Origin of the sequence: Flavobacterium suaedae, assembly GCF_014642915.1 — a bacterium.
Taxonomy (GTDB): domain Bacteria; phylum Bacteroidota; class Bacteroidia; order Flavobacteriales; family Flavobacteriaceae; genus Flavobacterium; species Flavobacterium suaedae.
Genome location: NZ_BMJE01000001.1, coordinates 229728 through 345070 on the forward strand (window position 1 = coordinate 229728; position 115343 = coordinate 345070).

Below are 115343 nucleotides of genomic sequence, written 5' to 3' on the forward strand. Positions count from 1 at the left end.
GAACTATATTTCTTATATGGCTGTATAACGGTCGGCTATATAGCGTTACCAGTTGCCTAAAAGCCTTCTCTCGGGTTTCAGGAGCCAGTAATTTTGCTATAAATTCTTTCTCGTTATCCAATTTCAGTTAACCTATTATATTTAGTATGACTAAAGTTAATGCAAAAGGTTTAATTAAATAGCTAACATTTTATGAGAGTATAAAGAAATGTTTAACAGCCCCTTATAGGTAAAAGCTTTTTTCTAATAGTAATTTTATAGTATACAAACTAAAAAAAGACTTATTATGGAAAATCAAACTATGATTGAAACTTGTTTAGAATGTTTTAGAGCATGCCACAACTGCGCTGCAGAATGCACTAAAATGGCAAATGATGATCACTTACGTTGTATATCATTATGTAATGACTGCTCCGAAATATGCCTGGAATGTATTAAGTTTGAACAGAGAGGTTCTGAGTTTAGTGAACAAATTATGAAATTATGCGCTGATATATGTAATGCTTGTGCTGATGAATGTGAAAAATTCAGTGATGAGCACGACCATTGCCGTGAATGTGCAGAGGCATGCAGACGATGCGCAGAAGCTTGCATGGCATACTAATGTAACATTAACGGCAACTTAATGCTATATTCCTTTTGGTGTATAGGGCTAAATTGTATTTTTGCGCCCTATACACACAACTATGATTAAAACAGTAATATTTGATATGGACGGGGTCATTGTAGATACTGAGCCCGTTCATTATTTTGCATACCATAAACATTTTGACCATTTGGGGATTGATGTTACTGATGAAATGTATGCTACCCTTACGGGTAACTCTACCAAAAACGTTTACCAAAAACTTAAAGAAACTTTCGGTTTAACTGAAGAAGTTGAAGCTTTAGTACAGCGAAAGAGAAACTTTTTCAACGATGCTTTTGATGAAAAAGAAGACCTTGACCTTTTGGAAGGGGTACGTAAACTTATTGTAGACCTTTATGATAACGGGATACAGTTAATACTGGCATCCTCTGCCTCAAAGGTTACTATAAACAGAGTATTTAACCGTTTTAAATTACACCAGTATTTTACGCATATTGTTAGTGGGGAAGACTTCCCGAAGTCTAAACCGGACCCTGCTATTTTTATAAAAGCTGCCGAACTTTCAGGTCATGCTAAAAATGAATGTATTATTATAGAAGATAGTACTAATGGCGTAAAGGCAGCAAAAGGTGCAGGAATATATTGTGTAGGGTATACAAGCATACACTCACAGGGGCAGCATTTGGAAGAGGCCGATGTTATTATTAACCATTTTGATGAGTTAAACTCAGATAAAATAAAACAGATAACACTGTGATAAACTGTGTGATTTTTGACATGGATGGGGTAGTGGTTAACACTGAACCTATTGGCTATATAGCTAACCAAGAGTTTTACAAAAAACTGGGAATAACTGTACCTGATGATGTTTATGCAACTTTTACAGGGAATTCAGATAAAAATATAATTCAGAAACTTAAAGAGTTATATAACCTTGAAGCGTCTGTTGAAGATTTACTGGAGGAAAGCTATAAATATTACTTTGAGGCTTTTAATCAAACAAAAGACTTAGAGTTAATGCCGGGTGTAAAAGACCTTATAATGGATTTACATAAACACGGTATTAAATTACTATTAGCATCATCAGCTACACATGCTAAAATCAATCAGGTTTTTGACAGGTTTGGACTAAACCCATACTTTGAAGATAAAATAAGCGGGGAAGATTTCGAATTCTCTAAGCCTAACCCTGCTATTTTTAACGAAGCGAACAAACGTTCAGGCTTCCTGAAAGAGGAGTGTATTATTTTTGAAGACAGTACTAACGGTATAAAAGCAGCAAAGGCAGCAGGAATATTTTGTATTGGTTACGAGAACGGTAACTCCATGATGCAGGAAACATCACTGGCTGATATGGTTATTGATGATTTCAATAATTTAAATGCTGAAAAAATAAAACATATTACAGAAAAGAAGGCTGTTTAAATTATAAGAGCATTTCATATTATATAAAAATAAATCCCCATTAATGGGGATTTATTTTTATAAGCTCTTTTAATATAATTGTACTTTATTAAAAAATCAATCTCTCAGATTAAATTTTTAATAATGAGATTTACGATTTAACAAAGATGGTTTAGTATGAATAAGTTTTTGATCTTAGTTCTATTGTTATTGGCTAATGCAGTATTTTCCCAAGAGGTAATTAAAAAATCATATCAAATAATAGAGCCTAGAAGTATATATTTAAATGGAGGAATGCGTTCTGAATTTGGTGGAAAATCTAGAACTTATATAAAAATAGATTTACCGCCTAATACTGTAGAATGGTATTATAGCTTTTCAACCTCTACGGGTAAAAGTGGCATTAAAAATCTAAATCTAGCTCTACAACTTTCAAGTTTACTTTTTGATTATAGCGGAATAACATCAAAAATAGCATCAAAAGTTAAAGTGCCAGAAGGCTCTAGTTCATTAGACGTTTATTTGTGTGATATTGAAAATATAGACTTATTTTATAAGAAAGTAGACAATAATGGTGGTATTTACAGATATATAAGAGAAGGAACAGTTGAAAATACTAAGCAAGCTGTTGTTCAAATTAATGATGTTACTACTAACACATGGTATTTGGGGTTGAAAAATCCTAGTTCTTTTGATGGAGTTAATGTTTCTATTGAAGTAGTTGCAATTACAGCAGAAATACATAAAACTCCTGAACAAGAAAGAGCAGAGCTATATGGGGGGATTGGTTGGACTCAATTTGAAAATGGAGATTACCTAAAGTGTATTGAGTATAGTGATAAGGCTAATGCTGAGTATGAATTAGGTTGGGTAACAGCAAATAAAGGACTTGCTCAATTGATGCTTGGAAAAGAATCAATAGCAATGGATACGTATGTAAATGCAATAACCCTAATTAAAAAACAACCTTATTCAGAATATGTTTTTAAAGAAGTTATAAAAGATATTGATAACGTTTTAATACGCTATCCTAATATAAAAGGAGCAAGAGAAATTAAAAAAATTATAGAGTTGCAACAACAATATTAACGTTAAGAAACAGCCTCTTTGTATACTTTTAATGCCCGTTCGCGGGCTTCTTTATGGTCTACTATAGGGGAGTAATCAGGTTCTTCAAATTCAGGAACCCATTTTTTTATGTATTGTAAGTCTTTATCAAACTTTTTAACCTGTTCTGTAGGGTTAAAAATCCTGAAATAAGGCGCAGCATCTACACCGCTACCTGCAGCCCACTGCCAATTCCCGACATTACTGGATTGTTCGTAGTCAAACAACTTTTCAGCGAAATAGGCTTCGCCCCAGCGCCAGTCTATTAATAAATGTTTGCATAAAAAGCTGGCAACTACCATACGTACACGGTTATGCATATACCCTGTTTGGTTAAGCTCGCGCATACCGGCATCTACCATTGGGTAGCCTGTTTTACCATTACACCACGCTTCAAACTCTTTTTTATTGTTACGCCACTTAATATTATCATACTTTTCACGGAAACTTTTAGTAACCGTATCGGGAAAATGCCATAATATCTGCATAAAGAACTCCCGCCATATCAACTCAGTTAAAAAAGTATCGTTTTTGCTTTCCAAGGCTTTTTTTACCATTTCACGCACGCTTACAGCACCAAAACGCAAATACGGGCTAAGGTGAGAAGTTCCGTTTTCCTTGGCAGGGAAATTACGGGTATCTTCATAATCATCAATAAGTGTCGGAGTAACTTTATAATCTATAGGCTTAAGTTCCGCCTCTTTAAAACCAATATCATCCAAACTTAAGAAAGGGTAGGAGTGTGTTGCCAGTTCAATAAGTTTATTTTCAGGATTATGTTGCCTAATGTCGCTGTCTGTAAGTTTTTCTCTCCACTTTTTCATGTAGGGAGTATATACTACATAGGGCTTGCCATCATCTTTAACTACTTCATCTTTTTCAAAAATAACCTGGTCTTTATAGGTGTGGAAATAAATACCTTCATCTTCAAGTAACTCTTTTATTTTAGTATCTCTCTTTTTGGCGTAAGGTTCATAGTCATGGTTTATAAAAACCGCTTTTACATCGTGTTCCTTGATTAGTTTTTTAAAAACCTTTTCCGGTTCATCGTAAAAAACAGCTAAGGAACGCTTATGCTTTTTAAGTTCTGTATTTATATCATTTAAAAGACTATGTATAAATGTTATCCTATGGTCGTTTTTAGGTAAATCTTCCAGTATATTTTTGTCGAAAATAAATATAGGCAGTACTTCTTCTTCCGAAGTAAGAGCATTGTATAGTCCTGTATTATCTTCTATTCTTAAATCACGCCTAAACCAAAATATATTCATAGTAGTTATTCCATTTTACCGAATAAAGACTCCAGCTTTTGTTGTCTGTATTCAAATATCTCTTCTAATTTTGGTTTTACCAATAACGGATGAAATAAATCGCCTAATATTCCCATAGGTAGTTTATAGTGTACAATATCTTCCATTTCTATACCTCCCGGTATTTCTTTAACAAAATGTTTATGATGCCAGAATTTATAAGGACCAAAGCGTTGTTCATCAACAAAGAATTCTAAATCTTTAACATGAGTAATCTCTGTAACCCATTGCATTTTTAACCCCATTAAAGGTGTTATATGATAATGGATAACCTGACCTGCAAACATTTTCCTGTCATCACCCGAAAGTGTTTTAAACCCCATAGAATCAGGAGTTATTACAGCCAGATTTTTAGGGTTTGATATAAAATTCCAAGCTTCTTCTAAGGAAATTGGGAGATTTTGCTTTTTATGAATAGTGTACAGTTTCATTTAAAAATAAAAAGTTATTGTGTGAAATTAAAAAAATGGCAGAAATTTTGTAGGTTAAAGTGTAATATTTTTTGATACATTTAACAATCGTAAGGGGTTTAATTTTTAATTTAGCGCCATACATTTATTACACTTATAACAAAGCAAAATTTATGAAAAAATCACTTATTGCGTTAGTAATGCTAACGGTATCTGCAATTGGTTTCGCACAGGTACAAACACCACAGGCAAGCCCTAAAGCAGTTGTACAGCAAACTGTAGGGTTAACAGATGTTAAAATTGAGTACCATCGCCCAAGCGCACGCGGCAGAGCTGTATACGGAGAGTTAGTTCCTTTTGGTCGTGTATGGAGAACAGGAGCGAATGAAAATACAATGATAACATTTTCTGATGATGTAGTTATCGGAGGCAAGTCGCTTGAAGCAGGGAAATATGCATTATACACTCAGCCAAAAGCAGATAGTTGGGATGTTATTTTTTATACTGATACTAATAACTGGGGACTACCTGAAAAATGGGATGATAAGAAGGTTGCTTTGCGTACCAGTGTTAAACCTGAGTTTTTAAACCGAAATATTGAGACGCTTACCATAGGAATTAATGACTTAAATAATGATTATGCTCATCTTGAAATTGCTTGGGAAAAAACAATGATTGCTGTTAAGATAGAGGTGCCTACAAGCGATTTAGCTATGAAGAGTATTGAAGCAGTAATGGATGGTCCTTCTGCAAGAGATTATTTTGATGCGGCACAATATTACTACCAGTCTAACCTTGATTTAGCTACAGCACTTAAGTGGATGGACACTGCTATTGAAAAAACACCTAAAGGAAAGGATGTTCCTTTTTATTTCTTAAGACAAAAAGCACTTATTCAAGCTAAAATGGGAGATAAAAAAGGCGATATAGCTACAGCAAAACTTTCACTGGAAGCTGCTGAAAAAGCTAATAATGCTGATTATGTAAAAATGAATAAAGATTCTATACAGGAATGGAGCAGAAAATAATCTGCAATTAAAATTACTCAAATAAAAAGGCAGCCAAACGGCTGCCTTTTTATTTGAGTAATTATTATGTCTCTTATGTTGTTTCAATTACTTCTTCAGTAGGAGAGGTGTTATTATTCATAAACATTTGTATTATAGCTGCTATTACTATAGTTAATACAGCCCCTATAACGTTTAGCCATAAAAAGCTGACAACATCATAATAATATATTACAAATATTGAAAGTTGACTTATTAAAGCTCCGATGAATATAGCTTGTGCTTTTATAAACTTAATGTAAAATGCTACCAAGAAAATACCCAGTACTGTACCATAGAATATAGAACCAATTATGTTTACCAACTGTATAAGATTTTCAAACAATGTACCTATACAAGCAAAAAGTATAGCAACCACACCCCAAAAAATAGTAAAAACTCGGGTAGCACTAACAAAATGCTTATCTGATTTCTCCCCTTTTACATTTCTTTTATATAAATCTATAGCAGTGGTAGATGCTAAAGCATTTAAACCAGACGCAGAAGATGACATGGCTGCGGAGAATATTACTGCTAATAATAGCCCAACAAGTCCTTTAGGTAAAAAGTTTAGAATGAAATACAGAAATACATAATCTTTATCATTGGTTTCTGCATTTTCATTTACTTCACTAATAAGTGTTTTAGCCTGATCTCTTAAGTCTTTTTCTTTACTGTTTAAAGCTACCAGTCGGTTATGCAGCTCTTTGTTGTCATAATCTTGGTGTAACTGGTCAGCATACAGCATGCTTATTTCTTTCTTTTCATTTACTACACCTTTAAGTTCTTTTTCAAGATTTTGATATTCTCCTTTGTACTCAGAACTATTTATAGCTTCAACATTATTAGGGTTAAAGTGTAAAGGTGCTTCGTGAAACTGAAAGAACAAGAAAACCATAACACCTATAAGCAATATAAAAAACTGCATAGGCACTTTAAGTATACCATTCATTATAAGCCCCATTTGACTTTCTCTAACTGATTTCCCCGAAAGATAACGCTGTACCTGAGATTGGTCTGTACCAAAGTAGGAGAGTGCCAGGAAAAAACCACCGGCAATACCACTCCATACCGTATACCGTTTATCAGTATCAAAAGAAAAATCAAGAATATCCATTTTATCATTAGCTCCGGCAATGTGCAGTACATTATCAAAACTAAGCTCATCAGGTAAGTAACTTAGTATAATAAAGAAGGTAATAAACATACCACTCATTATTACAAACATTTGCTGCTTGTGGGTAACATTTACAGCCCGTGTTCCTCCTGAAACAGTGTAAATTATAACTAATAAACCAATAAGAAAATTCATCAGATTAAGGTTCCACCCTAGTAATGATGACATTATAATGGCAGGGGCGTATATAGTAAGCCCTGTACCTAAACCACGCTGTATAAGAAAAAGGAGAGAGGCGAACGTTCTTGTTTTTATATCAAAACGTTGTTCTAAGAATTCGTATGCGGTAAATACTTTTAGTTTATGGTAAATAGGTATAAACGTAAGGCATATAACTACCATTGCCAGTGGTAAACCAAAGTAAAACTGCACGAAGCCCATCCCGTCATGATAGGCTTGCCCGGGTGTAGAAAGAAATGTAATAGCACTGGCTTGTGTAGCCATTACCGATAACCCTACTGTCCACCAAGGTGTAGTGTTACCTCCTAAAATAAATTCTTCTACATTTTTACTACCTTTTGTTTTTATGGCACCATACAGCACTATAAAAGTAAGGGTTACTCCCAGAATTATCCAGTCAATTAAGTGCATAGGCTTATGTGTATATTTCCATTAGTAGATAAAAAACTATTATATAAACTAAGTTTAGTAATAGTACTAATGAATAGCTTTTTTTCCAGCGTGAAGGATTTTTTTTCATAATGCTATTATTTTTTACCTAAGTCTATAATATTTGCCATGAGCCTGTATGCCCCTGAAACGCCCTGAGGCAGCTCCCTAAAAAAACTAAGTCCGGTATAAATATAATAACCTTTACCGTAGCGGGCTATAAGTAGGGCACCTTTTTTAGGTGTTTCTCCCGTATCGTGCGATGATAATATTGGTTCAAACTCCTCACTCCATTTGTCAGGATAGTATAAACCTTGCTCTTGTACCCAGCCTTTAAAATCGTTTTCTGTTATTTTGTTTGGTGTGTTTAAAACAGGATGTTTTTTATTAAGGAAGGTAACTTTAGCATCTTCCTCAGTAACTCTGTCTCGCGAAATTCTTAATTCATAAGGAGCTAAATCTCGTATTGATAAATGCCCTGTAGTATTATATTGTACCACCATATTACCGCCTTTTTCAACAAAATCGAATAACACATCTTGTTTTTGGGCTAAGTTTTCCAAAACATTATAGGCTCGTATTCCTGTAATTACAACATCAAACCCTTCAAGAGTCTCCGCTGATAATGATTCAGGCGTTAGCAGGGCAACTTCATAACCCATTTGTTCAAGGCTCTTAGGGATATTATCGCCTGCGCCCATTATATAAGCTATTTTACTGTTCTTAATCTCTAAATCTACTTTGGTGAATTTAGCTATTGCAGATAGTAAGACTTGTTGTTTAGCAATATGTGGGTAATCTATAATTACCTGTTTTTTATCGTATACATTATTCCCGATAACAGCAACACTTTTTGCAGTAACTTCTGAAGGTTTACTTGGCGGAGTAACTTCAAAATTTACTACTATTTCTTCATCTTTGTTTGCTATATCAAATGGTATAGTAGCAGGCGATACACTCCATTCCTTTGGTAAATCAAGTTTTACTATACCATTGCAATTGTCTTTTCCTGCTTTTACTTTTACAAGTACAACTTGTGTACTTTCGTCTTTAAACAGTTGTACATCGTTCATTATTTCTGTGCTTACAGCAGGTGTTATATCAAATGGCTGATATACTTCTCCCTTTACAGGATCACTGAATTTATGTACAATAGTTCTTTCAAAGGGAATAGTAACACCTTCTATATTTACACTAAACGCTACTTTAAAATTGCGTATTATATCAGGTACACCTATTTTTTGTAAATCGTTTACCACATACATACCGGTACCTGCTTTTTCTTCCAGCCAGTATGGAGAAGTATATTCAGCATTTTCAGGTATTTGTACAGTAGCAATATCATCTTTGTCAATATTATACTCTAAAGGTAATTCCTGCTGAATAACTTTATTTAATGGTAAAACAGTAATAGAATTTAAGTTAATAGCAGCGTTACTTCGGTTAATAGCTTCCCAGTGTAAAGTAACATTATCGCCCGGTGTTACCGATTGTGTTTCGGCATAGGCTTCAAGATATAAACCGCTACAATCAGCAATAATAGCTTTTAGTTCTTTCAGTTTTAATTCTTTCCAGTGGGTATCTTCCAGTTTATTAATTTGTTGGTATACTTTAACTAAAGCAGGCAGTGATTTAGCAGGATTAGCAAAATCATACTCTTTTATTATTTTGCTAACTGCTTCGCCTATAGGTTTTCCACCTTTAACTCTGTTCCAAGAAGTATCAATACCTTCAAAAAGGTTTTGTTTATCGTTAATATCACTACCTTTTGTAAGCTCTAAGTACTCCATATCCTCGCCACGAGCACCGCTTGTACCAAAACCTTGCGATTTATGTTTACTACGGCTAAGTGCTGCTATTTCCTGATTTGATTGCCCTAATAACGGATAGTAAAAACCTGTAGAAAGATTAATATATTTAGACTTATCAGCTTTTTCGAAGTTTTCTCTGCCTCCGAAAAACCACCATGAGGTATTAAAAAGTACTCTTTCAGGTTGCCATGTAGTTGTATATTGTAACTGTTCAGTAGCATATTTATCATCATTAGCTAAGTAAAATGCTTCCTGAGTTAACATAGCAGAAGAAGTGTGATGACCATGTGTTGTTCCGGGAGAACGATGGTCAAAGCGGGTGATAATTACATCAGGTTGAAAATTACGAATAACCCAAACCATATCTTCCAAAACTTCTTTTTTATCCCATATTTGCAGGGTTTCATTCGGTACTTTTGAATATCCGAAATCATTAGCACGGCTAAAAAATTGTTCACCCCCATCAATTTTACGTGCTTCTATAAGTTCCTGTGTTCTTATAACACCTAATAATTCTCTAAGCTCTAAACCAATAAGGTTTTGCCCACCGTCACCACGTGTTAGGGATAAATAGCCTGTACGGGCTTTTACATGGTTTGATAAGAAAGAAATTAACCTTGTATTTTCATCATCAGGGTGAGCCGCTATGTATAGTGCTGAACCTAAAAAGTTAAGTTTTTCTATTTTATGATATATTTCTGCTGAGTTTGGTTTCTCCGGTAAATTGGGTTGTGCCTGAGAAACTGCTGTAACTAACAGTAGAAATAAAGCAATAATATTTTTGTGCATTGTTTTGTATTGGTTTAATATGTATAGAATAGAAGCGTGTTTTTAAGACACAAACTTTATAAGTTCGTGGTATACTTTATTTACAGGCATACCTACTACATTATTATAAGAACCTTCCAGCTTAGCTATAGCTATTAAGCCAATCCATTCCTGTATGCCGTATGCACCTGCTTTGTCGAAAGGTTTATAGTTGTCTAAATAGTGTTTTATTTCCTCTTCGGTAATATCATGGAACGTTACCCTTGTAGTCTCGTTAAAAGTAACTGATTTCGTACTGCTTTTTAAACAAACCGAGCTAATAACCTCATGTGTTTTCCCTGATAGTGAGCTAAGCATAGTATAAGCATCATCATAATCCTTTGGCTTTCCCAGTGCTTCGTGATTGTGCCATACAATAGTATCACTGGTAATCAGTATCTCTTTATCCTCAAGGGTATCTGCTAATGCATTACTTTTCAGTTCTGCTAAAAAATCAGTTATTTCACACCCTTGCAGGTTTTCAGGATAAATTTCTTCTACTTCATTAAGGCGTATTTCAAAATCGATATTAAGGTCATTCATAAATTGCCTTCGGCGCGGAGAGCCGGAGGCTAAAATAACCTTATATCCTTGTAATTTTTCTTTAAGCATTATTAAAATTTATATTATAGTTTATTACTGCTACAGATATAGCAGTGAAGAACAAAATCAATTCTATAACTTTTGCTAAATGACTGTACTCTTTAGCAGTTTTTGCTCCCCATAATTTTATTAAAAAGTAAATGGTAGGACCTACTATGGTTAGTAATAAATAACCTGTAGCCCAGGTTAAATCCATTAAGTAGGTGTTAATGTAAAAGAATACCAGTCCTACAGGAATAAGCATTAAAAAGAAAACAACTTTACTTGCTCTGCCTTTTCCCAGTACTATAGGTAAGGTACTTCTGTAATCATTATAATCAGTATCTACATTTTTTAAATCGTATACTAAAGTAAGTATGAATACTAATAGTAGTATAAACAAACTGTAATCTAATAGTAAACTAAACATTGTAGCCATATTGGCTTGTGTACTTGGTACTATTATAGGGTACAGGTTGTATATTGCAATAACCATTAAAGGTAAAGCAGCTACAATAGCTACTACTATATTACTTATTAACAGCATTTGTTTGAGGGTACCAGAGTATACATACATCATACTTGCGGCAATAAAGTATATTATTGATAATGAGTAATTGCCCAGTATGTGCGATAGATATAAACCTATAACTAAACCGGTAACCGATAAAGTACCGTAAACATTATATATTTTATCTTGTGTAAAGTGAGCTTCAGTTTTACTGTTGCTTACAAACAAACCTCCTGCTGCAACTAGTAAAGTAGCCAGTACCATAAGTAGGTATTGCCAATCATTAAGTGCTAATATGCGCAGACTTGGTTCAAGAAACCCATATCGGAAAACTAGCATACCTGTTAGTATAATAACCAAATACTTAACACCTATAAAATTTATTATTTTCATTTAGTTTTTGTGTATAAAAATTACTTTTATTGTTTATTAATCGTACTGAGCATTAAAATGTTCCATCCATTTCCCCTGAACTTTCATAACCTGTTCTATCACATCACGTGCACAGCCTTTACCTCCCGTTTTGTGCGATACATATTCGCTTATTTCTTTAATTTCAGGTGCTGCATCCTGTGGGCAGGTAGGTAGTCCTACTTTTTTCATTATCCAATAATCCGGTAAATCATCACCCATAAACAATACCTGCTCAGGTTTAATATTATATATGTCTATATATTCTTCAAATGTTTCTACCTTATCCTGAACGCCAAGATAGATATCGGTAATTCCTAAATTTCTAAGGCGTATTCTTACTCCTTCGTTTTTTCCTCCTGAAATAGCACAAACATTGTAGCCACTTTCTATTGCAGTTTTTAGCGCATAACCATCTCTTATACTCATATTGCGCAACATTTCACCTGTAGTGCTTACGTGTATACTGCCATCGGTTAATACTCCGTCTACGTCAAAAATAAACGTAGTTATATCATTCATTATTTCCTTATAACTCTTACTCATTTGGTATTTTGTATAGATTTAGATAATATATGGTAGATTTCCTTCATGTTTTCATCTTCAAGGAAATCAATGTGTTTTTGTATTGTAGTTTGGTCATTACGTCTAGCAGGACCTGTTTGCGCTTCGGCAGGGTTTAGTAACTGCACTTTTGCTGCTGTCTCAGTAATAAGTGGTTTTAAAATGTCGAAAGGTAAATTATGTGTTTGGCAAATATCATTACCTAGTTTATACATGTGGTTTACAAAGTTGCTCACAAACACTGCTGCAACATGTAGCGACTGCCGTTGTGTTGAATCAACTGAATACACATTATCCGATATGGCATTTGCCAGTTTTTCCAATACTATATAATCTTCAGGGTGCTCACTTTCCAAACATAAAGGCACTTTTTTAAAGTCGACCTCTTTGTTTTTAGAGAATGTTTGTAATGGGTAGAAAACACCACGTTTGTTTTTACTGTCTAAACTGTTTTGCGATACACTGCCTGACGTGTGTACAACCAATCTGCGGGAGAAGGGCAGGGCAGATGCTACTTCACTAATAGCATCATCAGTAACGGATATAATATATATATCAGCTTCTTCAAGATTATGAAAACTATCGGTTATTTTATTTTCAGGAAGTAAGTGCAGTAATGACTGTGGTGTGCGGGCATACGCCTGTACCATTTCAATTCCAGGTGAATTGTTGAAAACACGTATTAAATGCTGTGCTACATTGCCCGAGCCAATTACAGTTACCTTTAACATGGTTGCTAAATTATAAAATAAACCCGGGTTATAAAACAACACCCGGGTTTGTATTTTTGAAACTATATCTTACAAAATTATTCCGCTATCCAGGAATTATCAGTCATATCAACATCCGGCATATAACGTTCCGGGTCTATATCTATATACTTCACCTTTTTAGGCGAATCTATATTATAATTCCATGTGTCCTGACGTTGCCATATTTCTACAGGTAGTTTTTTAGTCATAGACGTACCATCTTCAAAGCCTACTTTAAATACCACAGGCATTGGTACAGCGCCTTTGTTTTCGAAAGTAACTACAGTATAACCTTCTTTTGGAGCAACTTTTTTAATACCTAAGTCAATATTACCTGTTCCTGTAAACCAGCCTCTCCAAAACCAGTTTAGGTTTTCTCCTGCTACATTTTCCATGCAGTTATAAAAGTCTGTAGGTTGCGGGTGTTTGTACGCCCATGCCTTAATATACGCCCTGAAAGCATTATCAAAACGTTCATGATCTAAAATGTATTCTCGTAGTAATATAAGCCCTGTTGCAGGTTTGTAGTATGCTGTAAAGGCAAGGTTCATGCTTTTTGCTACATCAGGATAGGTGTCAATACCTTCGCGGTTTCTCCATTTAAACCATTGCACACGGTTTAAGCTTTTTGCCACATCCGATTCATATTCACCATCATTAAACGCTAAAGTACTGTAATAGTTGATAAATGTATTAAAACCTTCGTCCATCCAAGCGTAACGACGTTCGTTAGAACCTACTATCATAGGGAACCAGTTATGCCCGAATTCATGGTCGGTTACATCCCAAAGGTCAGCACCAAAACTTTTAGAACCACAGAATGATAACCCCGGGTACTCCATACCACCTACATTTGATGCTACATTTACAGCACTTGTATAAGGGTAAGGAAACCATTTTTCGGAGTAATGTTCTATAGAGGCTTTAGTATATTCTGTAGAACGACCCCAAGCCACGTCAGATGATACCTCTACAGGGTATGCTGATTGTGCTATTGCTGTTTCGTTATTTGGTAAGTTTATCCGTGCAGCATCCCACACAAATGCTTTTGAGGAAGCAAAAGCCACATCACGACTGTTTTTCATCTTGAAATGCCAGGTTAGTTTACCGCTTTGTGTAGGTCGGGTAATTTCTGTATTACCAACTTCATCAGGTTTTATAAGGTAAACTGTTTTATTGCTTTTGGCTGCTTTTTCATAGCGTTTTAATACTTTTTTAGAAAGTACCTCTTTAGCATTCACTAATTCTCCTGAACCAACTACTATATGATTGTACGGAACAGTAATTTTATAATCAAAATCCCCATATTCAAGATAAAATTCACCTGCGCCAAGGTAAGGTTCTGTATTCCAGCCTACAACATCATCAAAAACTGCAACACGAGGATACCATTGTGCCATAGAATAAATAATACCGTTTTTAGTTTCAAGCTGTCCCATTCTGTCCATACCTTCTACAGGTATTTTAAACTCAAAATCCATACTTACAGTTGCTTTTCCGCCTTTGGCCTTTAGAGGTTCAGTAAAGAAAACCTGCATACGGGTATCGGATATTAAATGCTTAGAAGATGCATCGCCTGTAGTTTTAGCAGACAGGTTGGTAATAGTCATACCACCATCCGTATCGCCGTCATAACGGTTATAGTTAGCAGGAGATGTAAGTGTACCACGAGAATCTTCAGTAAAACGATTCTGCTCAACATACATCCAGATAAAATCTAAATCCTGCGGGCTATTATTTTGATAGGTAAGAGTAAGTTTACCTTTCAGGGTGTTTTGTTTATCATCCAGTTCTGCTTCTATAGCATAGCTTGCACTGTTTTGCCAGTATTCCGGTCCCGGCACTCCTGATGCAGTACGGTATACATTACCGCGCCTGTAGGTTACATCATCAAATGCTGACTGGTTATTTGGTTCTACTTCCTGAGCAAAACTCCATGAACTTATTAAAATAAAAAATGATAGTAATTTCAGTTTTTGTAATCTCATGTGGTTATCATTATTTGTTAGCTAAACATTCCATTATAGTTTTTACTCTGTAGGCATCGCCTGTAGTAAAAGTTGTTTTTACACTATTAGTAACGGTACTTTCACTGTTGTTTATTGTATAGGCTATGGTTATACTTTTAATCATGTATTTGCACAACTTTTTTAATTCTTTGTTGTTTTCCATTACTTCGCTTAAAAAACAGGAGAAATCGCCATTACAGTTTTCATTACCCATTTGCTGTAAATCAATGGTTTTACCATTCGTAAATTCTACTGTTGCTATGGTTGTTTTATCTACACACCATATTTCTTTATCCAATGTGGTAATAGTAAATACTATAGACTGAGAGGTTTTCATGAGCATTATTTCCAGCCCTGAATTTTCTCCTTCTCCTTTTACTTTTATGCTGTTGTTGGCATAAACAACACTCTTACCATTACTATATGTTTTAGTTTTGATAAAATAGTTACACAAACTATCCGAATATATCCATGTTCCGTTATTATTAAGTATAACTTCCCTGCCATCTTTTGTCTTAGCTTCTATCTGGCTGTGAACAAAAAAAGGAGTAAGAAAAAGTAAAAGTGTAACTGTAAAAAGCTTCATTATATAAATATTACTGAGCCAAATATAATATACATTATCGTATTTTAATAAGTACACAAGATAATTAGCAATATTATTGATTTATGATTTTAATTTAGAAATAGTTTTAATAATAAGTCTTTCTTGACTTTTAATTTTTTAAATCATAAGAAAAACTTAAGTTTTCAGTATTTTTGCAGGAATTTGAAATAATCGTTCTGCAATACTCATGAATAAAATAATATCCTTTTTTTCTTCTACACGATTAATGGCTGTTCTCTTTTTGGTTTTTGCTGCCGCAATGGGAATAGGGACTTTTATAGAAGACGCACATAATACAGATACAGCAAGAAATTTTATATATAATGCATGGTGGTTTGAGGCTATAATGCTAATTTTTGTATTGAACTTTTTTGGTAATATAAAACGTTACCAATTGAATAAAAAAGAGAAGTGGGCTACACTTTTACTACACCTTTCTTTCATACTTATTATCATAGGTGCTTTTGTTACCCGTTACATTAGCTATGAGGGTATGATGCCTATAAGAGAAGGTGCTACCCAAAACCAGTTTTATTCTGATAAAACGTATTTAACTGTTTTTGTAGACGGTGAGTATGAAGGAGAAATGCGCCGCCGTAGTTACGAAAAACCTTTAATTTTAAGTGTAAAAGAAGTTCCGTTATTATCCAGCAATGATTTTACTATTGCTGATAAGTTTAACGATATACCTTTTGAGATTGAGTATAAAGACTATATGATTGATGCCAAAGAGGTAGTTAAAGAAGACCCAAACGGTCAGTTTTACCTTAAAATGGTTGAAGCCAGTAGCGGAAGCCGACATGAACATTACCTAAAAGAAGGAGAAGTACAAAATATACACAACTTACTTTTTGCTTTAAACAAAGAAACTCCGGGAGCTATAAATATTACTACCGATGGAGAAAACTATACAATAAGTTCTCCTTTTGAAGGTAACTTTATGCGAATGGCAGACCAACATACGGGTAATGTAGTTAAAGACTCTGTACAGCCGTTAATGATGCGTTCGTTATATACGTTGGGGCAAGCTCGTTTTGTATTTCCTGAGCCTGCTATAAAAGGAGCAATAGGTTATGAGTCTAACAACGACGCAAAATCTAAAGCAGATGGTGCGCTTACAGTAACGGTTCGTTCGGAAGGGCAGGAGAAAGATGTCACCCTTTTAGGAAGCAGGGGAAAAGTAGGAGTTCCGCAATCATTTAAAATAGGTAATCTTGAATATACTTTTATGTATGGCAGTAAAGTTTATGAACTACCATTCGCTATAAAACTAAACGATTTTATAGCAAAGAAAAACCCTGGTTCTGAGTCAAGCTTTGCTTCGTTTGAAAGTAAAACTACTGTAATTGATAATGAAAAGAATGAAACTTTTGATGCTCATATTTATATGAACCATGTTTTAGATTATAGAGGTTACCGTTTCTTCCAAGCTTCTTTTGATGATGATGAGTTAGGAACTGTACTTTCTGTAAGTCATGATTTTTGGGGTACATGGATTACATACATAGGCTACTTTTTACTGTACATAGGTCTTATGGCAATTCTATTTGATAAAAACACACGTTTTAACGACCTGAAGAAAAAACTGGAAAAAGTAAAAGCTAAAAAAGCAACACTAACTATAGCAGCATTATTTTTATTTGCTTTTAATGGTTATTCTCAGCAACATATACATGAAAAACCAACCCAAAAACAACTTGATTCACTTATTCATAAGTTTAAAGTAAACGAAGAGCAGGCAGATAAGTTTGGACGTGTTATTATACAGGATGCAGGTAGAATGAAACCGTTAAATACATTCTCATCTGAGCTTTTACGAAAAGTAAGTAAAAGTGATACTTATAAAGACATGAATGCCGACCAAGCATTCTTATCTATGATAATGTTGGATGAAGCGTGGTACAATATTCCTATTATTTACTTAAAGCGTGGTAACGATAGTTTAAGAGCAGTTGCAGGTGTAGAAAAAGATGCTAAATATGCTGCTCTTTCTGACTTTTTTGATGAAAGAGGAGGATATAAACTTACTGAAATTTTAGAGAAAGCATACCGTGAACCTGTGCCTAATAAGTTCGAGAAGGATTTTATGGATATAGACCAAAAAATTAATCTTCTGTATTCAGCACTTTCAGGGCAAATATTAAAGATATTCCCAATACCGGAACATGAAAATGACAAATGGGTATCGTATGTGGAACTTGGTGAGCCTACAGGTACATCTTTAGATACTATTAAAAACGCTTTGCCTTATTATTTACAAACATTAGCATCAGCTACCCAAACCAACGATTTTACACGATCAGAGGAGTTGCTAGTAGGCATAAAAAATTATCAAAAAACATACGGGGCAGACGTTATGCCCAGTAAAGATAAGGTAGATGCTGAAATTCTTTACAATAAGTACGACATCTTTAAAAAGCTTTTTTCATGGTATATGTATGCCGGCTTATTAATGATACTTTTTGTTATTATTAAAATATTTAATAACAAAAAGTGGGTAAAAGTAGGTGCTAATACCTTCCACGTAATTATAGGATTGTTATTTGCTTTACATACTGCAGGTTTAATAGTACGTTGGTATGTGTCAGGGCATGCTCCTTGGAGTAATGCTTATGAGTCAGTTATATATGTAGGTTGGGCTACTATGTTCTTTGGTTTGGCATTTGGCAGAAAATCACAACTAACTGTAGCTGCTGCTGCTTTCGTGGCTTCAATCATATTAATGGTAGCACACTGGAACTGGACTGACCCTGAAATTGGTAATCTTGTACCGGTGCTAAACTCTTACTGGTTAATGATACACGTTGCAGTTATTGTAGCCAGTTACGGACCGTTTACACTGGCTATGATATTAGGTCTTATAGCTATGATATTGATGCTGTTTGTAAATGACAAGAATAAAGAGAAAATGAAACTCAACATACAGGAGATTACTTATATTAATGAAATGGCACTTACTGTAGGGCTCGTTATGCTTACCATTGGTAACTTTTTAGGAGGGCAATGGGCTAACGAAAGCTGGGGGCGCTACTGGGGTTGGGACCCGAAAGAAACTTGGGCATTAGTTAGCATAATGGTATATGCTTTTGTAATACACATGCGTTTTGTACCATCATTACGAGGTACATGGATATATAACTTCTTTAGTGTATTGGCGTTTTCGTCAATATTAATGACATACTTTGGTGTTAACTTCTACCTTACAGGGTTACACTCGTATGCAAGCGGAGAGGTAAGAACACCTTCGTATTTTTTCTGGATGGCATTAGGAGTATTTATAATAGGTGGGCTATCTTATTTCAAATACAGGAAGTATTTAAAGAAATAGTATAACAAGAATATTATATAGCAAAAGCGTAAGATTTATTTTTTCTTACGCTTTTGTTGTGATTGTGTGTAATGGTGCTGTAACGTATTTATAAAAGTAAGTATAACACCAATACCCATTATAATATATAAAATAGTAAACAGCTTACCTAAGTCGGTTTGAGGAGTAAAATCGCCAAAACCTATAGTAGTTAAGGTTACTACTGAAAAGTAAAGAGAGTCTATATAACTCCAACCTTCAATATGGTGATATGAGAAAGTACCTATTGTTAATATTATAGCAGTGGTATATAACAAATCTCTATATTCCCTGTTTCGTAAAAAAGTTAATATAGTTTTCAAAAAATGCATAGTAGTTTAAGGTGTATATAATAATGGTTAAATATAAAGTAATAATTGGGTGTATAGAAATTAAGTTCTAAATTTATAACAAAATACAACGATGAAAAAATTAGCAATTATAGTATGCAGTATGGTGCTATTTGCCGGCTGTAAAAAAGAAGAAAAAACAGAAATAGTAGATATGAATGACCAAACAATATATCAGTTTAAGGTAAATGATATAAATGGAGAAACATTTGACTTTGCCGACTTAAAAGGTAAAAAAATAATGATTGTAAATACAGCTTCTAAATGTGGTTTAACTCCTCAATATAAAGATTTACAAACACTATACGATGCTTACAAAGACCAGAACTTTGTTATAGTCGGTTTCCCTGCTAATAATTTTGCAGAACAGGAACCCGGTACAAATGAAGAAATAGCCTCTTTTTGTGAGAAAAATTATGGTGTTACCTTTCCTATGATGGAAAAAATATCAGTAAAAGGAGATGATAAAGCACCTATATACCAATTTCTTACTGAAGAAAGTAAAAATGGTTTCCAGGATAGTAATGTAGAATGGAACTTCCAAAAATACCTTATAAATGAAGAAGGTAAGGTTGTAAAAGTAGTAAGCCCAAAAACATTACCTATAGACATTGATATTGTTAACTGGATAGGGGAAAAATAAAACAATTTATAAAAGCTATAAATTTCGATATAAAACCACATCGAAATAGTTTTGAATATATATGATATATCCTAAAATACCTTTAGCCCAAAGTGTAATAGAAATATGTTTGGCTAAAGGAGTTACCAATATTATAATTTCTCCCGGTTCGCGTAATGCACCGCTTACTATAGGTTTTGGCAGTAATCCTAATTTTAAGTGTTACAGCATAGCCGATGAGCGTTGTGCAGCATTTTTCGCTATGGGAATGGCACAACAGCTTAAAAAACCTACCGCTTTAGTATGTACATCGGGTTCTGCGCTGTTAAACTATTACCCTGCGGTTGCAGAGGCTTTTTACAGCCAGATACCGCTTATAGTTATTTCTGCAGACAGACCACCACATAAAATAGATATTGGTGACGGGCAAACCATACGACAGGAAAATGTATATGCCAATCATATACTGTATTCAGCTAATCTTACATTAGAGGCTTCCGCTGAAAATGATGATAAGATTAATAATGCAATAAATAGTGCCCTTATAAATAAAGGTCCTGTACATATAAATGTACCCTTTGAAGAGCCTTTATATGATACTGTTGAAGAACTTAGCGTACAGCCTAAAGTTTTTGATACGGTGCTGGAAAATAACTTCTTTAACGAAGAAGATTTACAGCATTATATTGATATATGGAATAATGCTAAAAAGAAACTGGTTTTAGTAGGTGTAAACCCTCCTAACACTATAGATGAAGCCATAATAAAACAGTTGGCTAAAGACCCTTCAGTTGTAGTAATGACTGAGACTACTTCGAATCTGCACGATGCTAGTTTTATCAGTAATATAGATGTTTTTATAACACCTTTTACGGATAAAGATTTTGAAGCCTATCGACCAGAAATACTAGTAACTTTCGGGGGTATGGTAGTTTCTAAAAGGGTAAAAGCATGGCTGCGAAAATACAGTCCGCAGGAACACTGGCATATAGATGAACTAAGGGCTTACGATACTTACAGTGCTTTAACCAAACACTTTAAAGTAGACCCTGATACCTTTTTAAATAGTTTCTTATCTAATGTACAACAGGTACAAAGCGAGTATAATGCAAAAGCACAGCAATTAAAAGCATTTAGGAAAGAAAAGAGTGAAAAATACTTAAGTGAAATACCTTTCTCTGACCTTAAAGTTTTTGAAAAAGTTTTAGCAGCTTTACCAAACAATATTCAACTGCAAATAAGCAATAGTGCAGGCATACGCTATGCTCAGCTATTAGATATTAACTCAACTATAGAAGTATTTTGTAACAGGGGTACAAGCGGAATAGACGGCAGTACTTCTACAGCAGTTGGGGCAGCATTGGCTTCGGGTAAAGAAACAATTTTAATTTCAGGAGATATTAGCTTTTTATATGACAGTAATGCCTTGTGGAACAGCTATATACCCAAAGATTTTAAAATTATTATAGTTAATAATAGCGGTGGCGGAATTTTCAGGATATTACCGGGACATCAGGAAAACTCAGTATTTAATACCTATTTTGAAACTTCACACAGCCATACAGCAGCACATTTAGCTAAAATGTTTGGTTTTGGCTATTATACTGCTGATAATGAAAGTAGTTTAGAAATAGCTTTAGAAAGTTTCTTAGAAAGAACAGGGCAACCGAAAATATTAGAAATATTTACACCAACAACTGAAAACAACAAAATATTAAAAGAGTTTTTTAAACAATTAATCTGATTTAATGGTTATTAATACTTGTTGTATAGCAATACATTAGAAATTAGATACCTAAGTTTAAATTTTAAATCATATTCCATTTCTATTGAATCAGATTCAGCACAAACGCGTAACAACTTTTCTAAATTTTCAATATGTCCGGTATTTTTTCTAGAGAATAACTCCTTCAATCGTGTAATATTCTTAAAGGGGCTATTATGAGATATCATTTTAAATTCTATTTTAGCTCTTAGTTCATCATAATTTTTACTTTTCTGATAAAAATGAAAATCTTGTTTAAGTTGTTCTCCTGAGTTGAATAATTCATTTATATTAGAAAATGTTTTAATAAAAGTTTCTATTGAAACAGTATGATTAGAAGTAACAGAATTTTTAATTTTATTTTTATCTTCTTTTGGGAATAAATATATTTTGTTTCCATTATTATTTTTGGGATAAAACTCTAAGGTAGAGTATACTCCAAAAGAAGTGTTTCCTTGATCTTTATTCCTGATTGAAATTGAAGATCTTAAGAAGCCTAAACTTTCTAATTCAATAGACTTTTTCTGAGATATAATAATGTCAAGTTTTGATTCACTAATTGATACTGAGGAAATAATAAATTCAACATCAGGATTTTGCTTTTTAAATTTATCTAGTTCAAGAATTGTCATTACAAAAGACTCAGCTATACCATACTCTTTATATGCAGAAGTATTAATACTTTTTAAATAATAATTTTCTTTATGGTTTAATATTCTAAATAATTTAGCTTTAGAGGCATTTTCATTATTATTGTAATATTTAGACCAGGAATCATTTAAGTCATTAAGTAAACCTCTTTTTGCGGGAACTTTTTTTAATGATTTTACATATTGAGATAAACTTTTGCTGCTGTAAAATAGATTTATTGAGTCATATATTGCTTCTGCATGAATCGAGTCATATAATAATTCTCCTTCATTTCCATTTTTTATATGAAAAATATATATTGGTTTCCCTGTTACTTCCTCAGATTTTAATTCGCATGTTACATCTTTTTCCTGAGCTTCTAAACGAATTAGAGTAAACCTTTCAGAATATTGTTTTACTAAGTTATATAGATATTCAATTTTATTATTTTCAATTTTTAAATTAGTATCAAGATTATACTTGTTAATAATAGCTTCTTTTAATTCATCATCATTTATAAGCTTTAACAAATCGTCTGTATATACGTAGTTTTCTGACTTTACATCTTCGTTTATAGAATACGTAATAGCTTTGAAATAATCTTTGTTTTCCATAATTTTAAAGTTAGATATAGTAAATTTAATAAATATTTTAACATATAATATTTATTTTATGAATATTTGCTCTGAAATGTTATGCTTGTATGAATTATTCTAATGCTAGCTATTCTTTGTATCTTTAACCCTTTAATTTATTCTAATGATTGAAATAGGAAAATATAATATCCTTACTATAGACAGGGAAACAAGCGTTGGGCTTTATTTAACCAATGGAGAAGACGATATACTATTACCTAACAAATATATACCTAAACAGTATGAGTTAGGCGAGGAGATAGAAGCATTCGTTTATCTCGACCAGCAGGAACGTCCTGTAGCCACTACCTTAAAACCCTATATTTTATTAAATGGGTTTGCTGCACTTCGTGTAAGTTTTGTTAACAAATACGGTGCTTTTTTAGATATGGGCTTAGAGAAAGATTTGTTTGTTCCGTTTAGAGAGCAGGCACGTCCTATGGAAGAAGGTAAAAGGTATATTGTTTATATGTATCTCGATGAAAAAAGTAACAGACTGGTAGGTTCAAGTAAAACAAGTCAGTTTACCGATAACGAGAACTTAACCGTACAGGAAGGGGAAGAAGTTTCATTAATTGTTACGCATACTACTGATTTAGGTATTAATGTAATAATAAATGAACAGTACACAGGGCTTTTATACAAAGATGAAGTATATAAAGACTTGAGAATGGGAGAAAGGCTTAAAGGATACATAAAAAATATTCGCCCTGACAATAAAATAGATGTTACGTTGCAAAAAGCAGGAGTAGAAGGTATAGAACCGAATGCAGCAAAAATACTACAGGAACTAGAAGAGGGCAGAGGCTTTTTAGGATTAAATGACAACAGTCATCCCGAAGATATAAAAACGGTACTCCAAATGAGTAAAAAAGCCTTTAAAAAAGCTATAGGTAGTCTTTATAAACAAAGGCTTATAGCTATTAAAGATGATGGAATTTACCTTGCTGAAAAAGACGATGTATAATCATCAATTAATGTAATTAGGTAATAAAATGTCATTACATACTTTTAAAAATTGGACTGATGACCTACAGCTACAAGGCGATAAGCAACCTGTTTTATTTGTAGGGCACGGTTCACCCATGAATGGTATTGAGGATAATGAGTTTTCCCAAAACTGGAGCAAACTGGGTAAAGAGTTACCAAAACCTAAAGCAGTATTGGTAATATCAGCACACTGGTTAACTTGGGGAACGTATGTTACCGCTATGGATAGCCCGAGAACCATACACGATTTTGGAGGTTTCCCTCAGGAGCTTTTTGATGTTCAATACTCCGCCAAAGGTAATCCTGAGTTAGCAAAACAAACTTCGGAACTAATAACGCATACTGATGTAAAAATGGATCATGAATGGGGTTTAGATCATGGTGCTTGGACGGTAGTACGCCACATGTATCCTGATGCGGATATTCCTGTTTTACAATTAAGTATAGACTATAATAAACCGTCCGAATATCACTATAACCTTGCAAAGGATTTAGCTAAACTTCGTGAAAAAGGTGTGCTTGTTTTAGGTAGCGGTAATATGGTTCATAACCTGAGAATGGTAGCGTGGGATAAACTTAATGATGATAATTATGGTTATGACTGGGCTATTGAAATGAATGAAATATTCAAACAAAAAATAGCAGACAGTAACCATAAAGACCTAATGGATTATGATAAGCTGAATAAAGTTGCTAAACTGGCTATACCAACACCTGATCATTACTATCCGTTATTATACTCGTTAGCATTGAAAGATAAAAAAGATGTAGTTAGCTTTTTTAATGATAAACTGGTTGGCGGTTCGTTAAATATGACATCTGTTTTAATTGGCTAGATATTAGTAAATATGGGAAAGGCAGAAGAAGAAAATAAAATAGTTTTAAAGTGGCTTCTATGGGGAGTGATATATTTGTTGATTTTCTTTGGTCTTACCTTTCTTAATGAAAAGTATAATTTTTCTATTTTCCCTGAACCGTATGAAAAAGTAGGTGTTATTACCTTAATTATATGTCTGGTTTTTATCTTACTCATAACTAACATTCGGAAAACAATTAAAAAAGACAGACATAAAAAACAAGAAGAGAATAATTAAAATCTTTACTATAATTATTCATATTTATATAGTATTTACAGGCTTTTGCTACTATACAAAGTATGTTTGTTATATTTGTTAAAAATAACCTTTTACAGTGAGCGGTATCAACAAGCTTAAAATACTTAACGACCCTATTTACGGGTTTATTTCCATAACAAACCCTTTGGTTTACGACCTTATTCAACACCCTTATTTTCAGCGCTTACGCCGTATTTCTCAAATGGGAATGTCATATTTGGTATACCCGGGAGCACACCATACAAGGTTTCATCATGCACTGGGCTGTATGCATATTATGCAAAAAACAGTTCAGGTATTAAAGTTTAAAGGTGTTGAAATATCCGAAGAAGAAGAAAATGCTCTTTATATAGCCATTTTATTGCACGATATTGGTCATGGTCCTTTTTCGCATGCTATGGAGCATAGTATTGTAGAAGATGTAAACCACGAATCCATATCACTGCTATTTATGGATAAGCTAAATGAAATTTTTAAGGGTAAGTTATCGCTTGCTATAAAAATTTTTAAAGGCGAATACCACAGAAAGTTCATGCTGCAACTTATATCCAGTCAGTTAGATATGGACAGGATGGACTATTTAAAGCGCGATAGCTTTTATAGTGGTGTAGCAGAAGGAAACATCAATTCTGAACGATTGATACAAATGATGAATGTTCAGGATGATATATTGGTTATAGAGGAGAAAGGAATTTATTCGGTAGAGAAATTTCTTGTGGCCAGAAGGTTAATGTATTGGCAAACCTATTTACATAAAACCAGTGTAGTGGCCGAACTTATACTTACTAAAATTTTAAAGCGTGCTAAACAATTAGTACATAATGGTGCCGATTTAATTTGTAGTGCGCCATTGCAGTTTTTCCTTAAAAATAAAATAACTTTAAATGATTTTAATGAAGATGTACTTAATACATTTTCACGATTAGATGATTTTGATGTTATGAGTGCTATAAAAGAATGGCAGTTTCATAATGATTTTGTATTGAGTGAATTAAGCAGAATGATTATAAACCGTGATTTACTTAAAATTAAGCTACGAGCAGAACAGGCTGATGAAGCTAAAATTACTGAAATTAAAACTTCTGTAATGGAAGAATATGATTTAGAGGAAGCAGAAGCAGAATATTTCGTGTTTAGTGGTGAAATAAAAAATCAGGCATATAACATAAAAGGAGAGCCAATACATATTTTAAAAAAGAACAAAACGGTAGAAGATGTGGCAGAAGCCTCAGATCAACTGAATATAAAAGCCTTATCAGAGCCGGTAACTAAATATTACGTGTGTTTTCCTAAAGTAATTTTGGAAAAAGTATCGATTTAATATAATTTTATATTTTTGTCGGGATGAAATTTACAGCAGAACAAATAGCGGGTATACTTGAAGGCGAGGTAGTAGGTAACCCTAATGAAGAGGTATATAAACTCTCTAAAATAGAAGAAGGAAGTAAAGGCTCGCTTACTTTTCTTGCAAACCCTAAATATCAACAATATATATATTCTACTCAGGCTAGTATTACTATAGTTAATAATACATTTGAGCCGGAAGAGGAAATATCTACCACACTTATAAAGGTAGAAGATGCTTATAAATCATTTTCTAAGTTATTAGAATATTATAATCAGGTAAAATTGATGAAATCAGGTATTGAAGACCATACTATGATTTCTGAGAATGTAAAATACGGAGAAGACCTTTACCTTGGCAGCTTTAGCTATATAGGTAAAAATGTGGTAATAGGGAAAAACGTAAAAATATACCCTAACACTTTTGTTGGAGATAATGTAATAATTGGAGACAATGTAATATTATTTTCAGGAGTACGTATTTATTCAGAAACCGAAATAGGCAACAACTGTATTATACATTCAGGTTGTATAGTAGGTTCAGATGGTTTTGGTTTTGTACCGAATGAAGAAGGAGTATATAGCAAAGTACCGCAAATAGGTAATGTAATACTTGAAGAGGATGTAGAAATAGGTGCAGGCACAACTATAGACAGGGCTACACTTGGCTCTACAGTAATTAAAAAAGGGGTAAAACTGGATAACCAAATACAAATAGCCCACAACGTAGTTATTGGCGAAAATACTGTTATAGCATCACAAACAGGTATAGCAGGTTCTACCAAAATAGGTAAAAACTGTATTATTGGCGGTCAGGTTGGTATAGTAGGGCATATAACTATTGGCGACGGTGTACGCATTCAAGCGCAATCAGGTGTAGGTAAAAGTATTCCTGATGGCGAAGCAGTACAGGGAACACCTGCATTAGGCTATTCTGATTTTAATAAATCGTATGTACACTTTAAGAATCTGCCTAAAATAGTTTCTGAAATAGATGAACTAAAGCAACAATATAAAGAACACAATTAAAAAATAAATTGAAGGTAATGGTTAAACAAACCACAATTAAAAGCCCAATATCCTTAAAGGGGGTAGGCTTACATACCGGTAAAGAAGTTACAATGACTTTTAAGCCTGCTCCTGTAAATAACGGTTATACATTTGTAAGGGTAGATTTAGAAGGTCAGCCAATAGTTGAAGCAGATGCTAACTATGTTGTAAATACCCAGCGTGGTACTAACCTTGAAAAAAAAGGCGTTAAAATTCAAACATCAGAGCATGTATTGGCGGCTTTTGTAGGATGTGATGTGGATAATGTAATCATTGAGCTTGATGCTTCCGAACCACCAATTATGGATGGTTCTTCTAAATTCTTTGTAGAAGCTATTGAAGAAGTAGGAGTAGAGGAGCAGGATGCCGAAAGAAAAGTTTACACTGTAAAAGAAGTTATTTCGTATACTGATGAAACTACAGGTAGTGAAATAATTGTAATGCCTTCTGAAGAATATCAGGTAACTGCAATGGTAGATTTTGGTACTAAGGTTTTAGCTACACAAAATGCTACACTTAAAAATATAAAAGAGTTTAAAACTGAAATAGCAAACTCAAGAACATTCAGTTTTCTACACGAACTTGAAACACTACTAAATAACGGACTTATTAAAGGTGGAGACCTTAATAATGCTATTGTTTATGTAGATAAAGAAATTTCTCCTGAGACTATGGAGAACCTTAAAACTGCTTTTGGCAAAGACAGTATTTCAATAAAGCCAAATGGTATATTAGACAACCTTACATTACACCACCCAAATGAGGCTGCAAGACATAAGCTACTTGATGTTATTGGTGACCTTGCTTTGGTAGGCACCCGTATAAAAGGTAAAATTATAGCTAATAAACCGGGACATTTTGTAAACACACAATTTGCTAAAAAGCTATCAAAAATAATTAAGATAGAACAACGTAACCACGTCCCTGAGTTCGATTTGCATAAAGAACCTTTAATGGACGTGAATAAAATAATGAGTATGCTGCCACACAGGCCACCATTCCTGTTGGTAGATAAGATATTAGAAATGTCTGAAACTCATGTGGTAGGGCTTAAAAATGTTACTATGAACGAAGGTTTCTTCGTAGGGCATTTTCCGGGTGCACCTGTAATGCCCGGTGTACTTATGGTGGAGGCTATGGCACAAACAGGAGGTATACTAATACTTAGCTCTGTGCCTGACCCTGAAAATTACCTTACCTATTTTATGAAAATAGATAACGTTAGGTTTAAACAAAAAGTGATGCCTGGAGACACACTTGTGTTTAAATGTGACTTAATTTCTCCTATAAGGAGAGGAATTTGCCACATGCAGGCTAATGCTTATGCAAATGGTAAGTTAGTAGCTGAAGCCGAACTAATGGCTCAGATTGTTAAAAACAATTAAAAAAGAATTGTATGAATCAACCCTTAGCATACGTACATCCGGGTGCGAAAATTGCCAAAAATGTTGTTATAGAACCTTTTACTACTATTCATAATAATGTAGAAATAGGTGAGGGAACCTGGATAGGTTCTAATGTAACAATAATGGAAGGTGCCCGTATAGGGAAGAACTGTAATATATTTCCGGGTGCAGTAATATCTGCTGTACCGCAAGACCTTAAATTCGGAGGTGAAGATTCACTTGCAATAATAGGTGATAACTGTACTGTAAGAGAGTGTGTTACCATAAACAGAGGTACAGTAGCATCGGGTGTTACCAAACTTGGTGATAACTGTTTGGTAATGGCTACTGCACACATAGCGCACGATTGCCATATAGGTGATAATGCTATAATTGTAAATGGTGTTGCACTGGCAGGTCACGTTACTGTAGGTAATTTTGCTATTATTGGTGGTCTTGCTGCAATACATCAGTTTATTAGTATTGGAGACCACGCTATGATATCAGGTGGTTCTTTGGTAAGAAAAGATGTACCACCTTTTACAAAAGCAGCAAAAGAGCCACTTTCTTATGTTGGTATAAACTCTATAGGTTTACGCCGCAGAGGATTTACTCCCGAAAAAATTAGGGAAATTCAGGATATTTACAGAATTTTATATCAAAAGAACTATAATACCACTCAGGCACTTGGTATCATTGAAGCTGAAATGGAAGCTACTCCTGAACGTGATGAAATTATACTTTTCATCAGAAACTCTTCAAGAGGTGTAATGAAAGGCTACACAGGTATTTATTAATAAAAATAAGAGACAAACTAATCAAGAAAATATTTTTAAAAAATGGCAAGTACATCAGACATCAGAAATGGTTTATGTATTAGATATAACCACGATATATATAAAATAATTGAGTTTTTACACGTAAAACCGGGAAAAGGTCCCGCTTTTGTAAGAACTAAACTAAAAAGCTTAACTACAGGAAAAGTTTTAGACAATACTTTTTCTGCGGGTCATAAAATTGATGACGTAAGAGTAGAAACTCACAAGTATCAGTTTTTGTATGCAGAAGGGAATGATTTCCATTTTATGCATACTGAAACATACGAACAAATATCACTTCAAAAAGATATTCTTGATGCTCCGGATTTATTAAAAGAAGGAGAAAATGTAATGGTTATTGTAAATACTGAAAATGATATGCCTTTATCAGTAGATATGCCACCATCAGTTATACTTGAAGTAACATACGCTGAACCCGGTGTTAAAGGTAATACGGCAACAAATGCAACAAAACCTGCTACAGTTGAAACCGGCGCAACCGTAAATGTACCTTTATTTATTAATGAAGGTGACAAAATTAAAATAGATACTGCTACAGGTTCATACCAGGAGCGCGTTAAGGAGTAAGGTATACCTTATCCTTTAGTAATATAATTGATAACTGTGTTGATGTATGAAGTTTCCTAAAGTATATCCTTTAAAAGATATAGCAGCGCTTATAGATAGTAAATATGTTGGAGCTGACTATTTTCCTGTGCATGGTATGAATGAAATACATGTAGTTGAAGCAGGCGATATTGTTTTTGTAGACCACCCAAAATATTATGATAAAGCATTACAATCTGCTGCTACAATTGTTTTGATAAATAAAGAAGTGGATTGTCCTGATGGTAAAGCTTTGCTTATATCTGATGATCCTTTTAGGGACTTTAATAAACTTACGCAATATTTCAGACCGTTTCAATCTTCAAACTCCTCTATATCACCTTCTGCTAAAATAGGAGAGGGTACTATTATACAACCCAATACTTTTGTAGGAAATAATGTTACTATAGGGAAAAATTGCATAATACATTCCAATGTATGTATATATGATAATACAGTTATAGGAGATAATGTAATTATCCATGCCGGAACTGTACTTGGTGCAGATGCATTTTATTATAAAAAACGTCCTGAAGGCTTCGATCAGTTGCTTTCAGGTGGTAGAGTAATTATTGAAAATAATGTAGGATTGGGAGCTTTATGTACTATAGATAAGGGCGTAACAGGAGATACCACTATTGGCGCAGGAACAAAAATTGATAATCAGGTACATATAGGACATGATACCGTTGTAGGTAAAAAATGTTTAATAGCTGCTCAAACAGGTATTGCCGGTTGTGTAGTTATAGAAGATGAAGTTACTATATGGGGTCAGGTTGGCACAACAAGTGGTATAACAATAGGCACTAAAGCAGTGCTATTGGCGCAATCAGGTATTGGTAAATCTCTTGAAGCCGGTAAAGTATATTTTGGTTCTCCTGCGGAGGAATCAAGAGAAAAAATGAAGCAACTGGTAAATGTAAAACGAATACCTGATATTCTGGATAAATTAAACAAAAAGCAATAATAGTATGGATGCAAAAGAGTTTATAACGGCATATTATAAATCTGATGCGTATGGCAATCCTGAAGTAATGGAAAGGTTTGTTCATAAAGACGTTATATTAGAATGGCGAAACTCCAAAGGACTTTCTAAGCTTAATAAGGAAGATATGTTGAATTTTATAAAAGAGCTTAAGCGTTCATACTCTTCATACAGAATAGAAATAAATAATGTTGTGGCAGATGGCAATAAAGCATCTGTACAATATACTCACTATGCAGATGCAATAGAAAACCCTGAGGAAGAAATAGTACTGGGGTATTTTATGGCTATTTGGGAGATTAAAGATAAAAAGCTTTACAGAGGTTATCTGATAAGCCAGACAGGGTAAACAAACTGATTTTTCTTTACCCTACTAATAAGTAAAAAATTTAAGTAAGATTTTTTTGCAAATTTAATCTATAAATAGCGCAAAAAACTTTATATATTTTAAGTAAACAGCTATTTTTGCATAGCGATTTTTAAATAATTAAAAAATATATCCATGAGTGTTTTAGTTAATAAAGATTCCAAAATAATTGTTCAGGGATTTACAGGAAGCGAAGGTACCTTCCATGCTACCCAGATGATTGAATATGGTACCAACGTTGTAGGCGGTGTAACCCCGGGAAAAGGAGGAACAACACACCTTGACAGACCTGTGTTTAATACTGTGAAAGATGCAGTAGAAGTTGCAGGAGCTGATACTACAATTATATTTGTTCCGCCTGCATTTGCTGCTGATGCAATTATGGAAGCGGCCGAAGCCGGTATTAAAGTAATTATTACTATTACTGAAGGTATTCCGGTAGCGGATATGATTAAAGCTTATGACTATATTCAAGATAAAGACTGTAGACTTATAGGTCCTAACTGCCCTGGAGTTATTACACCTGAAGAGGCAAAAGTAGGTATTATGCCGGGCTTTGTATTCAAAAAAGGTAATGTAGGTATTGTTTCAAAATCAGGTACTCTTACTTACGAAGCGGCTGACCAAGTTGTAAAACAAGGTTTAGGTATAACTACTGCTATTGGTATTGGTGGTGACCCAATTATTGGTACAACTACTAAAGAAGCTGTAGAATTACTAATGAATGACCCTGAAACTGAATGTATAGTTATGATAGGGGAGATAGGCGGACAGCTTGAAGCTGACGCTGCTAAATGGGTGAAAGAAAACGGAAACAAAAAACCTGTAGTTGGTTTTATTGCCGGAGAAACTGCACCTAAAGGAAGAACTATGGGGCACGCAGGTGCTATTGTAGGTGGTGCTGATGATACTGCTGAAGCTAAAAAGCGTATTATGAGAGAAAATGGAATTCACGTAGTAGATTCTCCTGCTGAAATTGGTAAAAAAGTAAAAGAGGTTTTAGCATAATTCTAAACCTGAATGATAAATAAAAAAAGCTCTGTGTTTTACAGAGCTTTTTTTATTTATAGAAATGTTATAGTAAAGGAAATTAAGGCTTTAATACTACTTTTACACAATTATCTTTTTTATTGCAGAATATGTCATACATATCAGGTGCCTTACTTAAAGGAACATTATGTGTAATAATATCATTAAGCACTACTTTATCTGTCTCTACAAGGTCAATAAGATGGTCAATATAATTATGTACAGGAGCCTGCCCGCCTCTTATTTTTAAAGCCTTATCAAACCATTGGTGTAAAGGAAAATTATCATAAGGAGTACCGTAAACACCTAATACACTAACTGTTCCGCCACGACGCACAGCATCTAAACATAATTTCAAGGCATTAATAGAGCCCATTTCTCCTTGTATAAGGTTTTTCGCTTTTGCCAGCATACTTCTGTCAGCTTCCATACCTACCGCATCTACACATACATCAGCTCCATATCCTTTAGTCATATCGCGTATAACTTCTATAGCATCTACTTCTTTAGAATTAATGGTTTCTACATTTGCGGATTTTTTGGCCATATCAAGCCTGTATTGCTGTATATCTACCCCAATTACTCTTTTAGCACCCCTCAACCATGCAGATTTCATAGCCATAATACCCACAGGACCACACCCAAAGACTACTACTGTTTCCCCGCCTTTTAGTTCTGCCCAGTCAATACCTGCCCATCCGGTAGGGAAAATATCCGTAAGGAAAAGTGCTTGTTCATCTGTAAGCTTGTCTGAAATTTTTCTTGGTCCGTAGTCAGCGTAAGGAACCCGCACATATTCAGCCTGTCCTCCACTATACCCTCCATATAAGTCAGTATAACCGAAAAGCGCGCCTCCTTTTCCGTCCAGCATTCCACCTTCAGGACCATAATGTTCAGGGTTACTGTTTTCACATTGTGTAGGGAGATTTATGTTACAAAAATGACAATGCCCGCATGAAATAGGGAAGGGGACTACCACACGGTCTCCCTTTTTAAGGTTTTTTACATCTTTACCTACTTCTTCAACAATTCCCATGAATTCATGTCCTACAACCATGTTTTCAGCCTGTGGAATAAATCCGTTATAAATATGTAAATCCGATCCGCAAATAGCTGTGGAAGTAACTTTTAATATTACATCATGATCTTCTTCAATTATAGGATCATCAACGGTATCTACACGTACATCTTTTGGTTTGTGAAATACTAATGCTTTCATAATACTATAAATTTAATGGTTAGAAAAATAAAGCCTGATGAGAATCAGGCTTTTCTGCAAATGATTTGCAATAGAAGATCTGATAATTATTTATTTTTATCAGCTTCAAAATTAATGTCATTATAAGCAGTATCGGTAAGAGTTTGGTCTGCTGCTTTTTCTTCTTTTAGCGTTTCATGCAGTAATTTTGCAGCCTCATCCTGTCCTAATGTTTTTGCAAAGGCACAAATAGTACCATAGGTAGCAATTTCATAATGCTCAATTTTTTGAGAAGCGGCAATAATACCTGCATCACGCACCGCTCCCGGTTTGGTACTTTCCATAATATCCTCTCCTTCTTTAAGCAAACCATCCATTGCTTCACATTTTTCGCCGGATGCTTTTTCTCCTATAAGTTCAAATGCTTTTTCTAAACGCTCAATATGACCTTCTGTTTCTTTAGTATGGTCTTCAATAGCTTTTTTTAAGCTTTCTGTGGTAGCATTTTTAGCAATTTTAGGTAATTTCTTTAAAAGTGCATTCTCAGCCCAATAGATATCTTTAAGACTGTCAATATACAATGACTTAAGGTCTTTTGCTGCACCTGAACTTGTTTTTACTTCTTTGTTTGTTGCTTTAGATTTAGTTTCTGTTGCCATGATAATTAAATTTTTTTAGTTAAATTTTTATATTGTTTATTAAACTTCTCTATCAAATTTAGAAAACTGATTATGGGGCAGGTATTAAGTAAATCATAAAATAATTGCCTATAACACTAATTTAACTTAGTTTGTAGTAAAAGGTTTATTTTTACTAATACCAACAAATAAGACTATGAAAAAGGCGTTTAAACCGATTGTATTTCCTGACTCTAAAATTTTAATTTTAGGCACTATGCCGGGAGAAAAATCTTTAGAATTGCAACAGTATTATGGTAACAGGGGAAATCAGTTCTGGAAAATATTATTTACTATGTTTAATGAATCTTTTAGTACAGATTATGACATAAGAATAAAGTTATTGAAGAAATATGGTATTGCTTTATGGGATGTATTGCAGTTGTGCGAAAGGGAGGGGAGTCTTGACAGTAATATAAAAAATGAACAGTTTAACGACTTTAGCACTTTTTATAAAAAACATAAGCAAATAAAACATATTTTCTTTTCCAGTAAAAAGGCTGCTGCATATTACGATAAATATAAGGATAGGGAAGGTGTGTTGAGCTATGATGTACTGCCATCGCCCAGCGGAGCAAATGCAACTAAAACATTTGCTGAAAAATTAGAAATTTGGAAAGAAAAAATGCTGCCAATAATTAATGAATAATTAAGAGCAGCATTTTTTCTTTATTTATAACTTACTGTTTAAATTAAGTCATAAAGTATTTCTGTAACTTTTTCTGTCTGTAATTTCTTATTCGGGATTGCAGCATTTTCTTAAATCGGTTTTTTAAGTTCTTCAGTTTCATAGTCAATAGTTTTGTTAGTAAAAGTTGCTGCAAGTTCACACTTTATTCATCTAAAACCTTTAAATTTATATTAAACCTTTATTAATTAAGAAATATTTAAGACTTTTCAATACCTCTAAGTATTTCGGGTAAGTATATTATGATTTCAGTTCCGTTATTTTCCTCGCTTAAGGCTGTTATATAGCCATTATGGTTTCTTGCAATTTTTCGGCATAAAGCTAATCCTATACCAGTTCCTCCTTTCTCGGAACCTAACCTTTCAAACATTTCAAATATTTTATTTTTATAGATAGGGTCAAAACCAATACCGTCATCTTTAATTGTAAACTTTATGTATTTATCACCGGTTCTTAAAAAATCGTTATTGCTAACCTCCTCTTCACTCGCATGAGTATGTTTTATTTCAATATGAGGAGTCCCTTTACTAAATTTAAGTGAGTTGCTAAGTATGTTATGAAATAGCTGATAAATTTGTACAGGTATAGCTTTTATTTTGGGTAATTTATTAAAATTAATTTGTGCCTCTTTATCGCTTATTATTAATTCTAAATCAGATATGACATCGGTTACTATCGTATTAATATCAGTTTCTGAAATTAACTCATTGTTATTAGTATTAGTATATTGTAAAATGTCTTTAATAAGTTTAGACATCCTTTGGGTGGCAGCACTTATTTTATCAGCATACAATAAAGCATCTTCTTTTTCATTAATTTTGTCTTTTAGCATTTTGCTAAAAAACTCAATTTTTCTTAAAGGCTCTTGCAGGTCATGTGAAGCTACATAAGCATATTGCTCTAACTCTTTATTTTTGGCTTCAAGCTTTTTGTTATATTCTTTTATCCTGTCATCAGATAGTTTTCTTTCAGTTAAGTCGCGGGTAACTTTTGTATAACCGATTACTTTACCCTTATCATCATGTATGGCTGTAATTACAATACTACCCCAAAACTTGCTATCATCTTTTCGTCGTCTCCAACCTTCATGAGAAGCCCTGCCTTCAGTACGTGCTATTTCTAATAGCCTGTCAGGCATTTTATTTTCTCTGTCTTTTTTAAAGTAGAAGTTTTTAAAGCTCTTACCTATTATTTCGTAATTTTTATAACCTTTTATTTTTTCGGCACCTTTATTCCAACTTACAATATTTCCATCTATATCAAGCATTATAATAGCATAATCCTCAATTTCTTCAATCATTTGCTGGTATTGCAGTTCCATTCTTTTTTTATCCAGTTGTTGCTTTTCTTCAGCTTCACCTGCTTTTTGTTTAAGAATGTATCGCTCACTAATATCAATATGAGTATTTAATGCCCCTACCAGTTTACCTGAAGTATTGAATATAGGTTTAGGGGTAGATAGTATGTAAAATTTTTGTCCGTCTTTATTTTCAAGTATTACTTCCCCTGAATGTGGCTTTGCATGTTTGAGTGTTAATGCCATTGGAGCAGCATCTGTGGGTAGTGGTTTGCCCTCCATAGAATAGAGTTTCCAGCCTGTATGATAAAAATCTTTACCAAGTTCAGGTTTAAAACCCCAGTAAGTTACGGCTGCTTTATTATAAAAAGTAAGTCTTCCGTATTCATCACATGTATAAAACACTATTGGTAAAAATTCAATAAGTCTGGAAAAGTATTCTTCTTTAAGAATTGATATGCGTTCCTTTTCCGAAAGTGAATTATCACCATTCATAGCTGTTCCTTTATAACTATCCATCCAATTATAGTTTAATTAATCTCCCCCTAACAATACCAAATTTAATCAAGAATATTGAATTTTTTAAATTAACTTTAGAATATTACACCTAAACATGAAACTTAAACTAAAAAACACATCAAATTAACTTTTGTTTAATATATTTTTGTAACTTAGTAAGTAATTGATTTAAAGGATAATCCATTTTTAATTTTTAATGATGAAATATACTATTTATTGATGTAAGGGTGTAAAGCCGCTGTTGATATCTTTTTTAAGTAACACTAAATTTTACAAGGGCTATGAAGATTTTTAGATTTCTATTATCGTTATTTACTATTATTCTTACAGGTATAAGTATGGTGTTATTCTTTCCTGACCTCAGTACTTTTGAAGGTGTAATAAGCTTTGCTTTATTGGTTGTTTTGTTACTAATATGTACTATAGGTTGTATACTAAACTTTTCTTCCACATCAAAAAGTATTAGTAGGCAGAGTTAGTTTACAATAAATAAATATTTAAAAACAAGTTTATTATTTATAAAGTAATAAAAATAAAAAGGGCTGTATAAAACAGCCCTTTTATTAATAAAGTAAATAATTATTTACTCTGATTCTTCATTTCTTTTTCAATCATTTCGTAGAACTGACCGATTTTAGGAAGAATTATAATTCTTGTTCTTCTGTTTCTTGCTCTTCCTTCAGCCGTAGTATTAGCTTCAAGAGGTACATATTCCCCACGTCCGGCAGCAATAAGTCTTTCCGGGGCAATATTATAGTCTTCTTGCAGTACTCTAACAACAGATGTTGCACGTTTAACACTTAAATCCCAGTTATCCTGAAGTACCGGGTTTTTAATAGGCACATTATCAGTATGACCTTCTACCATACATTCAAAATCTGCTTTGTCTTTTACAATAGCAGCTACTTTACCAAGCACAACTTTAGCCTTATCAGTCACCTCATATCTACCACTCTTAAATAAAAGCTTATCAGCTATTGATATATATACCACGCCTTTCTCTACATTAACTTCAATATCCGGATCATCTACACCAACAGCTCTTTTAATACTTGTTACTAAAGCAAGTGTTACGGAGTCTTTACGCGTAAGCGCATCTTGTAATCTTGATATTTTTAAATCCTTTTCTTTAAGTGATTCTAAAGATTTTTCAATTGTTTCCGCGCCTTTTGTAGAAAGCGTAGCAAAATTATCTTTTGATTTGATAAGCTCAGAGTTACTCTCTTTTAAATCATCAATACGGGCAGTCATTACTTTCTTTTCTGCCAAGCAAGAGTTTAGTTTAACTGTTGCAGTGTTTAACTGATCTTGAATTTCTTTATTTTTAGCCTCAAGTTCTGCTATTTTTTTCTTAGAACCGCACGACGTAAGTGTAAGCGCAGCCACTGTTAATGCTAGAATAGTACGTTTCATAAATTTAAACATTTTTGTTTTTACAAAATTAATTATTAATAGGAAAAGGATTAACTACAAGTGCTATAAACTATTGTTAAAGTTGTCAACAAACTTTTTCTTATTTAACATATAGTAACGCCAAATAATGCTGTTTGTTTTATAGTAGCATTTGTTTTGCTTTTTATACCTCTTTTTAAGGAAATAAGGTAGTTTTAAGTAAAAATAATAGTGAGCTTTAAGTAACGCCCATAAATGTAAAACCTGCCCTTTTAGTAAATAATGCATTCCGGCAGCCCCATCCATAGCCAGTCTTACAAAAAGTACAGGGAAAAGCTTATTTGCAGGAAGATTTTTAAGCATCATCCAAAGTGAATTCCTGAAATTTAAAAACGTTTTGCGTGGATTATTAGTTTGTAGTGTTGCCCCGCCAACATGGTATATTATAGATTGTGAGCAAAATTTAGCTGTATATCCTTTATTAAAAGCGCGCCAGCACAAATCTATTTCTTCCTGATGGGCAAAAAAATCTTCATCAAAACCATTTAGCTCCCAAAACACATCCCTACGTACAAATAAACAAGCGCCCGAAGCCCAGAAAATTTCAGCATTGTCATTATACTGACCATTATCTTCCTCAATAGTATTTAAAATACGTCCCCTGCAAAAAGGAATTCCGTATTTATCAATATAACCACCGGCAGCACCGGCGTATTCAAAATGGTTTTTATTATAATAGTCCAGTATTTTAGGTTGTATAAAAGTAGTATTTGGTTCGCTGTCAAATAGTTGCAAAACGGGAGTCAACCAGTTTTCTGTAACTTCAACATCAGAGTTTAATAATACGTATATGTCTTCTTTAACTTCTTTTAAAGCTGCATTATATCCCCCCGCATAACCATAATTTTGTTTATTCTCGATTATTTTAATATCCGGGTAATTGGCTTTTAAAAAAGAAACAGAATCATCGGTAGAAGCATTATCGGCAACATATATAGCAGCTTCAGGAGAGTATTTTACAACATAAGGTAAAAAGTCTTGTAATAGATTTTTGCCATTCCAGTTTAATATAACTACAGCTATACGTTTCATTTATCGCTTTTAAATTCAGGGAGTTCTCTAAGGAAAACATATTTCTCCTCGTTATAGTCCATCCGGCAAAAGTAATGATTTAATCCGTTTGTAACCATCATATATCGGGCTTTTGCTGTCATATTATAACGTGCTATTTGGTCAAAAGTATCTTGTGTTATTTTTACACTAGGTGCTTTGCATTCTACTAACAAGAATACCGAGCCATCAGGTTCAAAAACTACAGCATCATAACGCTTAGTAAGTCCGTTTATTTTCAGTACCTTTTCAACGTTCGTGTAATTTTTAGGATAGTTATTATCCTGTAACAAAAACTGAATAACATGTTGGCGTACCCATTCTTCGGGAGTAAGAAGAATAAATTTTTTACGTATTTCGTCAAAAATAGCCACTCTATTTTCACTATTTTTGAACCGAAAGTTATATTCGGGAAAATTAAGCTTTTGCATCACGCAAAGTTATATTTTTAGGCTTTACACTCAAATCAAATAGAAATTTTAAAGTACAATTATTAGTGGACGAAGTTTTAGCAATAGTTAACGATATAAAAGCAGGGAATATTAAACCTATTTATTTTTTAATGGGTGAGGAACCTTATTATATAGACAAACTTGCTGAATATATAGAAGATAATGTACTAACGGAAGAAGAGAAAGGTTTTAACCAAATGGTTTTGTACGGAAAGGATGTGAGTGTTGAGGAAGTAGTTTCCAGCGCGCGCCGATACCCCATGATGGCAGACAGACAGGTAGTTATAGTAAAAGAAGCTCAGGAACTTGCCCGTACTATTGATAAGTTTGAAGCCTATGCTGAAAATCCACAACCTACTACAGTATTAGTGCTAGCTTACAAATACAAAACGCTTGATAAGCGTAAAAAAGTTACCAAACTAATTAATAAAACCGGAGTAGTTTTTGAAAGCAAAAAACTGTATGAAAATCAGGTAGGGGACTGGATAAAACGAGTGCTTTCCGGTAAAGGATACACTATTGAACCTAAAGCCGCTGCAATGCTGGTTGAGTTTTTGGGGAATGATTTAAGCCGAATAAGTAATGAGTTAGACAAACTCGCTATAATAATACCTAAGGGGAATGCTGTTACTCCACAAGATATAGAGGAAAATATAGGTATTAGTAAGGACTATAATATATTTGAGTTACGTAAAGCTATAGGACAACGAGATCAGCTAAAAGCATATAAAATAGCAGACTATTTTTCTCAGAATCCTAAAGATAACCCACTCGTTATGACTACGGGGCTTATATTTAGCTTTTTCTCACAGCTATTACAATATCACGGGCTTAAAGATAAAAGTATGGCAGCAAAAGTGCTTAAAGTAAATCCTTATTTCCTGAAAGACTATGATATAGCATTACGAAACTACCCAATGAAAAAAGTAAGTGCTATAGTAGCTACCCTAAAAGATATAGACCTTAAAAGCAAAGGAGTAGGGGGAAACTCAATACCGCAAGGAGACCTTTTAAAAGAAATGTTAGTAAAGATTTTTAATTAAGTCGCTAACTTTTTGAGATTTTGCCTATAATAGATTAATTTCACGATATTTGCATTCTTAAAATATTTAGAGAAAGATATATTATGGGGATGAATAAAAATACCATTTTTGGCTGGGCATCATTCATTATGTTCCTTATAGGTACAGCACTTGTTTTACTTGGTGTACTTAAGTATAAAGAATATGCTATAGGCTTTTCGGTGGTAGGTATAGGATTTTTTGCCATATCATGGGCATTTAATGCACTTAAAGGCAGAGTATAACAATTTTTGATATCACACTTAAAATAAACAATATACATGTCAGACGATAAGAAGGTAATATTCTCCATGTCTAAGGTTAGTAAAGCCTATCAGGGGAGTAATAAACAAGTATTAAAGGATATTTATTTAAGTTTCTTTTACGGAGCTAAAATTGGTATTCTTGGTTTAAACGGTTCAGGTAAATCAACCTTGCTTAAAATTATAGCAGGGGTAGAAAAAAGTTACCAAGGGGATGTAGTATTTGCTCCGGGTTATACAGTAGGCTATCTGGAACAAGAGCCTAAACTGGACGAAAGTAAAACCGTGATAGAAATTGTACGTGAGGGTGTAGCGGAAACAGTAGCGCTTCTTGACGAATTCAATAAAATAAACGACAGTTTTGCACTTCCTGAAGTATATGAGGATGCTGACAAGATGCAAAAACTAATGGATCGTCAGGCAGAACTTCAGGATAAAATAGATGCTTCGGGTGCTTGGGAACTTGATACTAAGCTCGAAATAGCTATGGATGCACTACGTACTCCGGAACCTGACACACCAATTAGTGTGCTTTCAGGAGGTGAAAAGAGACGTGTTGCATTATGTCGTTTATTATTACAAGAGCCTGATGTATTATTACTGGATGAACCTACCAACCACTTAGATGCAGAAAGTGTACTTTGGTTAGAACAACACTTACAGCAATACAAAGGTACTGTAATAGCTGTAACGCACGACCGTTATTTCCTTGATAATGTAGCAGGCTGGATATTAGAACTTGACAGAGGAGAAGGTATTCCATGGAAAGGAAATTACTCTTCTTGGCTAGACCAAAAGTCTAAACGTATGGAGCAGGAAGAAAAAACTGCTTCTAAGCGACGTAAAACATTAGAGCGAGAGCTTGACTGGGTCAGACAAGGGGCTAAAGGGCGTCAAACGAAACAGAAAGCTCGTTTACAAAACTATGACAGGTTATTAAATGAAGACCAAAAGCAGCTTGATGAAAAGCTGGAAATATACATACCTAATGGTCCGCGTTTGGGTACAAACGTAATTGATGCCAAAGGTGTGTCTAAAGCTTTTGGAGATAAATTATTGTATGATGATTTAAACTTCACTTTACCACAAGCAGGTATAGTTGGTATTATTGGACCTAACGGTGCCGGTAAAACTACTATATTTAAAATGATAATGGGCGAACAAACCCCAGATAAAGGTGAGTTTACAGTAGGCGAAACAGCAAAAATTGCTTATGTTGACCAGTCGCACAGTAATATAAATCCTGAAAAATCAATTTGGGAAAATTTCTGTGATGGACAGGAACTAATTATGATGGGAGGAAGACAAGTAAACTCTCGCGCATACCTTAGCCGATTTAACTTTAGTGGTAGTGAGCAAAATAAAAAAGTAAGCACACTATCAGGAGGGGAGCGTAACCGCCTTCACTTGGCAATGACTTTAAAAGAAGAAGGTAATGTATTACTTTTAGATGAGCCAACTAACGATTTAGATATTAATACATTACGTGCCCTTGAAGAAGGTTTGGAAAACTTTGCAGGGTGTGCAGTAGTAATATCGCACGACAGGTGGTTCTTAGACAGAATATGTACTCACATTCTTGCTTTTGAAGGAAACTCTGAAGTGTATTTCTTTGAAGGAAGTTTCTCTGATTACGAAGAGAATAAAAAGAAACGTCTTGGTGCTGATGTAACGCCTAAACGTATTAAATATAAAAAGCTGATAAGAAACTAATTTACAGTATTTCTTAAATTAAGAGCAATAAAAAAATCCCGATTAAATTTAATCGGGATTTTTTTATACTATTTTTTAGCTGTTGTGGCTGCTGTTCTTGATTAAAATCTGTATCTGATGGCGAGTGCGATATCCGGTCCGAAATCATCGTCTCTATAGTCATCTCCGAAATAAATCTCAGGACGGAAATCAAGTGCTAATTGTAGTGGTATATCAAAATTATATTCAATACCTATGTCACCTGCTATAAATAAAAAAGTTCCACTATCATCACCTTCAGCAGGTTCAGGTAAATTGTCATCATCAAATTCCCAAGAACCTAAACCACCACCGGCACCTACGTACCAGTTAAAGCCTCCTTCAATGTTCCATATCCATTGGTACAGAGCGGTTAGTTTAATAGCATCGTACTTTTTAGAGTCACGCCATCCCAAGTCAAGTTCTAGTCTGTTACTTTCACTAAAATAACGTTGGTATGAGACTTCGGCTCCAAAACCGTCATTATCTCCTAAACGTAAACCAATCGCATTAGCTTCCTGTGCTTTTGCGCTAAATCCGACTCCTATAAGCGCTACAGCAATCAAAAATAATCTCTTCATAAATATTGTTTTGGTTAATAATTAAGTCAAAATTACATGACAGGTAGCCAAACAACAGAAAAGATGTTAATTTATTAACACATATAATTTTGTTAAATTACTCTACACTATAGTTAACAAGTACCTCTTCTTGGTGTACAGCACTTGCTTCCGGTATAGGTAACTCTATAGGGTATTGTGATAAATCAGCCAGTTCATATTCAAAGTCAGTAACTACATGCACAACACCTATATTCTCAGCATAGTATTGTGTTGAGATTACTACGTCCTGCGCAGGCATTATATTAACAGGAATAGGCATACCGTTAAGATTGAAATTTATAGTAACCGAAAGGTTTAATTTCATTTCAACAGCTTTTACATTATTATATGTAACTCCATTAACAGTATAAGATTCCATGGATTCCTTTGCTGTGCTGGTAAGGGTATAGTCAAAATCTAAATCGTAACCCTCATATGTTTCAGAGATCTGATCACTGATACTACCCAATATTTGATTATTATTTGCATTGTCATTAAAAATAGGAAGATCATTAACCGAAGCCGTAAAAGGTAGGTCGGCATAAAAATCAAAATTCGCTTCTCCTGTAAGTAGTAATTGGCTTCCTGATTTTCTAACGTTATTATTTCTTAATGCGTTTGAGAAGAACCCCCATGCAGGATTTTCTGTTTGAAAAGTTTTGTAGGCTTCTCCGTTAATTTGTGTTTCACCATATATATATAATGAATCTCTTCCGGTACCGTTTTCAACAGCATCGCTCTCTACATCATATACCCAGTAATTAGAAGTTTCAAGTGGTAAAAAATCTCCTGTTGAAATTTGATTACCGGAATCATCGTCACTTGAACATGAAAAAAGAGCTACACTAAGTCCTAATAGTAAAATTTTGTTTTTCATAATGGTTTTGAATAGGTTAAGTTAGTTTTCTTGGCTAATATAACCAATTTAACTAATTTTTAAAGAGTTTGCTTTTCTTTATCAAAAACCAATGATGCTATAAGCTGATCACCTAATTCTGTTTCTAATTCAAAATATTCTTCTTCTTCAATTTCTTTTTCTGCATCTTCGTGCACATGTTGGTATAGTTTCCATCTTCTTTTATTGTACTCCAAAGCAGTAAGATTTTCAATCCAATCGCCAGAGTTCAGGTAGGTAACAGAACCTTTTTTATTTTCTATATTTTCAATTTTGGGTTCGTGTATATGACCGCATATTACATAATCATATCCGTTCTCAATAGCCAGTTCGGCAGCAGTATTTTCAAAATCAGATATAAACTTAACTGCTTTTTTTACACTCGATTTTATTTTTTTAGATAAAGAGTAAGGCTCTTTACCCATTTTCACCAAAATCCAGTTTATAAATCGGTTTAATAATATTAAATAGTCATAACCTATACCGCCCAGTTTGGCAATCCATTTTGCATGGTTTACAGAACTATCGAACACATCGCCATGGAAAAACCATGCTTTTTTACCGTTTAACTCCAAAACTACTTTATCTACTAACGAAATGTTACCCATAGAGGTATCACTAAACTTACGCAGCATTTCATCATGATTACCTGTAATGTAATATACTTTTGTACCTTTTGAAGCAAAGTCGATAAGTTTCTTTATTACTTTAAGGTGTGATTTTGGGAAATAAGATTTTCTAAATTGCCAGATGTCAATTATATCACCATTTAGTATTAGTGTTTTAGGCTTTATGGTACTAAGGTAAGAAAGAAGTTCCTTGGCATGGCACCCATACGTACCTAAGTGTACATCTGAAAGAACTACAAGATCAACAATCCTTTTTTTCATGAGATGTTTTCTGCAAAATACAACTATGAGTATAAATTGATTGTTATTATAAGATTACAAAATAGTTTACTTTTTAATATCCCTTATTATTATGTAATACTTTATTTAATAAACAACATAAGCTACATTTGTAGAAAAGTACATAAAACATGGCAGGTAATACATTCGGTAATATATTTAAGTTAACCACATTTGGCGAATCGCACGGGGAAGCAATAGGAGGGATAATAGATGGATGCCCTGCAGGTGTTGAATTAGATTTTGAAGCCATTCAAGTGGAAATGGACAGAAGAAAACCCGGACAGTCAAATATAGTAACACAGCGTAAAGAATCTGATATAGTAAAATTTAAATCAGGAATTTTTGAAGGTAAAACAACAGGAACACCTATAGGTTTTACTATTAAAAATAAAGATTACAAAAGTAAAGACTACTCACATATAAAAGATGTATACAGACCTTCTCACGCTGATTATGTTTATGAACAAAAATATGGTATAAGAGATTACAGGGGGGGAGGAAGGAGTTCTGCAAGGGAAACTGCCTGCAGGGTAGTAGCAGGAGCTATAGCCAAACAGCTAATTCCTAATATAAAAATTAACGCTTTTGTATCATCCGTAGGAAATATATTTATAGATAAGCCGTACCAAGCATTAGACTTTTCCTTAACTGAGACAAATAAAGTGCGGTGTCCTGATATTCCAACTGCCGAAAAAATGGAGGCATATATTAAAGAGGTTAGGAAAGAAGGAGATACTGTAGGAGGAACTATTACCTGCGTTATACAAAACGTGCCTGTTGGGTTGGGCGAGCCGGTTTTTGACAAACTGCATGCTGAGTTAGGAAAAGCAATGCTATCAATAAATGCAGTAAAAGGTTTTGAATATGGCAGTGGTTTTTGCGGAGCTAAAATGAAAGGAAGCGAGCATAATGATGCTTTTAATGCTGATGGAAGTACAAAAACAAACCTATCAGGGGGTATACAAGGCGGTATAAGTAATGGTATGGATGTTTATTTTAGAGTTGCTTTTAAGCCGGTTGCTACTTTAATACAAAGTCAGCAATCTATAGATAAAGCAGGAAACGAGGTAGAAATAAAAGGTAGAGGGAGACACGACCCGTGTGTAGTACCAAGAGCTGTCCCTATTATTGAAGCTATGGCAGCATTAGTTATTGCAGATTTTTACCTGTTAAATAATAAAGTAAAATTAACTTAATCCTAATACTTGATTCACAAATAACTAGACTCGTGGTTGAGATTTTTTCAGGAACGGTTTTTACTTTAAAATTGAAAATAACACAATAATATCAAGGCTTTTTGACGATATTAACATAATAAAAATTGTATCAGATTATTTTTTTATTATTTTTGGGAAAAATTAAAAACTATTACCATGAAAAAACAATTACTAATGGGAGCCTTCCTTTTAGGTTCTTTTTTAACGGCAAGCGCCCAATTAACTGAAGATTTTGAAGGTGCCTTTCCTCCAACTGATTGGACATTAGAAACTACTAATTCTAATTTTACTTGGGAAGCTATTACTGGAGATGGAGCCCTAGAAGGGTTACAATCTGTAAATGTGCAATATGATCCGGATTTAGTTGCACAAGATGAGTCTTTAGTTTCTCCATCATTTACTTTACCTGCTGGTGCTCCTACTTTAACATTTATAACATCTTTAAGTTATAATTGGGCTATTACTGAAGATAACTATGATTTCATTGTTTCTGTTTCTACAGATGGTGGCGCTAACTGGACAGCTGTTTGGGATGAAGCAGATCTTGGTACATTTGATAATTATACCCCTATTAATGTTTCAGTGCCTTTAGCTGATTATGCTGGTCAAACAGTAATGCTAAAGTTTCAATATATAGGTACAGATGGAGCACAACTTGTTCTTGATGCTATAGACATAGTTGCTTGTCCAAAGCCTTCAGGTTTTGCTTTCATAGATCCTCAACCAACAACTACGGCTGTAAACATTGGCTGGACTAATACTGGAGCTGAATATGAATTTGAGTACGGTGAACTAGGTTTTGAACAAGGTTCAGGTACACCACTTACTCTTACTGAAAACCAAGTGTCATTAACAGAATTATCACCAAGTACTGATTATGCATTTTATATTAGAACAAGCTGTGGAGATGACTCTTACAGTGACTGGGTAGGTCCTATTGCATTCAATACAGTATTTGAACCAACTACACCAACTTATGCTTATGGATTTGAAACTCCAAGTTTAGGTGGTTGGTCTACTTTTAATGCAACTAGTGGTAATGCAACTAGTGGTAGTCCTTGGGTTACAATGCTTGCAGAAGGAGATTTTGCTCCACAAGAAGGAGATGTATCAATGGCTGCAGGTGCATATGGTGCAGAGTCTGATGCTTGGTTATTCTCCAGAGGTATAGAGTTAGGTCCTAATGATGTAGCTACACTTACTTACTACGTTAAGAAACGTATTGGTGCAGGTACAGGTAATGTAAATAATTTAGGTGTATTTGTTGGTACAGATAGAACAGTTGAAGCTCAAACTACCAACTTAGTTCCTGCTACTGATATAACAAATGAAGAGTGGGTAATGGAACAAGTACAATTTGCGGCTCCTAGTGCTGGTGTGTATTACTTCTCTTTCAATTATACAGCTCCAGCTCAGGCACAGGCTAACTTTGGTTGGGTTGTTATTGATAATGTAGAGGTTACTGCTACAGCTTCAATTGACGAAGTTTCTGCTTCTCAACTTTCAGTATTCCCTAATCCGGCTAACAATGTTGTAAACATTGTAAATACAAGCAATAACTTAGTTAATGCTGTTGAAGTAGTTGACTTAAACGGACGTACTGTAAAATCAGTTAAGTTTGATGGTGTTTCTGAAGCACAGATTAATATATCTGAACTTTCAAGTGGTGTTTACATGATGAACATTACTACTGATAATGGTTCAGTAACTAAAAAGATCGTTAAAAACTAATTTCTGGAAAACTAGTTTTAACATATAATAACTAAAACCCCGCAATTGCGGGGTTTTTTATTATTTATTTAGTATTTCATTGGAATTTTTTTATGTGCTTTTAGGGATACCTTTGTAAAACACATAAAAAACAAATATTATGATGAAACGATTACTACTAGGATTTTTCTCTTTAGGAGCGGTATTAGCTACTAATGCACAAGATAGTTGTACAAATGCAATTGAAATTACAAATGATGAAGTAGTTTCTGTTCCTACAATATCAGGAGCGTATGTTGTTAAATGTTGGCACGGTGAAATGACAGAACAAGATCCTGAAGAGGGTACTACGATGTTAAGAGCAAATTGGTATTCGTATATACCATCTGCAAATGGTTTACTAACCATTACTTCTGTATTAGATACCAATCCGATAGAGAGTACAAATACAAGACTTTCTGTTTTTACAGGAACTTGTGAAAACCTTGATTGTTATAATGCAGGAGAAAATGTAGATATACAAAATGGAGATTATAGGACAACCACTATAATACCAGTTGAGGAAGGAGTAACGTATTATATTGCGTGGGATAATAATTGGTCAGATTCAGGTTTTGACTTCTCTGTAAGTTTTGAGGAAAAAGATTGTTTGAGTCCAAATGATTTTAGCGTAAGTCCATTTTCTGACTTTTCTACAACTTCTGCTACATTTAGTTGGAATCCATCAATAACTAATACTGATACTTATGAAGTGGAAGTAGGAGATGCCGGATTTACACCTGGTCTTGGAGAGGGTGAAACTTTTTATACTGATATGGCTTCGATAGATTTATCAGGTCTTTCTATAACTGATAATGAAGTCTTATATGTTTATTTAAGATCTAATTGCACAGACAATTCATATGGTAGATGGATTGGGCCACGCTTATTATATTTAGCTGCAAATACACCTTATGAAAATGGATTTGAGTTTGGATTAGAAGGTTTCAGAACAGCAATAACAGATTGGCTTTTACCTTATCAAGCGCCTGAGTTAGAAGTGTTTTCTTATGAAGGAGAAGGGCTTGCCTTTACCAAAACATCTACTACTGAAGTTTCAGATGCTTGGCTTTATTCAAGAGCATTTAGACTTGAAGCAGGTCAGGAAGTTACCTTGACATTTTTTACAAGGTTATTAAGCCCTCCGGACGATACTGTTACTGCAACTCTAGATATAACTGTGGGGACTGCAATAGGTAGCGAAAACCAAACAAATATTCTGCAAACCATTACTACAAGTGTGGAAGATACTTATACCGAAAGAACAGTTTATTTTACTCCAACAGAATCAGGAATATATTACTTTGGATTTCATAATAATTCTCCTATTGCTTCTTATCCGGCTTCCTTACTTCTTGATAATATATCGTTAATGGATACTCCGGCGGGTACAGCAAATATTGAAAACTCTCAATTTACAGTATTTCCTAACCCAGCCAACAATGTAGTAAACATAGTAAATGCTAACAACATTCTAGTTAATGCTGTTGAAGTAGTTGACTTAAACGGACGTACTGTAAAATCAGTTAAGTTTGATGGTGTTTCTGAAGCACAAATAAATATTTCTGAACTTTCAAGCGGTGTTTACATGATGAACATCAATACTGATAATGGTTCAGTAATTAAAAAGATTGTTAAGAACTAATTATAGTTCATATAATATATATTAAAAAGCCCTGCATATTCAGGGCTTTTTTTTTATATCTCATTTTTAGGATAAATATAAATGTGTATTTATCGCTTACTGATTATAGAAATTTAGCTTTCATCTGGGGAGTAGGAATCATACACTCTGATTTTTTACCATACCACTTGTAGCGGTTTTTAGCAATATAGTCATACACCATATTGTTTAAGCCTTTTGGGAAGATAGTAAAAACGTTCATTAACGTATATATGCCTCCAAGAGCACTGGCTATTTTAATCGCTGCTTGTGCTTTATAATAATACGCTTTTCCAGGTTCGTAAAGTATAATAGAATCTGTTTTTGTTCTGTTAATGCCTAAGTAATTAATAATTTCTTCTCCCAGTTCAGATTGTAATGCTACGAACCTAAATACGTCTTTATTATCACGCTTAATAAGATATTGAACAGTAGCGTCGCATAAATTGCATACCCCGTCAAACAGTATTATTTTTTTATCTTTTGGAAGCGTTTCTATATCCATAATTACTTTTTCTTAGCTTCAACTAACTCTAGTGAGTCGAGATCTACTTTAGATGTAAAGATACCATAATTTACAGTAGCTTTATTTTTTTCAATAACATCAAGTGTACCGACAGCTTTGCCATCAATCATACGAACACGGTCACCAACTTTTGGAGTGATTTTTGGTTTTTCAACAGGGGTGGCTTTAATTTTCTTTTCTTTTTTCTCTTTACGTATTTTATCTACTTCCTGTTTTACTTCTGCTATAACTTTACGTTGCTCTTTATCTTTTATCTTTTTTTCTTTAGGAGCAACTTTCTTTCTTTTAGAATTCTCTATTTCTACCATTTTCAGGAACTCACCAATAAGCACTTTTTTATTCTTATTATTATAGTACTTCTCGCTCAAGTCATCTAAACGTTGCCCTAAGTAAATTAGCTTTTGGTTAGCATCATACAGTTCTTGATAGCTTTCCAGTTTTTGCTGTATTTTAGTATTGGTACTCTCCAGCTTTTTACTTTCCTCTCTGGCTCTGCTTTCTTCTTCTTTTAATGTTTGAGAGGTTTTTTCAAGCTTAGAGCGTTCTTTTTGAAGGTTGGCAATAGTTTTATCAAAACGAACTTTACCACGTTCTATTTTCTTTTTAGCTCGGTTTATTAAGCTGAAAGGAATACCGTTTTTTTGTGCTACTTCAAATGTAAACGAACTACCGGCTTGCCCTAATATTAACTTATACATAGGCTCTAATGATTTTTCATCAAAAAGCATGTTAGCATTAGTAGCGTGTGGTAACTCATTTGCCAGCATTTTTAAATTGCTGTAATGTGTGGTAATAATACCAAATGCTTCACGGTTATAGAACTCTTCTAAAAAGGTTTCTGCTAAAGCACCACCCAGTTCAGGGTCTGATCCTGTACCGAACTCATCTATAAGGAAAAGTGTTTTATCGTTACACTTCTTTAAAAAATAATTCATGTTTTTAAGACGGTAACTATAGGTACTCAAATGGTTTTCTATTGACTGATTATCACCTATATCTGTTAAAATTCGGTTGAATAAACAGGTTTCACTTCTTTCATGCACAGGTATCAGTAAACCACATTGCAACATTAATTGTAATAAACCTATTGTTTTTAAGGTAATACTTTTACCTCCGGCGTTAGGACCCGATATTACAATTATTCTATTATCTTGTTTTAATTCAATGCTTTGAGGATAAGTTTCCTCCTGTTTCGCCTTATTATTTAAGTATAAAATAGGGTGGAAAGCATCTCTGAAAAATAATCTTTTCTCTTCGGTAATATTTGGTAATAAACCATTTATACGTCGCGCATACTTAGCTTTACCTGATATAACATCTATATCCGTTAAAAAGTCCTGATATTCTTCAAGAAGCGGTACAAAAGGGCGTATAGCTGCACTAAGCTGCTTTAAAATCTTTTTTACCTCTTCTTTTTCTTCATACTCGTAATTATTTAACTCTCGTGAATAGCGTAAGGTCGCTTCCGGTTCAATATACGCTATACTACCTGTTTTAGAACTACCCAGTATAGAGCCTTTTACTTTACGACGATACATAGCCTGGACAGCTAAAACACGTCTGTTTTCTACTATACTTTCCTTAATGTCATCAAGATAACCTAACCCATTATAGTGTGTTAAAGCAGCAGTAAAGCTTTGGTTAATTTTACCTTTAACCAAATTCATTTCACGGCGAATAACCTCTAGTTCAGAAGAAGCGTTGTCTTTTACATCACCATATTTATCAATGGCTTTATCAATGTAAGTAACTATTTCTTTAGTATAGTTTACTTCTGTAGCTCTTTCATTAAGAGTAGGATAGTAGTCATTAAACTTTTCCAGAAACTTTCGTAATACATTTACGGTTTCTGAAATAGTAGCTATTTTCCTGAATGAAGCAGCCTCCAAATAACTGTCTTCAATAGCAAGAAACTTTATTTCTTTATCAATAGCATCAAACCCATGATTGGGTAAAAAGTTATCATTATCAAAAGAGGAAACATATTCAGATGTTTGCAACAAAGACTTCATTAATAAATCTTTGTTTTTATATGGTTTTATATCAAAAGCTTTCTTTTTACCTGCTTCTGTAACACAACCTGCTGAAACTGTTTCCAGTACTGTATTAAACTCTAAATCTTTTAAAGTTTTCTCTGTAACATTAATCATCCTCTGTAGTAAGCAAATTTCTTGCAAAAATACTACATATTTACGCTTACTCTAAGTATTTTAGTAAAGTTTATAAAAGCTTTATAAATAGAAAATATAAGTTTAAAGCTATATTTGTAAAAATCATTGATTATTATGAGTGTCAGCATTCACGAATCCTGGAAAGAAGTACTGAAAGACGAGTTTGAAAAAGAATACTTTAAAAACCTTATTAAGTTTGTAAAAACAGAATATGCTCAGCATACCTGTTACCCGAAAGGTAACCGCATTTTTGCTGCTTTTGACCATTGTCCTTTTGATAAAGTAGAAGTAGTAATCATTGGACAAGACCCTTATCACGGACCAAATCAGGCAAACGGTTTGTGTTTTTCTGTGAGTGATGGTATACCGAACCCTCCTTCTTTAATTAATATTTTTAAAGAAATTCAGGATGATTTAGGAAAGCCTTTCCCTGAAACAGGAAATTTAGAACGTTGGGCAGATCAAGGTGTATTGTTACTCAACGCAACACTTACAGTAAGGCAATCACAAGCAGGTAGCCATCAAGGCAGGGGATGGGAAACTTTTACGGATGCTGTTATTCAAAAAATATCTGAAAAGAAAGAAAATGTTGTGTTTATGCTTTGGGGCGGCTTTGCTAAAAAGAAAGGTGCAAAAGTAGACCGAAGTAAACATTGTATATTAGAATCAGGGCATCCCTCGCCATTAAGTGCTAACAGAGGATTATGGTTTGGTAACGAGCATTTTAGTAAGGCAAATGCTTTTTTAGCTTCAAAAGGAAAAGAAACTATTGATTGGTAGTAATATAGGTGCTACTAATTTAGAGTAAGTGCTCCTAATATCTCTTCAGACATGAATGGTCCTCCCGGATATCTTGCTGTATAATCCAAGTTTAACCATACCTGTCCTCGTTCATCTATGTGGTAGTGTATTTCTTTGCCTTTACTTTCCTTTACAAATAAGACCTCTTTTATAAGGTATATTGCTGATTCAAGATCTGATTTATCGCCAACGAGCATTTCCGGGTATAAATGACCTCCTGTGTGTATTATTCTGGGTGTACCGCCTATAGCACGTATACAAGCAACCATAAGTATTGCATGGTCATCACAGTCTCCTGAAAAATGTTGCAGCGATTCGCTCGCATAAGCAATATATTCGCGTCCCTTAGGATCGTTTACATAATTCCATCTGTCTCTGATTGCTTTAAATACTGCAAAACATTGTATCATTTTCCGTTGTTCATGGTACCCTTTAACCTGGTCGAAAAAATCAGTTGTGGCTGAAAGGGCAAAGTTTCTTACTTTAGGATTATTATACTCTACAGCATCCAGTATTTCAGACTTATTAGGAAATGGCAATAGTTTTGAAATTATAATATCCTGTGGGTTAGGGTCTTCAGACATAGTATATATCATAGCCTGATAGTCCTCAAATACAGTTTTAAAACCATATTGTCCAAACAAAGTACCATACACCAAAGCGATAAGGTAGAGGAATATACATATTATAATAATGGTTTTAAGTAATTTTAAAATCAGTTGAAGTATAACTACTAATGTAATAAATATCAGAACCCTGTCTAAATGTAAAGGCCATTCAGGGTCTATTAAGTTTTGGTGCAAAATAATAAAAACAGGTATTGCTATAAGTATATTAAGGGCTAAAATGATAATAGAATCCCACGGCTTTCCTATCTGAAGCTTTTTTTTAAATTTTTGAAAAGTAGTGGTTTTAGATTCTGCCATTTTACCTGCCCTGAAAAGCTGTAAATTTATCCTGTTGCGTTTTCAAATGTAGTTTTTTCTGTAATGATATTTAACTCTGCCAATTGATTTTGTACTTTATTAAAAGTCTCTTCATTCAGCTTTTCCTGAGACCATTCTGTAAGAGTCAACCACTCTTTAATATCCTCTTGTTTTTGATTATATCGCTCTGCCAGTGTTTTATCAATATCAGGTATACTTTTAAACTGTTTTGTAGCACTGTTTATTATATCTAAAACCGTTCCAATAGTTTCTTTGTTTTCTTCTAAAAACTCATTGCGTACAGCAATTACAAAACAAGGCCAAGGGGTAGGGCAGTCGCCAACACGCCTAAAGATACCTTTGTCTACTATTGGCTTTGTCATAAAACGTTCCCACATAAAATAATCGGCATTACCTTCAGTAAGTCCTTCAATAGCGCCATCCAGTGTATTAATTATTTCAAATTGTAATTTGTTTGTCTCCCAGCCTTCCTTTTTTGCGTTTACTATAGCCATTAAATGTGAACCTGAACCATATCGACTAATGGCTACTTTTCCATTTTGTAAATCATTTACAGTATTGTAATCAGAACCTGCTGCTACATGAATTCCCCATATTAAAGGCGATTGTACATAAACTTGTACTATTTTACTGTTATTACCCGCAGCAATATCTTTTATAATACCTTCGGTTAGTATTACGGCTATGTCTGTTTCATTATTACGAAGCATTTGGCATAATTTACCTGTTCCTTCAGGTACATCCGTCCATACGGCATCTATATCATTATTTCTAAATATATTTTTTTCTATGCTTAAGTGCCAAGGCAGGTTAAAATGTTCGGGGACACCTGCTATTCTTACTTTTTTCATTCTATGTGATTATTTAAACTATAAAGGTAGTAAGAGAAATTTATATAAATAAGAAACTTAACCTTATTACAAGAAAAAATCCTTAATATAAATTAAGGATTGAATAGTCTAGTTATTTATGCATTGTTACAATGCTGTAATCTTTTCTAAAGTATATTGAATTAATTTTTCAACTACATCATAAGGATCTGCACTAAAAGTACCATTAGGTCGGTTAGCAATTATAGCGTTAAGCGATAACGCATTATGTCCTAGCAAAGCAGATAATCCATAAATAGCAGCTGTTTCCATCTCTAAATTAGTGATGCGGTTACCTTTGTAGTTAAAGCTGTCCATTTTACTGTTTAGCTCCCTGTCTTGGATATCTAAACGCAAAATACGCCCCTGAGCGCCATAAAAACCACCTGCTGTAGCTGTTAAACCATTGTAAACTCTGTCACTAGCCATAAGTTGCAGTAATTTATCACTGGCTTTTACTACATAAGGTTTTCCTTTACGGGCATCCCACTTAGTATAACTTATAAAAGCATCTTCAATCTCGCTTTCTGAGACTTTTTCTACAAGGTAAGTACGCAGCATATTATCAGTACCTAAACCATATTTAGACATTACAAAACTATCAACCGGTACATCTGACTGTAAAGAACCTGATGTGCCAACTCGTATTATATTTAAAGAAGTAAGTTCTTTTTTAGGCAGGCGGGTAGAAACGTCTATATTAACCAATGCATCCAGCTCATTCATTACAATATCAATATTATCAGGGCCTATACCAGTAGAAATTACTGTTAGCCTTTTACCTTTATATGTACCTGTTTGTGTTTTAAACTCTCTTTTTTGAGTAGAAAATTCGATACGGTCAAAATGCTGCGTGATTTTTTCAACACGATCCTGATCACCCACAAATATTATATTGTGCGCAATATTTTCAGGCTTAAGGTTTAAGTGATAAACGCTGCCATCTGGGTTTAATATAAGTTCTGACTCCTGTATTTTCATTAGTTGATTGATGTTGTTGTTAATTGCGTATAATTAATAAAAGTAATAAGGTAATAATTAACCACCTACACGTTTTACTTTATAACCTTCTTTAGTAAGGAAATCCATTATTTTATCTCTAAAGTTTCCTTGTATAATAATGTCTCCGTCCTTAGCAGAACCACCAACTCCACAAAGTGTTTTAAGTCTTTTAGCTAAAGCTTTCAAGTCGTCATCATTACCTTCAAAGCCTTTTATAACAGTAGCTACTTTACCACCTCTGTTTTTTTTATCTATATAAGCCTCAAGCCTTTGTTCGTTATTGGGTAAAGTTTCCTGTTGTTCTTCTCCGTTATCAAATTCAAAATCATCATTTGTAGAAAAAACAAACCCACCTAAATCTTCAAGGCTATTCATTTTCTTTTTTGCCATAGTTTATTCTTTATTAATTGGAACGCAGATGAAGCGGATTAGACGGATTAATACGAATTTTTTTCTTAACATTACTGAAAATTTTACGTGAAAACTCAGGTTCTTTTCCAAAATTTAATAATAACCCGACTTCGCAATCTGTACTTTTAAGGTAATTTATTAGTTGATATTCAAATTCATCAATTATGTATTCTGCAGCTTTTAGTTCTAAGATTACTTTATTATTTACAATTATATCTGCGAAATAATCGCCAACTAAGTGTTCTTTATAATATACAGATATTTTCTTTTGTGCTTCAACATCAAAGCCTCTTTGCTTTAACTCTATAAACAGTGCATTTTGATATACTCTTTCAAGAAAACCATAACCAAGCTCATTATAGACATCGTAAAAAGCTTTTATTATTTCTCCTGTCAAATGTTTATGAAGCATAGCGGGATCAAAAAATCTGTGAATATCTGTTTAATCTGCGTTATTCGCGTTCTGTTATAATATGGTTATAAAAGTAAAAGCATCAGGTTAAAAAACCTAATGCTTTACAGCTATATAAAAATAGTTATTATTTTTTGATTAAGCCTAACTCAACTAAACGTTCATGCAGAAATTCTCCCGCAGTAATGTCTTCATATAGTTTAGGGTTTTCTTCATCAATACAGTTCTCTAAACAATCCAGTTTCATTTCACTAACAGGATGCATAAAAAACGGTATAGAGTAACGTGAGCTACCCCATAACTCTTTAGGAGGGTTCACTACTTGGTGTATAGTACTTTTTAACTTGTTGTTTGTATGGCGGCTTAACATGTCACCTACATTAATAACAAGTTCATCAGGTTCTGCAATAGCATCTATCCATTCCCCTTCATGGTTTTGCACTTGTAAGCCTTTACCTTGTGCTCCCATTAGCAGTGTAATAAGGTTAATATCGCCATGTGCCGCTGCACGTACCGCATTTTTAGGCTCTTCTGTAATAGGAGGGTAGTGAATAGGGCGAAGAATACTATTACCTTCAGCTACATACTTGTCAAAGTAAAATTCATCAAGACCTAAATACAGTGCCAAGGCACGTAATACATAAATACCTGTTTTTTCAAGCATTTTATATGCTTCTTTACCCACTTCATTAAACTTAGGCACTTCTTTTACCTGTACATTATCAGGGTATTCATCTGCATACTTAGAACCTTCAGGTAAGTATTGACCAAAATGCCAAAATTCTTTTAAATCTCCTTCTTTACGTCCTTTAGCATGTTCTTTTCCAAAAGATACATAGCCGCGTTGTCCGCCAATACCCGGAATTTCGTATTGTTCTTTTACTTCTAAAGGAAGATTGAAAAAGTTTTTTACTTCACTATAAAGTTCTTCTACAAGCTGGTCATCAAGAAAATGTCCTTTTAATGCTACAAATCCTATCTCTTCGTAGGCTTTACCGATTTCATTTACAAATTTTTGTTTGCGTTTCGGGTCATCCGAAAGGAAATCACGCAGATTAACACTTGGAATGTTTTGCATGGTAATAAAAATTGTTAATAACTTAAAAAGGCATAAAGCCTTTTAAATACAAACATAAGGATATTTTTTAGGGTAGAATAATGGAAGTTATTAACAAATCTATATTATTTAAAACAATCCTCCAAACGCTTTGTTCTCCCACGTGGACAACTCTTTATCAGATAAATAACTAGAGGTTCTTATTTGTCCTCCTTGTTGTGAAGCAAATTCTTCTAAGCCCTCTGATTGATCTGTTTCATATCCGGCATCATCTACATTAGGGTCAAAACCACTACCAATACTTCTGTTTACAGATGGATTACCAGGTCTCAAATTAAAAGGAGAGTTATTTAATGCTTTTATTAATTCGTCTTGATCCGTTATTGAGGTAACATGATTATAATAGCCCTGATACCCTTTTTGATACATTCCAAAAGTTCGTTTTGGAATGGTTAAAGCTTTTACCATTTTATGGATTACTGCATTGTTTCCAGATTCTACTATTTCTTTTATACGCTGATAGGAAAGCCTATGCGCCATATCATATTCATCGCCGGTTAATAAGGGTGCTCCTTGCTTTTTTATTTTAGTAGCAGGGCCTGAAAAAGAAGGCCTGTTGCCTCCAAACTGAATAACAGAAGTATTCGGTTTATTTTGAATTTCCTTAACTAACTTTCTTTGTGTAACTGCCTGCGGGCGATTATCTGCTATATAAGAGCCTGATTTATTATTGACTGTGCTATTTGTGTTAGTAGCTGATTGTCCTTGTTTAGAAATAACCTTATTAGCGTAGCTGTTCATAATAGATTAGTAATTTAAGTTGTATACCCAAATTTAACCATTTATAAACAAATAAAAAACTGCAATAATGTAATAGTAAAGATTAACTAACAGAGGTGTTAATTTATAAAGTGATTTTTGGAAAAACTATTATATATGGAATCAAAAAACAACACAAGAAGAAGTTTTATTCAAAAATCACTATTAGCAGCAGGAGGTATTATACTGGCACCTAACTTTATAAGCTGTAGTAATGATGACGATAACAACACTAATCCTGCACCAGTTAATCCTGACGGATTTACACAAAAGAACTTTAATCAAGGAGTAGCCAGCTTTGAACCTAGCAGCTCCTCTGTAATTATATGGACACGTTATAACAGAGCAGGAGCAACCATTATTTGGGAAGTTGCAACCGACGAAAACTTTGAAAATATACTAAGAAACGGAGAATTGGTTACAGATTCTTTTAGAGATAACACACTGGCTGTTGAATTAACAGAGCTTGACGCTGACCAAAAGCTATATTACCGTTTTATGAGTGCAGAGGATGAAGCTATTTCTGTAACCGGTGAAACAATTACTCTACCTGTTAATGCATCATCTGTAAAATTGGCAGTTTGTTCTTGTTCAAACTATCAGGCTGGTCTTTTTAATGTATATGATGCAATGGCTAATTCTGAAGCTGATATTATTGTACATTTAGGTGATTACCTATATGAATACGGAGCAGGAGGATATGGTGCTACTGCTGAAAATGCTTTCTTAAACAGAGACCACGAACCGGCAGGAGAAATGCTATCATTGGAAGACTATAGAACACGTTACAAGCAATACAGGTCTGATGTTTCATTACAACTGGCACACCAAAAGAAACCATTTATATGTGTATGGGATGACCACGAAATAGCTAATGATACATATAAAGACGGTGCTGAAAACCATACTGAAGCAACAGAAGGTAGTTTTGAAGTAAGAAAACAATATGCTTTGCAAGCATACAGCGAGTTTTTACCATTTTCCAGAACAGATGAAAGTAATAATGAACTTATATACAGAACTGTAAATATTGGCAACTTAGTTAACCTTGTTATGCTTGATACTCGTGTTATAGCAAGAGATAAGCAGCTTGATATGACTAATTATTATACCGCAGGAGGTTTTGATGCTGTATCCTTTCAAAATGATTTAACAAACCCTGAAAGAACACTACTAGGTGCAACACAACGTAACTGGGCAATAAGTCAAATAACCTCAAGTGCTGCTAAATGGCAGGTTTTAGGGCAGCAAGTATTAATGGGTAAAATGCATGTGCCTGCAGAAATGTTACTCGCTTTTGGTAGTGAGGGTTTTACAGCACTACTTACAGAGTTAGTTACAATTAAAATGAGATTGTTAAATAATGACCCAACGCTTACTCCTGAAGAAATAGCACGTGTAACAACCACTATACCTTATAATCTTGATGCTTGGGATGGTTATCCTATAGACAGAGAAATATTATACAACTCATTAAACGGTAAAAAAATAGTAACTCTGGCAGGAGACACCCATAATGCCTGGAATAACACGCTTTATAAAGAGGACGGTACAGAAGTAGGGGTAGAGTTAGCAACATCAAGTATTAGCTCCCCCGGTTTTGAGACTTATTTAGGTGATGTAGATGCTGCTACTATAGCAGGATTTCAACAAGCATTAAATATATTGGTAGACGGACTTTCTTATTTTGATGCTTCAAGACGAGGTTTTATAATGGCTACATTTACAGAAGCAGAAGTAAAATCAGATTGGGTATTTGTAGATACAATACTATCACCAACATATGCTACTGAAATAGGGCATAGTATTACTTATTCATAATATACGGAATAAGTATGCTTTTATATACTAACACCCACTTTGTTTTTCACAAAGTGGGTGTTGCTTATTTTTATAAAACTCTTCAAGGGTTATCTACCTATTTTCATTTTTAAAACATATTCTTGTATTTTATAAAAAAGTATATTACGGGTTATATAAATACTTAAAAAACAATTATGAATTTATGGTTCTTTATACCTTTAGGAGGTCTGATATTCTATATAGTTTGGGGCTTCTTTCTCAATAAACAAGCGAGAGTAAAAAGAAAACTAAAAAAAGCTCCCTTAAAATCTATTATGGATTTTAAGAATAAAGAAACAGCGAAAATTATTGGAAAAGCAGAACCCGTAAATAAAGTAATAACAGCTCCTTTATCGGGTACTCAGTGTTGTCACTATTATATAAAAGTTCAGAAAAAAGTATATACTGGAAATAGTAGACAATATCACTGGGCAACAGTTATTGAAGAAGAAGTCATGACAGATTATGTTATAAATGATAATGGTCACTATGCATTTATATCTGATGATAACATAGAAAGCCATATTGTAAGAGATGTAAAATTTAAATCCGATTTATTTGAAAATCCTACAGAAGAGTTAAAACAGTTTCTTAAAGAACATAACTACAACAGTAAGTATTGGATAGGTTTGAATAAAACACTTAGATATTATGAAGGAAAAATAGACGTAAACGAAAAAATAGCTGTTTTAGGGAAAGGGGAGTGGCTACATGCTACAGAACTAGACCTTCCTGAAAGCTATGGCAAAGTTTTAAGTATATCAACGGATGAAAAGAAAAAGTATGTATACTTAAGTGATGATAAAAGTGTAATAAATAAAAGGTAGTTATTAATAATTATTTTTTAATAGATGTACTTGCTGTAAAAATGTATTTTTGTCTCTTGTTTTATAAAACCCACATTATGAAAAAGAACAATTTACTACTTGTTTTTTGCTTTATTACTTATTTAGCCAATGCGCAAGCTCCTTTTATTACAACTTGGGACACTTCTTCACTAGGCAATTCTATAACAATTGACGTTGTTGAGGATGATGATATTCCGGATAATTACACTATAGATTTTGGTGACGGTACAATATTAACTAATCAATCAGGAGAAATTACACACACTTACTCAAGTAATGATATATATACTGTTACAATGTCAGGAGAGTTTAGTAGAATAAGTTTTGGATTGAGTTCAAATCCTCCTTCAGACAGTAACAAACTATTAACAGTAGAACAATGGGGAGACATTCAATGGACGAGTATGGAAAATGCTTTTTTAGGATGTAGTAATTTAACGATAACTGCCACTGATGCTCCCGATTTAAGTAATGTAACAACTACAAAATCTATGTTCAGTAATTGTAATAGTTTTAATCAAGATATTTCGAATTGGGATATGTCAAACGTAAATAACACGAGCAGTATGTTTTTCGACTGTAACAATTTTAATCAATCTTTAAATAATTGGGATGTTTCTAGTGTAACGAACATGAGTAGAATGTTTGCAGACTGTACTCATTTTAATCAGCCTTTAGATAACTGGAATGTTTCTAATGTTGTGGATATGTCTGAAATGTTTGGTTTTTGTCCAGATTTTAATCAATCTTTAAATAGCTGGAATGTTTCTAGTGTAACTAACATGAATAGAATGTTTGTAAGAGCACTTTCATTTAACCAGCCTTTAGATAACTGGAATGTTTCTAATGTAACAAATATGCGTGGAATGTTTAATACTACTCCATTTAATCAACCTATAGATAACTGGGATGTTTCTAGTGTGACAAATATGGGGTATATGTTTTGGCAAGCTCATTCATTTAATCAACCTCTAAATAGTTGGGACGTTTCCAATGTAACAGATATGTCAAGTACATTTTTCGGTTGCATATCTTTTAACCAGCCTTTAAATAACTGGGATGTTTCTAATGTAACAACTATGGAAGCTATGTTTTGGAGTGCATTCGTATATAATCAACCTTTAGATAACTGGAATGTTTCTAATGTTATAAAAATGGGAAGCATGTTTAATTATGCATATATTTTTAATCAAGATCTTTCGGGATGGAATTTTAATACTGACATTACATTTGAAAATATAGATTATCCTAATCCACAATTATATTATACATTTCTTGGTTATTCAGGCTTGGATGTTAATAATTATGATGCTTTATTAAACAGATTTAAAGAATTAGGATTAGAAAATAAAACTATAGGTGCAGATGAGTTAGAATATTGTGATGAGGAAACTAGAAATTATTTAATTAATGAGCTGGGATGGACTATTGATGGAGATAGTCTGGCAGAAGACTGCACAGCCACAACTGTATCATTTACAGAAGAACAATTATTGTTATATCCAAACCCAGTTAATGATATTTTACATATAGAAGTAAAATCAGCAGTTCAGCTTGAAGAAGTAAAAGTATATAACCTACAGGGAAGTCAGTTAATGAGTTTAAATCAAAACTTTGAAAATATTAGTACTGAAAGTCTGAGTTCAGGTATTTACATATTAAGTATACAAACCAATAAAGGTTCAGCAGAATATAAATTGATTAAGAATTAATCAATAAAATACTTTTAAAAATCCTGCCAATGGGCAGGATTTTTTGTTTAAATAAATTTTCATAACACCTTATAACAATTCTGTTATTTTCTTACATTTGAAAGCACAAACAAATGAGAATCTTTCAAGAAACTATATGAATTTCGATAGAAAAAAACTAACTAACCAACAATTACTTACACTTTATAAGAAATTAATAAAACCCAGACTCATAGAGGAGAAGATGCTTATTCTTATTCGTCAGGGTAAAGTTTCCAAATGGTTTAGTGGTATCGGGCAGGAAGCCATATCGGTAGGTGTTACAGCAGTACTGGAACAAGATGAATATATTTTACCCATGCACCGTAACTTAGGAGTGTTTACAGGGCGTGACATTCCGTTATTCAGGCTGTTCTCACAATGGCAGGGTAAAGCTAATGGTTTTACCAAAGGACGCGACCGTTCGTTTCACTTTGGTACACAGGAATATAAAATAATAGGAATGATTTCCCATTTAGGGCCTCAGTTAGGTGTTGCCGACGGTATTGCACTTGCCAATAAACTACGTAAAAATGGCAAAGTAACCGCTGTATTTACGGGAGAAGGTGCAACCAGTGAAGGCGACTTTCATGAAGCATTAAATATTGCCTCTGTATGGGATTTACCTGTACTATTTGTGGTAGAAAATAATGGTTATGGTCTTAGTACACCAACTAATGAGCAATACCGTTGCGAAAACATAGCAGATAAAGGCATTGGCTATGGTATGGAAAGCTATATTATAGACGGTAATAATATACTGGAGGTTTATACACAACTTTCGGATATAGTAGCTTCTATGCGTGAGAATCCACGACCTGTATTATTGGAGTTCAAGACTTTCCGTATGCGTGGGCATGAGGAGGCTAGTGGTACTAAATACGTTCCGCAGGAGCTTATGGATATGTGGGCGGAAAAAGACCCTGTTGATAACTACAAAAACTATTTAATTTCAGAAGGAATATTAACGGAAGAAGTTGATAAGCAGTTACGTGATGAAATTAAAAAAGAAATCAATACAGCGTTTAAACAGGCATCAGATGAAGAAGCTATTGAAGCTAATGAAAGCATTGAATTAAATGATGTTTACAAACCTTTTAAATATGAAGAGGTTAATCCAAAAAAAGAAAGAGAAAACATGAGAATGATTGATGCTATTTCACAAGGTTTAAAGCAGAGTATGGAACGCCATGATAACCTTGTGATAATGGGGCAGGATATTGCAGAATATGGGGGGGCTTTTAAAATTACTGATGGTTTTGTAGCGGAGTTTGGTAAGGATAGGGTTCGTAATACTCCTATATGTGAATCGGCTATTATAGCTACAGGAATGGGCTTATCTATAAACGGGTATAAATCCGTTATTGAAATGCAATTTGCTGATTTCGTTTCTACAGGTTTTAACCCGATTGTTAACTATTTAGCTAAAGTTCACTACCGTTGGAATGAAAACGCTGATGTAGTTGTGCGTATGCCTTGCGGAGCAGGGGTACAGGCAGGACCTTTTCACTCACAAACTAATGAGGCCTGGTTTACTAAAACTCCGGGACTTAAAGTGGTTTATCCTGCATTTCCTTATGATGCTAAAGGCTTACTAGCTACAGCTATAAACGACCCTAACCCTGTTATGTTCTTTGAGCACAAGGCATTATACCGCAGTGTGTATCAGGATGTACCAAAGGATTACTATACACTTCCTTTTGGCAAAGCTGCTGTATTGAAGGAAGGGGAGGATGTTACCATTATTTCTTTTGGTGCCGGGGTACACTGGGCATTGGAAACATTAGCAAAAAATACTGATATAAAAGCTGATCTTATCGACCTGAGAACATTACAACCTCTTGATACTGAAACAATATTCAATTCGGTTAAGAAGACAGGAAAAGTTATTATACTTCAAGAGGATACTCTTTTTGGCGGTGTAGCCAGTGATATTTCATCTATGATAATGGAAGAGTGCTTTGAATATCTTGATGGCCCTGTAAAACGTGTAGGTAGCCTTGAAAGTGCTATTCCGTTTACCAAAGCATTAGAAGACCAATATTTACCAAAACAGCGTTTTGAAACAGTTTTAAAAGACTTATTAGCATATTAAATACTTTAAAAATAAATTATTGATAAAAGCTCTGCCATACGGTAGGGCTTTTTTATTACAGTATATATAAAACTAATGGTAATTAATTACATTTAAGCCTGTTATAAAGTAGTTTTGTATCGGAAAGTAATACGAAAAACTTATAGGTTAAAATAGTAATTTCAGTATTACTTAATAAACTGAATATAATAAATTAGCTATAAAAATCTTACAGATATGAAATTCCATACCAGAAAATGGGTAAAACCCGAAGACTTAAACCCTAACGGAACTTTATTTGGCGGTAAACTCCTTGCTTGGATAGATGAGGAGGCAGCCTTATATTCTATAGTACAGCTTGAAAACCAACGCGTAGTAACCAAACATATGTCGGAAATTAACTTTATGAGTTCTGCCAAGCAGGGTGATGTAATCGAAATAGGTATTGAAGTACTGCGCTTTGGGACTACTTCAATAGTATTAAAGTCAGAGGTTCGTAATAAAATGACTCACGAAAAAATTATTACTGTGGATAATATTACAATGGTAAACTTGGATGTTAATGGCAGACCTAAGCCTCATGGAAAAACTAAAATAGAGTACGTTAAAGACCGTTTGGCTAAATAATTTATTCCTGCTCCTGAATTAAACTTGCTCCTTGAGAAGGGAATTCAAATATTTCAAGATCAAAATATTGTACAGAAGCTATAACATGGTCAAAAATATCAGCCATAATATACTCGTAATTTTCCCAACGCTTATCAGATGAAAAGGCGTAAATCTCAATAGGGATACCTTTTTCTGTAGGTTGCAGGTGGCGACACATCATGGTTAAGTCTTTATTAATAGCCGGGTGTTTTTCTACATACTGGCTTATATATTTACGGAATAACCCTAAGTTGGTAAGGTTACGTCCGTTTAATATTAAAGACTTATCAATCTCATTCTGTATATTATACTTTTCAATATCTAATTGACGATGCTCTATATAGGAGTTTAAAAGTTGTATTTTTTTAAACTTTTCAAGTTCATCTTTCTCTATAAAGCGAACACTTTTTGTTTTTATAAGTACATGTCTTTTAATTCGTCTACCACCCGAATTAACCATGCCCCTCCAGTTTTTAAACGAATCTGATATAAGGCTGTAGGTGGGTAGAGTAGTAGTGGTATTATCAAAGTTACGAACTTTAACGGTTGCCAGGTTTATTTCGATAACATCACCATCGGCGCCATACTTTTCCATAGTAATCCAGTCGCCAATTCGTACCATATCGTTAGCACTAACCTGAATACTCGCTACAAACCCCAATATGGTATCTTTAAAGACTAAAAGTATTATAGCTGATACTGCTCCGAAAGTACCTATTATACTAAGGAACTCTACGCTGAACAGTACCATTATCATACCTATAACACCAAATAACCACAGGATAATCATTATTACCTGTACGTAACTGTCTATAGGTTTATCGCTAAAGTTTGGTTGTACTTTAAGGAAACTCTTAATAGCATTTAGTGCACTTTTTACTATCCAGAGAATGAGAAATATAATAAATATAGCTACTCCTTTTTCAAATATCCCTTCTAAGTAGCTAAAATCTTTTAATACAATAGGTAAGGTATGGTAAACAAAAAGTAATGGTACTAAATGGGCTATAAACTTTGATGTTTTATGTTCTACTAAAAAATCATCAAAAGATGTTTTAGTTCTGGCAGCAAAAGCACCAAAAGCTACTACCAGTACTTTTTTAGAAATAAAATCTAATAAATATGCTACTATAGTAATAACTATAATGTTTACTATAAGATTACCGTAAAAAGCAGTAGTATGTGAAAAATCTAAATTACGAAAAGCATCGTAAGCCCAATTAAATAAATCCATTACCTAAATTGTATTGAATTATTATACGTTTGTTTTAAAATACTTATTTTCAACATAAAAAGTTCCGAAAGGTATTACTGAAGCAACGCAAACAATAAGGAACTTTTTTGTAGGCCAACTTTGTTCCACTTTAAGCATTATTGCTAAAAATATATAAGCTATAAACAGTAATCCGTGTGCCATACCTACAATTCTTACTGTTTCGGGCATTTCCCATATATATTTAAGTGGCATTGCTATAAAAAGAAGCGCTAATAAGGATACACCTTCAAGTGTTGCTATTATTTTAAAAAAACGAGTCATAATTTGTAAAATTTCCTGCAAAGGTACTAATCAAAAAGTTTATAGAGAAAGATGAACACTGAATTAACAACATAAAAAAAGCTGTTTTGATACCAAACAGCTTCTAATTATATAACAATAAGATTTTATATTAAAAATCTTGAAGTGCTTTATTGTACTCCCTTAAATCTAACATATTATTTCTGTTATCAAGATCAATAAACAATGAAATTAAGTATTCAAGGCTTTCCATATTGTTCTCAGTAGGAATATTGTTCTCTTTTACTTCTTCTGTTTCTTCACCTTCTTCTTCAATAGGCTCATCATCCGGTATTGGAATTAAAAATAAGCCATACTCTTCAAGGTGTTCGTAGGTTAGCCGAAGTGCTTTAGTTAATACCGGATTACCCTCTTCCATAGAGTATTCACGAAGCTTTTTAAGGTCAGCAATTAATTTATCAGCATCAAAACCGTTCTTAAACAAATCAACCTCAATTTTATTGATTAGTTTTTGTGCACTCGGATTCTTCACAGTATAATGTATTTTATTTTAAACGTAGGACTGCAAAAATACTATTTTTATCTGCTTTTCCCATAAAGCTTTTTGATTTTTACATCTCTTACTGCAGTTTTTTATAAAAGTAACAGGTAGTCCAGATAAAAAATACATATTATATTTAAGTATAAGGTGCTGATTATTAAATATAATACCTAATCAAAAAGGCTTTTCTGTATATCAACAAAGTGTACTCCTTCTTTAAGATTTCCTAGCCTAAATTTATTCACTATTTCATGTGCCCTACGAGTTGGTTCCGGTATACGATGCCTTAATACACATTTTTTCATTATATTTAAGCTGTCCGGTACTGATACTTTATGTCCGGGAGATATAAAAACAGGCTTAACATTATCTTTTGTTCGTAAAGCATACCCTGTAATATCATTATTTATATAAATAGGAGAGGAGCTATATTTTTTTTCACCTACAGGAGAGTGTGTGCCAAAAAGCATTTTTTTAGCACAGCCAATAGTAGCGCAATCAGCCATTATACCGAAATGAGATGCTATACCCATACGTCTTTGGTGAGTGATTCCTTGCCCATCAAGTACTGTTATATCAGGTTTATCAGGAAGTTGTTTCCATGCTTCTAACAAAGCAGGTACTTCTCTAAAAGCTAAATATTGCGGAACATATGGGAACTTCGTTTCAGTAACAACCAGAGAATAGGACTGTAATACCATTTGAGGATAGCTTAGTATTACTATACCTGCATATATAGTATCAGTGTTCTTATTGTGAGAAATATCAGCACCTGCAATTGTATTGATATTTTCAACTTTTGTAATAAGTAAAAGTTGTTTTCTCAGTTTTTCCTGAATTGCTGTTGCTTCCGGTATAGATAAATTGTTGTAATTAATCATATCAATAAAATTATGCAATTTATATTGAAAATAATGGTTGTTTTAAACCTAAAGCAGTAAAGAATTACTAAAAACAAAAATTATACGGAGAATTATTATTTTATAAACACTATATATATAACTAAATACATATTTTTGAAAATTATCAAATTTCTATATGCAAAAAGAACACAACGTAGAGGAGAGAAAAGAATTATATCAATACCAACAGGAGGATATTGATGCTATATTTGAAAAGTTTGAAGGGCGACCTGATAACTATCATCTACTGTATCAATTACCGACAGGAGGAGGGAAGACTGTTATTTTCTCAGAAATTGCGCGCAGATATATAGAAAAATATAATAAAAAAGTACTGGTACTTACACACCGTATTGAGCTTAGTAAGCAAACATCTCAAATGCTTGAAGGTTTCGGGGTTAAAAACAAAGTTATAGACAGTAATATTAAAGAACTTGATGATCACGAAGAGTATAACTGTTATGTAGCAATGGTGGAAACCCTTAATAACCGCCTGAAAGACAAAAAATTCAAAATGGATTATATTGGGTTAGTTATAGTAGATGAAGCACACTATAATTCATTCCGAAAACTATTTACATATTTTAAAAATTCCTTTTTCCTGGGGGTTACAGCTACACCTTTAAGTTCTAATATAGAACTGCCTATGTATGAAACGTATGATGAATTACTAATGGGTGAGCCTATAAAGGCATTAATAAATAAAGGGTACTTGGCAAAAGCTGAAATATTTGGTTTTGATGTTGAATTAACATCCTTAAAGCTGGGTATTAACGGTGATTACACAGTAAGTTCTTCTGATGATTTATACTCACGTGCTAATATGCAGGATTTACTGATGCAGTCGTATGAAGCTAAATCAAAAGGAAAGAAAACGCTAATCTTTAATAATGGTATAAACACATCCTTATATGTTTATGAAACGTTTAGAGCTGCCGGCTACCCAATACGCCATTTAGATAACAGAACATCTGAAGAAGAACGTAAAAATATACTGGAGTGGTTTAAAAATACTCCTGATGCTATAGTAACATCAGTATCAATTCTTACCACAGGGTTTGATGAACCTACAGTAGAAACTATTATATTAAACAGGGCAACACGTTCGTTAACACTTTATTTCCAGATGATAGGTAGGGGGTCTCGTAGGTTAGATAATAAAGAGAGTTTTACGGTTATTGATTTAGGTAATAATGTACAGCGTTTCGGTTTATGGAGTGATCCTGTAGATTGGCAGTATATTTTTAAAAATCCTGAACAGTTTTTAGATAATATAAGAACTGATGCTGAAATAGAAAGTCATCACGTATATGTAATGCCTGATGATTTAAGAGCAAAATTTGAAAATACAGAGAATATAAAATTTGATATAGAGGGCGCGTTTAAAGAAGCAACCGAAAAAAAATTAAAGCCTAAAACAGTTATAGAAAAATCTATAAAGCAGCATGCTTTAATGTGTATTGAAAATACTGATAGTGTACCGGAAGCACGAAAACTTTCTAAAGAATTAGGTCCTGATATTGAATACAGAGTTAAAGAGTATACCAAACTGTTAGCTAAGACTACTAAGAACTACAGAGAGTGGTTAATAGAAGATTATAAGCATAAATTAAGTGTAAATATAGGTAAACTGTTTATAGCTCACCATGTAGATTGAAATACTGGCTAAAATAAACGTAATTGTCCCGAATCATTATCACTATTTTTTGGAGGTTTAGCATCACCAAAAATTGTTTTCCCACCATATTTATAGGACTCGTTACGCTCTTTTTCAATTAATGCTTTAAAATTATCGTTAGGCTCAAAGTTTTTTTCTGCTTGCTGCGAAATTTCAGATAGCTTTTTTATAGCACTCATTTTATCACTATTACCAATTTTTGCCCTGTCAATAGCTTTTTGCAGTGTACTTATAGTTTCATCATAAACCTTAGTAGGAACAGGGAAGGGGTGTCCGTCTTTTCCGCCATGAGCAAAAGAAAATCGGGCAGGATCATCAAAGCGACTGGGGGTTCCGTAAATAACCTCACTTACCAAAGCTAGTGATTGAATAGTTCTGGGGCCCATTCCTTTTAAAAGTAATAGTTCTTCAAAATTTTCAGGGTTATTTTCATGCGCCAGCCACAGCATAGCACCCAAACGTTTCATATTTACGTCTTTCATTTTTACATCATGATGGCGTGGCATAATAAGGCGCTGTATTTCTGTAATAACTTTTCCGGGCTTTTCGGCTGTTAATAACAATGATTTTTCCCTTGTATCAGTTGCCCTAGCTGAAGTCAGGTTTAGTATTTGTCCCTGATTTTGCCCATATATAAAAGTATGCGGCTCGTTTATGTATGATTTTAAATCTTTTGAGTGCCAATGGTAACGTCGTGCCATATTGGTTAACCCATTCATACCTTGCTGAATAACGCACCAATTACCTTTATTGTCTACAATAAAATTATGCTGGTATAAATTAAACCCATCCTGCACAGCAGTATTATCAACCTTTGCAGTTAATTTACTTAATCTTGCTAATTCATTACCGTTAAGCCCTGTACGGTCTCCAACCTGTAAAAGTTCAGTCGGCGTTTTCATGGAGTGTTTTCCTTTACCACCACAAATATATATGCCTAAATCTTTAGCATGAGGGTTTACAGAACGTTTTAAAGCTCCTAAAACAGAAGTAGTTATCCCTGAAGAATGCCAATCCATACCCATAACCGCACCCAAACTTTGAAACCAGAAAGGATTAGCCAGTTTATCAATAACTTCCTCTGTAGAAAATTCTAAAGCTATTGTTTCTACTATAGAAAGCCCTAGTTTAGCCATGCGTTCTGAAAGCCATCTGGGTACATGTCCGTTATGTAGCGGTAAGTCGGCAGAACCCGATTTTTTCATTTTGTTTTCAGATTTTGATAAGGCATATATTGTCTTGCAAAGATATTAAAAAGGTTAGGCTTCTTCTTTTCTGAACGTAATAATGGGAGCCAAGCAATTTTCAGGAATATTAAAAGCATCAACCAGGGGTACTGCATCCTGCCTTATTTCCCAGCATAACTGGCTTACAGCCTTTCGGATAGCTTTTGTTTTCACACCCTCCATATAATTTTCCTCTAAATACCAGGCTTTGTTCTTCTCTAAAGTATGCAGCGCAAAAAGGTTATAAAGCCTTGTAAGCACTTCTTTTAAAGGCTCATCATCACAAGTATCTATCGCTAGTACGAACTGTTCTAAAAACACACGTTCTAAATAGGCTTCCGCAAGATTCAGCATGTGCGGATGCATTACATTAGCTGCATCAAAAGTATCTAAACCGTCATCTACCAGTTTCTTAAACCGCCTTGCAGCAGAACTTACTAATTCTTTTTCTCTGTATTGAAAAGCATGCAAATGAAAATCTCTGTCTTTTAAATGTTCTTCATCCGTATTACGCGTAGCAAAAGGATTTTTTTCTGTAATAGTAGTTTTTGCTTGTTCCAACACGTAGTTGAAAATAGTACCCAACCCCATTTCGCCAAACTCTTTCCTGAATTCTCCCAGACGATTTTTTGCAACCAACTGCATTAATACAGTATTATCACCTTCAAAAGTGGTATATATTTCCGTATCGTTTTTAAGATCATCTATCCTGTTTTCAGAGATATAACCTTTACCACCGCACGCTTCGCGGCATTCCTGTAATGCATTGCGTGTGTTCCAGGTTACATAAGCTTTCATTCCGGCGGCCAGTGCTTCTATTTCCTGCATTTCTTCCGGTGAGCGGTTTATAAAGCGTTGGGTAAGGTATTGTAAACCAAAATGTAAAGCATATGATTTAGCAAGGTAGGGCATAAGCCTTAATTGGTGCATTCTGTAATTGAGTATGGGTACTTCATTCCCTCCCTGTGGACCAAACTGCTTCCTGTCATCTCCGTATTTAATGGCTATCGTCAGTCCGATTTTAGAAGCTGCCAAAGCGGATCTTGGTATACCAATACGCCCGCCAACCAAAGTACCCAGCATGGTAAAGAACCTGCGGTTATTACTGGGTATGGGGCTTTCAAATTCGCCATCTTCATTTATACTTGCAAAACGATCCAGCATATCTTCTTTCGGTATAACAACATTATCAAAATATATAATGCCGTTATCTACACCGTTAAGTCCCATTTTACGCCCGCAATCTTCAATAGTAACACCTTTTACTACTGTTCTATCTTTATTGCGTATAGGCACTACAAAAGCATTTACACCATAATCTTTCCCGTCTATAATAAGTTTTGCGAACACAGTAGCCATTTCACCATGGTTGGCAGCATTGCCTATATACTCTTTCCTGTCATATTTTTCAGGCGTATGTATGGTAAAGGTTTTATCTTTATGATTATAAGTTGCTGTTGTATTTATACCTTTTACATTAGACCCATGGTGGGTTTCTGTCATGGCAAAACAACCAGGTAATTGCAGTGTGCCTATATCTTTAAGGTATTTTTTATAATGCTTATCAGTACCTAATGAAAGTATGCTCATACCCCAAAGTCCAAATTGTACCCCGAACTTAATAACAAGACTAAGATCATGATAACTAAGGGTTTCCATAATAGTAAAATAGCCCTCAACATCATCCTTACCGCCTTGTGCTTTGGGATAAGCATACGCGCCTAAGCCTTTATTTGCAAGTATTTGAGACCATTGTAATACCTTTTCCCTGAAAGCCACGGTATCAGAAGAATCCTGAAGAGCAAATTCGGGACTATTAATAATTTGTTTAACCTTATCGATAATATCAGCCTGATTTCCGTCAAGAAATTTACTCATTTTCGCTACGCTAAAACTTTCTATGGTTTTATGGTTATGCGTAATAGTGTCGCGGTTTTTACGGAATCCTGAAATTACCTCGCGGCTTATTATACCAAGATCAGATTCCAGTTTGGCAAAAACAGGAGTAATTTTCTCAATATCTTCAACTGTAAGGGCTATCCGCTCAGCATTAGCTATTACTATGCCCAATGCTGTAAGACTTTCAGGTTTAGGAGGTTCCTGTAGCGCCTTATCTATCACCTCTCTCCACCGAAACAGTTCTGAACGAGTGGGAGGGGACTGTACATCAATTTTTGATTTGAGGAAATTTTTTTCAGCTTTGGTAAGCCATTCCTGATCGTTTATAAAACTATTCAAAGTTTTAAACTCTTCTTTAGTAAGTATATCATCTTCCCAGACTACATAAAATACAGGAATGAATAGGCTTAACTTAGGGTTATTTGTAAATGTAATAGACATTGATGATTTTTACTTTAAAAATAATCAATACCTTACAGTCAGGTTTAAAAAAAAAAGTTAATTTAGTCTATCCGAACAAATTATTAATCGCAGCATACTGTAGTAATATAATAGTTTTAGCATCTTTAATTTTTCCGGTTTTAATCATTTCAATAGTTTTTTTAAACGGTAATTCCATTACTTCAATATCTTCTTGTTCCTGTTCTGCGCCACCACCTTCGCTTGTTTTCATATCAGATGAATATTCTGCAACAAAATAATGTAATATCTCAGTAACAGATCCCGGAGACATATATACTTCCATAATTTTTTGAACCTTATCCAAGGTATATCCGGTTTCTTCTTCAGTTTCTCTGCGAATGCATTCTTCAGGGTTTTTATCATCAAGCATTCCTGCACAGGCTTCAATCATCAAACCATCTTTATTACCATTAAACCATGTTGGTATACGTAACTGGCGTGTTAATATTACTGATTGTTTACTTTTATTATATAATAAGATTACTGCGCCGTTTCCGCGATTATAAACTTCACGTTCTTGTATTTGTGTTGATCCATCTTGTAATTTGTATTCATATTTTACCTTTTCAAGTTTAGCCCAGTTATTTGATAGTTCTGTTTTTGAAATTATAGTAACGGGAGATTTTGTATCTTTCATAATTATATTAATTAAGTTAGCAAATGTAATTATACTATAATAACACAGTGGTTTTATAAACTTAAATATTCTATAAAGTGTGTATTTTTGATATATAATTTATATTATGTAAAATAAAGTGCTTTAATTTAAAGGGCACTATTCTATTAATACCCTTTAATAATTTATTTTATCATTAATGGTATATCCCAGTTTTCCCAACTTAAAGTAACATTATTATTGTTTATGTTGTAAACTAAACGCTCATTCATTCTATTAGATTTTTTTGGTTTCACTTTAACACGTATTTGGTCTTTAGACTCATCGTATTTATAAGCGCCCCATTGCTTAGCTTCTTTATTGAAAATAATCGTAGCTGAATCTTTTTCAGGGATTACAAAAAATGAATACGTTCCTGCCGGTAATTTCTGTCCTTCAACCATAATATCTTTTGTAGTTGTAAAAGTTGTAGCTTCGTTAGCACCTGCGCGCCAAACTTTACTATAAGGAACTAATCCGCCCCAAATTTCACGACCTTTAACCGAAGGACTACTGTACTGGATAGTAATGTCAGAACCATTAATTTTTCCTGTAGCTGTTTCCGCAGGGCTTGCTTTCTTTTTTTCCTGAGCAAATGTCACACCTGTCATTAAAACAGCTATGAATAAAAATGTAAGATTTTTTAATTTTTTCATGATATAGTCATATTATTATTTACTACATCATAAAAGTAAATTCTGAATTTTATATGTGGACTACTGTTTAACAAAGCTTTATAATTTTTAACAGTTAAAACAGTTATCGTTTATAGAAAATATAGTCTGTAACTAATGGGGCTAAACCATTGACTTTAAAGTCTGTAGCTATTTGTCCTCTATGGTATGTTGAGTGATTTACAATATGAAACAATATATCTTTAAATTTATTAGTATAAGCCTCTCCTCTACTGTTTTTATAAATTATTTCTTCTTCAAGATTGTATAAATCAAGTATTTCAATTGATTTTTTATAGTTTATGCTATTTATATCTTTTAAATCACTTAAATCTCTTATTTCCCAAACATCAATAGAAGATTTTCTGTTTTCAATTCTGTTGTTCCAAATTTCCTGAGCATTCAATGTATGATTTATAAGTGTTAAAGATTTTTCAGGTATTATTTCTATATTAGAAAGAGTAATAATAACCTCATTATTAAAGTAATAAGTATAATCAAACATCTCTTTAAAATACTCTCTCATTTTTACAAAGTTTAGGATGATCTGGAGATAAAATAATTAGCTATAAATTGGAAAGCAAAAAGCCCTAAAAGGTAAATAACTGCAATGTTATTAATAATAGTTCCTGTATTAAAAGTAATAATAGTTGCTAGTGTTCCTACAATCAACATTCCTATATTATATGGTATAAAAACATATTTAGGTGAGGTAAATAAATTACTTGTAGGTATCATCATTGTAAAGCTAAAAACTGTTAATGCCAAAAACCCTTCATTTCCTATAGTTAAAAAACTTATAATTGAAAGTATTGAAACCAGTAAGCATGTACCCGTTGCTACAGCCCCTATTTTCTCTTCTTTATCTAGTAAGTACTTACCATAAGAATTTAATTGTAAAAATAAGTTCCCTATTGGGTTAGCAATCCAGGTAAAAAATGCTGCAATAAACAATAGTATTACAATAGGGTATAAAAATGGAGCTAATACTTCATTTTTTTGAGCTATTTTCTGTAAAAATTTAGTACCAAAATAAAATCCAATAATAACAAACCATTGGTATTTAGAAGTCATGTTAGACATCCAAAAAGAATATTTTAAAAACCATCTATATACTATAAATCTGGCTTTTAACCCTTCTATCATACCTGCTTGTGCATACTGATTATTAGGATCATTCTTTAAAGCTTCCGTAAAATGTTCCAAAGCTTTTTTAGGTTCCCCTTTCTCTAATAGCCCCCAACCGTGGTTAGCATGGGTATAGGCATTATTAGGGTCTTCATGTAATGCTTCTGCAATAGTATTAAAAGATTCTTCTTTATGTCCTAATTTAAGCTGAGCTGTACTTCTAATATTTAATGCTAATAAATCTGTTGAATCTAAAGATAAAGCATGGTTTGCTTTGTTCAGAGCGTTTTCAAAATCTTTATTTAGTAATTCAATTTGTGCCCAAAAGGCAAAATAACTGGATTCAAGAGGATTTAAAATTATAGCGCGCTGTATATATTCACTTGCGTCACTCCTGTTTTCTTTTAATAAATAAATTCTTGATTTTGTGTATAAATACCCTGCTTCATTCGGATTGTTAGCTATAGCATTATTTATCAGTTCTTCTGCTTTATCATAATTATCTTGTTGAAGGCATACTTCGCTTAGTAAGTACAATAAATAGTCATTATTTGGATTTACTGAAAGTAGTTCACTAAGTACTTTTTCTGCTTCTGCGTAACGTCCTTGATTGATAAGTATATTGACCTTTTCAAATAACCTTTCTTCTATCATTTTTTAATCTTTAAGTATGATAAAACCTCATTATACAGGCCTGATTCATTAGCATATAGTGCAAAATTTCGCGCCGAAACAAACCATTCTTTAGTACTGGCATTATGTTTCTTACATGCTTTCATAAGATCTTTCTCTTGTATAGGTTTCGGTATTCCTGATTCAAAAGATTCTTCCAGTTTTTGCTCTATGGCGATATCAATAACAGCTTCTATATCAGCCCCTGAATAATCCTGTGTATTTTTAGCTACTTTTCTTAAGTTGATATCTTCTACAGGTTTATTTTTAAGCTTAATATTAAATATAGACTCTCTTGCTTTTTCATCCGGTGGCGGTATGAATATTATCCTGTCAAACCTACCGGGTCTTCTAAAAGCATTATCTAAATGCCAAGGGGCATTAGTCGCTCCAAGTACAAGTATACCGTCATTATCTGACTCTACTCCGTCAAGTTCCTGAAGAAATTGATTTATAAGATGTCTGGAATTAGAAGTTTTCATGTCATTCCTACTCGCTCCTAACGCATCAATTTCATCAAAAAACAATACACATGGTTTATTTTTCCTTGCAGTTTCAAATACTTCATGTAGGTTCTTTTCACTATTTCCTATCCACATGTCAAGGATATCATTAAGCCCTACACTAATAAAATTAGCATTAATTTGTCCTGCTGTTGCTTTTGCTATATAAGTTTTACCACAACCCGGCGGGCCGTAAAGTAAAATACCCCCTCCTGTTTTTTTACCATAAGCTTTATATAAGTCAGCATGTTGTAAAGGTTGTATAATTTTAATATCAATCTCCTTTTTAACATTCTCCATCCCGCCTACATCTTCAAAGTTTATAGATGGTTTAATAAAAAGCATATTATTATCTTCATCAACATATTCTTCTTGTTGTATTGAAGTGGTTTGGCATAGCTCAATATCTAGTTCATCGTCAGTATAGTTTGGTATTAATTCTAATACTTTTTTATAGGTTTCTTGTGCCTGAGCTATTAAATTTTCCTTTAAAAGTGTTTTAGCATATAATACCAGTAGGTTAACATTGTTAGGTTCGTTGCTCAACGAATCTTCAAGTATTACACTGCATGTTGTATATTCTCCCTGGTAAAAATATGCTTGTGCCAACCCGTAGCGAACAGCATTACTATTCTGTAAAACTAAAAGTTCTTTATATTCATTTTCTGCTTCCTTATACCTGTATAATTTCATTAAACTTTCAGCTAAATGAAGTTTTAAAGGAACATTGTCTGGAGATAGCTTTAATGCTTCTCTCAGGTTTTCAATTGAGCTACTATCCATAATTATAAAATATGAGCTAATATAAAATATAGTTTTCTTAAATAATAATATTGTTTTCAATAACTTTTTAAAACAAAAAAGCAGTCATAGAGACTGCTTTTTTGTTTATTTATGAGTAAAATTATATCCTGTTATCTTTAATTTCCTCTACAATTTCAGGGTTTAATAAAGTAGTTGTATCACCAAAGTTAGAGAAGTCACCTTCTGCAATTTTACGTAGTATTCTACGCATAATTTTACCCGAACGTGTTTTAGGAAGCCCCGTTACAAACTGTATTTTATCCAGTTTTGCAATAGGTCCTATATGGCTGGAAATATGCTCATTAATCTCCTTTTTAAGGTTTTCTCTGTCACGACTTTCTCCTGATTCTTTAAGGATAATAAAGCCATATAATGCATTACCTTTTACATCATGCGGGAAACCAACTATAGCCGATTCTGCTACTGCCGGATGCTCATTAATAGCATCTTCTATAGGTGCAGTACCTAAGTTATGCCCCGAAACAATAACCACGTCATCTACACGACCTGTAATTCGGTAATAGCCTACTTCATCACGTAGTGCACCATCTCCTGTAAAATATTTACCTGGGTATGCTGAGAAATAAGTTTCTTTAAAGCGTTGATGATCTCCCCAAATGGTACGCGCCATTCCCGGCCATGGGAATTTTATACATAAACTACCCACAACCTGATTACCTTCTATTTCATTACGCTTATCATCCATTAATACCGGTTGAACTCCGGGTAATGGTAGTGTTGCATAAGTCGGCTTTGTTGGAGTTATAAATGGAAGTGGCGATATCATAATTCCACCTGTTTCCGTTTGCCACCAAGTATCTACAATAGGTGATTTTTTCTTTCCTACGTGGTCATTATACCAGTGCCAAGCTTCTTCATTTATAGGTTCTCCTACTGAACCGATAACTTTAAGCGATGAAAGGTCGTATTTATTTACCCATTCCCAGTTTTCTTTAGCTAATGCTCTAATAGCAGTAGGTGCTGTATAAAACTGTGTTACTTTATGTTTATCTACTACTTCCCAAAAACGACCGAAATCAGGGTATGAAGGTACACCCTCAAATAATACTGTTGTAGCACCATTTAGTAACGGACCATATACAATATATGAGTGACCTGTAATCCAACCAATATCAGCAGTACACCAGTATACATCACCCTCTTCATAGGCGAAAACATTTTTAAATGTATATGCCGAATATACCATATAACCTGCTGTAGTATGCAGCATTCCTTTCGGCTTTCCTGTAGAACCTGAAGTATACAATATAAATAACGGGTCTTCCGCATCCATTATTTCTGCTACATTATTTGCATCTGCTTTATCTAAAAGAGGTTGTAACCATAAGTCCCGCCCTTCTTTCATATTTACATTAGTATTAGTCCTTTTTACTACAAGTGTTTTTTCAACAGTAGGACATTTTTCCAATGCTTCATCTATAATTTCCTTTAAAGCTATAGTTTTATTACCTCTAAAACCTCCATCTGCAGTAATTACCATTTTACATTCAGAGTCGTTAACTCGTGATGCTACAGCAGAAGCTGAAAATCCTGCAAATACAACCGAATGTATTGCACCTATCCTGGCACAAGCCAATACAGCAACAGCAAGTTCAGGAATCATAGGTAAATATATACATACCCTGTCCCCTTTTTCTACCCCCTGGCTGCGTAAAACATTTGCCATTTTACAAACTCTGTCATACAGCTCATTGTACGAAATATGCTGTGCCTCTTCTTTAGGGTTATTAGGTTCAAATAGTATAGCTGTTTTATCACCTCTTTTAGCCAAATGGCGGTCTATACAGTTTTTGGTAATATTTACTTTAGCATTTAAAAACCATTTAATTTCAGCTTCCTGCATATCAAACTCTACAACTTTATCCCATTTTTGGTACCATGTAAAGTTTTCATCTGCTATTCTGTCCCAAAACTTTCTTGGTTCGCGTAATGATTTGTTATAATGCTTAAAATATTGTTCTAAACTGTGTACTTTATAATAGCTCATTTGATATGTGATTTATAGATTGAGTGTCCGTGTAAATATAAAAGGTTTATTATTCTTTTAATAACACAAATCAATAAATATCAGATACTAAATTGATAGTTGTTAATTTAATATCTTCTTATAGTTATTAATCTGTATTTTATTAGTGTTATACTACAATATTAAAAAAAATATCCATTTTATTTGTAAGTAAAACCTACTTTATTTGTGAATTTATAGTTTTTCTAAATCGCTTATTATATAAATATGGTACAGCATGTTTTAGTAAAATTATATCTGTAACTTTGTATATTACAATTAACGATATAAACCGCATTATGGCAGATATAAAAATTAGTGTTTTAGACCAAGCGCATATAAGCAGAAACAGTAATGCTCACCAAACATTATTGAATTCAGCAGAATTAATTAAACTTTCCGATGAATTAGGTTTTGAAAGATATTGGTTAAGCGAACACCACAACTTTAAGCAATTGGCAGGTACAGCACCGGAAGTACTTATCCCCTACCTCGGTACACAATCTAAAAGAATACGTATTGGTTCAGGAGGAATAATGTTACCGAATCACAGTACCTTTAAAATGGCTGAAAATTTCGGGTTGCTGGCATCTATGTTTCCGGGAAGAATAGATTTGGGTATAGGCCGTGCTCCCGGTGGCGACAGGCTTTCGGCACATTTGTTAAATCCTTCAAACACTTTTAGTGAGAAAGATTTTCAAAATCAATTAATAGATATACAAACCTTTTTAAAGCATGAGGAGTTACCGGATACCTATCATGAAAGTGTAAAAGCATATCCTAAAGCAGAAATACCACCTGAGTTCTGGATATTAACATCCAGCGGAGGGAGCGCGGAATATGCGGCTAAGTTTGGAATGGCTTTATCTTTCGCTCACTTTATTAACCCTATGGGAGGTCCTGAAGTAGTGGCACAATACAGGGATAATTTTAAACCTTCTGATGAGTTGGGTGACCCAAAAGTTAACGTTGGTATTTTTGGGTTTTGCAGTGAAGATGAAAATAAAGTAAATGACTGGATTACTGAGTTTGACTATAGAATGTTATATATAGAAATGGGTGCTAAAGGCGAATTTCCTACTCTTGAGGAAATAAAACAAATGAAATATGACCGCTATCAACAAGCCAGAATTGCTTATAACAGAGGTCGTTTTATTGCCGGTACTCCTGATGAAATGCAAGCTAGAATAATGAAGTTAGCAAATGATTATAGTACTGACGAAATTATGATTGCTACTATGGCCGATAATTTTGAAGATAGAAAAGAGTCCTATAAATTAATAGCTGAAATAATGAAATAATAAAAAAGCCTCTCATAATTGAGAGGCTTTTTTATAGTTATAATTAATACCTTTCGTTTGTTTCTTCAAAATCATCATCATTACTTGATATAGATTGATTTTGGTCTTCATCAAGATCAATATTATCATTTAAAATATAGTCATCCTGATTAAATGCTTCTGAATATTTGCTATTTCCGCCCTCAGCATTCCATTTATTCTCACTATTCTGGCTACCTAACTCGTCTGATAAATTACTAGAATCAGTTTCACCTGTATATTTTACACCTGGTTGTTCCATAGCAAGATATTTATCTGTGTTATCAATATCTTTTTGTTCCGGTGACTTGTTTAAATTATCATTCTCCTTTTCAGTATTCTTTTTATTCTTTTCCATAGCTTTTTCTTTTTTAAAATAACAATACACTTCTGATGTCATTTAACCTCAGTAGTTTAATATTTGTCTTTAAAAGATTTTTAAGCATGCATGGTGTTTCTTCTTTTTTAACCTCTTGGTTAATTTCAGAAGCTACCTCCTCATAATGTACAGTCTTATCTGCATTTATGATACTGCTGCTATTATATTTAATTAAACGTTCCATCAGAAAAATTGTTAGTATAGTTAATTTTGTTTCTCAGGTCTAAATTACAAACTCTAAGTGGTTTTAAGTGCTAATTATTCTATAAGAGATTATTAAATAATAGCCAATTTTAATCAAATTAAAATAGTGTAAGTTTCCCTATAATTATTTACTTAAATTTACTACAAAATTAAAACAGGAACAAGGAAAAAGTTTTATTTAACGTTAAGTTTATATGAGTTTTTTAATTAAAATCCACAACCCACTCTATACCTGCACTATAGTGTAATTTGCCTTTGTTTACTTCAAGTGGAGCGGTGAAATTATTAGTATACAAAGCTCCGGTTCCCAGCCCTTGTGGCATAGTGCTGTTTTTAGTAAAAGTCCACTGTGCAATAGCGTTTAAACCGATATTGCTTTCTAAAGCTGAAGTTGCCCACCAACCTATATTATTTTGCTCTGCAAGCAAAATCCACTCATCACTTCCTTTATAACCGCCTACTAAGCTAGGCTTTAAAATAATATATTGTGGCTGTATTTTTTCTAACAAGGCTTGTTTATTCTTATAACCAAAAATGCCTATAAGTTCTTCATCAAGTGCTATAGGTATCGGAGAGGTTATACATAGCTGCGCCATTTCACTAACCTGACCTTGTTTTATAGGTTGTTCAATGCTATGTATTTGATATTTTGAAATTTGCTGTAATTTATTTAAAGCTTCATCTACAGAAAAAGCACCATTAGCATCAACGCGTATTTCTATAGTTTCAGCATCAAAATTAGAGCGTATATAGGCTAATAAGTCAAGTTCTTTATCAAAATCAATAGCCCCTATTTTTAGCTTAATACAATTAAACCCTTGTTGGAGTTTTTGCTCAATTTGTTTTTTCATAAACTCCTTCTCTCCCATCCAAACAAGACCGTTAATTGTAATACTTTCTTGTCCTTCTGTAAAAGCAGAAGGAAATAATAAATAAGAAGATTTGCTTTTTAGTGAGCGGAAAGCCACTTCTAAACCAAACTGTATAGAAGGGAATTCTGTAAGTTCATTCCATAAAACTTCTTCCCCTAAATGGATATTATTACAAACCCATTTTAATTTTTCTTCATAATCAGGTCTGTCATCTATGCTAAGCCCTCTCAGGATACCACACTCTCCTATTCCTTGCTTATCATTTTCTTCGAGTATTATAAACCAGGTTTCCTTTTCAGTAAGAACGCCCCGCGATGTTCCGCTGGGGCGTTTAAAATTGAGTATATATTTTTTATAACTAGCTTTCAATTCTGTTATGGCTCTTTTTATTTATACATCCAGTGATGAACCTATTTCCAGTAATATAAGTTCTTTGTTCTTATCACTGAATTTCTTTTTAGCACTATCGTGGTCTATTTCAATATATCCGAAAGTATCGTAGTGATAGCCTAATATCCTGTCACATTCTATAAAGTCAGAAGCTACTACAGCATCTTCTGCATCCATAGTAAAGTTACTACCAATAGGTAGTATCGCTAAATCCAGATTATAACGCATTGGTATTAGCTTCATATCAAAAGTTAAAGCGGTATCTCCTGCTATATATAGTGTTTTGCCGTCACTTTCTATTATAAAACCTCCTTGATTACCACCATAAGTACCATCAGGGAAAGAACTTGAATGTATGGCATTTACATACTTTACCGTACCAAAATCAAAATTCCAGCTTCCTCCGTGGTTCATAGGGTGTACTGTATAGCCTTTCTTTTCATAATATCCTGCAATTTCCGCATTAGATACTATTACTGCTCCTGTACGCTCTACTATAGCATCTACATCAAGAATATGGTCGCCATGCGCATGCGTTAATAAAATATAATCGGCTTCCAGTTTGGTAACGTCAATATCTTTAGCTAATTCATTTGCCGAAATAAAAGGATCTACAATTATTTTCTTTCCTCCTGTTTCTATACCGAGACTGGCATGTCCGTAATAGGTAACTTTCATAATAATTTTATTTTTTGGTTTTTAGGTCTAAAATTCAAAATTGCAGCACTATACAAAACAATATAGACAGAAAGAATGTACCTAAAGCTACTTTTTTTAATTCCGGGTCTAAAAGTTTTGGTACTTTGTTTTTAGCTACTGTTTTTAAATGAATTAAAAATGGTATGTAGGCTAACAGAAACAAATACTGCAACGGCTTAAAATTATATAAAATAGCAAAGAACAGCATTAAAACCAATGCTAATATTATTATAAAAAAGTGATAGGCTTTTGCTTTTTGAGGTCCTATTTTAACCACAAGTGTATTTTTACCCGACATGGCATCGGAAACCTGATCGCGCATGTTATTTAAGTTCAGTACAGCCACACTTAGTAAACCTATAGCAACTGCCGGTAATACCACTAGTCTGTCTATCTGTTTAGCATACAGAAAATAACAGCCAATAACACTTACTAAGCCAAAAAATATAAATACGAAAAGATCCCCAAGCCCACGATAGCCGTATGCCGAAGCGCCTACTGTATATTTTATAGCTGCTGCTACTGCTGCCAACCCTAAAACAAAGAAAAACACAGAATAGGCAAAGTTTTCTTTACCAAAGGAAAGGTAAATAAGTACTATTGCTGCTATTAAGGTTAACAAAGCCGTAAGTATTATACCTTTTTTCATGCCGCTAACGGTAATTTCTCCGCTTTGTATAGCTCTTTGAGGACCTATTCGGTTTTCGTTATCGGTTCCTTTTACACCATCACCATAATCATTAGCGAAATTAGAAAGTATTTGCAGCCCTAAGGTTGTAATAAGCGCAAAAGTAAAAATACCCCAATTTGTTAATCCTTGGGAAAAAGCATAAAAACTACCTACCAAGATACCTGAAACCGATAATGGTAACGTTCTTAATCGTGCAGCTTTAAACCATGCCCTAGCATTTGCCATTTTTTCTTCTTAATTTATTTGTGTTTTACATCCAGTTTTTATCAGTAGTTTCTACCTGATATAACCAATAATTAACCAACTCTTTAATTCGGGTATAGTTTGCTACCCCAAAACTTAAAGAACCTCCCGCAGTATATAGTGTAACCTTACCAATATCAGGCTTTTTTTGCCAAAAGTATTGTTTAACACTAACTGCCTGTATTTTATGCGGAGCTAAAAAATCATTATCAATATCCCATGCTCCACTTTGTTTTATTATAAAATCATCACTTACAAACAATTTGCTGTTATAGTAAGCGAAAAAGACCATTACCCCTACAAATAGTATATATACAGGCAGGAAAATAATAGCATCGTAAATTTCAGGGAATACTGTTATAGCCAGTAATAAAAATATCGCTACAGGAATAATTAACGCCTTAACAATCTGTATAATGAGTTTTCTAATACTTGGTCTTAGTTCTTGTCCTCTTTCAGGAATTTCGCCTAACAGAAAAGCTAAAATGGCGTCCCGTTCACTATTATTACATCCGGGTATTTCAATAGCCATTTTTTGTTGCTCTTTAGCAGAATTATTCCCCATATTAGACGCCTGTTGCACCTTAACATCCTGAATATTCATCTTCTTCTGAAAGAAGTTTCTTCGCACTCCTGCTATTTGAACCCTTTCCGGTTTTATAATAGTGCTTCTGGTATTAAGTAAACCGTATGATAGTAATAGAGAGTCTTTTTTCTTAGCTATTTTGTAACCAAAGTATTTTAGTATAGTACGGGAAAGGTTCACCAGTAAGGTTAAAAAGATAATAGCTACAATTATAAACGTTATAAACCTAAGTAACATTCTTGGATGGATATATTCATCGATAGGATTCTCGTTATACCCCATTGTGCCTATATACTCATCAACATTTTGGTAGATTGTCATTACAAAGGCAAACAGTAACCCGAAACTACGGGCATAGTTTGACGTTATACCTGTTTTTACAAGACTGAGAAAGCTGATTTCTACAAAATCTTTTTCCTCTTCCTTTTCTGTAACCTTTTCTGCATCTGCCTCGAAGTTTTTGTTTTCAGATGAAAGTAAACGTTCTTTTAAAAGTAAAGCCAATTCATGTGTTATAGCTTTTATAGTGACTTCTTTTTTACTGCTGCCTGCCGAATCTACTTCAAGTGCATGTACGCCTATAAACTTTTGTATAAGGTTTTGATTGATGTTAACCTGTTGTATTTTCTCCAGCGGAATAGTCGTCCTGCTTTTATTTAGAATACCATCTTTTAAAACAAACTCATCATTTTCTTCATCAATATAAAAAGTGAAATTGCGGTATTTTAAATAAGCTATTATACTTATTAAAACAACTACTGTCCCTACAATAAGAGCAACGCGGGATTTATCTAGCGAACTGAATTTAAATACCCAAACCAGTAATACAGGCCAAAAAGCCCTTACTGTTTTTTGCAGGGTATCAGTAAACATTACCACCACCCCAACTAATGACTGCCGTTGTGGCTGGCTAAAGTTCGCTTTCATTAGGCTCTTCTTCATTTAATAACTTTCCTCTCAAAAGTAATTTAATTTTCTCGGCATGTTCTTTTTCAAGTCCGGGAATTTTTACATCACTGCTATCGCCTCCTGCTGTGAATATTTCTATAGCTGCTAACCCTAAAGCCCTTGATATTAGCCCTTCGTGTAAGGCTACGTGTTGCACCCTGTTATAAGGAATTATAGTTGTATTTATAGCTATTGCACCGCTACGGTAAATTACATCGTGCGTACGGAAGGCAAAACCTCTGTTTTTAAACTTAATTCTTGTAATAAATACCGTAATAACTAAAAAGGTTATATATACGCTGCTAAAGGCATACCAGTACGGATGTAGCTCTTCTATAAAATATATAGCAACACTTGCAGCTACACCTAAAATAAAATAAAGTAATGCCACATTAAAAAGCATTACCTTAAGGTATTTTGGATGTAATTTTGTTAGTGTTACTTCTTCAAACTTAGGTAGCTCAAAAGTATTTATAGGATTGTTTTTAAATTCCTCCATTTAAAATAGTTAAACCTTATTAATTAAGGTATCCATTTAATATCTTTAAAATTAGGTTTTCTCTTTTCAAGAAAAGCATTTCTACCTTCTTTTGCTTCCTCTGTCATATAAGTAAGTCGGGTAGCTTCACCTGCAAAAACCTGTTGCCCTACCATACCATCATCGGTTGCATTAAATGCAAATTTCAGCATTTTTATAGAGGTTGGCGATTTTTCCAGTATTTCCTGTGCCCATTGGTAAGCAGTATCTTCCAGCTCTTTATGAGGTATTACGGCATTTACCATACCCATTTCATAAGCATCTTGTGCTGAATAATTACGTCCTAAAAAGAATATTTCACGAGCACGTTTTTGTCCTACCATTTTAGCAAGGTATGCCGATCCATAACCGCCATCAAAACTGGTAACATCAGCATCAGTTTGTTTAAATATAGCATGTTCTTTACTGGCAAGCGTAAGGTCGCATACAACATGAAGGCTATGTCCTCCGCCTACTGCCCAGCCCGGTACTACAGCAATTACAACCTTTGGCATAAAACGTATAAGGCGTTGTACTTCAAGTATATTAAGGCGATGCATACCATCATCTCCTACATATCCCTGCTCTCCTCTTGCTTTTTGGTCGCCACCACTACAAAATGAATAAATACCATCTTTAGGAGAAGGTCCTTCAGCTGAAAGTAATACTACCCCTATTGAAGTATCTTCACGTGCATCTAAAAATGCTTCAAAAAGTTCACTTGTAGTTTTCGGGCGAAAAGCATTACGTACCTCAGGTCTGTTAAAGGCTATACGGGCAACACCATCACATTTTTTATAGGTTATATCTTCAAATTCTTTTACTGTTTTCCAGTTTATAGTACTCATAATGTAAATTAAATTTCTCGTAAAAATACGGCATTTTTCGTATTCCTCAATAAAAATTAGGTATATAGATATTCTGTAAATATGCGTATTTAATGGCGGAATTTAACGTTAAACAACAAAAAAATTCTTGCAAAAAAAGCATGGTTGTTTATATTTGCGTTTTATGCCCAGGAAGAAGATGAAATTTACAAAAGCACTATTCTATATATTTACTGTTACTATTTTATTAATTTCTTGTAAAAGAACAGACTCCCCACTTATAGCGGAACACATTCCTAATAAGAAAGTTAAGGTAGATACTTTCCCGAGGTTAGCACCCCTTCGCACTGAGTTAAACAAGGTGACTTCCAGCTACAAAAAGCAAAAAATTGCTAAGATTGACAGGTTTTACAAAAAGATTTGGCGAAGAAATGACCTGAGTGGTGGTTTTTTAGTAGCAAAAAACGGTGAAATTTTATATGAGCAATATAACGGTCTTGCTAACAGAAAAACTAAAGAAAAAATAAATGAGCATACTCCGCTACATTTGGCATCTGTTAGTAAGGTAATTACTGCTACTGCAGTTTTAAAATTAATAGACAGAGGTAGGTTACAACTGGACCAAAAAGTAAATACTATACTAAAAGAGTTTCCTTATGAAGACATAACAGTTCAAATGCTGTTAAATCATCGTAGTGGGCTGCCTAAGTACTCTTATTTATGTGATGATGAAAAGATCTGGGATGGCAGTATGTTAACCAATCAGGATATTCTTGATATTTTCGCTGAAAACGACATTTCGCTATACTTTACGCCTGACAGAAAATTTGGTTACTGTAACACTAATTATGCTATGTTGGCATTAATTATCGAAAAGGTAACTGACATGAACTACCGAGATGCTATGAAAAAAATAGTATTTGACCCTCTTGGTATGAAAGATACTTATGTTTTTAATTATGAAAAGGATAAGGAAACTTGCTGCCTATCATATAAAGGCAATAATGTTTTATTTGACTTTAACCACCTTGATGATGTGTATGGGGATAAAAACATCTACTCTACTCCCAGAGATTTACTAAAATTTGATTTAGCAACCTATTCTAAAGATTTTTTAAGCCCTGAACTGGCTGAAAAGGTATTTAAAGGCTATAGTTACGAACACCCGGGAGTTAAAAACTACGGTTTAGGCATACGACTACGCGAATGGAAAACAGGCGAAAAAATGTTTTACCATAACGGTTGGTGGCATGGTAATACTTCGTCTTACATTACGCTTAAAAAGGATACTGTAGCTATTATAGCACTTTCTAACAAGTTCTCTAACAAGCCTTACAGAGTTTATAAACTTGCCAAAGAGTTTGGTTCGTACCCTCTGAAATAAAAGTGTTTTTTTATTATTTTAGCTTTTGCGATGAAGAAAACTATCTTTAAAATAGCTAAAATGGATTGCCCGTCTGAAGAAAATCTTATACGGATGAAACTTGACGGTATTATAGAGATTAAAAACCTTGATTTCAACATACCTGACAGAAAACTAACTGTTTTTCACGAAGGCGGTATTGAAACTATAGAAAAAGCAATAGCCGAATTAAACTTAGGCGATAAAAAACTCAGTACTGAAGATACTAATCAAACAGTATTTACTACCAATAAAAGTCAAAAGCATACACTTTGGCTTGTACTTATTATAAACTTCTCTTTCTTTATAATAGAAATTGCTACAGGTTTACTATCCAAGTCAATGGGACTTATAGCTGATGGTTTAGACATGCTTGCAGACTCTTTTGTATATGGTATAAGCCTGTTCGCCATTGGCGGTAGTATTACAAAGAAAAAACGAATAGCCAAAACAGCCGGATATTTTCAACTTGTACTTGCCTGCATTGGCTTTACAGAAGTAATAAGACGTTTTGTATATACTAAGCAACTTCCTGACTTCTCTACAATGATAATTGTGTCTTTGCTTGCACTGCTTGCAAACGCAGCATGCCTTTATATACTCCAAAAATCCAGAGATAAAGAGGAAGTTCACATGAAAGCCTCTCTTATTTTTACTTCTAATGATGTTATCATTAATGCAGGAGTAATAACAGCAGGATTACTGGTAAATTGGTTAAACTCAAGATTGCCTGATTTGATTATCGGCACAATAGTTTTCTTATTGGTGATAAAGGGAGCCATAAGAATTTTAAAGCTCGGGAATTAAATTTAATCCGTTAATAATTTCTTTTCTAGCACACTATAGTAAAGACTTCTGTTTAATATAGTATAAGTAACATTATTCTTACTAACTTTATAAAATAATTAGCATAAATTTTGGTTTATTAACTATACATTGCACTATTATTTTATAAATGAAAATAGCTCATAATAATGAATGAGATTAATATACTTTGGGTTGATGATGAAATAGACATGCTTAAGCCCCATATTCTTTTTTTGGAAAAGAAAAACTATAAAGTTACTACAGCCAATAATGGGCAGGATGCTATAGATTTGTTTAGAGAAGAAAACTTTGACATTGTTTTTCTTGATGAGAATATGCCGGGGTTAACAGGACTTGAAACACTTTCTGAAATTAAAGAAATAAAATCTTCTGTTCCGGTAATTATGATTACCAAAAGTGAAGAAGAATATATTATGGAAGAGGCTATTGGCTCTAAAATAGCCGATTACCTTATAAAACCTGTAAACCCAAACCAAATACTATTAAGCCTTAAAAAGAACCTTGATAACTCTCGTTTAGTGTCAGAAAAAACTACACTGGACTACCAAAAAGAGTTTAGAAAAATAGCTATGGATATGGCTATGGTAAACTCCTGGGAGGACTGGATAGAAATGTATAAAAGGCTTGTATTTTGGGAAATGCAGCTTGAAACCATTGAAGACCAAAGCATGGTAGAGATTTTAGAGTCTCAAAAAACAGAGGCAAACACCCAGTTTGGTAAGTTTATAGAAAAAAATTACGAAAGCTGGTATAAGCCTGATGCTGATAAACCAATACTTTCTCATAATGTTTTCAGAGAATTGGTAGTACCAGAAATTGTAAAAAAACAACCTATTTTATTTGTTGTTATAGATAACCTGCGTTACGACCAGTGGAAAGCATTTCAGTCAGTAGTAAATAATCACTATAAGCTGGAAAAAGAAACCTCTTACTACTCTATTTTACCAACAGCTACACAATATGCCAGAAATGCTATATTTTCGGGGTTAACACCTCTCGAAATGGAAAAAAAACATCCTGAATTTTGGAAAAATGACGTAGATGAAGGCGGTAAAAATTTATACGAGAGTGATTTCTTAACAGCTCACTTAAAAAGGCTTGGTTTAAATATAAAACAAGAGTATTATAAAATAACCAACTTTAAAGATGGTAAAAAACTGGTAGAAAACTTTAAAGGTTTAAAAGATAACGATCTTACTACGGTAGTTTATAATTTTGTTGATATGCTGTCGCATGCTAAAACAGAAATGGATGTAGTAAAAGAACTGGCAAGTAACGACAAAGCATACCGTTCACTTACGCTAAGCTGGTTTAAAAACTCTCCTCTGCTTGAAATGATACAACAAGCACAGCTAATGGGTTTTAAACTCATACTAACTACCGACCATGGTACAATAAATGTAAAAAACCCAAGTAAAGTAATTGGGGATAAGAATACAAGCCTTAACCTGCGTTACAAAACAGGACGTAGCTTAACATTTGAAGATAGAGATGTGTACCATGTAAAAGAACCTAATAAAGTTCAGTTACCGGCTATAAATATGAGCAGTTCTTATATTTTTGCTAAAAACGACTTATTTCTAGCTTACGTAAATAACTTTAACCATTACGTAAACTATTACAGGAATACCTATCAGCATGGTGGTATCTCTTTGGAGGAAATGATTATACCGTTTTTAGTATTTAACCCTAAATAAGTAGTTTTTATATGGAAATTACTTTTTCGCTGGAAGAAATAAATGATGTTGCAAAAAAGCTATTAAACAGTGGTTTAAAGCAAATAGTTACTTTTCATGCCGATATGGGAGCAGGTAAAACAACCCTTATTAAAGCAATAGCTAAACAAATGGGAGTTGAAGATGTCACTGCCAGCCCTACTTTCTCTTTGGTAAATGAATATGAAACCGAAAATGGCGATATTATTTATCATTTTGATTTGTACAGGCTTAATACTGAGGAGGAAGCTTATGATATGGGTATAGATGAATATTTTTATTCAGGTAATATGTGCCTTATAGAATGGCCGGAAAAAACCCCGAATTTAATACCGTTAGACCACTCTTCTATAAATATTAAACAGTTAGCTGACGGAAAGCGACGAATTACATTAAAATAAGTTTTAACACTTGTTATATTTTTGTAATTTAGAACCAATTATCATATTCCAATCATGCCTTTAACCCCTTTTACTAAACAGCAGTTAATTCCGCAGGAGGAAACCTTGGAGACTCTTAAATCTAAGAGTGATCTTTATATTGGTTTACCAAAGGAAACATCCTATCAGGAAAGGAGAATATGCCTTACACCTGATGCTGTAAACTCGTTAACTGCGCACGGGCACAGGGTTATGATTGAAGCCGGTGCAGGAGAAAGCTCCAGCTATACCGATAAAGAATACAGAGATGCTGGTGCTGAAATAACTCAGGATACAGCAAAGGTTTTTAAATGTCCTATAATTTTAAAGGTTGAACCACCAACTCTAGAGGAAATTGAAATGATGAGCCGAAAGGCTTTGTTAATTTCAGCCGTACAGCTTAAAACACAGCAAAAAAGCTATTTAGAAGCACTGGCAGCAAAAAAAATTACAGCATTAGCTTTTGAGTTTATAAAAGATGAAGACGGCTCCTACCCTGCTGTAAAATCATTAAGTGAAATAGCAGGAACAGCATCTGTACTTATAGCAGCTGAATTAATGATTAACCAAAAAATAGGTAAAGGTTTATTATTAGGTAATATAACAGGTGTTCCTCCTACTGAGGTTGTTATACTTGGAGCAGGTACAGTTGCAGAATTCGCTGCCCGAACTGCTATAGGTTTAGGAGCTAATGTAAAGGTTTTTGATAATTCAATTACAAAATTACGTCGATTGCAAAACAATTTAAATCAGCGTATTTATACCTCTACCATACAAGAAAAAACGCTAATGAAAGCACTTAAACGTTGCGATGTTGCTATTGGTGCGCTTAGAGGTAAAGACCGTACTCCTGTAGTAGTTAGCGAAACTATGGTAGAACACATGAAAAACGGTGCTGTAATAATTGATGTTTGTATTGACACCGGTGGTTGTTTTGAAACATCGGAAGTTACTACACATGAAAAACCAACTTTTATAAAAAATAATGTAGTGCATTACTGCGTGCCGAATATTCCTTCGCGCTACTCTAACACTGCTTCTATCTCTATAAGTAACATGATTAGTCCATTTTTACTGCAAATGGCAGATGATGGAGGCTTAGAGAGCTCTATTCGTTGTAATCCGGGGTTTAAAAATGGTATTTATTGTTACCATGGGTTATTAACCAATAAATCAGTAGCAGACTGGTTTTCATTATCGTATAGTGATATAAACCTGATTATTTTTTAAAACATTCACTCTACAGTTCTTTTTATTCTTTTTTAAGACTTTCTATGCGACAATAAATAAGTAAATTGCACGCAGATGGAGCAATACATTTTACTAACACTTTTCGGAATTTTAATTGGTACAGTAGGCACATTAATCGGCGCAGGTGGCGGATTCATATTAGTACCTATTTTATTACTATTTTACCCTGAGTTAAGTCCCGAGGTTATAACAGCTATTTCTATAGCTGTAGTAGCCTTAAATGCTGCATCTGGTACGCTGGCCTATGCTAAGTCAGGACGTATAGACTATAAAGCAGGTGTTACATTTGCTATATATACTATTCCCGGTTCTATATTAGGGGTATTAACCGTTACATATATTCCGCAACAACTGTTTAATATCATTTTTGGAGTTTTATTAATACTACTTTCGTTATATCTTTTTTATAAGAACAAAAAGAATATTGTTACTCCCGAACCTGTTATAAAAAAAGGGTATAAAATAAATACATTAACCGATAGAAATGGAATTACCTATAAGTATAGCTATAATGAAGTTTATGGAAAACTTATAAGCGTGATTGTGGGTTATATTTCTCCCCTCCTGGGTATCGGCGGAGGAATAATTCATGTACCGGCAATGGTTAACTGGTTAAAGTTCCCTGTACATATTGCTACCGCCACATCTCACTTTATATTAGCTATAATGGCAACAGTAAGTGTTATTGTACACATTATAAATGGCACATATAATAATAATGATGTTGTATTAATGATATTGTTTTTAGCACTTGGAGTGATACCAGGGGCTCAAATAGGTGCTAAACTATCGCATAAAATAAAAAGTAACATTATAATTCAGGCATTAGCCTTTTGCCTTATTATAGTAGGAATACGAATTTTTATCAAAAGCTTTTAAACTAAACTGTTAGCTGGCATTCAACTTCTCTTTTGCTTTTTCCTCTGCTTCATCCTCTACAGGTTCCTTTTTACTGGATATTGTCCCTATCATCATTACTAATGAAGTAAGAATAACTACCTGTATAATCATAGAGCGATTTATAAACGGTAAGCGTAATTCTGGTGCTATGGCTAAGAAAAGTAATATAGTAATTAACCCTCTTGGGGCAATAAATACAAGAGGTATTAATTTGGCCCCAAATACCTTTAAGGCTATTATTCTTATTAAATAAATGCCTCCTACAATTGCTACAGAAAACAGTAAAGCTTCAGTATCTAAAAGTTCCGTAGCTTCAATTAAGTATCCAAACACTAAGAAGAATAAAGCTCTTACCAGGAAAGTAGCTTCTGTTGTAATTTCTTTAAACTTTCTTACCTCTCTTCTCAATACTCGTGGTTTAAGTTTTTGAATCCATTTAATATGACGTATTTCATTAAGATTATTAAGAAATAACCCAAATACTAATATAAACACTAAAGAGGGTAAATGAAATTCTTTACTTATTTCATATATAAGAATTACCAGAAATATTATAGGTACAAACTTTATATGATGTTCCAATCTACTTAACATAAATGAAAGGCTGCCTGTTGCTATAAACGAAATTATAATGATTATAATCAACTGTATAAAGAAAGAGCCAAATGCCCATGCATCAATAGTTTCATGTAGGGTAATAAAGTTGAAGAATATAACCCCCATTATATCTGATATACTACTTTCATAAATTACAAACTCCCTGTCTGAACGCATAAAATTCCTAACACTTGGTATAGCTACCGAACTACTTATTATAGCTAATGGTATAGCGTTGGTTAGGCAGATTTTAAAGCTCTGACCTGTATAGTATTGAAAAACAAAAGCTAATATTAAAGCAAACACTATAAGAGGAATACAACCAATAGCGGCAGCTTTACGAACTACAGGAAATTTTTCTTTTACGAGTTCAAGCTCAAGTGAGCCTTCTAAAACTATAAGTACTAAACCAATACCTCCCAATACAGGAAGCACATCTGTTAAATCAAAAAGATTGATGCCAAACAGGTTGCATAACTGGCGTACTAAAAAACCAAGCCCTAAAAGAAGTAATACCGAAGGTATTTTGGTTTTAGGAGCTGTAAGTTCAAAAATGTATGCCAACAATACCAGCAAACACAATGCTAAAATAATACCTGCGGTCATTTAAAATATCTTTTTTTACGAACACTAATATAGGTTTTAAAATCTAATTTAGGAAGTTGGAAATAAGTTTTTACTTTCAACTTTTATTAATTACTTAATAATCAGAAAACAGCATACTAAAAAAGCTTTGAGTTATACCCAAAGCTCTTTTTAAATTTAATAATATTGTTAATTTAAAGAGCGTATAACTCTTTCAAACCCTTTTTTAAAGTTGCAGGTTTTCTGTTTAATATACTCTCCAAGTCAGTAGAAACGATATTTAATAAATTGTTTTTAATATCTGTAGCAAAACCAACTGTTAGGTTTATTGCAAAATCAGGCACACTATATTCTTTTAGCTGTTTTGCAAAAACATCAGCATCAGGACTTGTATATTTTATTTCCTTCCCATAAAGCTCAGAAAGTGATACTGCAATATCGTTAAATGAATACGCTTCGGTATTCGTAATGTCATATACTTTGTTGGCATGTGTATCATCTGCCAGAACATTAGCCAATGCTTCTGCCATTTCCGTTCTTAAAGCGAAAGCAACTTTTCCTTCGCCTGCCGGTAAAACAACACCTGTTTCATTTGGCTTTTCACCAATAAACATTGGTATAACATCCATATAAAGGGAATTTCGCATTAAAGTATACTCTAAACCACTTTCTTTTATATAGTCTTCTGTTTGAAAGTGACTTCCCATAAAATCCTTCATTACCGAAGAGGAAACATCAGTCATAGAAACACTTGTATACACAATACGTTCTACCCCTGCTCTTTTGGCTGCATCAATTACGTTCTTGTGTTGCTCTAAACGATTTTCATCTAACCCCGAAATTAATAACACTTTATTAATGCCTTTCATAGCATTATCCAGTGCCGGTATGTTTTCATAATCTCCAGTAGCAATAGTGACACCTTTTTCTTTTAAGTTTGCTGCTTTTTGCTCATCTCTGGCTAAAGCTTTTATTTCAGATGCAGGTACACTTTTTAAAAGATTTTCTATTACCTTATTTCCTAAATGCCCTGTAGCTCCTGTTATTAGTATCATAATTAATTTCATTTTTTGTTCTATACAAAATTAGGTATATTTACTATACTTTTTATAGTAGTATACTATTGTATAGCACTATACTTTTGTATACTTAAATAGTTAACATTATGGAAAAGAGATATTTTGACGGTATAAGCTGCCCTATTGAATATGTATTAGCTTTAAAAGATTCGCTTAATGTAATTAGTGGTAAATGGAAGTTAGCCATTGTTAGCACACTGTTGGCTGAAAAGAAGCGATTTTCTGAGATACAAAAGATTATTCCCGGAATTACACCGAGAATGCTTTCTAAAGAATTAAAAGAGTTGGAAATAAATGGTATAATAATCCGCAATGTTGAAAACACTATACCTGTAACTATTGAATACAGTTTAACGCCTTCAGGTAAACGATTAAGTAAAGTATTGGATACTATGGTAGAATGGGGTTTACAACATCGAGAGGAAACTCTCGCGGAAATAAGTTCAAACTAAAGTTTTTTAGCTTATAAGTTTTATAAATTCAGGGTTATCCCATAAATTTTCCAATTCAGGAAAAACTTTAGCATCCTCCTTTAACTCAGGTTCCATATCAAAAGCTAATTTAAGATACTTAAAAGCTTCATCGGTTTTGCTTTGAAGATTCTTCATTATCCCTATTTGATAGTAATTCCATGAAAATTCCTGAATCTTATTTAAGTTTTTATATAACGCTATCGCTTCATCATACCTATTAATACCTTTTATATATAACCCTTTACAATATTCTAACTGATATTGTCCGGCAGGTTCTATTTCTTTATTGAAGGAAGAAAACTCTGCAACAGCCTTTTCATACGGGAATCGGTTAAACACAGCAAGCAATAATTGTATGGCAACTGTTTTCCTGTGGTGAATAGAAAATAATTTTTTTACTGATTTCAATGCTTTTTCCAAATCATTTTCTTTCAAATGAAACTGTATTATATAAACTAAAGCATTAGGATTTTCAGCATCATTACTCAAAATAGTTTTTACTGTTCTAATAAATTCCTCCTCATCAGAGTCGTTCTTCATTGTATCAAACAAAACTTCCATTTTATTCTCTAATATTTCAACGCTATCAGGTTCTATTTCAAGCGCTTTATTATAAAAATGAAGCGCTTTGTCACTATCTCCTTTCTGTAGGAACAAGGAGCCTTTATTTGCGTAGGCTAAAGTTGCTCTTTCATTAAGCGCTATAGCTTTATCAAATAACTCCAATGCGTTGTCAAAATCTCCACGATCCATCTGCCAGGCGCCAAAACCTATATATTTATCAACCGTATCAGCATCAACTTCTCCCTTTATATGTTCAGAGTTTGGCTTTATTTTAATATCCTTAATTTTCCCGGAGGCTAAATCCTGATCAAATTTATCTGCTGTTGCAGTATTTAAACGTTTAAGGTTTTCAATAACTAAATCACTTTGTTTATTATTAAGTCCTTCCTTTAATAATTCACTTTTTACAACATCATAATTCTGTTTTTCGCTAAAATAAACAGTTCTCGCTAACGCCAATATCTCAATTTGGTATTGTTGGGAATTAAATTTTGAATCTTCAATGCCTTTAGGTTTTTTATTAAAAAAGTTGAATAGCTTCATAAAGTCAATATTTTTTAGTGTAAGGATAATTTCAGAGCAGTATTACAGCTTACAATAAATAAGTTACGCAAGGAGTAAAAATAAACAAAAAAAGGTCTTTAGTTATTCACTAAGACCTTTTTTGTTTTGTGGGCGATGAGGGATTCGAACCCCCGACCCTCTCGGTGTAAACGAGATGCTCTGAACCAACTGAGCTAATCGCCCTTATTTTGCTTAACTTTCAAGGCTAACCTTGTTTGTTATTGCGAGTGCAAATATACGCTTGTTATTAATATATACAAGGGCTAAAGCGAAATATTTTATATTTTTTTTATAGTTTTTAAAAGCACCTTATTATCATAATTTACCATTTCAATTTCAATAGGTTCACCATTAGTATTTTCGCCTTCTATTATGTAAGTAGTACCGCCTTTGTATTTTTCTTTACTTCGAGAGAAGTCTACATCTCCGTCCTTAGTACAATTTCTTATATCATCTAAATTAACCCAGCTTTCATCAAGTTTTTGTTGTGCTTCAGGTGATATGGTCATTTTTTTACTCCTGATATTCTTTAAAACGCGACAATTTGGTAAATAACAGAACTCTGCTTTTTTGTTTTGCAGAAAAAACACCAAAATTAAAACACCTAATAAACCTCCGAAAAGGAAATAAGCCAATCTAACACCAAACTTCATGTACTATTTTTTAAAAATACTTATAACTTTCTTCTCTTTCTTTCCGCACTTATAAGGTTAAGCTCTCTGTTAGTTTGTCCGGCTACCGATGTGTTTTCCTCTGCTCTTCTTATCAAGTAAGGCATTACATCTCTTACGGGACCGAAAGGAAGATATTTAGCCACGTTATAACCATTTTCAGAAAGATTAAAGCTTATATTATCGCTCATTCCGTATAACTGTCCAAACCAAACACGGCTATCTTCTTTACTAATGTTTTTTTGCTCCATAATAGCCATTAGCTTATAAGAGCTTTCCTCATTATGCGTTCCTGCAAAAATAGACATTTTGTCCAAGTGATCCATCATATAATCTACAGCAGTGTCATAATTATCATCTGTAGCTTGTTTTGACTCACATATTGGTGATTTATACCCCTTTTCTTCTGCGCGCTTATTTTCTTTCTCCATATAAGCACCTCTCACTATTTTCATACCGATAAAAAAGCCTTCTTTTTCTGCCTGTTTGTGCAGTTTTTTAAGGTAATCCATCCTATCCCAACGATACATTTGTAACGTATTAAAAACAACAGGTTTTTGCTTGTTGTATTTCTGCATCATTTCGGTTACAAGGTCATCAGCAGCACCCTGCATCCAACTTTCCTCTGCATCGATCAATAATACTACATCGTTTTCGTATGCAGCACTACAAACTTTATCAAAGCGCTCTCTAACCTTACTCCACTCCTTAGCCTCGATATCTGTTAGGGTTTCGCCTGCTGTAAGCTTTTCGTAAAGAGCAAATCTGCCAAAACCGGTTGGTTTAAAAACGGCAAAAGGCATAGCACTTTTTCCGTTGGCAAAGTTTATTATTTCCAGTATTTTATTAAGAGCTTTATCAAAGTCGGCTTCATCCTCTTTCGCCTCTACAGAATAATCAAGAACTGATGCTACACGCTTAGTATACATTTTATCAACTACCGGAAGGCAATCGTCCTCTGTGGTTCCACCACAGAAATGGTCGAAAACAGTAGCCCTTATAAGCCCCTCTACAGGTAAATGTGCTTTTAAAGCAAAGTTTGTAACAGCTGTACCTATGCGCACTAAAGGCTGAGAAGCTATCATTTTAAACAGAAAATAAGCTCTGTCGAGCTCTGTATCACTTTTTAAAGCAAAAGCGACTTCGGTATTGTTGAAAATATTTTCCATCAGTTCAAAAAAATTTGTGCAAATATAGATACTATAGCAGAATTAGTAATATAAAAACCTTTATTTTGCCAAATATTTAAAATCAGTACAAATATCTATGGAAAATAGTACGCTGTCTCCTGTTTTTTTTAATGATGATTGCTACCCTTGGCTATATGAAACGGTTAAAAAAGAACATTACTCAAAAGCTTTTGTAATAGTAGATTCTAATACTGCTGAATATTGTCTTTCTATTTTTCTCCAACAGTTGCATACTGATGTACCTGTGGAAGTTATAGAACTGGAACCGGGAGAAGAGCATAAAAACATAGAAACCTGTATACAGGTATGGCAAACCCTTGCCGATTTAGGTGCTGACAGAAAAAGTTTGGTTATTAATTTAGGTGGTGGCGTTATTACTGATTTAGGTGGTTTTGTAGCCTCTACTTTTAAAAGAGGTATTGATTTTATAAACATACCCACTACTCTACTTGCTATGGTTGATGCTTCCTTAGGTGGTAAAACCGGCGTTGATATGGGAGCATTAAAAAATCAAATAGGTGTTATTAATAATCCCGTAGCAGTATTAATAGATACTATTTTCCTGAAAACGTTACCGCCCGAACAAATACGATCAGGCTTTGCTGAAATGCTTAAGCACGGGCTTGTTTATAATAAAGAGTATTGGTATAGTGTAGTAGCTTTAACTAATTTAACCAATGATGATTTAGATATTGCAATTAAACAATCAGTTGAAATAAAAAATACTGTAGTTAAAGAGGACCCTACTGAAAAAGGAATACGAAAAATATTGAATTTCGGACATACTTTGGGACATGCTATAGAGTCTTATTTTCTTGAAAACAAAAACAGAAATATACTTCTCCATGGTGAAGCAATTGCTATAGGCATGATATTAGAATCTCATATTTCTATGCAGCAAGGTTTATTAAGTGAGGAAGAGTATCGGGAAATAAAAACAGTATTACTTTCTGTATTTGATAAAACGTTATTTACTGATAAAGATATAGACGCAATTACCGAATTACTTATTCACGATAAAAAAAGTGAATTTGGTATGCCTAAATTTGTACTTCTTACAGAAACAGGAAAAGCAGTTATAAACAAAACCGTTGATAAAGTATTGATAAACAAGGCTTTTTCGGATTATGAAAAGTAACATATTTTTAAGAAAATTGTTTTTAAATAAGTAGTATATTTTTTTACATTTGTCGCAATGGAAAGAATATTTAACAACAATTATAGTTACTCTGCTGCTACTAAAAATAAGGCTTTAGCTTACCTTGAGTTGAAAGGTTTCAGCATAGTTAATATTCTTTTTTATACTACTTTTTTTAATCAAAATACTTTACACAAAAATTTGCAAATAATGTATGCTAACCTAAGAGTTTGATAAGTGTTATATTTAAAGTAATTTACACTATTAAATAAAGCACAACGCATCAAAATTTTAGGATCTTTACACTATGAATACAAAATATTACGACTTAATAAATCAAACTTACTACTTTCCACAGGAAGAGTTTACTTTAAATAAAGACAACCTACAGTTTCACAATATTGATTTAATGAAGCTTGTAGAACAGTACGGCACACCTTTAAAATTTACCTATTTGCCTCAAATTTCTAATAACATACGCAGAGCTAAAAACTGGTTCCGTATTGCTATGGAAAAAAATAAGTACGAAGGTAAATACCACTACTGTTATTGTACTAAAAGTTCTCATTTTGAATATGTAATGAATGAGGCTTTTAAAAATAATATACATGTAGAAACATCATCAGCATACGATATTAATATTGTGGAAAAGCTATTGGAATCAGGTAAAATAAATAAAAAAACTTATGTTATTTGTAACGGCTTTAAGCGAGATGAATATATAAGTAATATTGCCCGATTAATTAATAACGGTCACAATCAAACTATTCCGATTATTGACAATTACGAGGAACTAGACTTGCTACAGGAAGAAATAAACGGCAAGTTTAAAATAGGTATTCGTATTGCTGCGGAGGAAGAACCTAAGTTTGAGTTCTACACATCAAGACTGGGAATAGGTTACCGTAATATTGTACCTTTTTACAGAAAGCAAATACATGAAAATAAGAATGTAGAGCTTAAAATGCTTCACTTTTTTATTAATACCGGTATTCGTGATACTGCTTATTACTGGAATGAACTTTTAAAATGTTTAAAAGTATACATAAGCCTTAAAAAAGAGTGCCCGTCACTGGACAGTCTTAATATAGGTGGAGGTTTCCCTATTAAAAATTCATTACATTTTGAGTATGATTATCAGTATATGATTGATGAAATCATAAATCAGATAAAAATTGCTTGTGATGAAGCTGATGTAGAAGTACCTAACATATTTACAGAATTTGGCTCGTTTACCGTTGGGGAAAGCGGAGGTGCTATATATGAAGTGCTTTACCAAAAACAACAAAATGACAGGGAAAAATGGAATATGATAGATTCATCATTCATTACTACCCTACCTGATACATGGGCGATAAACAAGCGTTTTATAATGCTTGCCGTAAACCGATGGAATGATACTTACGAAAGAGTTTTACTGGGCGGGTTGACTTGTGATAGTGATGATTATTACAATTCCGAACAAAATATGAACGCCATTTATTTACCTAAGTACAGTAAAGAAAAACCTTTGTATATTGGCTTCTTTAATACAGGTGCTTATCAGGAAACTATTGGCGGTTATGGCGGAATACACCACTGCCTTATACCACAACCAAAACATATACTGATAGACCGTGATGAAAATGGAATTTTAGCAACAGAAGTATTCTCTGAACAGCAAAAAGCAGAAGAAGTATTAAACATACTGGGGTATAATAAAAAACAAGACTAAACAACACACTGAAATATGAGTAAAGGACCAATAAGTCAGTTTATAGAAAAAAATTATTTACACTTTAACGCAGCAGCTCTTGTAGATGCCGCTAAAGGGTATGAAAAACAATTAGAGGACGGTGCTAAAATGATGGTTACCCTTGCCGGAGCCATGAGTACAGCAGAACTTGGTAAAAGTTTTGCGGAAATGATACGCAGAGATAAAGTACAAATTATTTCGTGTACAGGTGCTAATCTTGAAGAAGATATAATGAATCTTGTAGCACACTCCCACTATGAAAGAGTACCTAACTACAGAGATTTAACACCACAGCAGGAATGGGATTTACTGGAAAGAGGATTAAACAGAGTAACTGATACTTGTATACCGGAACATGAAGCATTCCGTCGTTTGCAGAAACACATTCATAAAATATGGAAAGATGCAGAAGAGAAAGGAGAACGTTATTTTCCGCATGAGTTTATGTACAAAATGCTGCTTTCAGGTGTTTTAGAGGAATATTATGAAATAGATCTTAAAGATAGCTGGATGTATGCTGCTGCCGAAAAGAATTTACCAATAGTAGTACCGGGATGGGAAGACAGTACTATGGGTAATATTTTCGCTTCATACGTAATAAAAGGAGAACTTAAAGCCTCTACTATGAAGTCAGGTATTGAATATATGGCTTTCCTTGCTGACTGGTACGCTAAAAACAGTAGTAATGGTGTAGGCTTCTTCCAAATTGGCGGTGGTATAGCAGGAGATTTCCCTATTTGTGTAGTACCAATGCTATATCAGGATATGGAAATGACGGATATTCCTTTCTGGAGCTATTTCTGCCAGATATCTGACTCTACAACCAGTTACGGTTCATATTCAGGAGCTGTGCCTAACGAAAAGATTACTTGGGGTAAACTAGATATAAATACTCCTAAATTTATTATTGAATCTGATGCAACTATTGTTGCACCACTTATATTTGCTTATCTATTAGATTTATAATTGTTGTATGAAAAGAGTTATAGTTGACTACGCTAAATTAACTAACGAAATTCTTACCCTTTTGGTTGAGAAATTCCCTGAGGGTTATGATGATTCTGATATCATCCGCTTTAAAAATGCTAAAAATGAGACTGTTGAAGCAGTAGAAGTACGAACAGAAGATACTATTTATCTGGTAAAAGTGAGTACTAAACTGGCTGACCGAATTGAGAACTTTGAAGATGATGACGATGATGTTGACGCAGGTAGTGAAGACATGGACGCTTTAAAAGATCTTGAAATATCAGATGAAGAAGATTCTGACGATTAATTAAAAATTACATTCAAGAAAATAATTGCTAAAGAACCCTTAACGGGGTTCTTTTTTTTGTTGTATTCACTTAACTTTATAGTAAAACCAAGAATATACAAACCAATAAATTTTAAAAAATGAAAAAAATAGCTTTTATATTACTGGCAGGGATATGTTTTACTGCCTGTAAAGAAGAGAAAAAGAATGAAGAAGATAAAATGGGAACACCAGAAACTGTAACCCATGAAGAAGTAATGAGTGAAAAAAGTTGTTACTTAAAAGTTAGTGAATTTAGTCCCGAATATAACAAAGACCGTATTATTAACGACAGTATTGTATTACAGTTTGAAAGAACCGGTGATAGTATTTATGGCGAACTAAACTGGCTGCCGTATGAAAAAGACAGTAAATACACCACATTTAAAGGAATTGTGAATGGTAATAAAGCCAGTACTATTGCCCATTCAATTGCGGAAGGTGATGACTATAAAGAAGAACTTAATTTTACTTTGGAAGGCGACAAAGCCAAAGTTATGTATGGTGAAATGGTAGAAGGTGATAATGGAGTTTGGAAATATAAAGATGTAAATACTACCTCTGAACAAGTGTTAGAGAAAGTACCTTGTGAATAAATTTTATATAGTTATTATAAAAAAGCCTGCTATCAAGCAGGCTTTTTTGTTTTTTAATCTAAATATCTTTCTTTAAAAACTTTCATGTGGTGATTTTGGTGCCCAATGATAATAAAGCCCAAAGCTCTTACAGATGTTGTATTACCTGAAGCTATTCCTGTTTTTAATAAATCCTCTTTTGTTAAAGATTTAAACATTAATAGTGTATTATGTCTTAAAGAGGAAAGTTCAGTAAGTAAAGGCTGTAATCCTCTTTCGTTAGCTCGGGAATTTTCTACATACATATTTTGGTCATATCCCGGTAACTCAGTGCTATCCCCTCTTGAGAAACGTAAAGCACGATATGCAAATACCCTTTCAGAATCAATTAAGTGCTGGATTATCTCTTTTATGGTCCATTTTCCTTCAGCATATCGGTAATCATGCTTACCCATTGGTATATCCTGTACAAAACGAATAAAGTTATGTAAACTTATTTCCAGTTCTTCTGTAAGTGTCCACGTGTTGTCTACAAGTGGCAGGCAATAATTATAGAAAGAAGCATATTCATCTTCTTTTAAATCAGTTATTTTCATTTTTTAAGCAGAATTTCTACTGGCATTAATGTTCCCAAAAAGGGAACGGGTTACTATTTTTTCATATACACTAAGGAGGTCATCGTTAATTTCTCCTTTTTTCATTTGTCTTATTTTATGCAAAGCATATTGTTGTATAGTAAGCAATGGGCGTACTATTTGCTCACGCATTTTTACAGAAGCCCTGCTGTCGGGATAGTTTTCCATCAACTCTTTATACCCTGAAAGTTTTAAAAGTAATCGTTTTGTTTCTGTAAACTCATCATAAATAATTTGCCAAAACTCACCAAACTCAGCATCATTGCGCATATAAGCTGTTAATGGGAAGAATGATTTGGTAAGTGACATCATACTGTTTTCTATAAGTGTTCTAAAGAATAATGAGTGTTCATACAGCTCAACAATTTTATCCCACTCCCCTTTTTCTTCAAATTCTTTTAAAGCATACCCTAAACCATAAAAACCGGGAACGTTTTGCTTCAACTGGCTCCATGAACCTACAAATGGTATAGCCCTTAAATCGTTAAAATCAAGTTCTGCCGATTTACTTCTTTTTGAAGGACGGCTGCCAATATTAGTTTTAGCATAGTAGTTCAGCGTACTCATATGCTCCAAATAAGGTAAAAACTTAGGATGCGCTTTAAAATCAGAATATTTCTGATAGCTTAACTTTGCTAACTCATCAAAAAGTTCACGCTGTTCTTTAGTTAGTTCCTTTTTATCTTTATTAAACACTCCGTTAGTAACTCCCGCACTTAACAAGTTTTCTAAATTAAACCTGCAAGAATCAAGTGTTCCAAAGTTAGAACTTATAGTTTGTCCTTGTACTGTAATTTGTATTTCGCTGTTTTCAATAGTTTTTCCTTGCGAAGCATAGAATTTATGTGTTTTTCCTCCACCTCTTGCCGGTGGTCCTCCTCTACCATCAAAAAAGGCTACTTTAATACCATATTCGCGTGCCATAAGGGTAAGATTCTCTTTCGCCTGAAATATACCCCAGTTTGCCATTAAATATCCACCGTCTTTAGTGCCATCACTAAAGCCTAACATTATAGTTTGCTTTTTACCTCTGCTTTTTAGGTGCGCTGCATACTTTTCATTTTCATATAATGATTTCATTACATGGTGCGCTTCTTTAAGGTCTTCTACTGTTTCAAATAGTGGTACTATATCTACAGTAGGATTTTCCCAGCCTAGCAAACCAAAAACTGAAAGTATTTCTAAAACATTATGAGCACTTTCGTTATTACTTATTATATAGCGATTACATCCTTTTTCTCCATTCTTTTTTTGAATGGTTTTCATCGCTCTTATAGACTCAAGCGTTAATCGTGTATTTTCATCTTCAAACCAGTCCGGCTCTACTTTATAATTAATTTTTTCTAAGGCATGCAGTTTATCTTCTTCATTTAAATCATGATAGTTAGCAACTTCTGTATTACCATTTTCAACCAATACCGAAATTATATTTTTAAATACATTATCGTGTATACGGCTGTTTTGACGTATATCAAGCGAAGCAAAATGGAATCCGAATAGCTCTACTTTGCTTTCTAATGCCTCAATATCTTCCAAATACAGTGATTGATGTTGGTTTATTACAATACTTTTAATTTCTGCTAACCCTGTTTGTAATTCTTCAAGTGTAATATATACTTCACCCTCTGAATAAAATACTGAACGATAGAGTTTTTGCTCAATATAAGTAACCATAGGTTCAACCCCTGCAAAGGTTAGCTTGCGCTTTAGTTTTCTTATATCGTTATAATAGCATTTAAGTATACTTGTTCGTAACCTGTTAGCTACTTTTAAAGTAGTTTCAGTAGTAACAAAAGGATTTCCGTCCCTGTCACCACCCGGCCAGAAACCAAACGAAAGTATATTATTATGTAAAGGTTCTTCTTTAAAGATAGTATCTTTTATATAGGAATACATTTCACCAGCTGTATGGTAAAACACATTCTCTAAATACCAAAGCAAACTTATCGCCTCATCAAAAGGAGTTGGTTTCTCTTTTTTAATAAACGGTGTTTTACCAAGTTGCGCCAGTAATGATTTTATTTGAGGCAAATTGTTATTCCTGATAGCATGAGTTAAATCAGTAATAATACCCAACACAGCACCGGGATAAAATTGTGTGGGGTGTGCTGTTAATACAACTCTAAGCTGGTAATCGTTTAGGAATTGTTTTAAGGTACCTGTTAACCCTTGGCTTTCGCTTCTTTCTTTGCTTTCACGTAATGAACCGCTACCTTCAAGGTTATTCATTATATCAAAAGCTGCATCTTCAATAGCGTCAAACAATACTACCTGTCGCTCTACATATTGTATAAAGCGAAACATTAGGTCTATTTTCTCTGACTCCGTATTATTTTCCAGGTATTTTGCCGAGAAGGTATTAAAAATCTCTTCAGGACTTTTATTATTATCATAACCTTCATCGCAAATTTCAGAAAACAGCGGTAACAGTACACCTGTGTTGTCTATTGCCCTAAAAGGCAATGTCATAAATATACTGTTGAATAATTGGTATTTAAGCTCTACGTTTTCTTTAAAGCGTTCTATTTTTGTAGCAGGATACATACTATTGAATTTTGCTTTAAATTAATAAAAAAACCCTCACGTACAGTACATGAGGGTTATTAAACTTTTTATAAAATTACTACATATCTTTAAATATAGTATGCATTAGGCGTTTTTTATCGTTAATGCTCTCTTCAAGAGAAATCATCGTTTCTGTTCTGTACACACCTTCAATATCATCTATTAAGAAAATAACTTCTTTAGCGTGCTTAGTATTTCTTGCTCTAATTTTGCAGAACACATTAAACTTACCGGTAGTTACGTGAGCAACAGTTACATAAGGAATTTCATTTATTCTTTCTAACACAAACTTAGTTTGTGATGTATTGTGAAGAAATACCCCTACATAAGCTATAAAAGAATAGCCCAGTTTTTCATAGTCAAGCGTTAAAGATGAGCCCATAATGATGCCGGCATCCTCCATTTTCTTAACCCTAACGTGTACTGTACCGGCAGAGATAAGCAATTTTTTTGCAATATCAGTAAACGGCACCCTTGTGTTGTCAATCAGCATATCTAATATCTGGTGATCAACTTCATCTAAACGAAACTTGCTCATAAATGTGTTTTTTACTTTGGTAATGAATTTTGTTTTATTTATCGTATATTATATAAATACCATTACTGAAACTGGTTATTTAACTTCTTTACCGTTAACAAACTTTCTGTCTCCAATAAAAAAATCAGCTTCAGTATCGTTCTTAGGGATATTAGTTCCGTTTTTTCCTCGAAATGCTTCTCCCAGACCGTCATATTCTTCATGGCCTGCAACATCTTCCAAATTATCTATTTCATTAATAAATGCTCGAAATGTTACGGAATTATCAATAAGAACTTCTTTGTATTGAGAGGCAAAAATCGATATTTTTTCTTTATTTTCATAATTTATTTTGACATTTTTATATGTGAAATCATAAAATAGCTTCTTATTTTGAGGAATCCTAAAATATTCGGCTTTTTCATCTTGAACTAAAACGTTTTCGTTAATTGAATCAAATCCCGATAATAATGAAAAAAATATAAATTTCCTTGAATTTTCTCTCTCATAGTCATTTTGATAATGCCCTGCCTCAAATAATATAGTTGGCACACCCAGCGATTGCAAACTGTCTCCTATACAGTTTTTATTATACGAATCATCAAAACGCCCTACCTGCCCCGGTATATAGTGCTGTAATGTTTCATTCATAGCAGCTATAACACTTATAGCTTTTAACCTGACATCATTAATATCTCTTTCTTCATTATAAGCAGGGGCTAAAAAAGAAACTGTAGCTGGTTTATAAGTACCTGTATCACTTTCTAACCCGAATATTGTACGCTGGTCGTGCATATTATAACAATAATCAGGTTTAAAGTCATGAAAAGCCTGCATAAGCAAACGAATTTCAGGCTGAGTACAATTATAAGCATCCCTGTTTAGGTCTATTTTATTAAAATTTTGCCTGGTATATAGCTCTGCACCGTCAGGATTAAGTATAGGTATTATACAAAAGGAGAAGTTACTTTTAATACTATTAGCTTTTTCATCATCACTTTTAAGCCAATTAAGCAGGTCAAAAATAGCTTTGGTAGTGGTAGATTCATTACCATGCATTTGAGACCATATTAAAATTCTTGTTTTTCCGCTACCAATTTTAACTGTATATATAGGTTTATTTAAAACTGAAGTACCTATTATATCAATTTCAAAAAACTGTTTTAAGTCATTTAATATGGGGGCTATATGTTTATTGGTAACATACCTACCATGTAATTTGGTCTGTTTACAACTGTTAAATATTAAGGGTAAATCCATACAAATCTATTTGTTTACAAAAGTAAACATTACTTATTTTACATTTGTAAACAGCTAAGTTTAACTCTTTAGTTACATTTGTAATCTATATTAGATTGTAAATATGCTTGTACTTTTAAATGAATCACTGTTTATATTATAATATATATTAGTTAATGTAAATCAGTTATTTAAATACTTTATATAAAGTATAAGTTTAAAATAAAATATCTCTTTTTATATGCTTTTTGGATAAATGGAAACTCTTTTTTACATTTGTAAACAACAAATATTGTTACAATGGTAAACAATGAAGGTTTTATAAAACGACTGGAACATTTGCTCGAATATTACGATATGTCGGCTTCTCTTTTTGCAGATAAACTAGGTGTACAACGCTCAGGATTGTCTCATTTATTATCAGGCAGAAATAAACCCAGTTTAGATTTTGTACTGAAAATAATTGATAACTTTCCTGAAGTAGATTTATACTGGCTATTAAACGGGAAAGGTTCTTTTCCTAAAAATTCTGAAGAAGAACAAAAACCAATCCCCCCTACTACTCTTCAAAAAAATGAAGAAACAGGAAATGACTTGGGTGATTTATTTTCTGTAAACGAAGAGAAAAATATTTCAGAAGAAAATACAGGACAAATTAACACGCAGATACAATCGCCTAGTACTATTGATAAAATTGTAATTTTTTATAAGGACGGAACTTTTAAAGATTATAAACCGCAATAAAAAAACCCCGCAACATCTTATAAAAGATGTCGTCGGGGCTCATTAACCAATAAAACAAACACAAATTATCTATGGAAGTTCCTTGTAAAAGGAACCAGTATTTTTATTTAAGCACATTTTATTGGTTATTAATCAACCTTAATATCTATTATAAAATTAAGCATTAATAGTATAATAGTCTGTAAATAAAGCGTTAAACTCTTCATAAGATTTTGTTCTTCAGCTTTTAAATAATAAAACTCCTATACTTACTACTTCTTTAAATTGGATGTATATTTACACTACAAAAACAGACTTAAATGCTAAAGAAATTTTTAAGCTATTTAATCCCTATAAAAATTTATACTAAAACTTCCGAAATAAGCAGAACTCTTGAGGTAACCCTTAGTAACGGTGAGTTGGTACTCGATTCTAAAAATACAAACTACTCCTACGGGAGTTTACAGCGTATTTTACGTAAAGGGCTACAATATATAGGTTTTGAAAAAATAAAAACTTTTGAGAGTATATTGCTGCTTGGTGTTGCCGGAGGCAGTGTTATAAAAACACTTAAAGAAGAAATAAATTATAAAGGCAAAATAACAGGTGTTGAACTTGATCCTGAAATAATTGAAATAGCCAATAATTATTTTAATTTGGATAAAACAGAAGGTGTTACTGTTATTATAGACGATGCAAAAAAGTTTGTAGCCAACACAAACGAAAAATATGATTTTATCATCATAGATATTTTTCAGGATAAGAGTATGCCTGAATTTTTATTTGAGTCTGATTTTACAGAAAATATAAAGAGCATAGTAAACAACAAAGGGTATATTCTATTCAACACTATGGTTTTAAACCGAAAAGATAAAGAGCGAAATAAAGCCTATACTGAGTTATTTGACAATAGCTTTCAGGTAGACTCCTACCCCGGTTTAGAAAACTATAACGAGATTTTTATTATTCAGAAATTAAAGTAATTACTATGGTGTTTGCTGATTACAAAAATGAGATTGAAGAAAAAGGATTTACTGTTATCCCTAATATTTTCTCAGATAATGAAATAGATACTATCATTACTACTATTGAGAATACAGAAAAAAACAATACTTCTTTTAGGAAATCAGCAGGACTGTTTGCTATTCGTCATTTTCTTAATGAAATACCGCAAGCACAGACATTAATCCTAAATAAAAAATTAAAGCAAATTATAACTGAACTTTTTGGTAAAGATTATTTTATAGTAAAATCAATATATTTTGATAAGCCTCAAAACTCTAACTGGTTTGTCTCTTATCATCAGGACTTAACAATATCAACAGATAAAAAGTCTGAAATTGAAGGTTATGGTCCCTGGACAACAAAAAACAACCTTTTTGCGGTACAACCGTCTATAGGTATTTTACAGAATATATATACCATTCGTATTCATCTAGATGACACAGATGAAAATAATGGTGCATTAAAGGTAGTTCCTAGTTCTCATAATAAAGGAATATACAGACCTGAAACTATAAACTGGAATGTTGAAACCGAAACTACATGCCCTGTAAACAAAGGTGGCATTATGATTATGAAACCTTTGCTACTACATAGTTCATCCAGAACAACCAACGGTAACCAAAGGCGTGTAATACATATAGAATTTTCAAATACTCAACTGGCTGAGCCTTTAAACTGGGCTGAAAAACTAGATATAAATCTTTAAAGCATTTTTCTTGCCTTCTCTAAATCTTCGGGGGTATCTATACCAATTCCAGCATGGCTGGTTTGCACCATTTTTATTTTCTTACCATATTCCAAATAGCGTAACTGTTCCAGTTTTTCGCATTTCTCAAGCATTTGCATTGGTAATTTATAAAAATCGAGTAACGCATGCTTCCTAAATGCATATATACCAATGTGTTTGTAATACGTAGCTTCGGCTTCCTTATCGCGTACATACGGTATTACCGAACGTGAAAAATACAATGCAAAGTTCTTTTGGTCTACTATTACCTTTACATTATTCGGGCTTTCAATATCTTCTCTGTCTGTAATTTGCATCATTAGTGAAGCCAAATCAACTTCATGAGCTACATCACTTTTAAATACCTCCAGTAAGTCAGCCAATGGTTCTTTATTAATAAAAGGCTCATCACCCTGAACGTTAACCACAATATCAACATCCATAAGCTCAATAGCTTCAGCAATACGGTCGCTGCCACTTTCGTGCTCTTTTTTACTCATTATAGCCTTACCACCGTTCGCTATTATCTCTTTAAAAATAATATCCGAATCAGTTACTACAAAAACATCATCAAAAAGTTCGGTTTGAACAGCAGCTTGGTAAGTACGGGTAATAATAGTTTTACCACCTAAATCTTCCATTAACTTCCCCGGGAAGCGAGTGCTGGCGTAACGCGCCGGTATAACTGCAATAATTTTCATAGCTAAGTATTTCGTTTTTCTACAATGAAATTACCAAAAAATATTTTCTTATTGAAATTCCTCAAAATTTTCATCCTTAAAACCTATAAGGTATAAAGTTTCTTCCGCACGGGTTATAGCGGTATATAACCAACGGATGTAATCTCTTGTAATACCATCGGGTAAATAAGGTTGCTCTACAAAAACGGTTTTCCACTGTCCACCCTGCGATTTATGACAGGTAACAGCATAGGAGAACTTAACTTGTAAAGCATTAAAATGCGGATTGTTCTTAATTTTTAAAAAACGTTTATAGTTACTTTTCTCATCCTGAAAATCCTTTTGTACTTCTTCATAAAGTCTATTAGAGTCTTCGTAAGATAAAGATGATGATTCACTATGCAGTGTATCAAGCAACAGTACCGTTTCAAAAGGTATTTGTTCGCTATAGTCTACCATTCGCACCTTTACACGGGCAAATTTAAAACCGTATAGCTCTTCTATCCTGAATATCTCCAACACCTCTATAATATCACCATTGGCAATAAAACCTGCGGTTGATTTCTCGTTAATCCAGAAATAGTTATTTTTCACTACCATAAGGTAATCTCCTGCCGAAAGTTCACTTTCCCTGTCCAGTATTTTAAAGCGTATTTGCTGATTGTACTGGTTAGCACGCTTGTTAGAGCGTACTATAAAAGCCGTATCTTCTATACTGTAATCTCTGTAAGCTTGGTGTATTGCATCTTCAATATCGTAACGGTCTACCAAGCGAACAAAATCTTTAAAGCCTTTTGCCTTAAACTGAAAGGTATCTACAAAAGCAGATTTTAATATTTCTCTTAATTCGGTAGCATTATATAGTATCCCGGAGTCTGTTTCCTGTCGCATTACTTCATCCAGCTCTATTTGCTGCACTTCTTTTAAATAATGCATTGCCAGTGTATCCGTATCCAGTGCAGGGCTAATTTCAGAGTTTACGGGTGGTAACTGTGCAGTATCACCTATTAATATCAGCTTACAGTTTTTACCGGAATATACATACTGCATTAAATCATCCAGCAGCGATCCGTTTTCATACATTTTAGAGTCTGAACCCGAATCGGAAATCATAGAGGCTTCATCTACAATAAAAATGGTATTGGTAAATTTGTTTGCCTGCATGGTAAAGCCTACCGTGCCACCACTACCCTTTTTGGGGTAATAAATACGCTTGTGTATAGTATAGGCAGGACGTTTGGAATAACCGGAAATTACTTTGGCTGCCCTACCTGTCGGGGCAAGCAGCACACATTTTTTATTTACAGCCCTCAGTTGGTTTACCAATGTAGATACTATGGTGGTTTTACCCGTACCGGCATACCCTTTTAAAACAAAAACATCATCGTTATCATCATTAGTAATAAAAGCAGCTATTTTCTGTAAAAAAATATCTTGCTTTAAGGTAGGTGTAAACGGGAAATGCCTTCGGAGTATTTTGTAAAATTCGGCTGCATCCATGTAATGGAAACTGTTTTTCTTTAAAATTCTTGAAAAATTGAATTCAAAGATACTATGAATTTAAAGAGTAAGAAGGCTAATCATTA

General features: G+C 33.6%; 111 protein-coding genes and 1 tRNA gene (1 of these 112 only partly in view). 49 read left to right on the plus strand and 63 right to left on the minus strand.

Going from position 1 to position 115343, the window contains the following annotated elements:
* On the minus strand, window positions 1–121 hold the start of the coding sequence (locus IEW45_RS01090; protein ID WP_188619375.1) for an RNA polymerase sigma factor. Its footprint begins 422 nt before the window's first position; 121 of the gene's 543 nt are visible here — the first part of the coding sequence; the start codon lies at window positions 119–121; its stop codon lies beyond the left edge, outside the window.
* A gap of 180 nt (window positions 122–301) precedes the next feature.
* Between IEW45_RS01090 and IEW45_RS01095 the strand changes: the two genes are divergently transcribed.
* The 4 genes from IEW45_RS01095 (at window position 302) to IEW45_RS01110 (ending at window position 3082) form a co-directional block, all read left to right on the plus strand.
* Complete coding sequence (locus IEW45_RS01095) at window positions 302–604, plus strand: four-helix bundle copper-binding protein (protein WP_505692157.1); 303 nt, start codon at window positions 302–304, stop codon at window positions 602–604.
* An 82-nt stretch (window positions 605–686) separates the two neighbouring features.
* On the plus strand, window positions 687–1346 hold the full coding sequence (locus tag IEW45_RS01100; protein ID WP_188619377.1) for an HAD family hydrolase: 660 nt from the start codon (window positions 687–689) through the stop codon (window positions 1344–1346).
* An 8-nt stretch (window positions 1347–1354) separates the two neighbouring features.
* Window positions 1355–2014 carry an HAD family hydrolase gene (locus tag IEW45_RS01105; RefSeq protein ID WP_262891426.1) on the plus strand — a complete coding sequence of 220 codons (660 nt, stop codon included), beginning with the start codon at window positions 1355–1357 and terminating at the stop codon, window positions 2012–2014.
* A gap of 156 nt (window positions 2015–2170) precedes the next feature.
* A complete protein-coding gene (locus IEW45_RS01110) occupies window positions 2171–3082 on the plus strand; it encodes a hypothetical protein (RefSeq protein ID WP_188619379.1) in 912 nt (303 codons plus the stop codon).
* A gap of 2 nt (window positions 3083–3084) precedes the next feature.
* Here IEW45_RS01110 and IEW45_RS01115 read toward each other — a convergent pair whose 3' ends face one another.
* Together IEW45_RS01115 and IEW45_RS01120 are read right to left on the minus strand one after the other, a co-directional pair.
* The gene (locus tag IEW45_RS01115; protein WP_188619380.1) at window positions 3085–4371 is read right to left on the minus strand and encodes a cryptochrome/photolyase family protein; all 1287 of its coding nucleotides are present in this window, start codon (window positions 4369–4371) and stop codon (window positions 3085–3087) included.
* Between the two features lie 5 nt (window positions 4372–4376).
* Complete coding sequence (locus tag IEW45_RS01120) at window positions 4377–4841, minus strand: SRPBCC family protein (protein ID WP_188619381.1); 465 nt, start codon at window positions 4839–4841, stop codon at window positions 4377–4379.
* A gap of 152 nt (window positions 4842–4993) precedes the next feature.
* Here IEW45_RS01120 and IEW45_RS01125 point away from each other — a divergent pair, with 152 nt between their 5' ends.
* On the plus strand, window positions 4994–5848 hold the full coding sequence (locus IEW45_RS01125; RefSeq protein WP_188619382.1) for a DUF2911 domain-containing protein: 855 nt from the start codon (window positions 4994–4996) through the stop codon (window positions 5846–5848).
* A gap of 73 nt (window positions 5849–5921) precedes the next feature.
* On the opposite strand, the gene IEW45_RS01130 is transcribed toward IEW45_RS01125, so the two are convergent.
* The 8 genes from IEW45_RS01130 to IEW45_RS01165 form a co-directional block, all read right to left on the minus strand.
* Window positions 5922–7634, minus strand: coding sequence for a sodium:solute symporter family protein (locus tag IEW45_RS01130; protein ID WP_188619383.1), 1713 nt, complete (start codon window positions 7632–7634; stop codon window positions 5922–5924).
* A 116-nt stretch (window positions 7635–7750) separates the two neighbouring features.
* Window positions 7751–10252, minus strand: a complete 2502-nt coding sequence (locus IEW45_RS01135) for a PIG-L family deacetylase (protein WP_188619384.1) — start codon at window positions 10250–10252, stop codon at window positions 7751–7753.
* A 42-nt stretch (window positions 10253–10294) separates the two neighbouring features.
* Window positions 10295–10882 (minus strand): Maf-like protein, encoded by a 588-nt coding sequence (locus tag IEW45_RS01140; RefSeq protein ID WP_188619385.1) that lies wholly within the window; start codon window positions 10880–10882, stop codon window positions 10295–10297.
* Window positions 10875–11756, minus strand: a complete 882-nt coding sequence (locus IEW45_RS01145; protein ID WP_188619386.1) for a UbiA prenyltransferase family protein — start codon at window positions 11754–11756, stop codon at window positions 10875–10877. The genes IEW45_RS01140 and IEW45_RS01145 overlap by 8 nt, the downstream gene beginning before the upstream one ends.
* A 36-nt stretch (window positions 11757–11792) precedes the next feature.
* Window positions 11793–12320, minus strand: coding sequence for a KdsC family phosphatase (locus IEW45_RS01150; protein WP_188619387.1), 528 nt, complete (start codon window positions 12318–12320; stop codon window positions 11793–11795).
* Complete coding sequence (locus tag IEW45_RS01155) at window positions 12317–13069, minus strand: Rossmann-like and DUF2520 domain-containing protein (RefSeq protein WP_188619388.1); 753 nt, start codon at window positions 13067–13069, stop codon at window positions 12317–12319. The genes IEW45_RS01150 and IEW45_RS01155 overlap by 4 nt, the downstream gene beginning before the upstream one ends.
* Before the next feature lie 77 nt (window positions 13070–13146).
* Complete coding sequence (locus tag IEW45_RS01160) at window positions 13147–15078, minus strand: M1 family metallopeptidase (RefSeq protein WP_188619389.1); 1932 nt, start codon at window positions 15076–15078, stop codon at window positions 13147–13149.
* A gap of 10 nt (window positions 15079–15088) precedes the next feature.
* Window positions 15089–15685 carry a hypothetical protein gene (locus tag IEW45_RS01165; protein ID WP_188619390.1) on the minus strand — a complete coding sequence of 199 codons (597 nt, stop codon included), beginning with the start codon at window positions 15683–15685 and terminating at the stop codon, window positions 15089–15091.
* Window positions 15686–15893: 208 nt separating this feature from the next.
* Between IEW45_RS01165 and IEW45_RS01170 the strand changes: the two genes are divergently transcribed.
* The gene (locus IEW45_RS01170) at window positions 15894–19034 is read left to right on the plus strand and encodes a cytochrome c biogenesis protein (RefSeq protein ID WP_229665866.1); all 3141 of its coding nucleotides are present in this window, start codon (window positions 15894–15896) and stop codon (window positions 19032–19034) included.
* A gap of 35 nt (window positions 19035–19069) precedes the next feature.
* On the opposite strand, the gene IEW45_RS01175 is transcribed toward IEW45_RS01170, so the two are convergent.
* Window positions 19070–19375 (minus strand): potassium channel family protein, encoded by a 306-nt coding sequence (locus IEW45_RS01175; RefSeq protein WP_229665867.1) that lies wholly within the window; start codon window positions 19373–19375, stop codon window positions 19070–19072.
* 100 nt (window positions 19376–19475) lie between these two features.
* Here IEW45_RS01175 and IEW45_RS01180 point away from each other — a divergent pair, with 100 nt between their 5' ends.
* Both IEW45_RS01180 and menD read left to right on the plus strand, forming a co-directional pair.
* Window positions 19476–20045 carry a glutathione peroxidase gene (locus IEW45_RS01180; protein ID WP_188619392.1) on the plus strand — a complete coding sequence of 190 codons (570 nt, stop codon included), beginning with the start codon at window positions 19476–19478 and terminating at the stop codon, window positions 20043–20045.
* Between the two features lie 61 nt (window positions 20046–20106).
* Window positions 20107–21768 carry a 2-succinyl-5-enolpyruvyl-6-hydroxy-3-cyclohexene-1-carboxylic-acid synthase gene (gene menD / locus IEW45_RS01185; RefSeq protein ID WP_188619393.1) on the plus strand — a complete coding sequence of 554 codons (1662 nt, stop codon included), beginning with the start codon at window positions 20107–20109 and terminating at the stop codon, window positions 21766–21768.
* Window positions 21769–21779: 11 nt separating this feature from the next.
* On the opposite strand, the gene IEW45_RS01190 is transcribed toward menD, so the two are convergent.
* A complete protein-coding gene (locus tag IEW45_RS01190) occupies window positions 21780–23033 on the minus strand; it encodes a hypothetical protein (protein ID WP_188619394.1) in 1254 nt (417 codons plus the stop codon).
* Between the two features lie 145 nt (window positions 23034–23178).
* On the opposite strand from IEW45_RS01190, the gene IEW45_RS01195 reads away from it, so the two are divergent.
* The 11 genes from IEW45_RS01195 (at window position 23179) to sucD (ending at window position 32722) form a co-directional block, all read left to right on the plus strand.
* Entirely contained in the window at window positions 23179–24021 is an 843-nt protein-coding gene (locus IEW45_RS01195; RefSeq protein WP_188619395.1) for a CvfB family protein, read from the plus strand.
* Window positions 24022–24049: 28 nt separating this feature from the next.
* Window positions 24050–24880 carry a 4,5-DOPA-extradiol-dioxygenase gene (gene ygiD, locus IEW45_RS01200; protein WP_188619396.1) on the plus strand — a complete coding sequence of 277 codons (831 nt, stop codon included), beginning with the start codon at window positions 24050–24052 and terminating at the stop codon, window positions 24878–24880.
* A 12-nt stretch (window positions 24881–24892) separates the two neighbouring features.
* Window positions 24893–25138: a hypothetical protein gene (locus tag IEW45_RS01205; RefSeq protein WP_188619397.1), complete on the plus strand. Its 246-nt coding sequence runs from the start codon at window positions 24893–24895 to the stop codon at window positions 25136–25138.
* 97 nt (window positions 25139–25235) lie between these two features.
* The gene (locus IEW45_RS01210; RefSeq protein WP_188619398.1) at window positions 25236–26480 is read left to right on the plus strand and encodes an HD domain-containing protein; all 1245 of its coding nucleotides are present in this window, start codon (window positions 25236–25238) and stop codon (window positions 26478–26480) included.
* 23 nt (window positions 26481–26503) lie between these two features.
* Window positions 26504–27532, plus strand: a complete 1029-nt coding sequence (lpxD, locus tag IEW45_RS01215) for a UDP-3-O-(3-hydroxymyristoyl)glucosamine N-acyltransferase (RefSeq protein ID WP_188619399.1) — start codon at window positions 26504–26506, stop codon at window positions 27530–27532.
* Window positions 27533–27549: 17 nt separating this feature from the next.
* Window positions 27550–28938 carry a bifunctional UDP-3-O-[3-hydroxymyristoyl] N-acetylglucosamine deacetylase/3-hydroxyacyl-ACP dehydratase gene (locus tag IEW45_RS01220; protein WP_188619400.1) on the plus strand — a complete coding sequence of 463 codons (1389 nt, stop codon included), beginning with the start codon at window positions 27550–27552 and terminating at the stop codon, window positions 28936–28938.
* Between the two features lie 11 nt (window positions 28939–28949).
* Window positions 28950–29735, plus strand: a complete 786-nt coding sequence (lpxA, locus tag IEW45_RS01225) for an acyl-ACP--UDP-N-acetylglucosamine O-acyltransferase (RefSeq protein WP_188619401.1) — start codon at window positions 28950–28952, stop codon at window positions 29733–29735.
* A 42-nt stretch (window positions 29736–29777) separates the two neighbouring features.
* Entirely contained in the window at window positions 29778–30344 is a 567-nt protein-coding gene (gene efp / locus IEW45_RS01230) for an elongation factor P (RefSeq protein WP_188619402.1), read from the plus strand.
* Between the two features lie 46 nt (window positions 30345–30390).
* Window positions 30391–31329 (plus strand): UDP-3-O-(3-hydroxymyristoyl)glucosamine N-acyltransferase, encoded by a 939-nt coding sequence (locus tag IEW45_RS01235; protein ID WP_188619403.1) that lies wholly within the window; start codon window positions 30391–30393, stop codon window positions 31327–31329.
* A 4-nt stretch (window positions 31330–31333) separates the two neighbouring features.
* Window positions 31334–31696: a nuclear transport factor 2 family protein gene (locus IEW45_RS01240; RefSeq protein WP_188619404.1), complete on the plus strand. Its 363-nt coding sequence runs from the start codon at window positions 31334–31336 to the stop codon at window positions 31694–31696.
* A gap of 153 nt (window positions 31697–31849) precedes the next feature.
* On the plus strand, window positions 31850–32722 hold the full coding sequence (gene sucD / locus IEW45_RS01245; protein WP_188619405.1) for a succinate--CoA ligase subunit alpha: 873 nt from the start codon (window positions 31850–31852) through the stop codon (window positions 32720–32722).
* Between the two features lie 82 nt (window positions 32723–32804).
* Here sucD and IEW45_RS01250 read toward each other — a convergent pair whose 3' ends face one another.
* A complete protein-coding gene (locus tag IEW45_RS01250) occupies window positions 32805–33962 on the minus strand; it encodes a zinc-dependent alcohol dehydrogenase (protein WP_188619406.1) in 1158 nt (385 codons plus the stop codon).
* Between the two features lie 86 nt (window positions 33963–34048).
* Window positions 34049–34600 carry a YciE/YciF ferroxidase family protein gene (locus tag IEW45_RS01255; protein WP_188619407.1) on the minus strand — a complete coding sequence of 184 codons (552 nt, stop codon included), beginning with the start codon at window positions 34598–34600 and terminating at the stop codon, window positions 34049–34051.
* A gap of 175 nt (window positions 34601–34775) precedes the next feature.
* Between IEW45_RS01255 and IEW45_RS01260 the strand changes: the two genes are divergently transcribed.
* Entirely contained in the window at window positions 34776–35267 is a 492-nt protein-coding gene (locus IEW45_RS01260; protein WP_188619408.1) for a DNA-deoxyinosine glycosylase, read from the plus strand.
* Window positions 35268–35505: 238 nt separating this feature from the next.
* Here the strand turns inward: IEW45_RS01260 and IEW45_RS01265 are convergent, their stop codons facing one another.
* From IEW45_RS01265 to IEW45_RS01280, 4 genes are all read right to left on the minus strand, one after another.
* Window positions 35506–37122 carry a PAS domain S-box protein gene (locus tag IEW45_RS01265; protein ID WP_188619409.1) on the minus strand — a complete coding sequence of 539 codons (1617 nt, stop codon included), beginning with the start codon at window positions 37120–37122 and terminating at the stop codon, window positions 35506–35508.
* 579 nt (window positions 37123–37701) lie between these two features.
* Entirely contained in the window at window positions 37702–38535 is an 834-nt protein-coding gene (locus tag IEW45_RS01270; RefSeq protein ID WP_188619410.1) for an OmpA/MotB family protein, read from the minus strand.
* 63 nt (window positions 38536–38598) lie between these two features.
* Window positions 38599–39606, minus strand: a complete 1008-nt coding sequence (locus IEW45_RS01275) for a glycosyltransferase family 2 protein (RefSeq protein WP_188619411.1) — start codon at window positions 39604–39606, stop codon at window positions 38599–38601.
* Entirely contained in the window at window positions 39603–40055 is a 453-nt protein-coding gene (locus IEW45_RS01280) for a type I restriction enzyme HsdR N-terminal domain-containing protein (RefSeq protein ID WP_188619412.1), read from the minus strand. Before IEW45_RS01280 ends, IEW45_RS01275 begins: the two co-directional genes overlap by 4 nt.
* Window positions 40056–40120: 65 nt before the next feature.
* Between IEW45_RS01280 and holA the strand changes: the two genes are divergently transcribed.
* The 3 genes from holA (at window position 40121) to ettA (ending at window position 43113) form a co-directional block, all read left to right on the plus strand.
* A complete protein-coding gene (gene holA, locus IEW45_RS01285; RefSeq protein ID WP_188619413.1) occupies window positions 40121–41119 on the plus strand; it encodes a DNA polymerase III subunit delta in 999 nt (332 codons plus the stop codon).
* Window positions 41120–41208: 89 nt separating this feature from the next.
* Entirely contained in the window at window positions 41209–41382 is a 174-nt protein-coding gene (locus IEW45_RS01290; protein WP_373283149.1) for a CAL67264 family membrane protein, read from the plus strand.
* Between the two features lie 36 nt (window positions 41383–41418).
* On the plus strand, window positions 41419–43113 hold the full coding sequence (gene ettA / locus IEW45_RS01295; protein WP_188619415.1) for an energy-dependent translational throttle protein EttA: 1695 nt from the start codon (window positions 41419–41421) through the stop codon (window positions 43111–43113).
* Window positions 43114–43214: 101 nt separating this feature from the next.
* Here ettA and IEW45_RS01300 read toward each other — a convergent pair whose 3' ends face one another.
* From IEW45_RS01300 to IEW45_RS01310, 3 genes are all read right to left on the minus strand, one after another.
* The gene (locus IEW45_RS01300; protein ID WP_188619416.1) at window positions 43215–43712 is read right to left on the minus strand and encodes an outer membrane beta-barrel protein; all 498 of its coding nucleotides are present in this window, start codon (window positions 43710–43712) and stop codon (window positions 43215–43217) included.
* Between the two features lie 97 nt (window positions 43713–43809).
* The gene (locus IEW45_RS01305) at window positions 43810–44610 is read right to left on the minus strand and encodes a hypothetical protein (RefSeq protein ID WP_188619417.1); all 801 of its coding nucleotides are present in this window, start codon (window positions 44608–44610) and stop codon (window positions 43810–43812) included.
* Window positions 44611–44669: 59 nt separating this feature from the next.
* Window positions 44670–45518: a UDP-2,3-diacylglucosamine diphosphatase gene (locus tag IEW45_RS01310; RefSeq protein WP_188619418.1), complete on the minus strand. Its 849-nt coding sequence runs from the start codon at window positions 45516–45518 to the stop codon at window positions 44670–44672.
* Window positions 45519–45667: 149 nt separating this feature from the next.
* Between IEW45_RS01310 and aroC the strand changes: the two genes are divergently transcribed.
* From aroC to IEW45_RS01325, 3 genes are all read left to right on the plus strand, one after another.
* On the plus strand, window positions 45668–46735 hold the full coding sequence (aroC, locus tag IEW45_RS01315) for a chorismate synthase (RefSeq protein ID WP_188619419.1): 1068 nt from the start codon (window positions 45668–45670) through the stop codon (window positions 46733–46735).
* Between the two features lie 177 nt (window positions 46736–46912).
* Window positions 46913–48487, plus strand: coding sequence for a T9SS-dependent choice-of-anchor J family protein (locus IEW45_RS01320; RefSeq protein WP_188619420.1), 1575 nt, complete (start codon window positions 46913–46915; stop codon window positions 48485–48487).
* A gap of 139 nt (window positions 48488–48626) precedes the next feature.
* A complete protein-coding gene (locus IEW45_RS01325) occupies window positions 48627–50150 on the plus strand; it encodes a T9SS-dependent choice-of-anchor J family protein (RefSeq protein ID WP_188619421.1) in 1524 nt (507 codons plus the stop codon).
* A 103-nt stretch (window positions 50151–50253) separates the two neighbouring features.
* Here IEW45_RS01325 and IEW45_RS01330 read toward each other — a convergent pair whose 3' ends face one another.
* The gene (locus tag IEW45_RS01330; protein WP_373283154.1) at window positions 50254–50667 is read right to left on the minus strand and encodes a thiol-disulfide oxidoreductase DCC family protein; all 414 of its coding nucleotides are present in this window, start codon (window positions 50665–50667) and stop codon (window positions 50254–50256) included.
* Window positions 50668–50675: 8 nt separating this feature from the next.
* Window positions 50676–52844: an endonuclease MutS2 gene (locus IEW45_RS01335; protein WP_188619423.1), complete on the minus strand. Its 2169-nt coding sequence runs from the start codon at window positions 52842–52844 to the stop codon at window positions 50676–50678.
* 135 nt (window positions 52845–52979) lie between these two features.
* Between IEW45_RS01335 and IEW45_RS01340 the strand changes: the two genes are divergently transcribed.
* On the plus strand, window positions 52980–53645 hold the full coding sequence (locus IEW45_RS01340; RefSeq protein WP_188619424.1) for a uracil-DNA glycosylase: 666 nt from the start codon (window positions 52980–52982) through the stop codon (window positions 53643–53645).
* A gap of 14 nt (window positions 53646–53659) precedes the next feature.
* Here IEW45_RS01340 and IEW45_RS01345 read toward each other — a convergent pair whose 3' ends face one another.
* The 7 genes from IEW45_RS01345 to IEW45_RS01375 form a co-directional block, all read right to left on the minus strand.
* Window positions 53660–54592 carry a transglutaminase domain-containing protein gene (locus tag IEW45_RS01345; protein ID WP_188619425.1) on the minus strand — a complete coding sequence of 311 codons (933 nt, stop codon included), beginning with the start codon at window positions 54590–54592 and terminating at the stop codon, window positions 53660–53662.
* Between the two features lie 26 nt (window positions 54593–54618).
* The gene (locus IEW45_RS01350; RefSeq protein ID WP_188619426.1) at window positions 54619–55464 is read right to left on the minus strand and encodes a substrate-binding domain-containing protein; all 846 of its coding nucleotides are present in this window, start codon (window positions 55462–55464) and stop codon (window positions 54619–54621) included.
* A 126-nt stretch (window positions 55465–55590) separates the two neighbouring features.
* A complete protein-coding gene (locus IEW45_RS01355; protein ID WP_188619427.1) occupies window positions 55591–56463 on the minus strand; it encodes a nucleoside phosphorylase in 873 nt (290 codons plus the stop codon).
* Window positions 56464–56520: 57 nt separating this feature from the next.
* A complete protein-coding gene (locus tag IEW45_RS01360) occupies window positions 56521–56874 on the minus strand; it encodes a translation initiation factor (RefSeq protein ID WP_188619428.1) in 354 nt (117 codons plus the stop codon).
* A gap of 13 nt (window positions 56875–56887) precedes the next feature.
* Complete coding sequence (locus IEW45_RS01365; protein WP_229665868.1) at window positions 56888–57292, minus strand: GxxExxY protein; 405 nt, start codon at window positions 57290–57292, stop codon at window positions 56888–56890.
* A gap of 142 nt (window positions 57293–57434) precedes the next feature.
* Window positions 57435–58385, minus strand: coding sequence for an isopenicillin N synthase family dioxygenase (locus tag IEW45_RS01370; RefSeq protein ID WP_188619430.1), 951 nt, complete (start codon window positions 58383–58385; stop codon window positions 57435–57437).
* Between the two features lie 108 nt (window positions 58386–58493).
* On the minus strand, window positions 58494–59165 hold the full coding sequence (locus IEW45_RS01375) for a hypothetical protein (RefSeq protein ID WP_188619431.1): 672 nt from the start codon (window positions 59163–59165) through the stop codon (window positions 58494–58496).
* 135 nt (window positions 59166–59300) lie between these two features.
* On the opposite strand from IEW45_RS01375, the gene IEW45_RS01380 reads away from it, so the two are divergent.
* The 5 genes from IEW45_RS01380 to IEW45_RS01400 all read left to right on the plus strand — a co-directional run bounded on the left by IEW45_RS01380 (window position 59301) and on the right by IEW45_RS01400 (window position 66304).
* The gene (locus IEW45_RS01380) at window positions 59301–61004 is read left to right on the plus strand and encodes an alkaline phosphatase D family protein (protein WP_188619432.1); all 1704 of its coding nucleotides are present in this window, start codon (window positions 59301–59303) and stop codon (window positions 61002–61004) included.
* Window positions 61005–61300: 296 nt separating this feature from the next.
* Window positions 61301–61852, plus strand: coding sequence for a hypothetical protein (locus IEW45_RS01385; RefSeq protein ID WP_188619433.1), 552 nt, complete (start codon window positions 61301–61303; stop codon window positions 61850–61852).
* Window positions 61853–61929: 77 nt separating this feature from the next.
* A complete protein-coding gene (locus IEW45_RS01390) occupies window positions 61930–63585 on the plus strand; it encodes a BspA family leucine-rich repeat surface protein (RefSeq protein ID WP_188619434.1) in 1656 nt (551 codons plus the stop codon).
* A gap of 136 nt (window positions 63586–63721) precedes the next feature.
* Complete coding sequence (locus IEW45_RS01395) at window positions 63722–65698, plus strand: alpha-ketoacid dehydrogenase subunit alpha/beta (RefSeq protein ID WP_188619435.1); 1977 nt, start codon at window positions 63722–63724, stop codon at window positions 65696–65698.
* A 216-nt stretch (window positions 65699–65914) separates the two neighbouring features.
* Window positions 65915–66304, plus strand: coding sequence for an acyl-CoA thioesterase (locus IEW45_RS01400; RefSeq protein ID WP_188619436.1), 390 nt, complete (start codon window positions 65915–65917; stop codon window positions 66302–66304).
* Window position 66305: 1 nt separating this feature from the next.
* Here IEW45_RS01400 and IEW45_RS01405 read toward each other — a convergent pair whose 3' ends face one another.
* From IEW45_RS01405 to nfi, 4 genes are all read right to left on the minus strand, one after another.
* On the minus strand, window positions 66306–67559 hold the full coding sequence (locus tag IEW45_RS01405; RefSeq protein ID WP_188619437.1) for a mechanosensitive ion channel family protein: 1254 nt from the start codon (window positions 67557–67559) through the stop codon (window positions 66306–66308).
* A gap of 21 nt (window positions 67560–67580) precedes the next feature.
* Entirely contained in the window at window positions 67581–67862 is a 282-nt protein-coding gene (locus IEW45_RS01410; protein ID WP_188619438.1) for a DUF3817 domain-containing protein, read from the minus strand.
* Between the two features lie 130 nt (window positions 67863–67992).
* Entirely contained in the window at window positions 67993–68373 is a 381-nt protein-coding gene (locus tag IEW45_RS01415; RefSeq protein ID WP_188619439.1) for a hypothetical protein, read from the minus strand.
* A gap of 179 nt (window positions 68374–68552) precedes the next feature.
* On the minus strand, window positions 68553–69263 hold the full coding sequence (nfi, locus tag IEW45_RS01420) for a deoxyribonuclease V (protein ID WP_188619440.1): 711 nt from the start codon (window positions 69261–69263) through the stop codon (window positions 68553–68555).
* A gap of 157 nt (window positions 69264–69420) precedes the next feature.
* Between nfi and IEW45_RS01425 the strand changes: the two genes are divergently transcribed.
* On the plus strand, window positions 69421–70941 hold the full coding sequence (locus tag IEW45_RS01425) for a DEAD/DEAH box helicase (protein ID WP_188619441.1): 1521 nt from the start codon (window positions 69421–69423) through the stop codon (window positions 70939–70941).
* A gap of 8 nt (window positions 70942–70949) precedes the next feature.
* On the opposite strand, the gene IEW45_RS01430 is transcribed toward IEW45_RS01425, so the two are convergent.
* The 8 genes from IEW45_RS01430 to acs form a co-directional block, all read right to left on the minus strand.
* On the minus strand, window positions 70950–72167 hold the full coding sequence (locus IEW45_RS01430; protein WP_188619442.1) for a DUF763 domain-containing protein: 1218 nt from the start codon (window positions 72165–72167) through the stop codon (window positions 70950–70952).
* A gap of 54 nt (window positions 72168–72221) precedes the next feature.
* Window positions 72222–74528, minus strand: a complete 2307-nt coding sequence (locus IEW45_RS01435) for an acyl-CoA dehydrogenase family protein (RefSeq protein ID WP_188619443.1) — start codon at window positions 74526–74528, stop codon at window positions 72222–72224.
* A 67-nt stretch (window positions 74529–74595) separates the two neighbouring features.
* Window positions 74596–75186: a GDP-mannose pyrophosphatase NudK gene (gene nudK / locus IEW45_RS01440; RefSeq protein WP_188619444.1), complete on the minus strand. Its 591-nt coding sequence runs from the start codon at window positions 75184–75186 to the stop codon at window positions 74596–74598.
* 164 nt (window positions 75187–75350) lie between these two features.
* Window positions 75351–75860 (minus strand): DUF2911 domain-containing protein, encoded by a 510-nt coding sequence (locus tag IEW45_RS01445; RefSeq protein ID WP_188619445.1) that lies wholly within the window; start codon window positions 75858–75860, stop codon window positions 75351–75353.
* Window positions 75861–75963: 103 nt separating this feature from the next.
* Complete coding sequence (locus IEW45_RS01450; protein WP_188619446.1) at window positions 75964–76404, minus strand: DinB family protein; 441 nt, start codon at window positions 76402–76404, stop codon at window positions 75964–75966.
* An 11-nt stretch (window positions 76405–76415) separates the two neighbouring features.
* Window positions 76416–77660, minus strand: coding sequence for a tetratricopeptide repeat protein (locus IEW45_RS01455; protein WP_188619447.1), 1245 nt, complete (start codon window positions 77658–77660; stop codon window positions 76416–76418).
* Window positions 77657–78964, minus strand: a complete 1308-nt coding sequence (locus IEW45_RS01460) for an ATP-binding protein (RefSeq protein ID WP_188619448.1) — start codon at window positions 78962–78964, stop codon at window positions 77657–77659. The genes IEW45_RS01455 and IEW45_RS01460 overlap by 4 nt, the downstream gene beginning before the upstream one ends.
* Window positions 78965–79085: 121 nt before the next feature.
* A complete protein-coding gene (gene acs / locus IEW45_RS01465) occupies window positions 79086–80993 on the minus strand; it encodes an acetate--CoA ligase (protein ID WP_188619449.1) in 1908 nt (635 codons plus the stop codon).
* A 317-nt stretch (window positions 80994–81310) separates the two neighbouring features.
* On the opposite strand from acs, the gene IEW45_RS01470 reads away from it, so the two are divergent.
* The gene (locus IEW45_RS01470; RefSeq protein ID WP_188619450.1) at window positions 81311–82312 is read left to right on the plus strand and encodes an LLM class flavin-dependent oxidoreductase; all 1002 of its coding nucleotides are present in this window, start codon (window positions 81311–81313) and stop codon (window positions 82310–82312) included.
* Between the two features lie 43 nt (window positions 82313–82355).
* Here IEW45_RS01470 and IEW45_RS01475 read toward each other — a convergent pair whose 3' ends face one another.
* From IEW45_RS01475 to IEW45_RS01510, 8 genes are all read right to left on the minus strand, one after another.
* Entirely contained in the window at window positions 82356–82730 is a 375-nt protein-coding gene (locus IEW45_RS01475) for a hypothetical protein (RefSeq protein WP_188619451.1), read from the minus strand.
* Entirely contained in the window at window positions 82702–82893 is a 192-nt protein-coding gene (locus IEW45_RS01480) for a hypothetical protein (RefSeq protein WP_188619452.1), read from the minus strand. Before IEW45_RS01480 ends, IEW45_RS01475 begins: the two co-directional genes overlap by 29 nt.
* A gap of 223 nt (window positions 82894–83116) precedes the next feature.
* Complete coding sequence (locus IEW45_RS01485) at window positions 83117–84154, minus strand: o-succinylbenzoate synthase (RefSeq protein ID WP_188619453.1); 1038 nt, start codon at window positions 84152–84154, stop codon at window positions 83117–83119.
* 21 nt (window positions 84155–84175) lie between these two features.
* On the minus strand, window positions 84176–84853 hold the full coding sequence (locus tag IEW45_RS01490; protein WP_188619454.1) for a metal-dependent hydrolase: 678 nt from the start codon (window positions 84851–84853) through the stop codon (window positions 84176–84178).
* A gap of 34 nt (window positions 84854–84887) precedes the next feature.
* Window positions 84888–85790 carry a 1,4-dihydroxy-2-naphthoate polyprenyltransferase gene (locus IEW45_RS01495; RefSeq protein WP_188619455.1) on the minus strand — a complete coding sequence of 301 codons (903 nt, stop codon included), beginning with the start codon at window positions 85788–85790 and terminating at the stop codon, window positions 84888–84890.
* 25 nt (window positions 85791–85815) lie between these two features.
* Window positions 85816–87336, minus strand: a complete 1521-nt coding sequence (locus tag IEW45_RS01500; RefSeq protein ID WP_229665869.1) for a PH domain-containing protein — start codon at window positions 87334–87336, stop codon at window positions 85816–85818.
* Window positions 87305–87841: a PH domain-containing protein gene (locus IEW45_RS01505; RefSeq protein ID WP_188619456.1), complete on the minus strand. Its 537-nt coding sequence runs from the start codon at window positions 87839–87841 to the stop codon at window positions 87305–87307. The genes IEW45_RS01500 and IEW45_RS01505 overlap by 32 nt, the downstream gene beginning before the upstream one ends.
* A gap of 23 nt (window positions 87842–87864) precedes the next feature.
* Window positions 87865–88707 carry a 1,4-dihydroxy-2-naphthoyl-CoA synthase gene (locus IEW45_RS01510; protein WP_188619457.1) on the minus strand — a complete coding sequence of 281 codons (843 nt, stop codon included), beginning with the start codon at window positions 88705–88707 and terminating at the stop codon, window positions 87865–87867.
* Between the two features lie 163 nt (window positions 88708–88870).
* Between IEW45_RS01510 and IEW45_RS01515 the strand changes: the two genes are divergently transcribed.
* From IEW45_RS01515 to IEW45_RS01540, 6 genes are all read left to right on the plus strand, one after another.
* Complete coding sequence (locus IEW45_RS01515; RefSeq protein ID WP_229665870.1) at window positions 88871–90070, plus strand: serine hydrolase domain-containing protein; 1200 nt, start codon at window positions 88871–88873, stop codon at window positions 90068–90070.
* Window positions 90071–90100: 30 nt separating this feature from the next.
* Window positions 90101–90895: a cation efflux transmembrane domain-containing protein gene (locus IEW45_RS01520; protein WP_188619458.1), complete on the plus strand. Its 795-nt coding sequence runs from the start codon at window positions 90101–90103 to the stop codon at window positions 90893–90895.
* 167 nt (window positions 90896–91062) lie between these two features.
* Window positions 91063–92613, plus strand: a complete 1551-nt coding sequence (porX, locus tag IEW45_RS01525; RefSeq protein ID WP_188619459.1) for a T9SS response regulator signal transducer PorX — start codon at window positions 91063–91065, stop codon at window positions 92611–92613.
* 11 nt (window positions 92614–92624) lie between these two features.
* Window positions 92625–93032 carry a tRNA (adenosine(37)-N6)-threonylcarbamoyltransferase complex ATPase subunit type 1 TsaE gene (gene tsaE / locus IEW45_RS01530; RefSeq protein ID WP_188619460.1) on the plus strand — a complete coding sequence of 136 codons (408 nt, stop codon included), beginning with the start codon at window positions 92625–92627 and terminating at the stop codon, window positions 93030–93032.
* 54 nt (window positions 93033–93086) lie between these two features.
* Window positions 93087–94280, plus strand: a complete 1194-nt coding sequence (locus IEW45_RS01535; protein ID WP_188619461.1) for an alanine dehydrogenase — start codon at window positions 93087–93089, stop codon at window positions 94278–94280.
* A 75-nt stretch (window positions 94281–94355) separates the two neighbouring features.
* Window positions 94356–95180, plus strand: coding sequence for a sulfite exporter TauE/SafE family protein (locus IEW45_RS01540; RefSeq protein WP_188619462.1), 825 nt, complete (start codon window positions 94356–94358; stop codon window positions 95178–95180).
* A gap of 9 nt (window positions 95181–95189) precedes the next feature.
* Here IEW45_RS01540 and IEW45_RS01545 read toward each other — a convergent pair whose 3' ends face one another.
* A complete protein-coding gene (locus IEW45_RS01545) occupies window positions 95190–96404 on the minus strand; it encodes a cation:proton antiporter (RefSeq protein ID WP_188619463.1) in 1215 nt (404 codons plus the stop codon).
* 173 nt (window positions 96405–96577) lie between these two features.
* A complete protein-coding gene (locus IEW45_RS01550) occupies window positions 96578–97450 on the minus strand; it encodes an SDR family oxidoreductase (RefSeq protein ID WP_229665871.1) in 873 nt (290 codons plus the stop codon).
* Between the two features lie 98 nt (window positions 97451–97548).
* On the opposite strand from IEW45_RS01550, the gene IEW45_RS01555 reads away from it, so the two are divergent.
* The gene (locus tag IEW45_RS01555) at window positions 97549–97914 is read left to right on the plus strand and encodes a winged helix-turn-helix transcriptional regulator (RefSeq protein ID WP_188619464.1); all 366 of its coding nucleotides are present in this window, start codon (window positions 97549–97551) and stop codon (window positions 97912–97914) included.
* 6 nt (window positions 97915–97920) lie between these two features.
* Here the strand turns inward: IEW45_RS01555 and IEW45_RS01560 are convergent, their stop codons facing one another.
* The 4 genes from IEW45_RS01560 to IEW45_RS01575 form a co-directional block, all read right to left on the minus strand.
* A complete protein-coding gene (locus IEW45_RS01560) occupies window positions 97921–99042 on the minus strand; it encodes a tetratricopeptide repeat protein (protein ID WP_188619465.1) in 1122 nt (373 codons plus the stop codon).
* Between the two features lie 129 nt (window positions 99043–99171).
* Window positions 99172–99246: transfer RNA gene (locus tag IEW45_RS01565), tRNA-Val, on the minus strand.
* A 95-nt stretch (window positions 99247–99341) separates the two neighbouring features.
* Window positions 99342–99716 (minus strand): DUF4258 domain-containing protein, encoded by a 375-nt coding sequence (locus tag IEW45_RS01570; RefSeq protein ID WP_188619466.1) that lies wholly within the window; start codon window positions 99714–99716, stop codon window positions 99342–99344.
* Window positions 99717–99736: 20 nt separating this feature from the next.
* The gene (locus IEW45_RS01575) at window positions 99737–100903 is read right to left on the minus strand and encodes a proline dehydrogenase family protein (protein WP_188619467.1); all 1167 of its coding nucleotides are present in this window, start codon (window positions 100901–100903) and stop codon (window positions 99737–99739) included.
* A 97-nt stretch (window positions 100904–101000) separates the two neighbouring features.
* Here IEW45_RS01575 and aroB point away from each other — a divergent pair, with 97 nt between their 5' ends.
* The 5 genes from aroB (at window position 101001) to IEW45_RS01600 (ending at window position 105687) form a co-directional block, all read left to right on the plus strand.
* On the plus strand, window positions 101001–102062 hold the full coding sequence (gene aroB / locus IEW45_RS01580) for a 3-dehydroquinate synthase (protein ID WP_188619468.1): 1062 nt from the start codon (window positions 101001–101003) through the stop codon (window positions 102060–102062).
* 307 nt (window positions 102063–102369) lie between these two features.
* Entirely contained in the window at window positions 102370–103776 is a 1407-nt protein-coding gene (locus tag IEW45_RS01585; RefSeq protein ID WP_188619469.1) for an arginine decarboxylase, read from the plus strand.
* A gap of 15 nt (window positions 103777–103791) precedes the next feature.
* Complete coding sequence (locus IEW45_RS01590) at window positions 103792–104763, plus strand: deoxyhypusine synthase family protein (protein ID WP_188619470.1); 972 nt, start codon at window positions 103792–103794, stop codon at window positions 104761–104763.
* Between the two features lie 7 nt (window positions 104764–104770).
* Complete coding sequence (locus IEW45_RS01595) at window positions 104771–105073, plus strand: hypothetical protein (protein WP_188619471.1); 303 nt, start codon at window positions 104771–104773, stop codon at window positions 105071–105073.
* Window positions 105074–105192: 119 nt separating this feature from the next.
* Window positions 105193–105687, plus strand: coding sequence for a hypothetical protein (locus IEW45_RS01600; RefSeq protein WP_188619472.1), 495 nt, complete (start codon window positions 105193–105195; stop codon window positions 105685–105687).
* Window positions 105688–105740: 53 nt separating this feature from the next.
* Here the strand turns inward: IEW45_RS01600 and IEW45_RS01605 are convergent, their stop codons facing one another.
* The 4 genes from IEW45_RS01605 to IEW45_RS01620 form a co-directional block, all read right to left on the minus strand.
* Window positions 105741–106262: a DinB family protein gene (locus tag IEW45_RS01605; protein ID WP_188619473.1), complete on the minus strand. Its 522-nt coding sequence runs from the start codon at window positions 106260–106262 to the stop codon at window positions 105741–105743.
* A 3-nt stretch (window positions 106263–106265) separates the two neighbouring features.
* A complete protein-coding gene (locus IEW45_RS01610; protein ID WP_188619474.1) occupies window positions 106266–108845 on the minus strand; it encodes a phosphoenolpyruvate carboxylase in 2580 nt (859 codons plus the stop codon).
* A 79-nt stretch (window positions 108846–108924) separates the two neighbouring features.
* Window positions 108925–109404 carry an Lrp/AsnC family transcriptional regulator gene (locus IEW45_RS01615; RefSeq protein WP_188619475.1) on the minus strand — a complete coding sequence of 160 codons (480 nt, stop codon included), beginning with the start codon at window positions 109402–109404 and terminating at the stop codon, window positions 108925–108927.
* Between the two features lie 75 nt (window positions 109405–109479).
* Entirely contained in the window at window positions 109480–110643 is a 1164-nt protein-coding gene (locus IEW45_RS01620) for a M14 family metallopeptidase (protein WP_188619476.1), read from the minus strand.
* Window positions 110644–110922: 279 nt separating this feature from the next.
* On the opposite strand from IEW45_RS01620, the gene IEW45_RS01625 reads away from it, so the two are divergent.
* From IEW45_RS01625 to IEW45_RS01635, 3 genes are all read left to right on the plus strand, one after another.
* Window positions 110923–111366 carry a helix-turn-helix domain-containing protein gene (locus IEW45_RS01625; RefSeq protein ID WP_188619477.1) on the plus strand — a complete coding sequence of 148 codons (444 nt, stop codon included), beginning with the start codon at window positions 110923–110925 and terminating at the stop codon, window positions 111364–111366.
* 299 nt (window positions 111367–111665) lie between these two features.
* On the plus strand, window positions 111666–112328 hold the full coding sequence (locus IEW45_RS01630) for a spermidine synthase (RefSeq protein WP_188619478.1): 663 nt from the start codon (window positions 111666–111668) through the stop codon (window positions 112326–112328).
* A 5-nt stretch (window positions 112329–112333) separates the two neighbouring features.
* A complete protein-coding gene (locus IEW45_RS01635; RefSeq protein ID WP_188619479.1) occupies window positions 112334–113056 on the plus strand; it encodes a phytanoyl-CoA dioxygenase family protein in 723 nt (240 codons plus the stop codon).
* Here the strand turns inward: IEW45_RS01635 and kdsB are convergent.
* Both kdsB and IEW45_RS01645 read right to left on the minus strand, forming a co-directional pair.
* Window positions 113053–113778: a 3-deoxy-manno-octulosonate cytidylyltransferase gene (gene kdsB, locus IEW45_RS01640; RefSeq protein WP_188619480.1), complete on the minus strand. Its 726-nt coding sequence runs from the start codon at window positions 113776–113778 to the stop codon at window positions 113053–113055. The two genes, IEW45_RS01635 and kdsB, sit on opposite strands and share 4 nt — an antisense overlap.
* Before the next feature lie 48 nt (window positions 113779–113826).
* Window positions 113827–115257 (minus strand): ATP-dependent DNA helicase, encoded by a 1431-nt coding sequence (locus tag IEW45_RS01645; protein WP_188619481.1) that lies wholly within the window; start codon window positions 115255–115257, stop codon window positions 113827–113829.
* Window positions 115258–115343: the final 86 nt, after the last annotated feature.

Excerpts from the sequence above, each read along its gene's own strand:
- IEW45_RS01095 (WP_505692157.1), top strand. The coding sequence starts at position 302 with ATGATTGAAACTTGTTTAGAATGTTTTAGAGCATGCCACAACTGCGCT.
- IEW45_RS01100 (WP_188619377.1), top strand. The coding sequence starts at position 687 with ATGATTAAAACAGTAATATTTGATATGGACGGGGTCATTGTAGATACT.
- IEW45_RS01110 (WP_188619379.1), top strand. The coding sequence starts at position 2,171 with ATGAATAAGTTTTTGATCTTAGTTCTATTGTTATTGGCTAATGCAGTA.
- IEW45_RS01115 (WP_188619380.1), bottom strand. The coding sequence starts at position 4,371 with ATGAATATATTTTGGTTTAGGCGTGATTTAAGAATAGAAGATAATACA.
- IEW45_RS01120 (WP_188619381.1), bottom strand. The coding sequence starts at position 4,841 with ATGAAACTGTACACTATTCATAAAAAGCAAAATCTCCCAATTTCCTTA.
- IEW45_RS01125 (WP_188619382.1), top strand. The coding sequence starts at position 4,994 with ATGAAAAAATCACTTATTGCGTTAGTAATGCTAACGGTATCTGCAATT.
- IEW45_RS01130 (WP_188619383.1), bottom strand. The coding sequence starts at position 7,634 with ATGCACTTAATTGACTGGATAATTCTGGGAGTAACCCTTACTTTTATA.
- IEW45_RS01135 (WP_188619384.1), bottom strand. The coding sequence starts at position 10,252 with ATGCACAAAAATATTATTGCTTTATTTCTACTGTTAGTTACAGCAGTT.
- IEW45_RS01140 (WP_188619385.1), bottom strand. The coding sequence starts at position 10,882 with ATGCTTAAAGAAAAATTACAAGGATATAAGGTTATTTTAGCCTCCGGC.
- IEW45_RS01145 (WP_188619386.1), bottom strand. The coding sequence starts at position 11,756 with ATGAAAATAATAAATTTTATAGGTGTTAAGTATTTGGTTATTATACTA.
- IEW45_RS01150 (WP_188619387.1), bottom strand. The coding sequence starts at position 12,320 with ATGAGTAAGAGTTATAAGGAAATAATGAATGATATAACTACGTTTATT.
- IEW45_RS01155 (WP_188619388.1), bottom strand. The coding sequence starts at position 13,069 with ATGTTAAAGGTAACTGTAATTGGCTCGGGCAATGTAGCACAGCATTTA.
- IEW45_RS01160 (WP_188619389.1), bottom strand. The coding sequence starts at position 15,078 with ATGAGATTACAAAAACTGAAATTACTATCATTTTTTATTTTAATAAGT.
- IEW45_RS01165 (WP_188619390.1), bottom strand. The coding sequence starts at position 15,685 with ATGAAGCTTTTTACAGTTACACTTTTACTTTTTCTTACTCCTTTTTTT.
- IEW45_RS01170 (WP_229665866.1), top strand. The coding sequence starts at position 15,894 with ATGAATAAAATAATATCCTTTTTTTCTTCTACACGATTAATGGCTGTT.
- IEW45_RS01180 (WP_188619392.1), top strand. The coding sequence starts at position 19,476 with ATGAAAAAATTAGCAATTATAGTATGCAGTATGGTGCTATTTGCCGGC.
- menD (WP_188619393.1), top strand. The coding sequence starts at position 20,107 with ATGATATATCCTAAAATACCTTTAGCCCAAAGTGTAATAGAAATATGT.
- IEW45_RS01190 (WP_188619394.1), bottom strand. The coding sequence starts at position 23,033 with ATGGAAAACAAAGATTATTTCAAAGCTATTACGTATTCTATAAACGAA.
- IEW45_RS01195 (WP_188619395.1), top strand. The coding sequence starts at position 23,179 with ATGATTGAAATAGGAAAATATAATATCCTTACTATAGACAGGGAAACA.
- ygiD (WP_188619396.1), top strand. The coding sequence starts at position 24,050 with ATGTCATTACATACTTTTAAAAATTGGACTGATGACCTACAGCTACAA.
- IEW45_RS01205 (WP_188619397.1), top strand. The coding sequence starts at position 24,893 with ATGGGAAAGGCAGAAGAAGAAAATAAAATAGTTTTAAAGTGGCTTCTA.
- lpxD (WP_188619399.1), top strand. The coding sequence starts at position 26,504 with ATGAAATTTACAGCAGAACAAATAGCGGGTATACTTGAAGGCGAGGTA.
- IEW45_RS01220 (WP_188619400.1), top strand. The coding sequence starts at position 27,550 with ATGGTTAAACAAACCACAATTAAAAGCCCAATATCCTTAAAGGGGGTA.
- lpxA (WP_188619401.1), top strand. The coding sequence starts at position 28,950 with ATGAATCAACCCTTAGCATACGTACATCCGGGTGCGAAAATTGCCAAA.
- efp (WP_188619402.1), top strand. The coding sequence starts at position 29,778 with ATGGCAAGTACATCAGACATCAGAAATGGTTTATGTATTAGATATAAC.
- IEW45_RS01235 (WP_188619403.1), top strand. The coding sequence starts at position 30,391 with ATGAAGTTTCCTAAAGTATATCCTTTAAAAGATATAGCAGCGCTTATA.
- IEW45_RS01240 (WP_188619404.1), top strand. The coding sequence starts at position 31,334 with ATGGATGCAAAAGAGTTTATAACGGCATATTATAAATCTGATGCGTAT.
- sucD (WP_188619405.1), top strand. The coding sequence starts at position 31,850 with ATGAGTGTTTTAGTTAATAAAGATTCCAAAATAATTGTTCAGGGATTT.
- IEW45_RS01250 (WP_188619406.1), bottom strand. The coding sequence starts at position 33,962 with ATGAAAGCATTAGTATTTCACAAACCAAAAGATGTACGTGTAGATACC.
- IEW45_RS01255 (WP_188619407.1), bottom strand. The coding sequence starts at position 34,600 with ATGGCAACAGAAACTAAATCTAAAGCAACAAACAAAGAAGTAAAAACA.
- IEW45_RS01260 (WP_188619408.1), top strand. The coding sequence starts at position 34,776 with ATGAAAAAGGCGTTTAAACCGATTGTATTTCCTGACTCTAAAATTTTA.
- IEW45_RS01265 (WP_188619409.1), bottom strand. The coding sequence starts at position 37,122 with ATGGATAGTTATAAAGGAACAGCTATGAATGGTGATAATTCACTTTCG.
- IEW45_RS01270 (WP_188619410.1), bottom strand. The coding sequence starts at position 38,535 with ATGAAACGTACTATTCTAGCATTAACAGTGGCTGCGCTTACACTTACG.
- IEW45_RS01275 (WP_188619411.1), bottom strand. The coding sequence starts at position 39,606 with ATGAAACGTATAGCTGTAGTTATATTAAACTGGAATGGCAAAAATCTA.
- IEW45_RS01280 (WP_188619412.1), bottom strand. The coding sequence starts at position 40,055 with ATGCAAAAGCTTAATTTTCCCGAATATAACTTTCGGTTCAAAAATAGT.
- IEW45_RS01290 (WP_373283149.1), top strand. The coding sequence starts at position 41,209 with ATGAATAAAAATACCATTTTTGGCTGGGCATCATTCATTATGTTCCTT.
- ettA (WP_188619415.1), top strand. The coding sequence starts at position 41,419 with ATGTCAGACGATAAGAAGGTAATATTCTCCATGTCTAAGGTTAGTAAA.
- IEW45_RS01300 (WP_188619416.1), bottom strand. The coding sequence starts at position 43,712 with ATGAAGAGATTATTTTTGATTGCTGTAGCGCTTATAGGAGTCGGATTT.
- IEW45_RS01305 (WP_188619417.1), bottom strand. The coding sequence starts at position 44,610 with ATGAAAAACAAAATTTTACTATTAGGACTTAGTGTAGCTCTTTTTTCA.
- IEW45_RS01310 (WP_188619418.1), bottom strand. The coding sequence starts at position 45,518 with ATGAAAAAAAGGATTGTTGATCTTGTAGTTCTTTCAGATGTACACTTA.
- aroC (WP_188619419.1), top strand. The coding sequence starts at position 45,668 with ATGGCAGGTAATACATTCGGTAATATATTTAAGTTAACCACATTTGGC.
- IEW45_RS01320 (WP_188619420.1), top strand. The coding sequence starts at position 46,913 with ATGAAAAAACAATTACTAATGGGAGCCTTCCTTTTAGGTTCTTTTTTA.
- IEW45_RS01325 (WP_188619421.1), top strand. The coding sequence starts at position 48,627 with ATGATGAAACGATTACTACTAGGATTTTTCTCTTTAGGAGCGGTATTA.
- IEW45_RS01335 (WP_188619423.1), bottom strand. The coding sequence starts at position 52,844 with ATGATTAATGTTACAGAGAAAACTTTAAAAGATTTAGAGTTTAATACA.
- IEW45_RS01340 (WP_188619424.1), top strand. The coding sequence starts at position 52,980 with ATGAGTGTCAGCATTCACGAATCCTGGAAAGAAGTACTGAAAGACGAG.
- IEW45_RS01345 (WP_188619425.1), bottom strand. The coding sequence starts at position 54,592 with ATGGCAGAATCTAAAACCACTACTTTTCAAAAATTTAAAAAAAAGCTT.
- IEW45_RS01350 (WP_188619426.1), bottom strand. The coding sequence starts at position 55,464 with ATGAAAAAAGTAAGAATAGCAGGTGTCCCCGAACATTTTAACCTGCCT.
- IEW45_RS01355 (WP_188619427.1), bottom strand. The coding sequence starts at position 56,463 with ATGAAAATACAGGAGTCAGAACTTATATTAAACCCAGATGGCAGCGTT.
- IEW45_RS01360 (WP_188619428.1), bottom strand. The coding sequence starts at position 56,874 with ATGGCAAAAAAGAAAATGAATAGCCTTGAAGATTTAGGTGGGTTTGTT.
- IEW45_RS01370 (WP_188619430.1), bottom strand. The coding sequence starts at position 58,385 with ATGCAAAACATTCCAAGTGTTAATCTGCGTGATTTCCTTTCGGATGAC.
- IEW45_RS01375 (WP_188619431.1), bottom strand. The coding sequence starts at position 59,165 with ATGAACAGCTACGCTAATAAGGTTATTTCTAAACAAGGACAATCAGCT.
- IEW45_RS01380 (WP_188619432.1), top strand. The coding sequence starts at position 59,301 with ATGGAATCAAAAAACAACACAAGAAGAAGTTTTATTCAAAAATCACTA.
- IEW45_RS01385 (WP_188619433.1), top strand. The coding sequence starts at position 61,301 with ATGGATTTTAAGAATAAAGAAACAGCGAAAATTATTGGAAAAGCAGAA.
- IEW45_RS01390 (WP_188619434.1), top strand. The coding sequence starts at position 61,930 with ATGAAAAAGAACAATTTACTACTTGTTTTTTGCTTTATTACTTATTTA.
- IEW45_RS01395 (WP_188619435.1), top strand. The coding sequence starts at position 63,722 with ATGAATTTCGATAGAAAAAAACTAACTAACCAACAATTACTTACACTT.
- IEW45_RS01400 (WP_188619436.1), top strand. The coding sequence starts at position 65,915 with ATGAAATTCCATACCAGAAAATGGGTAAAACCCGAAGACTTAAACCCT.
- IEW45_RS01405 (WP_188619437.1), bottom strand. The coding sequence starts at position 67,559 with ATGGATTTATTTAATTGGGCTTACGATGCTTTTCGTAATTTAGATTTT.
- IEW45_RS01410 (WP_188619438.1), bottom strand. The coding sequence starts at position 67,862 with ATGACTCGTTTTTTTAAAATAATAGCAACACTTGAAGGTGTATCCTTA.
- nfi (WP_188619440.1), bottom strand. The coding sequence starts at position 69,263 with ATGATTAATTACAACAATTTATCTATACCGGAAGCAACAGCAATTCAG.
- IEW45_RS01425 (WP_188619441.1), top strand. The coding sequence starts at position 69,421 with ATGCAAAAAGAACACAACGTAGAGGAGAGAAAAGAATTATATCAATAC.
- IEW45_RS01430 (WP_188619442.1), bottom strand. The coding sequence starts at position 72,167 with ATGAAAAAATCGGGTTCTGCCGACTTACCGCTACATAACGGACATGTA.
- IEW45_RS01435 (WP_188619443.1), bottom strand. The coding sequence starts at position 74,528 with ATGTCTATTACATTTACAAATAACCCTAAGTTAAGCCTATTCATTCCT.
- nudK (WP_188619444.1), bottom strand. The coding sequence starts at position 75,186 with ATGAAAGATACAAAATCTCCCGTTACTATAATTTCAAAAACAGAACTA.
- IEW45_RS01445 (WP_188619445.1), bottom strand. The coding sequence starts at position 75,860 with ATGAAAAAATTAAAAAATCTTACATTTTTATTCATAGCTGTTTTAATG.
- IEW45_RS01450 (WP_188619446.1), bottom strand. The coding sequence starts at position 76,404 with ATGAGAGAGTATTTTAAAGAGATGTTTGATTATACTTATTACTTTAAT.
- IEW45_RS01455 (WP_188619447.1), bottom strand. The coding sequence starts at position 77,660 with ATGATAGAAGAAAGGTTATTTGAAAAGGTCAATATACTTATCAATCAA.
- IEW45_RS01460 (WP_188619448.1), bottom strand. The coding sequence starts at position 78,964 with ATGGATAGTAGCTCAATTGAAAACCTGAGAGAAGCATTAAAGCTATCT.
- acs (WP_188619449.1), bottom strand. The coding sequence starts at position 80,993 with ATGAGCTATTATAAAGTACACAGTTTAGAACAATATTTTAAGCATTAT.
- IEW45_RS01470 (WP_188619450.1), top strand. The coding sequence starts at position 81,311 with ATGGCAGATATAAAAATTAGTGTTTTAGACCAAGCGCATATAAGCAGA.
- IEW45_RS01475 (WP_188619451.1), bottom strand. The coding sequence starts at position 82,730 with ATGACATCAGAAGTGTATTGTTATTTTAAAAAAGAAAAAGCTATGGAA.
- IEW45_RS01480 (WP_188619452.1), bottom strand. The coding sequence starts at position 82,893 with ATGGAACGTTTAATTAAATATAATAGCAGCAGTATCATAAATGCAGAT.
- IEW45_RS01490 (WP_188619454.1), bottom strand. The coding sequence starts at position 84,853 with ATGAAAGTTACCTATTACGGACATGCCAGTCTCGGTATAGAAACAGGA.
- IEW45_RS01495 (WP_188619455.1), bottom strand. The coding sequence starts at position 85,790 with ATGGCAAATGCTAGGGCATGGTTTAAAGCTGCACGATTAAGAACGTTA.
- IEW45_RS01500 (WP_229665869.1), bottom strand. The coding sequence starts at position 87,336 with ATGAAGAAGAGCCTAATGAAAGCGAACTTTAGCCAGCCACAACGGCAG.
- IEW45_RS01505 (WP_188619456.1), bottom strand. The coding sequence starts at position 87,841 with ATGGAGGAATTTAAAAACAATCCTATAAATACTTTTGAGCTACCTAAG.
- IEW45_RS01510 (WP_188619457.1), bottom strand. The coding sequence starts at position 88,707 with ATGAGTACTATAAACTGGAAAACAGTAAAAGAATTTGAAGATATAACC.
- IEW45_RS01515 (WP_229665870.1), top strand. The coding sequence starts at position 88,871 with ATGCCCAGGAAGAAGATGAAATTTACAAAAGCACTATTCTATATATTT.
- IEW45_RS01520 (WP_188619458.1), top strand. The coding sequence starts at position 90,101 with ATGAAGAAAACTATCTTTAAAATAGCTAAAATGGATTGCCCGTCTGAA.
- porX (WP_188619459.1), top strand. The coding sequence starts at position 91,063 with ATGAATGAGATTAATATACTTTGGGTTGATGATGAAATAGACATGCTT.
- tsaE (WP_188619460.1), top strand. The coding sequence starts at position 92,625 with ATGGAAATTACTTTTTCGCTGGAAGAAATAAATGATGTTGCAAAAAAG.
- IEW45_RS01535 (WP_188619461.1), top strand. The coding sequence starts at position 93,087 with ATGCCTTTAACCCCTTTTACTAAACAGCAGTTAATTCCGCAGGAGGAA.
- IEW45_RS01540 (WP_188619462.1), top strand. The coding sequence starts at position 94,356 with ATGGAGCAATACATTTTACTAACACTTTTCGGAATTTTAATTGGTACA.
- IEW45_RS01545 (WP_188619463.1), bottom strand. The coding sequence starts at position 96,404 with ATGACCGCAGGTATTATTTTAGCATTGTGTTTGCTGGTATTGTTGGCA.
- IEW45_RS01550 (WP_229665871.1), bottom strand. The coding sequence starts at position 97,450 with ATGAAATTAATTATGATACTAATAACAGGAGCTACAGGGCATTTAGGA.
- IEW45_RS01555 (WP_188619464.1), top strand. The coding sequence starts at position 97,549 with ATGGAAAAGAGATATTTTGACGGTATAAGCTGCCCTATTGAATATGTA.
- IEW45_RS01560 (WP_188619465.1), bottom strand. The coding sequence starts at position 99,042 with ATGAAGCTATTCAACTTTTTTAATAAAAAACCTAAAGGCATTGAAGAT.
- IEW45_RS01570 (WP_188619466.1), bottom strand. The coding sequence starts at position 99,716 with ATGAAGTTTGGTGTTAGATTGGCTTATTTCCTTTTCGGAGGTTTATTA.
- IEW45_RS01575 (WP_188619467.1), bottom strand. The coding sequence starts at position 100,903 with ATGGAAAATATTTTCAACAATACCGAAGTCGCTTTTGCTTTAAAAAGT.
- aroB (WP_188619468.1), top strand. The coding sequence starts at position 101,001 with ATGGAAAATAGTACGCTGTCTCCTGTTTTTTTTAATGATGATTGCTAC.
- IEW45_RS01585 (WP_188619469.1), top strand. The coding sequence starts at position 102,370 with ATGAATACAAAATATTACGACTTAATAAATCAAACTTACTACTTTCCA.
- IEW45_RS01590 (WP_188619470.1), top strand. The coding sequence starts at position 103,792 with ATGAGTAAAGGACCAATAAGTCAGTTTATAGAAAAAAATTATTTACAC.
- IEW45_RS01595 (WP_188619471.1), top strand. The coding sequence starts at position 104,771 with ATGAAAAGAGTTATAGTTGACTACGCTAAATTAACTAACGAAATTCTT.
- IEW45_RS01600 (WP_188619472.1), top strand. The coding sequence starts at position 105,193 with ATGAAAAAAATAGCTTTTATATTACTGGCAGGGATATGTTTTACTGCC.
- IEW45_RS01605 (WP_188619473.1), bottom strand. The coding sequence starts at position 106,262 with ATGAAAATAACTGATTTAAAAGAAGATGAATATGCTTCTTTCTATAAT.
- IEW45_RS01610 (WP_188619474.1), bottom strand. The coding sequence starts at position 108,845 with ATGTATCCTGCTACAAAAATAGAACGCTTTAAAGAAAACGTAGAGCTT.
- IEW45_RS01615 (WP_188619475.1), bottom strand. The coding sequence starts at position 109,404 with ATGAGCAAGTTTCGTTTAGATGAAGTTGATCACCAGATATTAGATATG.
- IEW45_RS01620 (WP_188619476.1), bottom strand. The coding sequence starts at position 110,643 with ATGGATTTACCCTTAATATTTAACAGTTGTAAACAGACCAAATTACAT.
- IEW45_RS01625 (WP_188619477.1), top strand. The coding sequence starts at position 110,923 with ATGGTAAACAATGAAGGTTTTATAAAACGACTGGAACATTTGCTCGAA.
- IEW45_RS01630 (WP_188619478.1), top strand. The coding sequence starts at position 111,666 with ATGCTAAAGAAATTTTTAAGCTATTTAATCCCTATAAAAATTTATACT.
- IEW45_RS01635 (WP_188619479.1), top strand. The coding sequence starts at position 112,334 with ATGGTGTTTGCTGATTACAAAAATGAGATTGAAGAAAAAGGATTTACT.
- kdsB (WP_188619480.1), bottom strand. The coding sequence starts at position 113,778 with ATGAAAATTATTGCAGTTATACCGGCGCGTTACGCCAGCACTCGCTTC.
- IEW45_RS01645 (WP_188619481.1), bottom strand. The coding sequence starts at position 115,257 with ATGGATGCAGCCGAATTTTACAAAATACTCCGAAGGCATTTCCCGTTT.